Raw genomic sequence first — 115343 nt, forward strand, 5'->3', positions numbered from 1 at the left:
CCCATCATTTGAAGCATGTCTTCCTCCAAGTTGCCAGCAATGCAGATGTTTGCCTCCGTGACGTTCGGCTGTTAACAACCGAAGAAGAGGCTAATTTGACGAAAATATGGAGCGGACCCGCTGTCCAGTTTCCTGCACTTACTTTTCACGGGCTATTCGAAGCGCAGACGGAGCGTACACCAGAACTAGCAGCCGTCATATATGAAGATACGATGCTCACTTACAGACAACTCAATGATAGAGCGGACGCTCTTGCCCATTTTTTGCAGAAGCGTGGAATTACACGGGAGAGTCTGGTCGCTGTCATGGTTGACAGGTCTGTTGAGATGATAGTGGCGGTGCTGGGAATTATGAAAGCCGGAGCTGCCTATGTGCCAGTAGATCCCGTGTATCCAGAAGAGCGTATTGAATATATGCTGCGTGACTGTGGAACGACGATTGTGCTTACGCAATCTCACCTGACGGGCTGGCTGAAAACAATGGATTTTATGGGCGAGGTAGTCGATCTCGCTACCTTGCCACTCCAGCCCGAGATGGATTCGAACAAGCAGTATATCTCCACATATGAGCCCAGCTCTTTGGCGTATGTCATTTATACATCGGGTACCACAGGTAAGCCCAAAGGCGTTATGGTTGAACATCAACAATATGTCAACACCGCACTCGGTTACAGACACAGCCAAGGATTTAAAGATTTCCCTGTTAAGCTACTGCAAATTGCCAGCATGTCGTTTGATGTGTTTGCATGCGATTTGGCCAAGGCATTTGTCAATGGAGGTACCTTGGTCATTTGTCCTGAAAACGTGAGAAATGATCCAGCTACCCTGGCTACACTGTTGGAGCAGCAGGAGATTACTACGTTTGAGACGCCTCCTGTGCTTTTATCTCTACTATTGAATTACATCTATGAGCATGGTACAAATATCAGTTCCCTAAAGCTGCTTACTACTGGAGCAGATAGCTTGGCTGTTGCAGATTACCGTAAGATGTTGACCCGTTTTGGCAGCAAGATGCGGATTATTAATACGTATGGAGTTACCGAAGCCGCAATCGAATCTAGCTTTTATGAGGACGAGCTGGAAAAATTGCCTCTGTCCGGTATTGTCCCTATCGGCAGAGCTCTACCGAATCATAAGTTATATATTGTTGATGACAAGATGCGTCCGGTCCCTGTCGGTGTAACGGGCGAGCTGTGTATTGGTGGAGCTTCTGTAGCGCGGGGATATCTGAACAGACCGGAGCTTTCGGCGGAGAAGTTCGTGTCTGATCCGTTCTCGCCCGGTGGACGCTTGTATCGTACGGGGGATCTGGCGCGCTGGCAGCCAGATGGGAATATTGATTTTATCGGGCGAGCTGACTACCAATATAAAATTCGCGGATACCGGATTGAGCCTGGAGAAATCGAATCTATTTTGCTCGAAACGGAAGGAGTACGCCAGGCGGTTGTAGTTGATCGACTGGACACGGCGGGACAAAAGTACTTATGCGCCTATGTTGCAGGTGCAGCTGAGAAAGACATGCTGCGAGATAAACTGGCTCAGCAGTTACCAGTCTACATGGTTCCAGCCCAAATCATTGTATTGGAACAGTTGCCATTGACCCATAACGGGAAAATAGACCGATCCAATCTGCCCGAACCAGATGAAATAGCACCGTTGGATAGCGTATATGAGGCACCACAGGATGAATTGGAAAAAACAATTGCTTTGATCTGGGAAGAAGTGATCGGTGTTAAACCAATTGGATTACACAACAACTTTTTCGAGCTTGGCGGGGACTCGATTAAAGCATTGCAAATTGCAATACGCTTAAATGCCAAAGGCCTGAAAATGGAAGTAAAGGACTTATTCCGTTACCCTGAAATTCACTTGATAGCACCGTTTATAAAAAAAATCACCCGTATCATTCCCCAGGGGATTGTAGAGGGTGAGGTAGAATTGACACCCATTCAACTCGATTTTTTTCAGCATCATCGGAGAGATCGTCACCATTATAATCAGGCGGTCATGCTGCAAAATGATAGAGGATGGAATGAATTATGGCTGAAAAACGCTATGGACAAGCTGGTAGCCCATCACGATGCATTACGCATCATCTTTGTGGAAGAGGAAAAGGGAGCCTCCGCCTATAACAGGGGAGTGAACGAAGGTGAGTTCTTTACATTAACGAGCTATGATTTGACACAATCAAGCCAGCCTGAAGAAGAAATCCGACACATTGGCGATGAGCTGCAAAGCAGTTTGGATCTGCAACGAGGTCCTCTCATATGTTTGGCTTTATTCCATTTGTCCGGTGAAGATCATCTGATGATCGTTATCCACCATCTTATTGTAGACGGTGTGTCTTGGAGAATTTTGCTGGAAGATTTGGGCACCGCCTATGATCAGGTAGCTCGCGGTGAGATGCCGAATCTGCCTGCCAAGACGGATGCTTACAAAGAGTGGGCTTCAGGACTGACTACTTACGCCGAAAGTGTACAGGTACGCCAAGAAATCAGCTACTGGAACAATGTAGATTCACGCAGGATGCGTCGATTGCCAAGGGATCATGAAATCGCGGTTAGCCTGATACAGGATCGACGCCTAGCGGAGGTGGTACTCGGCAGGGATGAGACGGAAAAGCTGTTGAAGCATGTACATCATGCCTATCATACGGAAATGAATGATCTGTTACTTACAGCCTTGGGTCTGGCTTTTTATGATTGGAGCGGCTATAACGAAATCCCGATTTTGCTGGAGGGGCACGGCAGGGAGGAGATCATTAAAGATTTGGACATCTCTCGTACAGTCGGCTGGTTTACCTCCCTGTATCCTTTTGTAATCGAGGTCAACAGACCCGAAAATTTGGCCTATCAGATCAAAATGGTTAAAGATAAGCTGCGGCGGGTGCCTAATAAGGGCATCGGTTATGGTATTTTACGTTATTTGACCAAAGACCAGACTAAATCCGCTTCTCTAGTCGCAGCACCATTCCCGGAAATTAGCTTCAATTATTTGGGACAATTCGACGAAGAAAACAGCGCAGACATGCCTTGGCGTATTTCTCGATTAGCAGACTTAGCCAATGGTGAGAGAAGCCCGCGTGCGGAAAAGACGAATACATTTGACATTAACGGCATGATAACGAACGGAATCCTTCGGTTTGGATTTGAATATAACGGGCTTGAATATGGTGCAGCGACGGTAGAGCGATTAACGATCGGCTTTAAAAAACATCTATTGAATATTATCCATCATTGTTGCACTAAGGATCAGGCGGAGCGCAGCCCTACGGATTTTACATATAATCAATTGTCTATGGGGCAATTTGAACAAATATCAAGCCGATTATCGGATAAGCTGGGAAATCTGTTGAAATAAAGGATATCCGCAAGTTGAAACTCAAATTCTGCATGGATAAAGGAAAGGTGAATGATTTGGCACAGGTAAATATTAAAGATATCTATCCGCTATCCCCGATGCAGGAGGGAATGTTGTTTCATTCCATCCTCGACGCAAAATCAGAAGCTTACTTTGAGCAGACCGTTATTACCTTTAATGAAGTGCTAGATGTTTATTTGGTTCAGCAAAGCTTGCAGCAACTCATGAATCGATATGATATATTCCGTACCATTTTTATGTATAAAGAAACAGAACGTCCGCTTCAAATTGTCTTGGAAGAACGTGAAGCGATGCCGGTTCATTTCGAAAATATCAGTGTTTTTCCTGAAGCTGAGAAAAGAGAGCATTTTACTGACTTTTTAAAGGCAGAGCGTCAAGCGGGTTTTGACTTGGAAAAAGATGTTCCGATTCGGCTTGCCCTGTTTGAATGGAGTGATGAGTCTTCCAGACTTGTCTGGAGTGTTCATCACATTATAATGGATGGTTGGTGCATGGGAACGGTAGCCCAGGAATTTTTCACCATCTATACTTCCCTTCGGTCCGGAGTGCCTGCACAATTGGATACGGTATATCCGTACAGCAGTTTTATTCAGTGGCTGGAGCAACAGGACAAGGAAGAAGCGACAGCCTATTGGCAGGGGTATTTAAATGGGCTTGAAAATGAAACAATTTTGCCGGGTTATAACCGTCCATTGAATCCAATCTTCGAAGCAGAACGTTACACATGCAAGCTGGGGAAAGAACTGACTCAAGGAATGGAGAGAATAGCTAAACACTACCACACGACAGTCAGCACTGTATTTCAGACGGTATGGGGATTATTGCTTCAAATGTACAACCACAGCCGGGATGTTGTGTTCGGGTCCGTAGTATCCGGCAGACCAGATGAAGTTCCGGGAATTGAAAATATGGTTGGATTGTTCATTAACACAATACCAACACGCATAACCAGTTATGCGGACCAGAAATTCTCAGATCTGCTGATATCTGTACAAAACTCCAACATCGAGTCTACTCAGTACTCTTATTCTTCCTTGGCAGATATTCAGAATCACACGGATTTGAAACAAAATTTAGTCCGTCATATTGTTGTTTTTGAGAACTATCCTTATTCAGAGGAGCTTATTCATGCGGAAAAAGGGCCTGATACACTTCAGGTCACCGACGTGGAGGATATTGTACAGACCAACTATGATTTTAATGTGATTGTCGTTCCTGGATCACAGTATGAAGTTACTTTTAGTTACAATCGGCTGGTTTACGTTGAAAATTGGATTAGGCTAATTGCAGCTCATCTTAAACGGGGACTGGAACAGATTGTTCAACAGCCGGATCTACTGATTTCCGATTTGGAATTTCTGACGACGGAAGAGAAAAGTCAGGTTTTATCCCAATTTAGCGGAGTACAGATCTCATATCCTTCTAGTGATACCATCCATCTTTGTTTTGAAAAACAAGTAGAAAAGACACCGAAGACAATAGCGGTTGTCTGTGAGAACTCCAGTCTGACTTATGCTGAGCTGAATGAACGTGCTAACCGACTAGCTCGTACCCTACGTAGTTGCGGCACAACAACCGATCGGCTGGTTGGACTCATGACTGATCGTTCTATAGATATGGTGGTCGGCATCCTCGCTATTCTTAAAGCAGGAGGGGCATATGTACCCATCGATCCGTCATATCCAGAGGAACGTATCCGTTATATATTTGACGATTCCGGTGCAGACCTGCTTTTGACGCAAAGCCATCTTGTGGAAAAGGTCAAAGAGGCCGCTTTTGGAGGAAAAGTCCTAGTATTGGATGAAGATCCAACTATATATCACATGGAAGGGTCAAATCTGGAGGCTGTATCAGGAGCAAACGATCTAGCCTATGTCATATACACTTCAGGTACTACAGGACAGCCTAAAGGTGTAATGCTGGAGCACCATGGATTGTGTAACCTGAAAACGTATTTTGATGAAACATTGCAGATAAGTCCGTTAGATCGTGCCCTACTGTTTGCGAGCTACGCATTTGATGCTGCCTGCTGGGAAATATTCCAGGCGCTATTTTGTGGCGCGACACTTTACGTGCCTACTTCGGAAATCATACTGAACTACAACCAGTTTGAACAGTACATGGCGGATCATAAAATTACGGTGGCAGCATTACCTCCTACCTACGCCGTGTATCTAAACCCAGAACGAATGCCGGATCTGCGTATTCTGTTCACCGCTGGTTCCGCTTCCTCGATGGAGCTCGTAACCAAGTGGAAGGATCAGGTCTCCTATTTTAATGGTTACGGACCGACAGAAAACTCGGTAGCAACGTCCATTTGGCCGGTGTCGGAGCACCCCGGAGCAATCGATACCATTTCCATAGGACGTCCCGTACCCAACCACCGGGTGTACATGATCGATGCTCTTGGTCATCTTTTACCTGCTGGAATAGCAGGGGAGTTGTGTGTATCCGGCCCAGGACTGGCACGCGGTTACCTGCACCGTCCGGAATTAACGGCTGAACAATTTGTGACCAATCCGTTTGCAGGTGGGGAAGCGGGCTATGAACGCATGTATCGGACAGGCGACCTGGCAAGATGGTTGCCTGACGGCAACATTGAGTACCTGGGCCGGATTGACCATCAGGTCAAAATTCGCGGTTACCGGATTGAACTGGGCGAAGTTGAGACGGCTATGCTGAAGGCAGATCGCATGCAAGAGGTCATCGTACTGGCACATGCTAACAGCCAAAACCAACACGAACTGGTTGCCTACTACGTGGCGGAACGCGAAGTGACGGGGAGCGAGCTTCGCAAGCAGTTAAGTGAAGAACTCCCGAATTATATGGTTCCCTCGCACTTTGTTCAGATGGAGCAAATGCCGCTCACACCCAACGGCAAAATCGACCGCAAGGCATTGCCGGCACCGGAACAGATTTCCCGTTCCACGCAGGAATATAGGGCTCCGCGGACAGCAGAGGAGCAGGCTCTGGCTCATGTGTGGGAGGCTGTACTGGGCGGCGGTCCGGTCGGATTGACGGATCAATTTTTTGATCGGGGCGGGGACTCGATCAAGGCGATTCAGGTATCCTCACGCCTACTGCAGGCAGGATACAAGCTGGATATCAAAGACTTGTTTAAGTACCCTGAGGTTGCTGAGCTAGCTACGCACCTGCGTGTGTCGGATACCCAATTAGCTGATCAGGAAGAGGTCAGCGGAGCTGTGCTGCTGACACCGATTCAGCAGTGGTTTGTGGAACAAGAGCAGCCTGTGCCGGACCACTTTAATCAGGCGGTTATGCTTCACCGGGAGCAGGGATTCGAGGAAGAGCCGCTACGCCAGGCACTGACGCAGTTGGCGGTGCACCATGATGCGTTGCGGATGGTGTTCCGCAAGGCAGAGCAAGGCTGGGAAGCGTGGAACCGCGGAGTGAAGGAAGGAAAGCTGTATGATCTGGAAGTGGCCGATTTCAAAGACGTGCCGATCGGTCCCACATTGGGTCAAGCTATAGAATCCTGGGCCAGCACTATTCAGAGTAACATCCGACTGGATGAAGGACCTCTGTTGAAAGTGGGCCTGTTCCACTGCGCTGATGGGGACCATCTGCTACTGGCTATTCATCATATGGTGGTAGACGGCGTATCGTGGCGGATACTGTTGGAGGATTTGTCGAATGCCTATGAGCAGGCTGTACGTGGAGAAACCATACAGCTCCCGACCAAAACAGACTCCTTCCGGGTCTGGTCGGAGCGGTTGTCAGCCTATGCCGACAGCCCTGAGATGGAAAGTGAGCACGTATACTGGGAGCAATTGAATGAATTGACGGCATACGAGTCTTTAAAACTTTCAGAATTGCTGGATTATAATAAAAAACCATTGACCATAAATAACACAGCTACTTTGAGCTTGAAATTCACGAAAGAAGAGACTGATCAACTGCTAAAGCAGGCCCATCGCGCGTACAACACAGAAGTGAACGATCTGTTGCTGACGGCACTCGGCAAGACGTTAAGCACTTGGTCTGGCAGTGAGCAGGTTGCAATTCTTCTGGAAGGCCATGGCCGGGAAGAAATCATGAAGGATACGGATATATCACGAACGGTCGGCTGGTTTACAAGTCAATACCCAGTGCTGCTGCGGATTAACCGGGAAGATGATATCTCCGGGCACATCAAACGGATGAAGGAGATGCTGCGCAGCATTCCACATAAAGGGATTGGATACGGCATCTGGAGATATCTCAGCCAGAACGGACCGTCCGAGGCAACATACGCCGAGCCACAGATCAGCTTTAATTATTTGGGCGAATTTGATCAAACGCTACAGCACGGCGAAACGCGCATGTCACCGTACTCCAGTGGAGCAGATGTTAACGAACAGACCCGTATGCCGTGTTCCCTGGATGTGGGGGGCATTGTAACAGATGAAATGCTTGAACTGGATATTCGTTATAACACAAAAGTATTACAGGAAGATAATGTAGTAAAACTAGCCAGGGAGCTCAAGCAGAACGTGTTGGAAGTGATTCGCCACTGTGTATCACGGGAGCGTTCTGAATTGACGCCGAGTGATGTGCTGCTTCCGGGTATAAGCCTGGAAGCATTGGACCGGATGGTGGAACAGATTCAGCCTGACGGAGAGCTTGAGAATATATACCCCATGACGCCGATGCAAAAAGGCATGCTGTTCCACAACATGCTGGATTCCCGGTCCAGTGCGTATGTGGAGCAGTCCACCTTTGAACTGAAGGGAACGCTGGATCTCGTAGCGTTTGCTGCCAGTCTGGACTTGCTGGTGCAGCGTCATTCAACACTGCGGACTAACTTCCGGAGCGATTTGCAGGATGAGCCCTTGCAAGTGGTATACCGGAGTAAACGCGGAGATTTGTACGTGGAGGATATACGTGAGAAGGAGAAGGCGGCGCAGGAGCAGTATATCGAGGAGTTCGCGCGTCGGGATCAGCAGAAGGGGTTTGATCTGGCAAAGGATACGCTGATGAGGGTATCCATCTTCCGTACATCAGACGATTCATACCATTTTGTATGGAGCTTCCATCACATCATAATGGACGGCTGGTGCTTGTCACTGGTCACCAATGAGGTCTTTGGAGGATATACCACCCTTACAGAAGGAAAGCCACCGCAATTCCCTGTGGTAACACCATACAGTCGATACATCGAATGGCTGGAGGAGCAGAACCGTCAGGAAGCAGCGGAGTATTGGAGTAGTTATCTGCAGGGCCATGAGGAGACGACGGTCTTGCCTCAGGCCAAAACAGGGAAGGCGAAGGGATATGAGGCTGAATATCTGGAATTTGATTTAGGTATAGACCTGACGGCGGAACTTCAGAAGCTGGCAAAGCAAGAACAGGTGACGATAAATACGCTGATGCAAACAGCCTGGGGTGTTTTGCTGCAAAAATATAACCGCACAGAGGATGTCGTTTTCGGTAGTGTGGTATCGGGACGTCCAGCGGACATTGCGGGAGTAGAGCAAATGATCGGACTTTTCATTAATACCATACCAGTCCGTATTCAAGGTGGACCGGCAACTGCATTTGCTGAGTTAATGAAGCAAACTCAGAGGCAGGCGCTTTCTGCCAATGCCTATGACACTTTCCCGCTATATGAAATTCAGGCACTGACCGAGCAGAAGCAGGATTTAATCAAGCACATTATGGTATTCGAAAATTATCCGGTGGAACAGCAGGTAGAACAGCTGGGAAGTGATGGGCAGGAACCATTCACGATTTCGAACGTGGTGGTCACAGAACAAACCAACTACGATTTGAATGTTGTCGTGATGCCGGGAGAAGGCATCAAGATTCGTTTTATGTATAACGCATTGAGCTTTGATCAAACCAGGCTTGAGCGTCTGTATGGACATTTTGCCCGTCTGCTGGAGCAAATTTCGTTCAACCCGTATATTCGCGTTGAAGAACTGGAAATGGTGACAACGACGGAAAGACAACAGATTACAGGCGAGTTTAACGACACGGCTTCTGTATATCCGCGCAATCAGACAATCCAAAAGCTGTTTGAGGAGCAGGCTGAACGTACGCCAGATCACGTGGCCGTCACTTTGGATCATCAATCGTTGACCTATCGGGAACTCAATGAGAAGGCTAACCGATTAGCGCATACGCTACAGACTGCTGGAGTGAAGGCCGATGAGCCTGTCGGCATTCTAACGGAGCGTTCGTTGGATATGATTATCGGAACGTTGGCTATTTTGAAGGTTGGAGGCGCGTATGTGCCGATAGATCCTCAATATCCCGAAGATCGTATTCGCTATATGCTGGAGGATTCGGGAGCCAAACTGCTGCTGACTCAACAAGATTTACTGGATCGTTGCTATTTTGATGGACAGATTGTCAATCTGAATGATGATACGTCCTACAGTTCGGATGCTTCCAATTTGGGGATAGATGGAGCGGGCGAACATGCTGCTTATGTCATCTATACCTCGGGATCAACTGGCAAGCCTAAGGGCGTCGTTGTTGAGCATCAAAGTGTCGTGCGATTGGTACGTAATACGGATTATGTGCCGTTCGATGAATCAATTCGAATGTTGCAGACTTGCGCATTTGTATTTGATGTGTCTACGTTTGAAATTTGGGGGGCGCTACTGAACGGTGGTCAGCTTGTACTCGTGCATAAGGATGATCTTTTGGACGCAGCTAAGCTCAAGGAGACCATACGGGATCATCGCATCACCATGATGTGGCTGACTACACCGCTATTTAATCAGCTTTCGCAGCAGGACAGTAAATTGTTCGGAGATGTGAAGTATTTGCTGGTCGGAGGCGACGTGCTGTCTGCGCCGCATATTAACCGGGTGTTACGGGATAATCCGGACATGAATATCATTAACGGCTATGGACCAACGGAAAATACTACTTTTTCGACGGCTTATCATATTAAGGAAGAACAGCTTGATTCTGTGCCGATCGGGCGTCCTATCCGCAATTCGACGGCGTATGTGGTCGATTCGGCGTTTAACCTGCAGCCGATTGGAGCATGGGGTGAGCTGGTTGTTGGCGGAGACGGAGTCGCACGCGGTTACTTGAACCGTCCTGAATTGACGGCTGAGAGATTTCTTGCTAATCCGTGGGTGGACGGAGATCGCCTGTACCGCACGGGAGACCTTGTTCGCTGGCGTGAAGACGGTACATTAGAATACGCTGGACGGATGGATCAACAAGTTAAAATTCGCGGCTACCGAATTGAGCTGGGCGAGGTCGAGTCGGCTATGCTGAAAATAGATCGTATCCAAGAGGTCAGCGTACTGGCCCATGCGACAATCCAAAACCAACACGAACTGGTTGCCTATTACGTGGCAGAACAGGAAGTGACGGGGAGTGAGCTTCGCAAGCAGCTGAGTGAAGAACTCCCGAATTATATGGTTCCCTCGTACTTTGTTCAGATGCAGCAAATGCCGCTCACACCCAACGGCAAAATCGACCGTAAGGCATTGCCGGCACCGGAACAGATTTCCCGCTCCACGCAGGAATATAGGGCTCCGCAGACAGCAGAGGAGCAGGCGCTGGCCCATGTGTGGGAGGCTGTGCTGGGCGGCGGTCCGGTCGGATTGACGGATCAATTTTTTGATCGGGGCGGGGACTCGATCAAGGCGATTCAGGTATCCTCACGCTTGCTGCAGGCAGGATACAAGCTGGATATTAAAGACCTGTTTAAGTACCCTGAGGTTGCTGAGCTAGCTACGCACCTGCGTGTGTCGGATACCCAATTAGCTGATCAGGAAGAGGTTAGCGGAGCTGTGCTGCTGACGCCGATTCAGCAGTGGTTTGTGGAGCAAGGACAGCCTGTGCCGGACCACTTTAATCAGGCGGTTATGCTTCACCGGGAGCAGGGATTCGAGGAAGAGCCGCTACGTCAGGCACTGACGCAGTTGGTGGTGCACCATGATGCATTGCGGATGGTGTTCCGCAAGGCGGAGCAAGGCTGGGAAGCGTGGAACCGCAGAGCGGAGGAAGGGGCGCTGTATGATCTGGAAGTGGCCGATTTCAAAGACGTGCCGATCGGTCCCGTATTGGGTCAAGTTATAGAAGCCCGGGCCAGTACTATTCAGAGTAGCATCCGACTGGATGAAGGACCTCTGCCCGTGTCGCTAGACGGCGTATCGTGGCGGATACTGTTGGAGGATTTGTCGAATGCCTATGAGCAGGCTGTACGTGGAGAAGCCATACAGCTTCCTGCCAAAACAGACTCCTTCCGGGTCTGGTCGGAGCGGTTGTCAGCCTATGCCGACAGTCCTGAGATGGAAAGTGAGCACGCATACTGGGAGCAAGTGAATGAACTGGCGGTATCCGAGTCGCCCCAACTTCCAGTGTCCCAAGAGCATAGCGATAGGTTTATGCAGCAAGACATGGGTATCGTAAATGTGAGGCTTACGAAGGAAGAGACTGACCAATTACTGAAGCAAGCCCACCGCGCGTACAACACAGAAGTGAATGATCTGTTGTTGACGGGACTCGGCAAGACGTTAAGCGCTTGGACTGGCAATGAAAAGGTAGCGATTCTTCTCGAAGGCCATGGCCGGGAAGAAATCCTAAAGGATACGGATATATCACGGACGATTGGCTGGTTTACGAGTCAATACCCGGTACTGCTGCGGATTAACCGGGAAGATGATATCTCCGGGCACATCAAACGGATGAAGGAGATGCTGCGAAGCATTCCACGTAAAGGAATTGGGTATGGCATCTGGAGATATCTCAGCCAGAATGGACCGTCCGGGGCAACATATGCCGAGCCACAGATAAGCTTTAATTATTTGGGCGAATTTGATCAGACACTGCAGCATAGCGGCATGCATTTTTCTCCATATTCCAGCGGAGCCAGTACTCATGAACTGACCCAAATGTCCTGTGTTATGGACGTGGGAGGACTCGTTACAGATGGCATGCTGGAATTAAGTATTCAATACAACATTAAGGCACTCCAACAAAATGCTGCTGAGCAACTAGCAGAGCAATTCAAGCAGAACGTGCTGGAAGTAGTTCAGCATTGTGCATCTCGGGAGCAATCCGAATTGACGCCAAGTGATGTGCTGCTTTCAGACTTAAGCCTTGAAGAACTGAACCGGATGGTGGAGCAGATTCAGTCTGACGAAGAGCTTGAGAATATGTACCCCATGACGCCGATGCAAAAAGGCATGCTGTTTCACAACATGCTGGATTTCCAATCGAGCGCCTATGTGGAGCAGTCCACCTTTGAACTGAAGGGAACGCTGGATCTCACTGCATTCGCTGCCAGTCTGGACTTGCTGGTAAAGCGTCATTCAGCACTGCGGACCAACTTCCGGAGCGATTTGCAGGACCAGCCGTTGCAAGTGGTGTACCGGAATAAACGCGGAGAACTGTACGTAGAGGATATACGTGAGAAGGAGAAGACGGCGCAAGAGCAGTATATTGAGGAGTTCACGCGTCGAGATCAGCAGAGAGGCTTTGATCTGGCAAAGGATGCACTGATGCGTGTATCTATCTTGCGTACATCAGACGATTCATACCATTTTGTATGGAGTTTCCACCACATCATAATGGACGGCTGGTGCTTGTCACTGGTCACCAATGAGGTCTTTGGAGGATATACCGCTCTTACAGAGGGGAAGCCACCGCAATTGCCGGTGGTAACACCATACAGTCGATACATCGAATGGCTGGAGAGGCAGAACCGTCAGGAAGCAGCGGAGTATTGGAGCGGTTACCTGTGGGGCTATGAGGAAACGGCGGTCTTGCCGCAGGCCAAAACAGGGAAGACCCAGGGATATGAGGCCGAATATCTAGAATTTGATTTAGGTATAGACCTGACAAGGGCCTTGCTGCAACTAGCAAAGCAAGAACAGGTAACGATAAATACGCTGATGCAAACGGCCTGGGGTGTTTTATTACAAAAGTATAATCGCACAGAGGATGTTGTTTTCGGGAGCGTGGTTTCTGGACGCCCAGCGGACATTGCCGGAGTAGAGCAGATGATTGGACTATTCATTAACACGGTCCCCGTCCGTATTCAAGGCGGACAAGCAACTGCATTTACAGAGCTGATGAAGCAAACTCAGCGACAGGCGCTTGCTTCAGGAACATACGAAACGTTCCCACTCTATGAGATTCAGGCACAGGCTGAGCAAAAAGTGGAACTGATTAATCATATTATGGTATTTGAGAACTATCCGATGGATGAACAAATTGAGCAATTAGGTGAAAGGGAAGAAGCTGATTTTAAAATAACCGGAGTAGATGCAGTTGAGCAGACGAATTATGATTTTAACATCGTGGTGTTACCGGGAGAGACGCTACGGGTTCATTTTGGTTACAATGCCCAGGTATATGATTACGAAAGGGTAGAACAGATTCAGGGGCATCTGCTGCAACTGCTGGAGCAAATCAAGGTAAATCCAGCTGGCCGGATTTGCGAGCTGGATATATTAACCGCGCAAGAACGCGAGCAAATGCTGGGTGCTTGGTGTGACACGACAGCAGCATATCCACGTGAGCAGACGATTCACGGATTGTTTGAGGAGCAGGTCATGCAGACACCGGAGCAGGCAGCAGTATATTTTGAAGGAGCGCAAGTGACCTACCGTGAATTAAATGAGCGGGCGAACCGTTTGGCGCGTACTTTACGCAGCAACGGTGTGATGGCAGACGGTCTGGTCGGCCTAATGACAGAGCGATCGATTGACATGATTGTCGGCATCTTGGGTATTTTGAAGGCAGGGGGCGCCTACATTCCGGTCGATCCGACTTATCCGGAGAACCGCATCCGCTATATGCTGGACGATTCAGGCACGGAACTGCTGTTAACGCAGCAGCATTTAGTGGAAAAAGTGGAATTTAGGGGCAAGGTACTGCTGTTGGACGCAGAAATGGACGAAGCCACTGTGGATGCAAGTTCGGCTGAAGCAAAAGGGAACCCTGTGTCCGTATATCACAGGGATGGTACGAATTTGGAGGCCATATCCGGTCCTCATAACCTAGCGTATGTGATTTATACGTCCGGAACGACAGGCCAGCCTAAGGGAGTCATGCTTGAGCATCGTGGACTCTGCAATCTGCATACGTACTTCAGGGAGACGCTGCGGATCAGCGGCTCGGATCGTGTCGTATCATTTGCCAGCTATTCCTTTGATGCTTCGATCTGGGAAATGCTTCAGGCGCTCTTCAACGGGGCCACTTTATGCATTCCGACATCAGAAACCATTCTCAGCTATGACAAGTTTGAGCAGTATATGGCGGATCATCGAATTACAATTACGATATTGCCGCCGACCTATGCTGTATACTTGAATCCGGAACGAATGCCGGATCTGCGCATCCTGTTTACAGGCGGTTCGGCTGCCTCACCAGAATTGGTATCCAAATGGAAGGATCATGTGACATACTACAATGCCTACGGTCCAACGGAAAATTCCATAACAACGTCTATTTGGCTCTCACCGGAAGGTCCCGAAGCAGGAATGTGTATCTCAATCGGACGTCCTGTACCGAATCACCGCGTGTATATGGTCGATGCACATGGACAGCTTTCACCGTCAGGAATCCCTGGTGAACTGTGCGTATCCGGCCCAGGACTGGCACGCGGTTATCTGCACCGTCCGGAATTAACGGCAGACCAATTTGTGACCAATCCGTTTGCAGATGGGGAAGCGGGCTATGAACGCATGTATCGGACAGGCGACCTGGCGAGATGGATGCCGGACGGCAACATTGAGTACCTGGGCCGGATCGACCAGCAGGTCAAAATTCGTGGTTACCGGATTGAACTGGGCGAAGTTGAGGCCGCTATGCTGAAGGCAGATCGCATGCAAGAGGTCATCGTACTGGCACATGCAAATAGCCAAAACCAACACGAACTCGTTGCTTATTATGTAGCGGAACGGGAAGTGACGGGGAGCGAGCTTCGTAAGATGTTAAATGAAGAACTCCCGAATTATATGGTCCCTTCACATTTCATTCAATTGCAGAACGTACCTCTTACACCAAACGGTAAAATTGATCGAAAGGCACTGCCGATACCAGAAGGTCGTTTGGCCGACCATGTTGCACCGCGAACGTGGATGGAAATAAAATTGGTAGACATCTGGCAGGATGTACTGGGTCTACAACAAGTAGGCATCAACGAAAATTTCTTTGAAATTGGTGGTCATTCGCTGCGGGCGACGACACTGACTTCTAGAGTTCGTAAAGATTTAAACAAACCGATGGATTTGCAAAACATATTTGAGGCACCGACGATTGAAAAATTAGCCGCCTTGCTTGAAGAGCAGGATCAAATCACATATGCATCCATTCCGGTGACGGAAAAACGCGACACTTACCCGCTTTCTTTCGCACAGACACGGATGTATGTGCTTCACCAGCTGGATCCGGATGGAATAAGCTATAACACCACATCAGCACTGAGAGTAATCGGTCCGATAGATATGAAACAGGTGGAAGAGGCATTCCATCAATTAATTTCACGTCACGTGGCCCTCCGGACAAGCTTTGAACTGATAAATGGTGTGCCGATGCAGCGGGTTCATGATACGATTCACTTTGAGTTGGAATATGCCACAATATCAGAACTGCGGACAGAATCCAATGAACTTATGCTTGAGAATTTAGCAGAAGAACATGCCCGTTCCTTTGTACGCCCATTTGACTTGAGGATCGCTCCGTTGCTACGTGTAAAGCTGGTCAAATGGGGATTGGACGAAGAAGGACAGGAGCCGCAGCACTTATTGATGCTTGATATGCACCACATCGTTTCAGACGGGGTATCCATTGAAATATTAGCTGGTGATTTTGCCCGCTTATATAGCGGTGAAGTATTATCTCCGCTGCGTATTCAATATACGGACTATGCTGTGTGGCAGCATAGCAAAACTCAGCAGGAGCGAATAAAGAGTCAGGGAGAGTACTGGCTGAATAGATTTAGTGGTGATTTGCCTCAACTGGATTTGCCAACTGATTTTGAGCGTCCGGCAACACGATGTACGAAAGGTGACGCTGTTGAATTTGAAATGGGACTGGAATTGACTCAGCGTTTAAAGGAACTGGCGGTGCATACGGATTCTACGCTGTACATGGTACTTATGGCTGCTTATACAGCATTGCTGCATTATTACACAGGGCAGGAAGACATCATTGTCGGTACTCCGATTGCAGGTAGACCGCATGCTGACCTGGAGCCTATGCTCGGTATGTTTGTCGGCACGCTCGCATTACGCAATCATCCTCACGCTGAACAGACGTTTTATAACTGCATTGAGGACGCCAAGACGTGTGCACTGCAAGCATATGCGCATCAGGATTATCCGTTTGAGGAGCTGGTGGAAAAGCTCGACCTGAAACGAGATATGAGCCGTAATCCGTTGTTCGACACAATGTTTGTATTGCAGAATGTGGAGAAAAAGGAAGTGAAGTTGGACAAGTTGTTCTTCCGCTCTTTTGACATAGATCAGGTTTCTGCGAAATTCGATCTGACGCTTGAAGTTAATGAGGAGGAAGCATCTATTCAACTCCAATTTCTGTACGCTACATCTTTGTTTAAACGGGAAACGGTAGAAAGCATGGCAAGGCATTTTGTACAGTTGGTTAAAACCGTTGTAGCCAATCCCAATACTAAGCTGGGCGAATTGACGCTGATTTCGGAAGAAGACAAAGGGATTCTAAAAAAACATAGGGACATCCTAAAGGCTTCTCGCTACTGGAGTACTCTGCTCGAAGGCTATGAAGAAGCACCTCAATTGCCATATGCCAATCTGATGGGACGCAGTCCATATCAGACAGAGCATTTGGAGATTAATTTGGATGTTGAACGAACGGTGGCACTGCAGCGAATTGCACTGAATGAGCAGGTGACGACAAATACGCTACTGCAGACAGCCTGGGGAATTTTATTACAAAAGTATAACGGTACAGATGATGTGGTGTTCGCTTGCTCCATATCAAGTCCTTTGACAGATAAATTGGATTCGAAGCATTCAATTGGACTGGGTAACCACACCTTACCAGTTCGCATTCGAACCGAAGCAGGAGCTAACTTTATCGGGTTGATGAGAAGTGTGCAGCAGCAAACCGATGAATCTGCGGTATATGAACATTTGCCAATGTCTGAATTGGTTACAACGAAAGTGCAACAACTGGCCCTCTTTGGCCATAGAATGGTGTTTGAGACTACTTTGGAAGAGGCCAATACTGAGCAAGAAAGCTACGATTTAAGCATCATAGTACTTCAGGGAGATACGCTACGAATTGATTTTTCCTACAATGCCCAGGTGTATGATCATCAGAGTGTGTCGCAGATTCAAGGACATCTACTGCGGTTGCTGGATCAAATTATAGCGAATCCGGATAGTTTAATTGAGGCAATGGATCTGTTGACTAAGCACGAGCGGGAGCACATCATCCAGGTGTGGGGAAATACCACGGCAGAGTATTCGCGTGAACAAACAATTCACGGACTGTTCGAGGAACAGGTTTTGCAGACTTCGGATCAGACAGCGGTATATTTTGAAGGTCAACAATTGACCTACCATGAATTGAACGAGCGCGCAAACCGTCTGGCCCGTACTTTACGCAGCTATGGCGTGAAAGCCGATAGTCTGGTTAGTCTGATGACAGAGCGTTCCGTAGATATGATTGTGGGCATATTGGGAATTTTGAAGGCGGGGGGAGCATATATCCCGATAGACCCAACCTATCCGGAGGAACGCATCCGCTACATGCTGGACGACTCAGGTACGGAACTGTTGTTAACGCAACAGCACCTAACGGAAAAGGTGCTGTTTGGAGGCAAAGTGCTGGTGCTTGACGGTGAACAGGACGGAGTCGCTTCCGATACAAGAAAAGCGGATGTACGCAGGGAAATGCTGCCCGTATATCATCAGAACGGTTCGAATCTGGAGGCTGTATCGGGTCCAAACGATCTAGCATATGTCATCTATACGTCCGGGACGACAGGTCAGCCTAAGGGAGTAATGCTTGAGCATCACGGTCTTAGTAATCTTAAAACCTACTTCGAGCAAAAATTGAGTATTGGCTTGTCCGATCGGGTTGTCATGTTTGCCAGTTATTCGTTTGATACATCATGCTCGGAAATAATCCAGTCTTTACTATGCGGAGCGACATTGTATATACCTTCCTCCGAGACTATTTTGAATTATGAACGTTTCGAGCAATACATGGCTGCCTGCAGAATTACAATTGCAACGCTGCCGCCAAACTATGCTGTATACCTGAACCCTGATCGCATGCCTGATTTGCGTGTTCTGCTTACAGCAGGATCGGCCTCTACCGCAGAACTGGTGTCCAAATGGAAGGACCGGGTGGCTTATTACAATGCGTATGGTCCTACCGAAAATTCCGTTGCAACGTCTCTTTGGCCGGTATCAGAAGAAAATTCTGAGTCAGGTGGAATTATATCCATCGGACGGCCAGTATCTAATCACCGCGTGTATATGGTGGATACACACGGAAATCTTTCACCTGCAGGAGTCCCTGGTGAGTTGTGTGTATCCGGTCCGGGTCTGGCACGCGGCTATCTGCACCGTCCAGAGCTGACAAAAGAAAAATTCGTAGCCAATCTGTTTGCAGCAGAGGAAGTTGGCTATGAGCGAATGTACCGTACAGGTGACTTGGCACGATGGTTGCCAGATGGGAACATTGAATATTTGGGTAGGATTGACCATCAGGTCAAAATCCGCGGGTATCGGATTGAGCTCGGTGAGATTGAAGCGCAAATTATCAAGGTGGACGGTGTTAAAGAATCTATTGTCATGGCTCGTGCAGATCAGCAGGGAGACTATCATTTGGCTGCTTACTACGTAGCTGAAAAAGAAATCAGCGGCAGTATGATGTTGAATTTGCTGAATGAAAAATTGCCGAACTATATGATACCGTCGTATTTTATACAACTGCAGAACATGCCGCTGACACCGAACGGAAAAATTGATCGCAAGGCACTGCCGGCACCGGAAGACAGTCTGCAAAGCAGAGCTGATTATGTCGCACCGCGGACATGGGTGGAAGTGAAGCTGGCACAAATTTGGCAGGATGTGCTGGGTCTGGAGCAGGTTGGGGTGAAGGAAAACTTCTTTGAGATTGGCGGACACTCGCTGCGGGCGACGACGCTGGCCTCAAAAATTCACAAGGAGCTGAACAAGCTGCTCCCACTACGCAGTATTTTTGAAGCGCCAACGATTGAACAACTGGCAGCGATCATAGAAGGTCTGGATCAAGTGGCGTATGCGTCCATTCCGGTGACGGAAGAACGCAGCTTCTACCCGCTTTCCTCGGCGCAAAAACGACTGTATGTGCTGCATCAGTTCGACCCGAATGATGTGAACTACAACATGCCGTCGGTGCTGCAAATGAGCGGACCGCTGGATGTGAAACAGGTAGAAGACGCGTTCCATCAATTAATCACCCGTCATGCGACGTTGCGTACTCGCTTTGAGCTGGTGGACAATGAGCCGATGCAATGGGTTGAGGATACGGTGTCGTTTGAGGTGGAATATACGAAGGTACAGGCAGAGCGTGCGACTACGGATACAGATCAGGACACAGCTACAGCTACGGACACGACAGTCAGCCAGGAAGCACAAGAGCTTGTGCGGCAGTTTGTCCGTCCGTTTGATCTAAAAGCTGTGCCACTGCTGCGGGTAGGCTTGGTGGACTTGGGCGTACAAGGAGTAGAGCAGGAATCTCAGCATCTGCTCATGCTCGACATGCACCATATCGTTTCGGATGGTGTGTCGATGGAGGTACTGACCGATGAATTTGTCCGGTTGTATAGCGGTGAAGAGCTATTACCATTGCGGATTCAGTACAAAGACTATGCAGTATGGCAGCAAAGCGAAGCCCATCAGGAGTGGATGCAGCGTCAGGAAGCGTACTGGCTCGACACCTTCCGGGGTGGAGTACCTGCGCTGGATCTGTCAACCGACTTTGCCCGTCCGGCAGTGCAGAGTACGGCAGGGGATACGATCGAATTCGGACTGGAGCGTGAAGTTAGCGAACGCCTGAAAGAACTGGCGGCACAAACAGGCGCAACCCTGTATATGGTGCTCCTGGCGGCATACACCACGCTCTTGCATAAATACACAGGCCAAGAAGATATCGTAGTGGGAACGCCGATTGCTGGAAGACCGCATGCGGAACTGGAGAGCCTCGTAGGTGTTTTCATCAACACGCTGGCGATCCGCAATTATCCGTCTGGCGACAAAACGTTCCTTGATTATCTGCAAGAGGTTAAAGAGCATGCGCTTAGTGCTTATGAGCATCAGGACTATCCTTTTGAAGAGCTGGTTGAAAAGCTGAATTTAACGCGGGATACGAGCCGAAATGCATTGTTTGACACGATGTTTGAGTTGAAAACATTGGAGCAACAGGAGTTCCATCTGGAAGGTCTGACCTTACATTCATATCCGCTGGAAAATAATACGGCCAAATTTGATCTGACTCTGGATGCAGTGGAGCAGCCGGATGGTATTGTTTGCAGTCTGGAATACAGCACGGCGCTGTACAAGCCTGAGACCATCACGCGCTTGGCACAGCATTTTACCGAACTTGTACGTGCAATTACCCTTCATCCGCAGCAGCCACTGGCAGCTTTGGAGATGGTACCTGCCGAGGAAAAAGCACAAATCATCCATGGATTTGGAAATGTAGGGGTATCGGATGTTGCTGCAGTTGAAGCAGAAGCCTTATTCCATACCTTTGTGGAAGAACAGGCACAGCTTGTGCCGGATCACGTGGCGGTGGTGTACGAGGAGCAGCAGCTTACGTACCGGAAACTGAACGAGCGTGCGAACCAATTGGCGCGTAGATTGCGGAATGAAGGCATTGGACGTGAGTCGATTGTCGGCATTTTAAGTGAACGTTCGGTGGACATGCTGGTCGGCGTTTTGGCGGTGTGGAAAGCTGGAGGCGCATATGTGCCGCTGGATGCAGACTATCCATCAGAACGTATTCATTTCATGCTGGAGGACAGCGGTGCGACGGTACTGTTGACCCAGACGGGCTTGCAGGACCGTGCGCAGGCATGGCTGGAGGAAAGCCGACAGGCCTTGGCCGGAGGGCAATCTGAAGCCGAGTTAGAAACAGCGGCTGGCGCTGAAACGATGGAATCAGGTACTCTCCATGGAACCCTGAATGGAACAGCAACTTCGTCACCTGATAGCGAAGCAGCATCCGAACTGGCAACCAGACTACGTCTGCAGTCTATGCTGGCGTTGGATGATGAGTCGCTGTACATCGGAGATATCACAGACGTCGATCACATCAACGAACCACAGGATCTGGCGTATGTGATCTACACGTCTGGTACAACGGGACGTCCAAAAGGGGTCATGATTGAGCATCGCAGCTTAGTGAATACGGCTGCGGCGTATCGCCGAGATTACCGTCTGAGCGAGTTTCCGGTACGACTGCTGCAGCTGGCGAGCTTCTCGTTCGACGTATTCGTCGGAGATATCGCGCGGACGCTCTATAACGGCGGCACGATGGTCATTTGTCCGAAAGACGACCGGATTGATTTTAGCCGTTTGTATGGCTGGATTCGCGATTACCAGATTACCGTATTCGAATCGACCCCGGCCCTGATCGTACCGTTTATGCAACATGTGCATGAACAGGGACTGGACATGAGCAGTCTGGAATTGCTGATCACCAGCTCGGATAGCTGTAGCGTGACAGATTACCGGGTGCTGCAAGAACGGTTTGGCGCGGATATCCGCATTATGAACAGCTATGGTGTCACAGAAGCGGCAATCGACTCTAGCTTCTACGACGAAGAGCTGTCGAAGCTGCCAAGCAGCGGCAATGTGCCGATTGGTCAGGCGTGGCTGAACGCACGTTTCTATATCGTGGACAGCCAGCTGAATCCGGTGCCGATCGGCGTACTGGGTGAGCTGTGCATTGGCGGAGCCGGGGTGGCACGAGGCTACCTGAATCGTGCAGACCTGACAGCCGAGAAATTCGTAGCGAACCCATATGTACCGGGTGAACGATTGTACCGCACAGGCGATTTGGCGCGGTGGATGCCGGATGGCAATGTGGACTTTATCGGCCGGATGGATGATCAGGTCAAAATCCGGGGCTTCCGGATTGAATTGGGCGAGGTGGAAGCACAGCTGCTGACCGTGGACGGCATTCAGAAAGCCATCGTCACCGCCTGGGAAGACGAAGACGGAGACAAGGATTTGTGTGCGTATGTCGTAGCCTCGGAGGCGCTGAATTTGCCAGAGCTGCGCAACCTGCTGCAGCCCAAGCTGCCGGGTTATATGATCCCGACTTATGTCGTACAACTGGATCATTTCCCGCTGACACCAAACGGGAAAATTGACCGCAAAGCGTTGCCTGCGCCGGATGGAGACATTCAAACAGGTGTTGAATATGCAGCCCCGCGAACCGACATGGAACGACATATGGTAGATATTTGGAAGCAGAATTTGGGTGTCAGTATTGTTGGCATTGATGATAACTATTTTAATTTAGGCGGACACTCCCTAAAAGCCATTCAATTGGTTTCACAGGCTAAGGCTGTTGGCATTGAAATAGGAATTAATCAGGTGTTTCAATATCAGACTATTCGCCAAATGTCAGAGTATATGCGAGCAGACACTTCGATGCCGGATATACTAACACGTGATATTGCCGAGGCAATAGACATCATCGAAAAGGCTTATGACGTATATGCTCATTTCCAATCAACAACCGTTGAAGGACGAGATCAATTAACTTTGCACATAGATCCTTTCGATTCTGTACAAGCAGAGGCCCTGAAAAAAGTCATTTTGTCACGCCTTCATCCTGACCTTCATCCACATCATTTGCTTCCTTTTGAAGAAGCTGTCCAAGTACTTGGCTGTGAAAAGTTGTACACAGATACGATGGTAGACGATGAAGCAGTGAAGCTGCATGCTGAGGAATGGCTGGAACATCTGCTGCGGATGAATGACCAATGGAACAGCACGATGCTAGCAGGAGAGCCTTTACAACGCTATGCGCTTGCTCCCGCTCAACATTATCATTTGGAGCATCCGCAACCCTCAGGAGGTGTCGTTCCTTTTGATAGTTACCTGCTGGATGTAGAACGGTTATCTGCAGTCATGCAACGCCTGATAGAGCGCCATGAACTCTTTAGAAGTGTGTTGGTCCAAACGGATATCGGATGTGAATGGGAAACGTTGTCCATGAAGGAGCGCATGGACATTCCAATGATAGATTTATCGAACTACGATGCAGAGATGCAAAATCGTATACTCTCACATATATTGCCTGCATTCTTTATGAACCCTTATGAAACAACCGGAGACTTGTTATATCGTATTGCGCTTGTTCGCCTCAATTTACGGGATCATTTGCTGCTGCTCCCTTGTTCACATCTCATCTATGATAACATGAGCGGAGAGGTCGTTAAGAGTGAGTTGTACCGTGCATATGATGACATAAACAATGTAAAAGGGCAGCTAGCAGGAAGCTACCGTGATTATGTGAGTCAGGTCCGCAAAGGACCTCAGGGTATGGGCGATCAAGAGATTGTCGACAAATTTCGCTTGTCCGCATTCGCTACTGCTTCGGATGCTATTTTCCTCGCAGTCGATGGGCGCAGCTACACAACGGGCACAGATGTGACAGTTGAACTTGCGAATTGGAATGATTCCGACGCGGTCGAATACATGTGGGACTTGGCTATACGACTGGCCAATCGCTTTTTCCGCAGATATTTGCAAGTGGACGAAGTTCCTGTTCTTCTCGTCAATTATGGCCGGGCATATGAGGACAAGCAATATTTTGATATTATAGGTGAATTTATTGACCAAATTCCAGTACTGCTTACAGATGCGGATGAACAGGGGGATGAGATCAGGAAAACTATACAGTTGGCCGTGTCCCATAATCTGAATTTTTTAAATCTCATATACAATGGCGAAATGACATCGTTGTATCCGCAGTCCAATCGGTATCTAAAGCATAGCCTGAATAAACTGCCTATTGTCTTCAATTACCTTGGCGAAGCGTCGGAAACATATCAACTGTTTAAAAATGTGCTGCCAGAAGAGAGGGACTTTCATCGGGATTCGATCATTTTCTTCACTGTTCAGCATCTAGAGAACGTACTGCAAATATCACTTGAACTTCCTTTTGAAGAAAATCCAGAAACCGTTAAAGCGATGTTGGAAACTGAGCTAGCGAACTTACTAGTAACAGACGGAAGTGGAGTAATGTTCACCTGATTCTCACTTTAGGCATTAAAAACAAGCTCCGAGTTCAAAATAGGGAAACTGCCCCGAAGCTTTCAAATGGCTTTGGGGCAATCTAAACAAACCACAAAAGCCGCAAGTCTCCAATAACCCCGGAGATTTACGGCTTTTGTGGTTTGAATTATGAACTTGGTGAACCTATGACTCATGCAATTGCGCTGGCTTCTGGTGCCGCCGACTTATGAATACCAAAGACAATGCAATTACCGTGAGGATGATCCCAAGCATTTGAAATCCCTTGAAGCTAAACGTACCTCCCATAACAATAGCTATCAATAATGAAGAGATAATGGTTCCCAGATATCTTGATGTGTTAAATAATCCGGATGCTACACCGATTATTTCTTTTGGAGAACTTTGGAACAGGGCTGCTTGCATACCTACATTGTTCAAACCGTTGCTAATACCGAATGCAGCTAAAGCCAAACACACGCTGATAACCGGTGAAGTTGGATTCAATGTCACGAGCCACACTGACCCCAATGTCATCAGAATTGCGGACACCAGCAATGCCGGTCTGGGTCCTGATTTATCAATCCATTGTCCTGCAAATGGAGAAGTAATTAGCGAGCACAAGCCTAAGCTTAGCATGAGAATGCCTGTTTGGAACTCGCTGACATGACGTACCATTTGCAAGTAGGACGGAAGCCCGAAAAAGAGCGAGTAATATAGTACGTTAACGAGCATGAATTCGACATTAATCCAAATCATCGCAGGGTAACTGGCGAATGTGCGTAAAGGAATAAAGGGTGATGTCGCTTTTAACTCATGTCGTACGAATGCCCCCAGCGCAACGAAGCCTATCAGCCCGACAATGACATTTCCTAATGAGATATGCCCAGATGATTTTGCCGAGAGTAACCCAACTAGCAGGGCAACCAGACCCAATGTGAAGAGCAGAATCCCTGTTGCATCAATCAAATCAAACCATTTACGAAAAGACATGTTGCGTGCTACGGATGTTGGCAGTTCGTCCTTAGGAATATTCCTCCAAGCCAATACAAAGCTGGCCACCACAAACGGAATATTGATGAAAAAGATAGCAGGCCAATTCCACCAATGAATCAAGACCCCGCCAATAAAGGGGCCAATTGCTGCTGCTCCAGATAGGAATATGGACAAAACAGACAACGCAGTTGCTTGTTTCTCTGTAATATGAATTCGAACAATAGCCATTCCAACTCCAACCATCATGCTTGTTCCGATGGATTGCACAATGCGGAACATGATGAGCCACCCGAAATTTGGTGATAATGGAGCTAATAATGATGCAATGAAGGCTACAACAAGCCCGGTAAGAAATATTTTCCTACGACCGAATAAATCGCTCGCTTTTCCCATGACAGGTTGAGCGATGCTACTTGCAATGTAGAAAGAAAAAATAATCCAGGAAACACCTGTAAAGTCAAGATGGAACACATTTTGTAGACTTGGAATAGCAACAGAAACCATCGAAGAATTTAATGGGTTCAATAGTATCCCTAGACCAACCGAAATCATTAACCACCAGCTGCGAACGCTCATTTCTGGTCCCCCCATAGCGAATTAATGTCATCGTACTTGAAATCGATTATTTATTCCAACGCATTTGATGTTATAATCTCATTGACTTGAGGGAATGAATGGAGGGCATAATGGAACTTCTTCAACTGCAATATTTTCTGACGGTAGCTCGTTTGGAACATGTGACCGAGGCTGCACGAAGTCTACACGTTACTCAATCGTCGCTGAGCAAAACGATTCAGCGTCTGGAGGAAGATCTGGGGGTTCCTCTCTTCGATCGAACAGGAAGGAAACTGCGATTAAATGAGTTCGGAAGCAGATTCCTTCACCGCGCAGAGAGGGCTTTATTTGAATTGGAGCAGGGGAAGCAGGAGCTTAGCGATTTATCCAGCCCGGAATATGGCACTCTCGAATTGGCGGTGACCACCGCAAGCACATTACCCAATATCCTGCGAGAGTTTCGGAAAAAGCGACCCTATATTCAGTTTCATGTGCAAATGCTGACCACACAGGAAATGGTAACGCTTCTTCATAGAGGTGAGGTCGATTTTTGCTTGTCCTCACCTCCAATAGAGGGGGATAACATCGAATGCCAGATCGTGTTTATCGACCCAATCCTTGTAGCTGTTCCAAAGGGGCATCGGCTGGCAGATCGAAGCAGTGTAACATTGACAGATCTAAGGGATGAATGGTTTGTTGGTGTAAAGAGTGGCTACGGTACTCGCGATTTAGTGGACTCTGTATGCAAATCGGAAGGATTTGTACCTAAATATGTGTATGAGGGGGATGAACCTGCAAGGCTTAGTACGCTTGTGGAAGCTGAAATTGGCATAGCCTTCATACCAAGCACGGCAAGAAACTCACGGGAACATCTTAAATATCTTCAAGTAGAAAATCACGAATTGGTACGGGAGATCGCTTTATTATGGCACAGGAGTCGGTATATTTCGCGGGCTGCTCTGGAATTCCGTGAGGTAGTTGTAGAATATTTCGGAGCAATATCCAAACAGACAATATAATCCCATATATAAGCGAAATAAAAAACATTAACAGAAGCGGTAGCGTAGGACATGTTAACCAAACGTCCTAAGCGGCCGCTTATTCTTTTATTCAACTGCAAAATTTGTAATTTCGATTTGTACGCTGCCATACACACATGCCCAGCTATTGAAGGAGTTTTTTAGATTGTACTAACCCATCCTTCTCAGCTGGCGAAACTGCTCCGGTGTGATGCCTGTATGCTCCCGAAATCTCTTGATAAAATAGCTGCTTTGATGAAAGCCAGTTTCCAGTGCAATCTGCTTTACAGTGAGTGCCGTGGATACAAGGAGATGTTTGGCCAGCGTTATTCGGCATTGGAGCAAATATTGAGCTGGGGTGCTGCCCATGATCTGATGGAAGAGCCGGCTAAAATGAAAGGAGCTATAACCTGACGTCGCAGCCATTGTCTTCAAATCGAGCATGTTCCGACAATGCATACGAATATATTCCGCCGTATGACGAATCCTCTCATGGACGGTGCCGCCGGGAGAGGTGCCGAAAATTTGGTGGGAATGGTGGACGATCTCCAGAAGAACTTCATAAAGCAGGGAAGAGATCCGTACATCATAGTCGTGACGGTAAGTTTGGGCAAGTTGCAGCATTTCTTCCATCAGTGGCTTTAAACGTTCTGGTCGGTGGAGCGAGAACAGATACGGTTCGTGAATGCTTCGACCTTGTAATAGCGAATCTACGTCCTGCCCGTCGAAATGAATCCATCGAACATCCCAGGGATCCTCGGGTTTTGTTCGATATTGCTGCGTCGTATGCTTGTCGAAAAGAAAGCCCATGCCAGGGGTAAGCTCGATTTCCTTCCCATCATGCACAATAGCGCCTTTGCCTGCAAAAATGATATGTAAATTGTAATCTTTCAGTAATCCTGCATTCCTTCGCTCCCCATGAGTGGGGAAGTTCTTGTAATGCCCTAACGATTCGGGAAACAGTATACCTTTTAGAATGGGTGAAGGAAGATAACAATCTATTTTAATCATGTATCCATCTCCTTGAGTAAGTTAGCAAAAAAGTAATTCAATTAGCAAAATCGAGTTATTCTAATCCTTTTATTCTTATATTACAATAGATACGATTATCAGAGAATCACATTTTTGTACTATCACTTCTACTGAAGGAGAATTGGAGCATGCCGAAATCCTTATCTTTAGATCGCTTTCATTTAGGAGCTTGTTATTATCCTGAACACTGGGACGAATCGTTGTGGTCGGACGATCTCATAAGAATGAAGGAACTGGGCTTCAGCATCATTCGGATTGGAGAATTTGCTTGGTCGATCTTCGAGCCGGAGGAAGGAAAGTTCGAATTCACGCTGTTTGACCGTTTCTTGGAGCAGGCAGACGCGAACGGGATTCAAGTGATCATGGGCACACCAACAGCTACGCCACCGGCATGGCTTACTTATAAGTATCCCGAGGTGCTGAACGTATCCATGGAAGGGGTCACGTTCCAACACGGTCAGCGTCGGCATTATAACTACAGCAGTCCCGTTTATTTGGAGCTTTGCGCACGTATTACAAGAGAGATGGCACAACATTACAAAGATCATCCGGCCATCATTGGGTGGCAAATTGATAATGAGCTGAACTGCGAGATAAACGTCTTCTATGCCGAGGCAGATCATCAGGCTTTCCGGCGCTGGCTAGAGGCAAAATACGGTACGTTGGAGCAACTCAACAAGGCCTGGGGGGCTGTATTTTGGAATCAAACTTACGACAGCTGGAATCAGGTCCATCTAACTCGTCCGACCGTATCCGGGTCAACGAATCCTCATCAGGCTTTGGACGAGAAGCGATTTATATCCGATAACACCATTTCGTTTGCCAAGCTACAAGTGGACATAATTCGGTCAGTGGCGCCTAATCAGTGGGTGACAACCAACGGTGTATTCGGGCATTTGGATAGCCATAAAATGACGGATCAACTGCTTGATTTTTTCTCGTACGATTCTTACCCTCAATTCAGTACCATTTATCCGGACCAAGGGGAGAAGCCATTGCTGGATCGCAAGTGGGGGCTTACTTTAAGTAACGTCAGAGGGATGTCACCAAATTTCTGCGTGATGGAGCAGCAATCCGGTCCAGGAGGATGGGTGAACAGGATGGAGATGCCATCTCCGCGCCCGGGGCAGATGCGATTGTGGACCTACCAAAGCATTGCTCACGGGGCAGACATGATTTTGTATTTCCGCTGGAGAACGGCAACGTTTGGTACGGAAATGTACTGGCATGGAATTAATGATTATCACAATCAGCCGAATCGTCGGGTCGCAGAAGCAGGCCGCGTCGGAAAGGAGCTGCAAAAGGTTGGAGGGCGGATTCTTGGCAAACGTTACGTGGCAGAGGTTGCTCTACTTCGTGACTATGATAACGAGTGGGATGGCGAGTTGGATAAATGGTATGGTCCCTTGACAAAGCAAAGTGAGCTCGGCTGGTACAAGGCACTGCAGTATGGACATATACCTTCGGATATGGTTACAATCCGTCCGGGTATGGAATCAGAACAGCTGCGGGAACTGGCCAATTACAAGGTGCTGGTATACACGCATCCGGCGATCCTACGAGACAGTACGGCAGCTATGTTACAGAAATATGTAGAGGATGGGGGCATCCTGATCTTCGGCTGCCGCACCGGTTATAAGAACGAGTTCGGTCACTGCCGCATGCAGCCACTCCCAGGCCCTGCAGCCGCAATGAGCGGCGTCCACGTAGAGGACTTTACGATGATAAATGGGACGGCATCACCTGTATCGGTGCGATTTAAGGATCAAGCTCTTGATTTTTGGGCTCCAGGCTTCAACGATATATTGAATGTTCATGCTGATACGGTAGAAGTACTCGCAGAGTACGCATCAAGCTACTATGAAGGGAAACCGGCCTTGACCCTCAACCGTGTCGGCAAGGGACTGGTCTACTATTGGGGTGCAGCTTTTGACCTAGCATTAGCGGCTGAGCTCCTAAGACAGCTGCCGGTGACATCTCCGCTTGCGGGGTGGTGCAAAGCTCCTTCGACGGTAGAAGTCGCTATTCGTGCGGATGTACAAGAAGAGCTGGTATTTCTACTGAATTACAGCGGAGAAACGGCTCAGGTTAAACTGAGTGTTGAGACGGAGGAACTCCTTTCCGGTAGGAGGCTTACTGGTACCGTACCATTGGAACCGTATGGAGTATGGGTATTAAAGAAAGTTTAAAATGAAGAGAGCATCAGCCGCTGATCTTAATCCGAAGATCAGCGGCTTTTTATTGCATAAAGCAAAGGAATAACGTGTTGCATTTGTATACAGGGTTCCGCTCAAAAATCGCTGTCTTTCCTATGGGTTCTTGAACCAGAGAAATCGGACATGATCGGTATTTAATACAAAATTAATAATTTAATACAATATTATTGACTGTTTCAAAGCATACAAGTAAACTTATTGTAATATAATCACAGTAAATTGAGATGGGTGATGCAATGCTTGAGCTTAGTTTTGATGATCCGGACAAGCTGGTAACGGTTACGCATGCTTTATCCACCCGTTCCCGAGTTGATATTCTCCGCCTCTTGATTTCTAAAAACCTTAATATTGTAGAAATAGCGGAAGCTCTTCAACTTCCGGTGTCTACGGTAGCCAACAATATCAAGGTTCTGGAGGCTGCTAGACTGATTAATACAGAGCTGCTGCCTGCCTCTCGCGGCGCGATGAAGATGTGCAGCCGCAATTATGATGACATTCATATTGCGCTAAATCTTGAAAAAGCAGTACCCAAAGGGGATGTACAGATCTACGAAGTGGACATGCCGATCGGTCATTATAGCGATTGTGAGGTTTCACCGACGTGCGGTATGGCCAATGCAGACGGGATGATCATACGCGAGGACGAACCGGCGAGTTTTTTCCACCCGAAGCATATCGGAGCCCAGATGATATGGTTCCGCAAGGGCTATGTCGAGTATTTAATGCCGCTCGAAATACCGGCAGGAGCGCGAATAGAATCGCTTGAGCTATCGATGGAAATGTGTTCTGAAGCACCAAACTATGACAACAATTGGCCTTCTGATATTTCCTTGTGGGTTAATGGCGTGGAGATTGGCATGTGGACGTGTCCCGGTGATTTTGGAGACAGGCGCGGCAAGCTGAATCCTGCCTGGTGGTATGAGTGGTCTACCCAGTATGGGTTGCTCAAGACCTGGCGAGTAGATAAAGAGAAGACTGCGCTGGATATGGAGAAGGTTTCCTCGGTTACACTGGATCAGCTCAACCTGCAAAACAGCCACAAATTGCGTTTGCGGATCGGAATTAAGCCAGATGCGGTGCATCAAGGTGGGCTCAACCTGTTCGGAAAGCAATTTGGAGATTATGATCAGAATATCAAAATGACTGTGAATTATGTCATGGATTGAGATATTGGTGAAATGGATAGGCTTTAGTTGCAGGTGCTCTGTAGCTAAAGCCTTATTCAGTTTATTAGTTACATAAAATTAACTTGAAAGCGTTGACATTAAAAATGCATCACTATATAATCCCCTAAAGATACAATAATAGTGTAACAAATCGATTTTATTGTTTGTATTTCGAAGCGGAGGTAAAGGATGACGATCGGACCTACAGATGATAGCAATGCACTGTAAAGTCATCAGGCTAAGGTGACTAATTATATATCAAAGGATAGGTGGAAACTGTATGACTACAAACGCTTATATCAAAAATTATCCAAGGCCGCAATTTGTACGTAAAGAGTGGCTGGATTTGAATGGGGTGTGGGATTTCGCCTTCGACGACGGCAAAGTGGGTGAAAGCGAGCAATGGTATCATCATTTTCCGAAGGGAGCCAAAATCCTCGTACCTTTTACTTATGAAACCAAGGCAAGCGGGATCAGAGTCGAGACCTTCCATCCGGTGGTCTGGTACTGCAGGAGCGTGAAGGTCCCGCAGGAGGCAATAGCGAAAAGGACAATTCTACATTTTCAGGGTGTAGATTATAAAGCGAAATGCTGGGTGAACGGATTTATGGCTGGTGAGCATGAAGGAGGTTATGCTGCGTTTTCTTTCGACATCACACCCTATATCACTTACGACTCGGAGAATAGCATCGTGCTTAAAGTGGAGGATAGTCAGAGCTGCACGCAGCCCCGGGGAAAGCAGCGTTGGGTGGATCAAAACTTTGAATGCTTTTATGTACAGAGCACCGGAATCTGGAAAAGTGTGTGGATTGAATATGTGAATGAGATAAGAATCAATGAGGTCAAGATAACACCGGATATCGACCGTCATATGATCCGCTTTGACTTTCAGCTCATGGGTATCAAGGGTAAAGATAATTTACGCCTAGAGACACGGATTACGCTGAAAGGACAGCATGTGAAAAAGGTCAGCCTATCTGCCGACAGGCCCTGGATAACGGTAGAGGTCCATGTATTTCATGAAGCCGGTGGTCCATGGAAGCAGTGTTTGTGGTCACCGGAATCGCCAAACTTGTTCGATGTAGAGTTTATTCTGTATGAGGATGAGAAAGAGTGCGACAGGGTGTATTCTTATTTTGGCATGCGGAAAATATCGATTGAAAACGGACAGGTTCTATTGAATAATGGTCCTCTTTACCAGCGGCTGATTCTGGATCAGGGCTACTGGCCGGAAACACATCTGACTCCGCCGTCTGAAGAAGCTCTTATCGAAGATATCGATAAAATAGCCGCGATGGGATATAACGGGGTTCGTAAACATATGAAGTTGGAAGACCCTCGCTTTTTATATTGGTGTGATGTGAAAGGCATGCTCGTCTGGTCGGAAATGGCGGCGACCTTTGAGTTCAATGATCAGGCGGTTAGCCGTTTTACGAAGGAATGGCTGGAAATCGTGCCGCAGCAGTACAATCATCCGAGCATCATAACTTGGGTCCCGTTCAATGAATCGTGGGGCATATCGACCATTGGACATGATGTAAGGCAGCAACAGTTCACGCAAACCATCTATCATCTGACGAAGACGATTGATCCGTATCGTCCGGTGATTACCAATGACGGATGGGAGCATACAGTCTCGGATATTTTAACCCTTCATGATTATGTGGAGACGGGCGAAGAGTTTTTGGAACGATATCAGGACAAGGAAAGCATTGTAAACAACAGCATCTCCTTTAACAATTGGAAATATGCCTTTGCAGAAGGATATGCCTACCGGGGACAACCAATTATCATAAGCGAATTCGGCGGCATTGCCTTCCAGACGGACATGGGCTGGGGATACGGAAACCAGGTGAATTCAGTCGAAGCTTTTATCGAACGTTTCCGTGCAGTCACCGGAGCAATTAAAGCGACCCCCTATCTCTCGGGCTATTGCTATACACAGGTAACCGATGTACAGCAGGAAGTCAACGGATTGTTGACGGAAGACCGAAAACCGAAGGTTCCGCTTGAAGTGATTCGGGAGATAAATCTGGCTTGAAGCGATAATTAAGATAATAGAATTTCTAGAACGGCTGCATGCTGATGTCCAGTCATTGCTGCATTCCCTGTCGTACAAGGTTTTTGTTACACACAGCTGACGGACGTGGAACAGGGAATCAACGTTCTGCTGACGCACGATAGACACCTGAAGATGCCGACCGAACAAATCAGAGCCATTATGGAAGGCCGCCTTTCCTCTTCGGTTGGAGAATAAGGGGAAGTATATGAATACGGCATCTTCAGTATTTAGAGCTAAATAAACAAAGTGTCACTGCTGTTAACCATAGAGTTTAACTTGGGATAGCAGTGTTGGAAAACAGGACAACTTTTCGCATACAGGATTTTTAGTAGAACACTGGATTTAATTATTTTGGTTTTTTGTTCCCCACTCACACAATCCTTCCAAAACAGGTAATAGCGTTTCTGCTTTATCTGTGAGACTGTACTCGACTTTAGGGGGGACTTGAGGATATTCTTTTCGATTCACCAGACCATCCGCTTCCAATTCTTTTAGTTGTGAACTCAATGTTTTATAAGTAATAGCCCCTATTTGTCTTTTCAGATCATTAAAGCGAACTGTTCGGTTTTCGGCTAGGAGATAAATAATAACCATTTTCCATTTACCACCAATCAATGAAACTGTATAACCAAAAGGTGTATCTTGAATATTTTTAACTTTACCTTTAAATTCAGCCATACTCATGTTTACACTATCCTTTCGGGTAGTACCTATCAAAATAGTGCGTACTACGTTTTTATTTGTGTTCAGTTTATACTAACCTTACTTTTGAAGTAAAGGAGAGAAAAACATGACTAAAAAAACAATACGCCTGTTAATGCCACAATGGCAAGGGGGAAACAATCCTAATTACTCTTTTGGAGCCGAACTGCTTGCTTGGCTAGCTCCGGATAATGAACAACCTCTTATTCATGTTCCAGTTCAAGCTTATAAGGGTACTCCGCTTGAAAACGAAAACGGTATGAATGGGAGAAAACAGCTACTTGAACAGTTAGAGGCTGCTCAGCATATCATTGATGCTCATAAGCCAGATCGCATTGTAATGTTTGGCGGTGACTGCTTAGTGGAACAAGCTCCATTTGCCTATTTGAACGAACGATACGGTGGGAAATTAGGTTTAATTTGGATCGATGCTCACAGTGATTTAGTTAGATATGTAGGCTATGATAACGGACATACATTACCGCTCGGAAATCTTTTGGGAGAAGGAGATGAGGAGTTCGCAAAACATGTGAAAATCCCACTAAAACCTGAAAATGTCTTTATCGCGGGATTAGCGGCTCCTACAGAACAAGAATCAGAAGTCATTTCAGAAGCGTTTCAAAGACTAGATATAGCTCCTGTAGAATCAGACACAGAAATGATTCAAAGACTAGGAATTAAAACTGCAGGAACCAAAGAGTTAACGAATAGTACTGAATCTATAAGAGAGTGGATTAAAGAAAGTGGCATTAAGCACCTAGCTATTCACCTTGATTTAGATGTGCTTGACCCAAAAGCATTTCGTTCTTTATTATTCGCCAACCCTGAAGCACCTTATAATTTTTCTCCTGCGGGAACAATGCAAATGCCTCAGCTACTTAATCTGATTAAAGAACTATCTGAAGAAACAGATGTAGTTGGATTAGGTATAACGGAGCATATGCCGTGGGATTCTATTAACTTAAAGAATCTGCTTGGAGAGATACCTATTTTAATATCTTAGGATAATCGTTTATTATTTTTATATTATCTTTCTTAAAAGGACAATCAAGGAGAAGTGGTCGTACGATTTCAGGAAAGATAGGGCGATTGAATATAAAATATAAATTAAAATGAGGGAGTTGACCTGTAGGGGTATGGTCTTTTTATCAGTTTGTCTGTTTGTACTCCGCTTATACTTTTCGGAAGCTACACATTAGGCGAATATCCCTATAATAATGGATTCTTAAAACTAAAATTACAGGAGCGTCTTAGTATGTCAAAATACGTTGAAATCGGTTACCCAATATATGAAGGAATGCCTGTTTATCCAGGATTGCCAGAAGTGAAGTTAGAGCCTAGAGAGCGTTTGGACAAAGGGGATGCCTGGAATGGAAGTGTGTTAAGTATGTATCTTCATGTCGGCACCCATGTCGATGCACCGTGGCATCATTTAAATAACGGTAAGGGAATAGATGCTGTTCCGATTGAAGAATTCATCTATCGAAATGCTTCAGGAATATGAAGAGCTGCATGAAGCGGATATTCTCATCTTTAATACAAGCTATTGGAAACACCGAGATACGGATTTTGAGAAATACGCTAATAATTTCCCAGCCGTCTCTCCCAAAGCAGCGGAATTCATCCGTAAAAATTTGCCGAACTGCAAAGCTGTGGCCATTGATACCATGAGCATTGAAAATCTGGAAGAAGCCAAAAGAAACGGCTATTTTGTTCACCATGCCTTCTTAGACCATGAAAAATATGAAGAGCCGACAATGCTCATTTACGAAGACATAAACCCTGCACCATTAATTGGTAAAAAGATATTATCTGCTTTCACAGCACCACTTCGCATTAAAAATCACGATGCATCTATGGTTAACATCATTGTTGAAGTTGAAGAATAAAAGCTAACGAGGAACAATAGGTTTATCGAACACAGGTGCAGACTTCAGCACTGCAAGGAGAGACAACAACATATACGCATAAGAAGTCGCCATTTTGGCGGCTTTTTTGTTTTAGCGAAAATCTACGCTAAGCCTTCAGATGTAATCAACTTATTTTGATAGACGTTGGTTAGCCGCTATTTATTTCTTTTGATTTTTATAACATGGCGTGTCAAATGTGCGGGCATAAAGTCTTCTATATAGCACATAATAACAATAATTTGAAAAGAATATTTTCATAAGAATGAAAAGGAAAATATTACTTTAAGCATATTCTTATCTCTAACATTCTTTGTGAAGTTGAATGATAGTTGTTATAAGAACTATTTTTTACTCTTTTAGAACTATTTTAATCTATTCATTTGAGGTCGATATAATTGAGGTGCTTTTATTCGTAAAAATCAAATTTTTATAAGGAGTTGGTATCAACTCGCTAGAATGAAAAATAATGTAGCTTGCAATCAGAAGTGTCATAGGGAGAAATATCACAGTGAAATCAATTAAATGAATACGATGGTAAAAATCGACCAGTCGTTCCTTTAGAGAAGAGGTGGTACATAAGAATATTGGGGATTCTGTTAATCGCTTCGACTTTCTCACAGACAGCATCTGCACATACGGTGAATCCTAATGGACAAGCCACAACCAAGGAAGTGATGAACTGGCTCGCTAATCTGTCATCGGAAAATCGCGTAGTGTCAGGAGCATTCGGCGGGTACACAAATGCGTCATTTTCTATGACCGAAGCTAATCGAATTGAAAATGCAACAGGACAGTCCCCTGCCGTGTATGGCTGTGATTATTCAAGAGGATGGATGGAGACTTCTAATATTGCCGATTCGATCGATTATAGTTGTAACACCGATTCAATCTCTCATTGGAAGAACGGAGGTATACCTCAGATCAGTATGCATCTGGCTAACCCTGCGTTTAACTCTGGAAATTATAAAACCCCAATCTCAAACAGTCAGTATGAAAGAATCCTAGACTCATCAACTGAAGAGGGCCAGCGATTAGACGCTATGTTAAGCAAAATTGCCGATGGCCTTCAGCAGTTAGAAGATGAAGGTGTTCCTGTTCTTTTCAGACCTCTTCACGAAATGAATGGAGAATGGTTCTGGTGGGGACTCACCGACTATAACCAAGAGGATAGCGAACGTATCACTTTATATCAACAGCTTTATAAAAAAGTCTATCATTATATGACCGATACAAGAGGATTGGACAACCTGATATGGGTATACGCACCAGACGCCAACCGAAACTTTAAGACAGACTTTTACCCTGGATCTTCATATGTTGATATTGTTGGATTAGACGCTTATTTCTCAGATCCTTATTCGATTCAAGGATATGACGAGTTAACAGCTCTTGATAAGCCTTTTGCTTTCACAGAAGTCGGTCCGCAGGCAACCAATGGTAGTATGGATTATTCTTTATTTATCAATGCCATCAAAGAAAAATATCCGAAAACCATTTATTTCTTAGCTTGGGATGAGGGATGGAGCCCCGCAGCTAATAAAGGTGCCTACAATCTTTATAATGATGGTTGGACACTGAATAAGGGGGAAATGTGGGAAGGCAGTTCACTTGCATCATTTGCTGAATAATTGATCATTAGTTCATTAAACAGGACTATGAAGAATACAAGTTCTTCATAGTCTCTTAAAAAACATGTCCTTTAGGGAGTTACAATAACAGCTAATGTATGAACATGATAATATTTTTTATATCACTTACATAACTATTTCTCGGAAACTAGCGGTTCAGCCGATAAGTAGCCTTCTTACACACCTTCCAATCTTTCGGGCGCATCACCGATATTTCTAATTATTTGTGTTGTATTATATGTACTAAATCCTCTTTTCGGAAGGCAAAGGCCGATTTCTAGTATGTTAAGGAGAAATCGGCTGTTTTTTAAAAATTGTTCCCAGTGCAGCGCTTGAGTAGCGCCGTCTGCTCAATTAATGCAATCTCCAGCAAACCCAGAATACATGAAGCCATGCTCCCAGCTATTCCTTTGAAACGGTTTGGAACCCCTGAATTATTACAAAAATCCAACGAATTTAGTTTTATGAATGAACAGAGCTGAGAAATGACAACTTAAGAAAGTAGTATACATCACAATTTCCAAAGGAGGATATCTGTTATGGCTCACCAGAAGAAAAGGAAAGAAGCAGCCTGGAAGTCACGAAAGCAAGAACAGCATCCCCATGGTAAAGTCAAATCGCTCAAGGAGCTGTCCAGCGAATAGGAGTGAGGAGTATACTGCTTGGAAGAAGGACTGTCGGTGAAATTCACCGGCAGCCTTCTTTTTGCAATAATTTCGCTTACATAAAGAATTCCCTTAATGCTGCAACTGGATTTACTAACAACCATCTAGCTATTGCTTGTAAGCTTTTCAGATTGCGGACCTCATTAGGATGAAAACACCGATACAGCGTTCTACCATAGAGAGTATCTTCTTAAATTCGTTTTTCTGAAGGTTGTCAGTTCCGGCTAAAAATTGAAGCATCTCCTGTCCAGGAGATGCTTCTTCTACGTTATGATTGGGTAGTCTGAGATAAGCTGATTTATCAGGATACGATTGAATTCAGGAGACCCTGCTTCACCTGATCCGACAGTGGCATAAGTGGCAGACGCAATTGCTCGGCGGCAATAATCTCTTTCTGGGTAAGCCACCACTTGATCGCGGCCGGGGCTGGCTCTGCAAATACATGCTGGATCACCGGTTCCAGTAGCATGAAACTGTCTCGCGACCCGTTCATGTCGCCAGCCACAAAACGTTGGTATATATCCACATACTCCTGGATATTGAGATGAGCGGATGCAAGCATACCACCGGCAGCTCCCTGGCATAGCATGGCATGGAAATAGGCATCCTCTCCGCAGAGGACAGGCTTGGTCTCGTACTGGGTCAATTTTAAAAGCAGATCAAGACCGCCCGTGCTGTCCTTGAGCCCAATTACGCCATCCAGGTCCAGCACTTTGCGTATTGTATCTATTGTCATGCGACTGCCCGTGCGAACAGGAATCTCATATACAAGCACAGGCAGGCCTACACGAGATACGACACGGAAATGCTCCAAGATTCCTTCCTGCGTCGGCCGGTTGTAATACGGAGTGACCACCATGGCTGCATCCGCTCCTAATTCAGCCGCCATTTCCGTCCGATGCACCGTTGAATAAGTATCGTTCGTTCCCGTGCCAATGACGATCGGAATGGTTTTGTTCATGCTCTTCAGAACATCCTGCGTCACCTGTACCATTTGCTTCACTTCATCCCAGGATACGGTTGGCGACTCTCCTGTCGTACCGTTAACGACCAGACCCTGGATGTCATGGCCTGCAAGATAGGTAACATACTTCCGGTACGAATCGATGTCCAACTTATAGTCACGTGTAAAAGGTGTAATCAGCGGTATGAAAATCCCACGAATATGTTGTTCGTTCATCATCATCAGTTATCCCTTCCCGTTGAATTAAATCTAATGTAACATAGGAGACAGCATCAGAGTTATCTATAATAAACGATGATTCTAATCAAAATTTCCGATGGGGTGGCCAGATTGGATTTCATTTATCTTCAAACATTTCGGGAAGTTGCCATTCGTGAAAGCTTTACAAGAGCAGCAGAAGTGCTCGGTTACGCACAATCCAGCGTCACGACCCAGATTCAAAAGCTGGAGAAAACGTATCAAGTCAAATTGTTCGAGCGCTACAGCAACAACAAGATTCGTCTTACCTCCGCCGGGGAAGAGCTATTCAAGCTTGCCGGACAAATGCTGGAGCTTTTTGAGCAATCGAAAGAAAAATTGGCTAAGCAGGGCGGGGGCTCCATGACGATCGGTACTATGGATTCCATCGCTTCGTATTTTCTGCCGCCGTATATGCAGGCGACTCGCAAAGAATACCCTGATCTGAACATACGATTGCATACGGATCGCGAAGAGATGATTTTGCACCAGGTCAGGGAAGGGGAGGCCGATGTCGGGCTGATCCTCGCGGACGATTCAAGCAATCCAGCCTTGCAGTGGATTACGATTCGAGAAGAACCGCTTGTGCTGATTGTCCATCCAAACCATCCGCTTATCGCTAAAGAGCGAATCAGCCTGGATGATCTGGTAGATGCGGAGTGGATTATGCCCGAGCATACGTGCAACTACAGACAACTGTTGGAGAGAGTGCTTCGAGCAAATGGAATCACCTATCGCGTGAGCCTGGAGCTGGGTAATCCCGAAGCGATCAAACGGAGCATCAAAACTGGAGAGGGTATATCCATTCTACCTCTAATGGCTGCGCTGGAGGAGATTGAACGGGAAGAGCTAAAGGTGTTACCCTTTGAGCATGCCGAGCTCAAGCTGGAAATTCAGCTTGTTCTTCATCCCAAGAAGTGGGTGTCCAATGCATTGAGCTTTTTTATGGAGAGCATGAGAATGTAGATTTACCTCCACATCAAAATTAATATACAGTACGAGCGCTTCCTAGTGGATACCAGAAGCGCTCACAGTTTAACGTGCCGAAGAGGATGAGAACTTAGAATGAAAAGAGAAAGCAAAGTTTATTCAAATCATCCACGTATTTTTTTGAAAAATAAGCAATCCATATTTGCATTCAAAACTTGACAGCAAGTAATTTTTTCACTAAATTAAATGCATGCGCATGTTTTTTTAATTTGGTAATGTGCTAAAACCATTCGGTTACTTAATATTTAATTAGAACAAGATGTCAATGCAGAAGTTCAGTCATTGGTGAATTTCACCATAGACCATTTGGGCCGTGCAGATACATTAATTAATTGCGCAGGCTGCTGCGGAGAATATCACCTATGGCAGTATCCCTCGTGAGGATGTAGCCCGTGCCATTGTGGCAGCTTTAGATGAGAAGAACACATACAAGCGAGCTTTTGATCTGATTACTGGTGACGATTCAGTTGTTGATGCATTGCAAAAAATCTGAAGATGAGGACCAACGAGTAAATGGCGTATTTTACTTTGAAGTTTTGAAATCATACCTAAAGTTGACAAATGAAACAAACATGTTAATATATATGCTTGTGCATGCATTTGATTGATGTATTCATAATATAACTCAGAGAGGAGTCTTTCTCACATGAAAGATTTATTTAGTCCCTATACAATTAAAGGTTTGGAATTGAAAAATCGCGTAGTTATGCCTCCAATGTGCCAATATTCGGTTGACAAAAAGGATGGGATCGCCACAGATTGGCATTATATACACTACGTTAGCCGAGCGGTAGGCGGAGCTGGTTTTATCATGATTGAAATGACAGATGTAGAGCCGGATGGTCGTATCTCCGATTTTGATCTTGGTTTATGGTCAGATGAGCAGATTCCTGCTCTCAAACGGATTGTAGATGCTTGTCACAGCTACGGTGCCAAAGTGGGAATCCAGATCGCGCATGCCGGACGCAAGGCGGAAGATGCTGAAGTTCCTGTAGCGCCATCTGCCATTGCATTTGATGAAAATTCAAAACAACCTCGCGCGCTTACAACAGAAGAGGTTAAAGGACTAGTTGAGAAATTTCGTGCTGCTGTAGCTCGCGCTGTCAAGGCTGGATTCGACACCATTGAAATTCATGGTGCACATGGCTATTTGATTCATCAATTTCATTCGCCGCTTACGAACAAACGGGAAGATAGATACGGTAAAGACCTTACCCTTTTTGGTCGGGAGATCATTCAGGCAGCGAAGGGCGAGATGCCGGAAGATATGCCGCTCTTGATGCGTATTTCTGCCAAAGAATACGTAGAAGGTGGATATGGTATTAAGGAAAGCATTGCTTTTGCCAAGGAATATCAAAAGGCAGGAGTAGATATGTTTGATATTTCATCTGGCGGTGAGGGACCTATAGCTGCATGGGGCAGACCAGGAACTCACGCAGCGTATCAAGTCCCCTTGGCAAAAGAAATCAAAGAAGCTCTGGATATTCCGGTGATGGCCGTTGGAAGACTAGAAGATCCAATTTTGGCGAATGCAGTTATCGGAAATGAAGAGGCCGATCTGGTTGCTGTGGGTAGAGGGATGTTGAGAAATCCTTATTGGTCACTGGAAGCCGCATCAAAATTGAAAAAAGAAACTGCATTCCCTACACAGTATACTACAGGGTTCTAAGACCGACTGTATGCATTATTGGTTGATCCTGCTTGGGTCAGCAAAATTCGGGACGGAAGATTGGACGATTTAATTTTGTAGAACTAAAAAATAGTGCTGAAAAATCGATTAGGTGTTGCACCTATGACACGCACGAGTGCTTCTCCAGAAGGCTTTGCAACGGATCAAATGGCACAATACTATGCTTCATTTGCACATGGCGGATTTGGTTTGATTATTGTTGAGGGAACCTATACAGATGAGCTGTTTAGTCAGTGTTACTTCAACCAGCCCGGGATGGCCACTGACGAACAGGCTAAATCGTGGGAAAAGGTGGTGGAAGCTGTTCATAAGGCTGGCGGAGCAATTATTGTTCAGTTAGAACACGCGGGTGCTTTATCTCAAGGTAACCGATTCGAATCAAATATATTGGCTCCATCAGCAGTGCAACCACAAGGAGAGCAACTTGCGTTTTATGGCGGTGAAGGAGCTTTTTCGATGCCTGTGGAAGCAACGAAGAAAGATATTGAAAACGTAATTCAGGGATTTGTGAATGCTGCTGTTCGTGCCAAATCAGCTGGATTTGACGGCGTAGAAATTCACGGTGCAAATGGTTATTTACTGGATGAGTTTCTTACGGACTATACAAACCAGGGAACGGATGAATACGGAGGTTCCCTCAGCAATCGTGTTCGTTTATTGGTTGAGGTATCGAGTGCAGTTCGGCAAGCCGTAGGAGAAAACTTTATAGTTGGGATTCGAATCTCCCAAGGGAAAGTAAATGATTATGAGCATAAGTGGGCTGGTAAAGAAGAAGAGGCAAAAGTGATTTTCCAACAGTTAGGACAGTCGGGGCTTGATTATATCCATGTCACGGAATATGAGGCTTGGCAACCAGCCTTTCCAGACAGTAGTAGACAATCTCTTGCTGAGCTTGCCAAGAAGTATGGAAACATTACAGTGATGGCTAATGGACACCTGGAAGATCCATCTAAAGCAAGTCAGATGGTCGAAAATTGTACAGCCGATATTATTACTTTGGGCAAAGGAGCTCTTGCTAATCATAATTGGCCTGTCAAAGTTAAAAATGATGAACTGCTAGCTATATTTGACCAGGAAAAGATTTTAAGACCGAATGCCACGATAAAGGACTTTGAATTGGTCGATTAAGAAAAAAGTACGTCCTTTAGACCTTCTGTAAAGTACTCTATCAAGGTACTCTACAAAAGGTCTAATTGAATGAACTCTGCGATCACGGAGAGCATGGAAGATGGAAGAAGGTTTGCAATTGTGGAGGGAGAAGTGCGTAAGATTGCCGAATATGCCCCGAAAGTTACGTTAGCTGGTTGTTGTGACTGATACGTTTCCTGATATGATAAACAACGAGCAGGATTAACGGGAAAGCGATGGCATGGGTGAAATCCCAATCTACCCAGTAGGCGGGGATCTCCTTGACGTAGAAAATAATATTTTTTGCAATCAGATGCGACAGTCCGTAAATCAGAAATGCCACTGGAAAGATCAATGGCCGATAGGATTTTAGCTTTAGTAGCTGAGCTGTCCCCAAAACAAATGCGTAAAAGAAAAGCGCTGTTTTGAAATAGGTGCTAATGATCCACGTGGTGGCCATTAAAGCCTCAATCCGCTGCAAAAAATTAGCAATGTTGATTCTCTGGGCAAGAATATAGGCAGCGTAAAATTCGTGTTCTGAGAAATATGCCCCGAGTACTGTTAGGGAGAGAAACAAAATGAGGTTGAGTCCAACAGCTCCGATCAACAAAGAAATGAATATATTGCGGCTCGTATTGCTTTGTTTTTGGACATAGGGATACACCATGAAGAACACGCACATTTCTCCAAAGGGATAAAATACACCGAACATAATGGTGTGCAGCATGTCAGGAAACGATGTATTCAAAATAGGATGGATACGCTCCATCTTGACATCGGGGAACAGGAGAACGATTAGGCAAATCAGAAAAAACGCAAAGAAAGGAAAAAAAATCTGGGCTGCTCTGCCCAGCGTTTCAAGACCCAGCCGCAAGCCATACACCAACAGAAAAATCGCCATGAAGCGAATGACCCCGCCGGGTGTCCCTTCGTAAATCTGTGTGCACATGAAATCTTCGATTTCTCTGATATAGGTGGAGGCTGCAATCAGGAAAAAGAATAAATAACTCAACGCTACAGCTCCACCCACCCATTTTCCTAATACTTGTAATGAAAGCTCAATAATCGTTTTAGTTGGATCAATATTTGATGTAGATATCATCAGCTTTACGCATGCAAGTCCTAGCGGAATACTAATCAAGGCGGCAATCCACGCATCCTCGTGGGCTCCGGTTGCCATTGCTGCAGGATACACAAGTGCCATTTCCCCGATTAGCGAGAAAAGTCCAAGTAACATCATTTGAGCCGTACTGATCCGGTCTTTTTCAAGATTCATGAGATTCCTCCAAATCTGCTGCAAACTGCCCCTCAAGTTTTCTTTTGTCATTTCCTTTAGTATGTGATTTTATAACATAATTATTAATTGATAGTCGAAAAGGAATGTTAAGGGGATAATTATCAAGTTCTTCTGTCATACTATTTGTAGTTTGCTCACGGAATGCGGAGGTTGTGACATGAAGGATACAATTACTGGCACATTATCACACCGCTTGGAGGACAATTTGGTGCAGTTGGTTCAACTGCTCGGGACAAGCACCGATTTGATCACTAAAAAGCTGGAATTGGATGAGTCTACGCATATCGCTTTGCTTTATATTGATGGTCTTGTGGATACACAGGTTCTGCATAATTCCATATTATTTTCGCTTCAGGAACGTTGTACCCCTGACCAAATGAGAGATCTTGATGCTAATCAGAAGATTGAGCTTTTGCGAAAACGTATGCTGATTGCGGGGGATCTATCCGTCACGCATGACCTTGGGCAATTTGTTCATGAGCTGTTATCCGGTAATATCATGGTGCTGGTTGACGGAACATCCAGCGCCCTACGGATCGGACTGCCTGGATGGGAGGACCGCAATGTAGGCGAACCAAGCTCACAATCAGTTGTACGTGGGCCGATGGAAGGGTTCACGGAAAATATGCGGACAAACACGGCGCTGATTCGAAGGAAAATTAAAGATAGCCAGCTATGGCTAGAAACCTTCCAAATTGGTAAGGTGACTCAAACCAGTGTATCCATTATGTATCTCGCCAACATCGCTAATCCTGACCTGGTGCAGGAGGTGAAGCGCAGATTGGCCAAAATAGATACGGACAGTATCCTGGAGAGCGGATATATTGAGGAGTTTATTCAAGATACGGCTGCTACGCCGTTCCCCACGATCTATAACAGCGACCGGCCGGATACTATCGCAGCGGGAATCCTGGAAGGCAAAGTGGCGATTCTTGTGGATGGAACCCCCTTTGTCCTGTTGGTGCCTACCTTTTTTGTCGCTTTTTTTCAATCTGCCGAAGATTATTATCAGCGGGCCGATATTGCCACCTTGCTACGGTTCATCCGTTTTCTTTCCTTTTTCATTACGTTGCTTGCGCCTTCATTTTATGTGGCGGTTACGACTTATCATCAGGAGATGATCCCTACCAATCTGGTTATCAGCCTTGCCGCACAGAGAGAAAGTGTTCCTTTTCCTGCATTTGTGGAGGCAGTACTCATGGAATTAACGTATGAGATTTTGCGGGAGGCGGGAGTGAGGATTCCAAAAAATATAGGGCAGGCGATATCCATTGTTGGAACACTTGTAATAGGACAGGCGGCGGTTGCCGCGGGCTTTATCTCATCAGCAATGGTTATCATTGTATCCATTACGGCCATATCCAGTTTTGTGATACCAGAGACGGGCATGTCGATCGCTGCAAGAATCATTCGCTTTGTTCTTATCGGACTAGCTGGCTTTATTGGACTATACGGAATACTATTCGGTATCTTTTTAATCGTGCTGCATTTGGCGAGTCTGCGTTCTTTTGGCATGCCCTATATGAGTCCGATCGGTCCATACCGTTCAAATGATCTGAAGGATTCCATCTTCCGCTTTACCTGGCCGCGTTTAAAGACAAGGCCGGCAGAAAGTATGATTCAAAATCTTGACCGTCAAAGCACAACCAAGCAAAAGGAGTCGGCAGATGAGCCCAAAAAACCGTAAAACTGTTTCGCGACTGCTGCTTACCCTTTTGGTCCCTATGCTGCTCAGCGGGTGCTGGGAAAGACAGGAGTTAAATGAAATGGCCTTTGTGCTGGGAATGGGGCTAGATAAGGCTGAATCTGGCTATAAGGTTACACTGCAGGTGGTTATTCCTTCAGCAATTGCCTCGCAGGCGGCGGGAGGGACGGGAGGTGCCGGGGTGCCAGTGATTGTATCTACCTTTACGGTCCCAACGATTTATGAAGCCCAGCGCAAGTACAGTCTGGAAAGTGCGAGAGCCGGCTACTATGGACATATCCGTATACTGGTGATTGGAGAGGAGCTTGCCCGGGCAGGAATTAGCGAGGCACTTGATATGATGAAGCGGAGCCGAGAGCCGCGTAATGATTACTATGCCATGGTCGCCAAAGACACCACTGCCGAAGATGTTCTGAAGGTCCTTACCCCGCTAGAGAGATTGCCGGCAAGTAAATTATATAATTCCCTGGACAAATCTTATAAGACATCGGGCAAAACAGTCGCTGTTTCTTTGAACCAATTTATTGAAGATTTGTTGTACGAGGGGAAGAATCCGGTGCTAACCGGAGTGAAGATGTCCGGCAGTGTTAGTGAGGGCGAAAAGAAGAGCAATGTGGAAGATAGCTCGCCCACAGCCAAATTACAGTACAGTAATATAGCCGTATTTCGGAAGGATAAGATGATCGGGTGGTTAAGCGATAACGAGACGATTGGCTACAATTATATCACCAATAACGTTGTCAAAAGCTCAGGTTCTGTAATAGGAGACGACGGACGGCCCATCGTCATTGAAGCACTTCATACAGACACCAAACGTAAAGTCAAGATTATTGACGGTGAACCACATATTTACATCCATGTAAAGGCCTTGTGTAATGTTGAAGAGGTAATGAGCAAAGATAATCTGGAAGCAGAGCGCGTGATTACAGGGCTGGAAAGGAAATCGGAAGAACGAATTATCTTGCGGATGAAAACTGCAGTTAAGCAAATTAATGAGCGCTATAATGTGGATATTATGGGCTTTGGACAGTTGATCTACCGTGCCAACCCCCAAGCTTGGGCTAGGCTACAACAGAAAAAAGGGGACAATTACCTAAAATCGCTACCTATCCATTACAAAGCCAGCGTGTCGATTAACCGAATTGGTATTACAGACAAATCTTTTATTGAAGATATCAAGGAGTGAGCGCAATAGTGTTACTGCTTTTTCTGGCAACAGCAGCGGTTTGTGCGGTCATCGATGTGCCTTTGCTGACACGAGGAAGCAGGCGCCGTGACCTTCTGGTCTGGGGCTTGTTTTGGATCACGGGCATTGGTGTAGTGGTCTGCTCCTTGTACAAAATCAATGTGCCGAGCCCATTGCTTCTGGTCATGATGATCTATAAACCGGTTAACAATCTGTTTACATCCTGGTTTTATTAGGTTGTAAGGAAATTCACCTTTTGTACCTCGGAAAGCGCTCCGTTCCTAATAGTTTGATCTTGTTGATATCATGGGTCACAGTTGAGTGGCGGGAGATGGTTGCTTGAACAGCGAAATGCTGCTATCAGGAAATGCTTTTAAAAATAGTAGTAGTATCTTTGATTTTAATAGTAGAAGTGAATGTTGGTAAAAGCAGCAGCAGTCTAAGACTTTATTTTTCAAGTCCTAGTGAGCTGCTGCTTTACTTTTAGAAGCAGTCTCTTACATATCCCCGATAAGTGAGAAAAGCCCAAGTAATATTATTTGAGCCGTACTGATGCGGTCTTTTTCAAGATTCATGAGATTTCTCCATATCTGCTGCAAACTGCTCCTCAAGTTTTCTTTTGTCATTTCCATTGGACTTTTGTGTAGAAAAATTGGTAAAAATACAAGCTGGTTACGGAGGATTTTTTGTATTCCATATTTTCTCTAATTGACTTTATAACCCGACATTATTATTATCTTATACTATAAGATTAATTATCTCATACTATAAGGTATTAGCGAGAAGGTGTTGTGACCATTGGATTATAAAGCATTAGCGACAGAACTATTCGAGTATATCGTCAAATCGCGGAAACCGGCATTAGAGGAACGAGGGCACTTTTCACGTGGCGAAATGGGGATTCTCATTTGTCTGAATTTCAATAAGGACGGGGTTACCTCTGGCCACTTGAGCGAATACTTGTCCGTCAGTACGGGACGGGTAGCAACGGCACTGAAGAGCCTGGAGAAGAAAGGACTAGTTGTACGGCGTACTGATGTCAGCGACAAACGTAAGGTAATTGTATTCATTACGGATTCAGGTAAGCAATTTATGATTGATAGGCATAATGAAGGAATCGCATGGACCGAGAATGTTCTTCGAAAGTTAGACGAAGAAGATGCCAAAGAACTGATCCGACTCATTAAGCTTATTGTCTCTAGAAGCTGAATTTCTATGCAGAGCAGGATGCACCATACTTCACCAAGCATCAAAGACTATCAGATAAAAGGAGAGCAACAGAATGCTAAAGATATTCAAATATCTCAAGAAAAATGAATGGATGCTTGTGGTTTGCAGCCTAGCCTTCATCGTTGTGCAGGTATGGCTTGATCTGAAGCTACCTGATTATATGGCGGAAATTACGACCAAGCTGCAAACGGAAGGAACGCCTGTGTCCGAACTGCTGATTCCCGGCAGTTACATGTTGTTTTGTGCCGTCGGCAGTATGATTGCATCTATTATTGTGGGCTATTTCGCGGCAAAGGTGGCTGCAGGGCTGGCTATGCGTCTGCGTGCGATGGTCTTTGACAAGACCTTATCCTTTTCGATGGAAGAGATGAACAACTTTTCGACGGCAAGCCTCATTACCCGCTCCACGAACGATGTTACGCAGATTCAAACGGTGGTTGCGCTGGGGCTGCAGGTGATCATCAAGGCACCGATTCTGGCCGTGTGGGCCATTGTGAAGATTGCAGATAAAAACTGGCAGTGGACCGCCTCCACAGGAGCGGCCGTGGCTGCTCTGATCCTGATGCTAAGTGTCATTGTTGTTTTCGCTCTTCCAAGTTTCCAGAGAATCCAGCGTCTCACCGATAATCTGAACAGGGTAACACGTGAGCATCTGATCGGACTTCGGGTAGTACGCGCTTATAATGCAGATCAGTATCAGCAGGAGAAGTTCGAGCAGGCTAACGTCGAGTTGACGAATACAAACCTGTTTGCGAACCGTTTAATGACGATGATTGGCCCAGGTATGACCTTTATTATGTCAGGTCTGAGTGTCTCTATCTATTGGATCGGCGCTTACCTGATTAACGGGGCGGCCGTACCAGACCGCATCACGCTGTTCTCCAATATGGTCGTATTCTCCTCTTATGCAATGCAGGTGGTTATGGCCTTTATGATGGTAAGTATGATATTCATCCTGATGCCTCGCGCCTCGATCTCTGCCAAACGGATCATGGAGGTTTTGAATACCGAATCCAGCATCGTTAATGGGCATGAGACGACTGGAGAAGAGAGCGTTATGGGGCAAGTGGAATTCCGTAATGTCAGCTTCAAATATCCGGACGCGGAGGAGGCCGTGCTTCGCAACATCAGCTTCACGGCGAAACGAGGCGAGACGGTTGCCTTTATTGGCGCTACAGGCAGCGGCAAAACCAGCGTGATCAATCTGATTCCCCGTTTCTATGATGTGACCGAGGGAGAGGTACTCGTGGACGGTGTGAATGTCAGGAACTATAATCAGCAGGCACTCCATAACAAAATCGGGTATGTTCCTCAGAGAGCTGTACTGTTCAACGGTACGGTCGTATCCAACGTTTCGTACGGTGATAACGGAAGAGCAGGAGCTTCGGAGAAACTTGTCAAAGAAGCCGTTGGTATTGCTCAAGGAACGGAGTTTGTCGAAAAAATGGATGGTCAATATCAGGGTAGAATTTCGCAAGGTGGAGCGAATGTGTCCGGTGGTCAAAAGCAGCGGCTGTCCATTGCGCGTGCCATCTACCGTCAGCCGGAGATTTATATTTTCGATGATTCCTTCTCGGCACTAGACTACAGAACAGACCGGATTCTGCGCTCCGCTCTCAAAAAAGAAACCGGCCACGCTACGACACTTATCGTTGGTCAGCGCATAGGTACGATCAAAGACGCTGATCGGATTATCGTGCTGGACCAGGGAGAGATTGTAGGGAGCGGCACGCATGAAGAGCTGATGACGAACTGCAGCACCTATCAGGAGATCGCATATTCGCAGCTTTCGAAGGAGGAACTCATACATGGATAAGAATGAACACACCGTCGACAGCCAGCAAATGAAAATGAATCAAGGAGGTCCCATGGGTAAAGGCCCTGCGGGGGGCAAGGGTGCTGGTGAAAAAGCGAATAATTTTAAAAAGACCATCAGCCAGCTTGTATCCTACAGCAAGGCCTATGTGCCTATGATTGTACTAGCTATGGTACTGGCCCTGGTCGGCTCCACCCTCAACGTGATTGGCCCGGATAAGCTCAGTGATATTGCCAACCTGATTCAGGAAGGAATCATAACCGGGATTGATGTAAGTGCTGTTCAGAAGATTGTTCTTGTATTGGCGCTTTTATATGGATTTGGTCTTATCTTTAACTATTTCCAGGGCTTCATTACAGCAACCGTCTCACAGCGTCTTACAAAGAAGATGCGGACAGAGCTGTCTCGAAAAATCGATCATATGCCTTTGAAGTATTTTGACTCTACGAGTTACGGTAATGTGCTTAGCCGCGTAACCAACGATGTCGATACCATCGGACAAACGTTAAACAACAGTCTCGGCACGCTTGTCGGTGCACTGGCTACCTTCGTGGGCGCCTTGATTATGATGCTTTATACAAACTGGATCATGACCATTACCGGAATTGTAGCTACGCTGATCGGCTTTTGCCTGATGAGCGTGATTATGAAGCATTCACAGAAATACTTTGTAGCACAGCAAGCGGAGCTTGGCCAGATCAACGGTCATATCGAAGAAACCTATGCTGGTCATAACGTAGTCAAGGTATATAACGGGGAACAAGCAGCCAAGGAAGTGTTTCATGGCATTAACAGCCGCCTATATACAAATGCATGGAAGTCCCAGTTCATGTCTGGTCTGATGATGCCAGTCATGATGTTCATTGGAAATTTTGGTTATGTCGCGGTTTGTGTCGTGGGAGCTTTGCTGGTCAACCAACAGACTATAACTATCGGAACTATTGTCGCCTTCATGGTGTATATTCGTCTGTTTACACAGCCCTTGTCGCAGCTGGCACAGGCCGCAACCAATCTGCAGTCGGCGGCTGCCGCCAGTGAACGTGTATTCGAATTTCTGGGTGAAGAAGAATTGGCAGATGAGCGTCACAAGACCATAAAGCTGGACACCGCCAAAGGGGATGTCGAATTCAAACATGTCCGTTTCGGCTATAATACAGATCGTATGATTATCAAGGACTTCTCCATGAAAGCTGAAGCTGGTCAGAAAATTGCCATTGTTGGTCCGACAGGTGCTGGTAAGACCACGCTCGTGAATTTGCTCATGCGGTTTTATGAGCTGAACGATGGAGAAATCTACATTGACGGAACCCCGATCAGCCAATTAACGCGTGAGAATATTCATGAATTATTCTGTATGGTGCTTCAGGATACCTGGCTGTTCGAAGGAACGATTCGTGACAATATCGTCTTTTCCAAAGATCATGTTACCGATGAGCAGGTGGAAGCTGCTAGTAGAGCGGTGGGGCTGCACAGCTTCATTAAAACACTGCCGCAGGGCTATGATACAGTGCTGGACGACAAAGCCAATCTCTCCGCCGGTCAAAAGCAATTGATTACCATTGCAAGAGCGATGATTGAAGATTCACCCATGCTCATTCTGGATGAGGCCACAAGCTCGGTTGATACGCGTACGGAATTGCTGATTCAACAAGCGATGGACCAGCTGACTGTGGGGAAAACCTCCTTTGTGATTGCTCACCGACTTTCGACGATCAAGAATGCGGATCTGATTCTGGTCATGAAGGATGGTGACATTATCGAAATGGGTAACCATGAGGAATTGCTGGCTAAAGGCGGCTTCTATGCTGATCTATACAACAGTCAGTTTGAACATGCATCCTAAAAGTAACTGCTTGAAAGCATAATAAATATCCATATAGTTCCATCAGCATTGACATCAGCATGTGGACATTATAAGGTATGAAAGCCAGAATTTCTTAATCATAATTGTGGAGGCAGATCAATGAACCAGCGTTTTCGAATCACCCGTTCCATGCAGGAAAGTCCGGTGGAGCAATCCATTTCCCTGGAGGAGTGCAAAGATTACTTTGCATCCCAGCCAGACTTTTCGTATTCACGAGTGCTTATCATACAAGGTGCTGAGAGCACCATGTCGATTGAGGGAGATTTTTTCATGTGGAAGTATGCTGACGTAGAAATACCTTTTCGCCATTACATGGGGGATGTGTATGTGGCTATTTCCGATGAGGCTGTCGTGCCTAAGATGATTGAAATTGCAACAGATTTGCAAGCAGATGTGGTGGATGGGTGAAGAACTATTCACTATTTTTATTCTACTGAAGGTTATTGACTTCGTAGTGTATCTTTACAGCAATGGACAGTGCTGATTTCTGACTGCTGACATCGAGTTACATAGATGTCAGCATTTTTGTTAACCACGTAACTGCAGTGGACATAGTAAAGCTACAAAATGATAGACTTCATCCGCTGATCGCCTCTTATTGGTAGATGTGAGGAAAACGGAGGACCTGATATGTCAATATACTGGGAAGAACAATCCATTACCACAAAATACATATTCATTGGCTGGATGCTAAGAGACTTAACAGCTGGATCAACGAAAGGGGAAACGTATGCTATGTTAGAGATATTTCGTTGTTTCTCATTACGGGAGGCAGTTCAAGCTGGAAAATTAGCGAACAACCGTTGACGGTAAACTCCCAGGATGTGGACCAGGCAGCGAACAATCCGATTACGTCCTACAGCAATATTGCGTATACACTTCGCTTTTATGCAGGAACATATTTTCAGTCGCTCAGGAGTTATGACGGTAAAGAATATGAAGCTATTGGAATTGGCTTAGATACCACGATATTCTCTGATGAATATAGCAAGTATGGTGAGTTTACAGGTAGTTTTGTTGGCTTGACCTGTGCCGATCGTGTTAAACATCAACAATATGCTGATTTTGATTTTTTCGAATATAATGTTGATGAAATGAATGAATAAATAAGTATTATTAGTTACCAAATGGTTACTATAGAACATTAAGGTGCCTACTTCACAAAAAACACGAGCGAACTTATTATGAATTTGAAAACCTAAGTTAAATTAATATCGTAACTTTGAAGTCTTTAGTTATCAATTATGATATTGATGTGTGAGGGAGATTTACTGATCAAGCAGGAACCTTTTACTTCAATGGTGATGGGCACGAAACGAAAAGGATAAAAAATTTTGAAAGGAATTTGAGAATGACAATTGAAGCGAATAAACAACAGATGCACCGGTTTACAGAGTTCATAAATACGGCTAGCGTAAAGCTAGCAGAAGAACTTATTGCCCCAGATGCGATTTTCTATGTCCCAGCACGGGAAGATGCGATGAAGGGACCGGATGGATATCTTGCAATTATCCAAATGATGCGAACTGGCTTCCCTGATATCCAATGGACACTGAAGGAGATGGTTGCTGAAGGCGATAAGGTAGCTGCGCGATTCATTATGCGAGGTACGCACCAAGGCAGTTTCTTCGGTTTTCCTCCAACAGGGAAAACCATCGAGGTTCAAGCGATGAATTTTTATCGATTCTCTGATGGGCAAATTGTAGAAGAATATGGTCAACCCGATATGCTTGGATTACTTCAACAAATTGGCGCTGTTCCAAGTTCGTAGAGGTTCATTTCAATACGACATCTGATGGTGTTCTTTGTTCGATGGATATGTAGCTAAGTAGGACAAATGTTCGTCTAAAATGGAAGCTACATAGGGAAGCTTTCCATTTTAGACGAATAAAAGACATACACTGTTTGTGCTGTGAACATTCGTACTTTGTTATGAAATATAAATAAAATAATGCCTGAGCCTTTGAATGTAGCTATACGCATCAAGACATCAATTCATTCGAGGCTCTCTCTTAAAATCTCTAATCCTCTTCTTAATTCCTCTAAAGAACTAGTGGATGAAAGCGCTACTCTTAGATAATTTTCTTCTGCATTCCCACCGCTCAGAAATCGATTGGAATGAAATACACGAACCCCTTTTTCCAGAAAAAAACCTTCAGAATAAGCTTCGTGCATAACTTTTGGTAAACGTAGCCATCGATAAAAACTCAGTGGATGTCCCCCGTGGAGAGTATTTGGGAAGAATTCAGCAAATAACTGGTTGGCTGTCTCGGCCAATTGTTTTTTCTTCGTAACAATCATATTTGCTTTTCCTGACAGAATCAGCTCAGTTACGATCTCTGCGTCCAAAGAGGATGTTTTGACGTTGACGTTGTATATGGCCTTCATCATTGTGTCTTTGAATGCTTCGTTAAACACGATATAGGCCACTCGAAGACCTGAGCAGATGGATTTGGCGGTGCTACAAATATAAACCGTTTGTTCAGGGAGCAGCTGATACATCGGCTGACCATAATGATCTATAATGTCCGCTGACAAAAAGGCATGAATGTCGTCCTCAATCAGGATCAAATGATGTTTTTGAATGACCTGAGCTAATTCTTTTTTTCGCTTTTCCGGAATTACAATGGTCGTGGGATTAGCGCAGGAAGGCATTAAAAACACACCATGTAAATTCGATTGAGAACATTGGTCTTCCAGAGCTTCAGGTAACATACCATACTCATCCCCTGAAATGGGAACTAGTTTGATACGAAACATTTTGGATACTTCAATAAAATTGGCATACGTATACTGGTCAACCGCAATTCGGTCCCCGGGTTCAAACAGTGCTAAGAGTGTAATAGCTAATGCATTTTGGGCTCCTGAAACGATCGCCATATGTTCAGTATCGGCCTGGATGCCAAAAGCCTTCATCCAATTGAGAGCAGCCAGTTTATGATGCGGGATACCTGCAGGATCATTGTAATTCAATAGCTGTTCCAGATAACTTTTCTCTACCACGTGCTTTAAGGCCTCAGTAACCAGATCATTGGTTTGCTCAAATGAGGCAACAAAACCAAGGTCAATATGTACGTTTGAGGATGGATCTTTTGAAATGGTGACCGACCGAGCCGCGTTGGCTGAAACAAAGGTGCCGTTTCCGGTCACACCATGAATTAATCCTTTAAGCTCGCAAAGCTTGTATGCGCGTGTAATCGTTGTGAAGTTCACATCCAAAAAATCGGCCAGCTCCCGCTGAGGGGGAAGTTTTGTACCCGGAGCCAAAAAGCCATGTCTGATGTCATGTTCCAGCAATAGGGCGAGAGAGCGATAAAGCGGTCGTTGCAATCTATCCCTGTCAGGTTTCCACGACATCGGATAATGTTCAAACGAATTAAATGGCATAGCACACCTCACAATATTGTAATGCATACAATTGTATCATTGATTGTATGGATTTACATTGCTAAACTAACGAAGAAATGTAATCTTGTCAAGGAGATGTAGCAACGATGATACACAGAAGTAAGCTTCAATTGGCCTTTAAATCAGCTTTCCCTTCCACACTTCCCATACTGGCTGGATTCTTGTTTCTAGGGATTGCCTACGGCATTCTTATGAATATATCTGGCTTTGGTGCGGGGTATGCGATCCTTATGGCCCTATTTATTTTTGCCGGATCCATGGAATTTGTTGCAGTGCATTTACTGCTCGGTCCGTTCAATCCACTAGGTGCCTTGCTAATGACCTTAATGGTGAACGCACGGCATTTATTTTATGGCATATCCATGCTTGAAAAATACAGAGGCACCGGATTCAAAAAGTTCTATTTAATTTTTGGACTATGTGATGAATCGTTTTCAATTAATTACACGGCAAACATCCCCAAAGAAGTCGACAAGGGATGGTATATGTTTTTCGTAACCCTGCTTAATCATAGCTACTGGGTATTTGGCGCTGCCATTGGTGGATTTTTCGGATCTCTGGTGCGCATTAATATGGAGGGGCTTGAGTTTGTGATGACGGCGCTCTTTGTTGTGATCTTTATTGAACAATGGATGAAAGAGAGCACACATCATAGTGCATTGTTGGGTTTGGGAATTTCGGTCCTTTGCCTGCTTATTTTTAATAGCGAAAATTTCATCGTTCCATCTATGATAGGTCTTCTTATCGTGCTCTCCTTCATGAGAAAATCACTAGATAGAAAGACAGGTGAGAGACACGATGTCCATGACTTTGTTTGAGAACATCACAACGATAGGAATGGTCGTCTTGGGAACGATAATGACCCGATTTATTCCATTTATTTTGTTCCCTTCGGGACGTCCCACACCTAAATATGTACAGTATCTCGGCAAAGTGCTTCCCTCGGCAGCTTTAGGACTGCTGGTCATTTACAGTGTTAAGGATGTCACTTTTTTCTCTGGGTCTCATGGTGTGGCCGAATTGATTTCCATTGTCGTCATTATTATGCTGCATCTCTGGAGAAGAAACATGCTGATATCCATCGCTGGCGGTACACTGCTCTATATGTTCCTGGTCCAATTTATATTCTAAAAGTTGATCATCTCCGTTGTTGCAGGTTAGCTATTGAAACTTTACACAAAATAGTTGGAGTGACTATCAGTTGCACGAACAATACCCAAGAGGACTAATGTTAACCTTAGTCCTCCGTTGTTTTTAAAATATTCAAAGGCTTGTCATTCTCGTCCTCAAAACACTTAATCGGGCTCAGTTTTTTAAGAATCCTTCATGTTACGAGGAATTTCCTCATTGAGCTTATGATATTCCAAACCCCACGTTTCCATAACATTAATGATGGGTCTTAAAGTATTCCCTAAATCACTCAAGCTGTATTCGACTCTAGGTGGTACTTCGGCATACACGGTTCGAATGACGATACCATCCTCTTCCATAGACCGCAAATTTTCTGTTAGAACTTTTTGACTGATTTCTGGAATACTTTTACGAAGTTCACCAAAACGTTTGGTTCCTTTCAAAAGGTCTCTCATTATTAGCAACTTCCATTTGTTTCCTATAAGTCCAACCGTTGTCGCCACCGGACAAAGAGGCAACTCTTTTTTTGTAATCATTCGGTCTAATCCTCCAATAGTTACTTTTTGGTTCCTATCTAATAAAAAGGTGCCTACTTTCAAAACGATTATATTGCTTATATTATAAAGCGGTCGAGGAAAAAGCAAATTAAACGAAAGGTGGAGAAACCTTGAATGACAGCTTATGGATGCAATTAACAGCCTACTTTTCAAATAACATGCATGTTTTTTTAGCTACTGGGAAAGAGCATATAATAATAAGTTTACTAGCTTTACTCTGCTCTGCCTCCATTGGAATTGTGTTGGGTTATGTAACCTGTAAGTACAAACGAACAGAGAAATGGATCGTATCCTTGTTCCAAGTTCTAAGAATTATGCCTAGTTTAGCTGTTCTACTCCTTCTAATCCCTATTATGGGGACGGGAACAAAACCAGCTTTAATTGCCCTGGTACTGTTGGGAATTCCTCCTATATTAATGAATATGATAGCCGGTTTAGAGTCTGTTCCCTCTTTTTTGCTTGAAGCTGCTCATGGAGTGGGTATGTCAGAACAACAGGTAATGTGGCGAGTCAAATTCCCATTAGCTGCGCCAATGATTCTGACAGGGATTAAAATAGCTGCCATTGAGGTCATTGCGAGTGCTACCCTGGCTGCCAAAATAGGAGCGGGTGGATTAGGGGAAATCATCTTTACTGGTTTAGGACTTAATCGAGTGGATTTACTTTTGATTGGTGGGTTTTCGGTGGGAATTTTAGCAATTACAGTCGGGGTAATGCTTGATATGTCCGAGCGTATTTTGTTTAAATATAGATTTTTGAAAAGGTAGGTAAAAGATATGTCTAGAAACAAGAGAAAACTGTATTTTTCAATTTCAATTTTTCTTGTATTGTCGCTCATTTTAAGTGCATGTGGTGATAAAACAGAAAATGCTGAAGATAAAGCAGCAACGATACGGATCGGTACGAAAGATTTTACTGAGAATTTGATTGTGGGTGAACTTTACGCTTTGGCTTTAGAGGGTGCGGGATATAAGGTAGAGCGAGTACCCAATATTGCGGGCTCCGTTATCCATTCATCTATTGTTAACAACGATATCGATATGTATCCAGAATATACAGGTACCGGTTTATTATCCATATTGAAAGTAGATATGCTCACTGATCCTGACGCGGTTTATAAGAAAGTTAAGGAAGAATATAAAAAGCAATTTAAAATTACTTGGCTAGATTACTCTAAAGCAAATGATGGAGCAGGACTTGTTATTCGTTCGGAAGTTTCTAAAAATCTAGGAATTACTACAATTACTGATCTACAAAAACATGTAAGTAAGCTTCGATTCGCCTCACAAGGAGAAGTTGACCAACGTGCAGACGGAATTCCAGCTCTAGAGAAAGTGTATGGTAAGTTCAATTGGAAGTCATCTAAAGTATATGATAACAGCTTGAAATATGAAGTGCTTAAAAACAATGAAGCGGATGTTGCCCCAGCTTACACAACAGAAGGGCAACTAGTTAATAAAGATCAGTTCACACTGTTGAAAGATGACAAACAAGTATGGCCTCCGTATAACTTGGCTCCTGTTGTTCGTGATAATGTGCTGGATACAAATCCAGAGATAGCTGAGGTTATTAATAAGGTGAGTGCGGCGCTGGATACGGAAACGGTAACCGCCTTGAATGCAAAAGTGGACGTGGATAAAAAAGAATATGAAGATGTGGCAAAAGAATTTTATGACTCAATTAAATGAGTGTGGGGGATAACATGAGTCTTATAGCAATTGAATTCCAAAATGTGTGCAAAACATACGCAAACTCCAATGACTTAGCTGTTGATCATGTCAATCTGTCTATTAGGGAAGGCGAATTTATAACCATACTGGGTTCGTCCGGATCAGGAAAAACCACACTATTGAAAATGGTAAATCGTTTAATTGAACCTACCCAAGGGAAGATAAAACTATTTGGTGATGACATTGCTGAAATTGATCCTGTAGCGCTACGGAGAAGAATTGGCTATGTTATTCAGCAAGTGGGTTTGTTTCCTCATATGACCATTGGACAAAATATTGCTACTGTGCCCCGGCTTTTGAAATGGGAAAAAACGAAGGTGGATGAAATGGTGCACAAATTGTTACTTTTGGTTGGGTTAGATCCAGTAAACTACCTAAATCGTTACCCTTCTCAACTATCGGGAGGTCAGCAACAGAGAATTGGACTAGCTAGGGCTTTAGCAACAAATCCTAATACAATGTTATTGGATGAACCTTTTGGAGCCATAGACGCCATGACTCGTCTAAATTTGCAGGATGAACTTCTGCGGATTCATGGGGGAGTTAAGAAAACCTTCCTATTCGTAACGCATGATATCAATGAAGCATTTAAGCTGGGAACCAGGGTAATAATCATGAATCAAGGTAAAGCCTGTCAGTTTGATACGCCAAGAGAAATTGTTGCTCATCCCGCAGATGAATTTGTCGCATCGCTTATTCAATCTTCAAGAGAGCAAGAACGTTTCTGGGAGGGGTTAAAGTGATCGAATATGCCATTAAGCATCCGGATAAGTTAGGAATTGTATTACTGGAGCATGTGGAGATGCTAATTGTGATCATGCTGATCTCCATTGTCGTCACAGTACTCTTAACAATTTTAGCCCTGACTTCAGAAACGATATCCAGGTTACTCATTTATATCTTTTCGATTCTTTATTCAATTCCCAGCTTGGCCCTGTTCGCAATCATGATCCCCGTGACAGGTTTGGGTAAAACGACAGCGATTACCGTGCTCATAGCATATAACCAATATATCCTACTACGTCAGTTTATTGCAGGTTTGAATCATGTTGAACAGTCTATTATTGAGGCAGCCACTGGGCTTGGTATGAGCCGTATTCAGGTATTGCTTCATGTTCGTGTGCCTTTGGCCATCAAAGCTCTTTTTACAGGATTAAGGCTAGCATCCGTATCTACGGTTGGAATGGCGACTATAGCAGCATTTATAAATGCAGGCGGATTAGGCTCGATATTAAATGATGGCTTACGAACCATGAATATAGATAAGATTCTGTGGGGAAGTGTATTGTCAGCGTGTCTCGCTATTGGAACGAATGCAGTATTCATTCAGTTTGAAAAACGAATCTACATTGGATCGGGGAGATCACTTTTATGAAGGCTGTTGTACTGGAAAGGGCCTGTAAACCTGAAGAACTAAAGATAAAAGAAGTTCCAATCCCCAAAGTTAAACCAGGTTGGGTACTTGTTAAGATCAAAGCTTTTGGAATAAACCGCTCTGAAATGTTTACAAGACAGGGACATTCCCCATCCGTCAAATTCCCACGGATTATTGGTATTGAATGCATAGGGCAGATCGAAGATCCATCTGACAGCACATTTCAAAAAGGGGAGCGTGTTGCTTCATTAATGGGGGGATTAGGCCGAGAATTTGATGGAAGTTATGCTGAATATGTTTTGATTCCTTCAAAACAGGTTTATTCCATTCCAATTGAAATGAAATGGACTGAGCTCGCTGCAATTCCAGAAATGTATTATACGGCGTATGCGTCCTTATTCGAATGTCTCCAATTAACTGCTGACGAAGTGCTTCTCATTCGCGGTGGGACGAGTTCTGTTGGTCTGGCTGCCCTTCAGCTAGCAAAAAGTACAGGCGCCACAGTCATATCAACCACTCGGAACAGCGGAAAGCTAGCATATCTTCAGCAGGCTGGAGCAGACTTTGCTTTACTCGATGATGAGTATTTTACAAAAGAAGTTTATAAAATCGCTCCAAATGGCGTAGACAAGGTCCTGGAGTTGGTCGGTACCGTTACAATAAAGGAATCATTGCAACTGGTTTCAGAGCAAGGGACCTTATGCATGTCAGGGATACTGGGAAATGAATGGACACTTGATTCCTTTGAACCGTTAATTGATATACCGACAGGTGTTTATTTTACGGCATTTACAAGTGAAGTTATCAAAGAAAACGTACTAATCGACCTGTTCAATCATATTAAAGAACATGGAATTGTTCCGCCGATTGCTAAAGTTTTCAAGCTAGAAGAAATCCGGGAAGCTCATCTTTTAATGGAGAGTAATGATGCGAATGGTAAGATCGTAATTTTGAACGATTAGTTCAGAAGATTAAGATTTCAAGGGTAGTGACACATCGTTGTTGATGTTCTCTAGAACGTGATGCAAGCCTAAATGTGCCAGATCATTAATAAAATTAAATTCAAAAATCTTATATTCGAAAAAATATTCAAGCGATATCAGTGAAAGAGGCCTTACACCATAATTTATAGAGGTGTAAGGCTTTTTCTATAAGGGATTACCAAACTTTAATATAATTTTTACCTTTTTTCAAAAGTGTAATCGGCCCTATTGGAGACTTTTCTACTCTCTGCATATCCAACAAATCAGTATCCAGGATCACTTCACTACCATCGGGGCGCTCAAATTCAGCGTCAACGATACGTACCCGTGCTAATGTTGCTGTTGAATGTACTTCACCTAGAAAAACATCGAAATTTTCCGGTAATTCACAGGAAAGATAAACTTCTTCTCCCTTATCAACTATTCTGAAGTTTGGATGAAAGCTTTTGTCAACTATCTTATCTTTTTCTCTTTCAAACGGTTCTGCTCCGGCCAAATACGCATTGTTATTAATATAAACAGGTTGTTCCACCAAGTTAAATATTTCAGCGTCTCCGGGATTTTTGTGTACGTTTTCAATATACTCTTCTAAAGAAGCCGTGTGGTTTTTATAATGGGACGTTCCGACACCTTCTAATCCATCAGCTCCAATGAAAATATTATTATAAAAACGGTCATCACCGCCGTAAATGAAAGAAAAACCTGCGATTTTGGTGCTGTGGGGGAGGTGATACTGTGTAGAACGTGTCATTTCTTTCCAATGATTCATCTTACCGCAGATTAGGTTGTTTATGTAAGCTCCACCCTGTGACACATTGTCCAAAGAATATTCAGAAGCCATTATATTGTGATCAACGATATATGGCCCATGGCTTACTTCAACAAACAAATCACGATTATTGCTATAAAATAAATTCTTACTAATCCTTGTTCCCTGTGTCTGCCAATCTGACCATAATCCTAAAGAGCAGTCATGGATACGGTTATGGTGAATCTGGACATCTATGGCTGCATGGAGCTTGATTCCTGCAATTTCGTGACCGTAGAATTCACGTTTCAGAGCAATTTTATATATATGGTTGTGATGAATTTCACTAAAGACACCGCCCAAGTGACCCACAATTCCATTTTGACCGCAATCATAAATCGTATTATTACGGATAATATGGGAGCCGATTTTTTCCTTGCACCAGCCATTACGTTCAGCAGAAAAGACAGATTCAAGCTGGTACTGGTATCCGGGTTTGTCTTTCCGGACGGAGCGATAATTATGCCCGGTGGAGGCTTCTTTACCAATACTGATGGCGCTGCATTTAGCATCGTGAAGGATATTGTTTTCAATAATCCAACCCTTGCTCCAATTGGCGCCAAGCAGTCCAGGCTGATCCGCTGTCGGAGGTGCCCATGGTGTTGCGGCCTGCGCCATTTCAAAGCCTCTTACTGTAATATAATCAATCCCTGTCTCTTGGGGATAGAAACAAGATCTGCGAACGTTAACCTCAACAAATTCTCTGTTCGGATCAGCGCCTTGGAAATTCGCATATATGGTTGTATTATCAGAATTCACTTCTGCAAACCAGACATATTTTGTCTGTTCCTGATTATGAACAGGAACCATTTTTCTTGTCCAGTGGTCCAATACTTCTGTTGTAACCTTCGGATCGATCAGTTGTTCAAAGCGGCTGACTTCATAAAAAGACATACCGTTTAAATAAACGTCTCCTAAATGCTTGGTTTCCTCAATTGTTACGAGCCAATCTCCGGACACTTCAAGAGCATATGGGTTATAGTTACCAAAAAACTCATTCGGCAATACAACCTTCCAAACATTCCCTTCTGCATGCTGCCAACTTTGAATATGCTCAGAGCCTTTAATGATTACTTTTTCACCTTTTGCAGCTTGATAAGTAATTCTTCTCTTGGTGCTTAATCCTTTAAATTTTGGTTTTACCCATTCACGATATACCCCTCCATGGACAATAACCGTGTCTCCTGCCACAGCAGCAGAAGCTGCTTTATTGATTGTCAGAAATGGATCTTCCTGACTCCCCTGGCCGTGATCTGAACCAGTTTTTGCTACGTGATACTCCATAGTCTTATATCCTCCTTTAAATTCAATTTATTTTATTATAGGAAATAATATTTGTTAATTCTATCCAAAATATAGTACACTTTAAGACAATATTAGTGTTCTGGCAAAGGAGAGTTGTATGGTCTTATTTGAAAAACATGGAATGGAGGGGGAAGAATTCTTTCATTTTTTTCCATTGAAGAATTATAGCTTTCCCCTTCATTTTCACCGCGCTTATGAAATGATCTATGTTAATGATGGACAGCTATATGTATCCATTGATCAAAAAGAGTATCTTTTGAAGGAAAATGATCTGGTCTTTATCTTTACAAATCAAATGCATGAATTTAAGACCATCGATTACTCTGATATTACAATCATCCTTTTTTCGCCAGAATTGATCGGCGACTTTTTTATGAATTTAAAAGGCTTAATTCCAAATGACAGTGCATTGCATTTGGAGAGAGCTATTGATTTTAGTAAGCTGAATTCAATCTATAGCCAGAAAAGTTTTTTATATGCTGTTTGTGCTGATCTGATAAATCAGAAATCGTTTACCCTAGTTAAGCAATCACCTCAGACAAAGGTGCTCTATAAGATGCTGCTTTATGTAGAGGAAAATTATTCTACTGATTGCACATTAAAAGACATTGCAAAATATCTGCAGTATGACTATCCTTATCTATCAAAGTTGTTTGTCCAACAAATGAACATCACCTTCACGGACTACTTAAATCATTATCGGATTTCACAGGCATGCTATTTGCTGAAAAATTCCCAGCAGGCGATTGGTGAAGTTGCAATCAAGTGTGGTTATAACAATTTAAGAACCTTTCATCGTAACTTCAAGGAAATAACCAGGAGAGCGCCTAGAGAATATCGAGCAATGGACTAAAGAAGAACGGCATAAGCATAAGGTGAATGCGTTGAGCACTTTGTTGACCTTCAGCTTAAACTAGCTGGTGATTATGTTGAAAATATAATCATTAATTCTCAACAATCTTCAGATCATAATTTACGATCCTTCTAATCCAAAGTTTTGCTAGCAATAAATTAGAAAATCCATAAACGCAGCCATCCAATTACCAAGAATTTTTCTACATGACGCACACCATTTTAAATCGGTTAATGTGAACAGCTGCGGCAATCCCTTGTCATCTAAAAGCCGTGATTTACGAGGGCTTATCAGGATATCTGGTGAGTGGTTTCAAAGGTTTCGTTTCCTGTCTGGTCACAGGGCAGAAGCTCACTCGGTTGTGATGCGCTCGGCAACAAAAACGATTCGATTCGTACACAGTATACATCACACAACAAATGTTTCCGGTACGTTCGCTGTGGCAGTATTCACTTCATTCTTAAGGGTCAAGTCGCCAAAACTTAAAAATAGCAAGTCTCTTGCAACTTAGAGACTTGCTATTTTGTGTTTTCGGTTCATTAAATTTTGTGAAAAAAAATAGTTCCAAAGTTATGAATTTTCTAAAAATTTATACTTTTAACAGCAAAGGGCACTGCGGTTGGTACGTCATGTCGGAACGAGGAGATTGATTCAAAAAAATTGGTTGGTAAACTTGAGCTTTGAGTTAATAAAAAAATGTCGGATGACAAAAGCCATGTTGCATTAGGAGCCGCCTAAATGACGGCTTTTTTGTTTTAAGAAATCAAGTTCATGCTCCGAGCCAAGGACAAGAACTTGATTATTCCATTGCCGATTAGATATCTACCTATTTAATGCTCACTATACCGACCATCCAGTTGTCGCAGGAGCAGACGACCTCATTCTGGAGCGGTTGAAGCGAGGTTCGTTGACTGTCAAATAAGAAGCCCTTAGTGAGCTTTTTTTAGACAATTCTTTAATAGATAACCCAATTTATAAATTTATACTGTGCAGCTTTGAAAAAGCTCAATAAACTTCTGAGCTGCTGAAGAAAGGGGCAAGTCTTTTTTGATAGCAATACTTAAAAACCTTTTAGGTATGATTTCTTGGATGGGCACTATGAATAGCTGTTGTTGATCCAAATCGCTGCGAACAAAATCCTCGATTACACACGATATGCCCAAACCTTTTTTAGCAAACTCAATTAACAGTTCCATGGTACTCAGTTCTATTTTAGGTATTACTTTTAAGCCATATGAAGTGAAAAAGTTGTCAATATATTTTCTGGTATTAAGTCCTTTCTGCATGAGAATGATCGGGTAATTTACTACTAGTTCTTTTAAGAATATTGGTTTATCACATATTTCTTTAAATCTCTCACCTACTACAAAACAATCTTGTATTTCTATTTTTCCAATCACCGTCAGAGAATCTCTGCTTCCGTTCAGATTGATGATTCCTATGTCAACTTCGCCTGACTCTAGCTGCTTAATTGTAGAATGAGTAGATTGATCTTTGATATAAATCTCGATATTAGGGTAAGCCAAGGAGAATGTCTCTAGGTATTGCATCAAGAAGTTACTACAAGCTGTTGTGCTTACGGCTATTCTTAGTTGGCCAGCATCTAAATTCCTTAATTCCAAAAATTTTCTTTCAGCCGCCTGTAATAACTCATAGCTTTGTTCTACATATTGATATAATATCTCTCCTTCCGCAGTAAGGGACACTCCTTGTGCCCTTCTATGGAACAACTGTCCACCTAGCTTATTTTCAAGCAGTTTTATGGACTGACTAACTGCCGATTGTGATGTAAATAGTTCCTTTGCCGCATTAGACATACTTCCAGCTTTTACTGTGATATAGAAGATCTTATAGAGTTCATAATTAATATCCATATAAGTATTTAGTATACCTCCTATATTTATTATTAATTTTACTTATTATACTGCGTGAATTATACTCGGGTTGTCAATGATTAATCGATAAATTGAGAAGGTGACCAATCTAGTATTCCCATATTTAAGTTATATTATTGACTCATCTGTAGGGGATATTCAATCTTCAGAATTTGAGAGGGGATAATACTGTGAGGCGGGATTACTTTTGCAATGGACACACTTGAAACCGTTCTTTTGGTATTTTCTTTTCTCGTGGTTCTAAAATCGGATAAACGATTTATTGAAGCACTTCGTTCAATTTCAGATTGGCTAATTGATCAAAGTAAGAGAAAGGGGAAAATACATGGCTATCATATTCATAATTTTCGCATTATTGGCAGGAATGGCCTTGCCTACACAATTTAGTGTTAATGCGCAGCTAAGGACGGTGGTGGGATCACCTATTGTTGCTTCGGCCATTTCTTTTACAGTAGGTGCCATCTCATTAATAATCATATCTTTTTTTGTAAAAGGATCGTTGTTCAAAAAAGAATGGTTTGAAGCTCCCTGGTGGATGTGGACAGGAGGACTACTGGGTGCTTTCTATGTATTGGCGACAACCATTCTCATGCCCAGAATAGGAGTAGCAGCTACGGTTGGATACGTTTTAGCTGGACAAATAATCGTGTCGGTGATCATTGATCATTTTGGATTAATTGGTGCTAGTATGCACACTTTGAATATTCCTCGATTATTGGGAGCTCTTTTGGTTATTGCAGGAGTCTTTATCGTACAAAAATTTTAAATACATTTGGGGGAAACGTACATGAGCAAAATAAGAAAAGACTTTCTGTGGGGAGGAGCTATTGCTGCTAATCAAGTAGAAGGTGCACATCGCAGGGATGGAAGAGGGTTAAGTACCGCTGATATTCAGCCGTTTATTCCAGGAGCTGATCCTATTGATCTACATTTTAATAACATGGATTCAGAAACATACGAAAAATACAAACATGGGACATACTATTTCCCTAAGCGCCAAGGAGTACATTTCTACGAACGATACCGTGAGTATATCGATGCGTTAGCAGACATGCATGTAAAAACGTTGCGGTTGTCTATTTCTTGGAGCAGGATTTTTCCGAATGGAGATGATACCGCTCCAAACGAGCAGGGTTTGGCCTTCTATGATCGATTATTTGAGTACATGAAAGAAAAAAATATTGAGCCAATCGTCACGATTTTCCATTATGAAATGCCTTTAAATTTGGTTGAGCAATATGGCGGTTGGACAAACCCGAAACTGATTGATTTCTTCGTGAAGTATGGGGAAACCGTCCTGCAAAGATATCATCAAACCGTTAAATATTGGATCATTATCAATCAAATTAACCTTGTCCACAAAGAGGCATTTGCCTCCCTTGGCATACTGAAAGATAAAGTTGATCATTACGAGCAGTCTCAGTTTCAAGCGGTTCATCACCAATTCGTAGCTTCTGCAAAGATTACTGAGTTTGGCCACAAGCTAAATCCATCCCTTCAAATGGGAATGATGTTGGCCGATACGTTAACCGCCCCTTATTCATGTGAACCTGCAGATGTCGAACTGAATTTCAGACGGAATCGAATGCAATATTTCTACAGCGATGTTCTGATTCGAGGAGAGTATCCAGAATATGCATTGACGTATTTCGAAGACCATGACATCCAGCTGGAAATTACGGAATCGGAGAAAGAGTTGCTTTGGAACAATACAGCCGATTTCCTTGCAGTCTCTTATTACTGGTCAAATACTGTTAAAGCTAGTGAGAATACGATGGACCCTAATTCTACCGTCAAAAATCCCCATTTGAAAGCGAATCGCTGGGGCTGGTCTATAAATGCTTCAGGATTATATCTCTGCATGTCTAAGTATTGGGACAGGTATCATGTTCCCATGATGGTGGCTGAAAATGGTCTTGGATTTAAAGATGTTTTAACAGCGGACAATAAAGTTCATGACGATTATCGCATCGAATACCACCAGGAGCATATTGCAGCACTGAAAGAGGCAATACATGAAGGGGCAGATGTTTTTGCCTATTGTACCTGGGCCCCTTTCGACATCATCAGTGCAGGTACTGCTGAAATGAGCAAAAGATATGGCTTTATTTATGTGGACTATGATGATGAAGGTAATGGAAATGGGCAATTCCATTATAAAGATAGTTTTTACTGGTATAAGCAAGTTATTGATACAAACGGCGAGGATCTTCATAGAACCACCAACGATTAGGATGAGAATCACTAAATGATGAAGGCACCCCCGGATCATTTTGTATCGTTTCAGTAGTACGGTATGTGGAAAATGGTCCGGGCATTTATAATAGGGGGGACAACTATGAGTTATCAAAAATTGGCAAAGGATATTCTGGATGGCGTAGGAGGAAAAGAGAATGTAAATGCGGTGTGGCATTGTGCCACTAGATTGAGATTTAAATTAAATGATGTGAGTACTGCAGATACCAAAAAGATTGAAAACACAGATGGGGTCATTACCGTCGTCAATAGTGCCGGACAGTATCAGGTGGTTGTTGGTAATTCCGTTGCTCAAGTCTATGATGCACTAACATCATTACCTGGAATGGCATTACATGCTTCTAGCAACAATGAAAGCGCTTCAGAAAAACGAACTGGGAAATTTAATCCTGTCAGTCAGTTGATGGATTTTGTTTCGGCCGTATTTACGCCATTTCTGGGAGCCTTGGCTGGATCCGGAATTTTGAAAGGCATTCTAGCTTTATTTACAACAATGAACTGGATATCGACTGACAGTGGTGCGTATAAAATATGGAATGCAGCAAGTGATGCCATTTTCTATTTTTTGCCGATTTTCTTGGCATTTACTGCGGCCAAGAAGCTTAAAGTCAACCCATTCGTAGCCGTTTCGTTAGCTGGTGCACTCATTCATCCGTCTTTAGTAGAGATCGTATCCAATTCACAAACGATTGATTTCTTTGGCATACCGATCATACCAATTACGTATACGGCGTCTGTGTTTCCCATTCTGTTGTCGATTTGGGGCCTCTCTTACTTGGAACCTTTGTTGAACAAATTCTTTCCGGAATCAATTCGTAATATGCTAACCCCTCTGGTTTCTCTAGTGATTATGTTGCCTCTAACTTTGGCTGTTATCGGCCCTCTAGGCACAAAGATCAGTGACCTGTTCGCCATGGTATTGTTAGCAATCTTTGGTTTCTCCCCATTACTTGCTGGGTTGGTTTTAGGAGCGTTCCATCAGTCGATTGTCATTTTCGGAGTCCATTGGGCGCTGATTACGCTGATGATAAACAATGTCGCTAATCAAGGATACGACCAATGGTTGCCAATTGTATGTGCAGCCGTACTTTCTCAAGCAGGTGCTGCTCTAGGCGTATTTTTGAAAACCAAGGATGCCAAAATCAAAGGCCTATCGGGTTCTGCAGCAATCACAGCCATTTTTGGTATCACTGAACCGGCAATTTACGGCGTAACCCTTAAATTAAAGCGTCCATTCTACTGTGCAATGATCGCTGCTGGTATTGGAGGCGCTGTCATTGGATCGTTTGAAGTACATGCATCCACATTTACATTTCCTAGCTTGTTGGCTATTCCAACTTATTTAGGCCAAGGTTTCATTGGAGAAGTCATCGGATTAATTATTGCTTTCTTTGGAGCCGTCATTTTAACTTATTTCTTCGGTGTTTCGAATAAGAGTGTGACGAATTTGAGTGATCAAGCAAATCCAAACGAGGTTGTGGTACCTGTGAATGGCCAAATTGTTCCTTTAAGCAGTGTAAGCGATGAGGTGTTTGCTTCTGAAGCGATGGGTAAAGGAGCAGGGATTGTTCCAATTAGCGGAATTGTTACAGCTCCGGTAAACGGAACGGTAAGCAGCGTGTACAAAACCGGGCATGCGATTGGCATTGTATCTGATTCCGGTATAGAACTTTTGATTCATATCGGTATTAATACTGTGAAATTAAAGGGACAACACTTTAAACCATTGGTTAAGAAAAATGATAGAATTGGCATTGATGACAAATTAGTTGAGTTTAACTTGGAGCAAATTAAGGCTGCGGGTTATGATCCTACGGTAATGGTTATTGTTACGAATTCATTTAATTATGATCAAGTGCATGTGAATCTGGAGGATCCAAATTCAAAACAGTTATTACATGTGATTCCTGCAAAACCTAGCGTTTCATCTTCAAATTTGGTTTAACACAGGACAGCATGGATTTGATCTTGGAAGTAAATTGAAAAAACGTATAACAGCCAGCTATAGCTATTATAGCTGGCTTTTTTTAGTAGATAGTTCTGTTGCTAACGAAGAAAAGGATTAAGAAATTACGAATGCTTGGGTAGTTCAGCAAAGTATTGGACAATAAGGTCTCGAAATAGCCTTATCGACTTCGAGAGGTAATGAGTTTGCTTCTAGGACAATGTAATTCAAAGCCTCTAGAACACGTTCAGCACCAATTGCAAATGTGAACCACATCTGTTGTTCCTCCAACACTCATAACGAAAAATTTTAATGCATACGTGCTTAGTAGTCTCCCCTTCGAAAAGGTATTAGCCGAATGGTGAACAGAATGTTTCTGTAGACTGAAGATCCTTTAGTATGAATTTCAAGTGTTCTCTAGCTGATTGATTCAATGGTTGTAAGGGCAAAGGAAGACTGGGACTTGAGATCAAGCCACTTATTTCTGCTGCTGCTGAAATAACGCGAAGGCTGCCATATTGACGAAATAACGACCAAAGCGGTTCAAGTAGCGCCGAGAGTTGTTTCGCTTCTTCAGCAAAACCGGACTGGGCCAAACGGGTCATTTTTTGGCACGCCCTTGGAAACAAACCACCAAGAACTGAGTACCATACTTCACAGCCTGCATCCAAGCCAGTGACTGCGGATGAGTCTCCACTTACTCCTATAGTTACATGGGGAGGAATGGCCGTTCGCAGTTTTCTAATGCGTGCCTTGGCTGCTTCAGGATCAGAAGGCACTCCAGGAATCTTGATAGAACGAACGTTAGACAGCTCAGCAATCCGACCGTGCAACTCATCACTGAAATGAAAATGTGTAGTCCCCGGATTATCATATACGCAGAGCGGAATAGAGAGCGAGCTTGTCACCTGTTCATACAACGAATATACCTCTTCATTTGTTAATGCCTGGTAAGAAACAGGAGCTAACAGCACTGCGCTTGCTCCTGCTCTTTGTGCATCTTCCGCTAATCGAAGTACTTCAGAAGTACGAATCGCACTTATACTTGTCATCACGGGAATCCCTTCAGATGAATGGACAGCAAGTCGAAGCACACGTAAACGTTCTTCTCGATTAAGATATGCATAATTTCCAGTTGAACCCAATGCACCAATTGAGTCTACACCAGCTGCAACTAATCGTTGAATTAGTGTCACAAATGCTTTTTCGTTAATACCTGTCTCGTTAACTGGCGTGAGTGGAAAAGCAGATAATCCACAGAACATAAAGCTACACTCCTTTATTAATTGACCTTCAAAATACAAACACATTATAAAAATGAATTAGACACAATTAAAGTACCAATTGAGAGACAAATAACAGTACCAATTCTTCTAGACAAACTTAAGATCGAAACAAAGAGATATGAGCATCAAGCTTCAGTCTCAACTTGGATATTACATCTTTTAACAGATCAGGTTAGTTGAGAAAGATAAAAAGCATTCTATATAGAATGCTTTTTATCTTTCTCATGATTTAGTGATGTATGAGAGTGTGTTAATATGCGGTCAAGTACGTTTTCAGTAAGTGGCATAAAGTAATTGAGTATTAGCCCCCCTAAACAAACGGTTAACAAAGTTCCAATGCCAATGGGTCCATTTAAAATGACTGCTATGATCAAGAATATAAGATAGATGAGTGTTCTCGAAAAAAATAGATTTGTTCTAGTAAATTCTTGTATGATTAATGTTAATCGGTCAACTGGAATTGGTGCAAAATTTGTCTGTAAATATGTTGCAGTTCCTAATCCTACAACAACTAAACCAATTCCAAAACAAACAACTTTGCTGTACCATAGTTCAGGTGTTATTAAATTGTGTAATAAAAAAAGCCACATATCAATACCAATACCCGTTATAAATGCTGTTAACAACCCCAAAACTTCAGGTCTTTGTCTTTTTAAAAGCGAATTACAACATATCAATATTATAGCTATTATGATTTCCCAACTTCCCACAGTAAGCCCCACATTTATGGACAGTCCTACCAAAAGTGCATCAAAAGGTGAAGTCCCAAGGTCTGATTGTATAGTGAACGAAATTCCAAGGGATAATATAAAAATTCCTAATACGAAAAAAACATATTTCACATTACTCGACCTCTTTAAAATAATTTTATGTTGCAAATGCAATAAAAATAAGGTAAATTCAATATATATCATTTTTATTGCATTTGCAACAAAATAGGTTCGAAGGAGTTAACTATGAAGGAAGTGCTTCGTGAAATTGGAATGATCGCAAGGGCATTAGATTCTATAAGTAATATAGAATTTAAAGAATATGACCTTACAAAAGGGCAGTATTTGTACCTTGTGCGAATATGTGAAAACCCAGGAATCATTCAAGAAAAGTTAGCCGAGATGATAAAAGTAGATCGAACAACTGCATCTCGTGCTATAAAAAAACTTGTAATTAATGGCTTTATTGAAAAGAAAGAAGATAACCATAACCAAAAAATTAAAAAACTCTATCCAACAGATAAAGGAAACAATGTATATCCTTTTATAAAAAGAGAAAATGATTATTCCAATAACATTGCATTAGAGGGATTTTCGGAAAGAGAAGTAGAAACCATTTTCAATCTTCTTCAAAGAGTAAGAGAAAATATAGGGGATGACTGGGAATTTGTAAAAAAGGGGAACAAAAGAAATTATTGATTTACATGAAGGAGAGATGCATTAAAGTGACTGTGAAAATAATAAAGTGCAGCCGTGAAGATTTACAAATACTCCAAGAAATAAGTATTGAAACATTCAACGATACTTTTAAAGATCAGAATTCACCTGAAAATATGAAAGCCTATTTGGAAAGAGCATTTAACTTTAAACAGTTGGAGGAGGAATTGTCCAACGACTCTTCAGAAATCTTTTTCATCTATTTCAATGAAGAACTGGCTGGATATTTAAAGGTAAATATGAATGACGCCCAATCCGAAAAACTGGGTGATGAGTCGCTCGAAATTGAGAGGATTTATATAAAAAATAAATTTCAAAAACATGGGCTTGGTAAATATCTGCTAAATAAAGCTATGGAAATTGCGATGGAACATAATAAGAAGAAAATCTGGCTCGGTGTATGGGAAAAAAATGAAAACGCCATTGCTTTTTATAAGAAAATGGGGTTTGTTCAAACTGGCGCACACTCTTTTTATATGGGTGATGAAGAACAAATTGATTTCATAATGACCAAAACAATGATATAAGTTTAGGATGATATACGAATTCTTATTAATTTTTATATTGTAATTTATTCACTAATGTGTATAATGTTAACTATAATTGAATTCAAAAATGTTTTCTAGGGTTCCGCGATGTAATATCGGCTGGTCCGAGAGAAAACTCACAGTCGTCGTACTGTGCCACGGAGGGATAAAAGCCTGGGAGAAAAACTGCTGTATGCAGTATTCTCTCAGGCTTTTTTTATTGCTGCTATAAATCCATACTACATTTGCAGCATTATCAAAAAGGAGGAAGCACAGAATGAACAAGACATGGTTATCTGTTGTAATTGCGGCATTATTTGAAGTTGGATGGGTCATCGGCCTGAAACATGCCAGCGGATGGTTAGAGTGGGGGGGCACTTTAGTTGGAATTTTAGTAAGTTTCATACTCATGATTATGGCTTCCCGTACGCTTCCGGTAGGTACGGTGTATGCAGTGTTTGTCGGGTTGGGAACGGCCGGCACTGTATTGGCAGAAATTTTGTTGTTTGATGCTGAGGTACAGGGATCTAAATTGTTGCTAATCGGGGTGCTTCTGCTCGGAGTTGTAGGGCTCAAAATACAGAGCAAAGAGAAGAAACAAGGAAAAGAGGTGCACTGACGTATGAACTGGGTATTTCTAATTTTGGCAGGCGTATTTGAGATGATGGGAGTTCTCATGATTAATAAGCTCCATAAAGATCGGAATTTCCTGTCTGCTTTTTACTTGCTTGCAGGCTTTGGATTGAGCTTCTTGTTTCTATCCCTGGCCATGGAAACACTACCCATGGGAACGGCCTACGCTGTCTGGACCGGTATTGGGGCTTCTGGCGGGGCCATATTGGGCATGATCTTTTACAGTGAACCGCGTAATACCGCGAGAATTCTGTTCATTGCGATGGTACTCGGTTCAGCAGTTGGCCTAAAGCTGGTAAGCTGATTAATGATGGAATTAGACATACTGGTCATCTTAGAACAGCAGCGAACTATCTGAATGCTTATGGACTATCATTAAATTTAAAAATAGATAGAAAAGACCAGCGTGCAGACAAAGTATCGATAAGAAATTTTGTCTGCATGTTTTTTTTGCATTTGCTTATCCTTCTATACTCTGATCTTTAGGATCGCCGCGTTGTGTTTTCAGTTTTAGAAAATGAAGAGTCATTTGAAGCTTCAGACGAATATCACCATCGCTTAGATCAATCTCAAAAAGCTCACGTATCCTGTTGATTCGATAGAACAAAGTATTTCTATGAATAAAAAGTGTTTTAGCAGCAATATTTGGAGTGTCCACATATTGAAGATAGGCTTCAAGGGTAGACAGCAAACTTGTTTTGTGGGCATTGTCATAAGCAATTAACTTTTGGATAACTGGATGGCAGAAGTCAGCGAGATCGTTCTGTTCCGATATGATTTTTCCAATATGCTCGCAGAGATAGTCCTCATACATATACACTGGCTTGTTAGAATGAAGTTGGAAACCAATCTCGATGGCGGTTAGGCATTGCTTATAATATTTTCGCAAAAAGGTTAAATGACTAAAGCAGTCACTCAGCGAAGCAGTTATGCCGTTTACTTGGAGAAATTCCAGAATTCGTTTGTCTTCAGCAATGATTTTACAGGATGAATCAACGAGGGAAATGAGAAATACAATACGTCCCTGATATACGATCCAACGGCTATCCGGAAGTAATTGGATCATATGCTGTGCAACCAACTGAACTTTCCCGTCAAAAAAGCCGTTCTTCAGGTCTGTCAAGGTCATCACTCTCAGGTAAGGTGTAAGCGTCCATTCCAGATGAGCCAGTCGCATTGCGATGACATTAGCATCATTGAGCTCGCCTGTAAGCAGTTCGGAAAGCAAAAAACTATGCATCATTCCTTGATTGCAATTATAAAAGTCGTTCTTTTGCAATTCTACCGAAACTAGCTCACAAAGAAATTGTACGAGTTCAAAATCAATATCTGTAAATTTACGATCCAGTTCCATAACACTGACCTGCGCGAATTCTATACCATGTACGTACACAAAAGCTGTTATCCAACAGTCGTTGGTCTCGGGATCGCGTGAATAATAAGGAGTAAGAGCCATACGGGTTAATTCGTACAGATTGGATTTCTTCATGCTCTCAATATTACTGTCAAGAATATAACCCAAATTTCGCTGCTGTTCGATATCAGGTCGGCTGGGGATGGAGGCCTGACACATAGCGAGTAACTTATAGCCTGCGTCGACAATGATTACCGGATTACCAAAGATGCGTGAGGCCTCGTTTGTCAAGTATTGTAAACCTTTGTTTGAGTAAAGTGCGGATATCAGAGTGTGCATATGCTCAATGAGCCGATTCTCATGAGCAAGTATAGATGAAATCTTTCCCGAAAGATCCAGCAGATCCAGTCCATTTGGCAGAAGGGTAAGACAAGTATAAGAGTCTACAAGTGCATCACAATCCTGAATGCAGAAAAGAGGAGTGTCTGTAGGAAAGTCCTTTGGCAAATCCGAAAGCTTGCCTATATAAGCGGTGTCAGCCTGGAAAATGGAACTCAACCGCAGGATAGTAAATTCACTGATTTCTTTTGTTTGCATGGCCTCTTCGGGCAAGGAAAGATAACAGTCGCTAAGTTTTCTGATTATTTTTTGAATTTTCACGAGAGCAGCCTCCAAAAGCTTTTTAATCCTTGTGCAATATTACAAAACATCGTCACTATATTGGACCATATTTAAATTCCAGCACATGGGATATAACGTTTTTATTATATATACTGAAATTATTACACGCTGCAATAAATGACACTTTAATCAAAAAATGAGTAATATTGTTTAAAATCAGAACTCTGTGAGGGAATAGTTTTGGAATTATGTGAGGAAATTTATGCGAAATTAGTGGAGAAAGCTGAAACTCTCGCATGGATTTGCTTCAGGATCTATGCCTAACAAATACAAATTGCAGGAGGATATTAATGAAAATTTTAGGGATCAGTTGCGGTAGAAGGATGAGTAATTCAGAAATCCTTGTGAAGGAAGCTCTGATGGGTGCTGAAGAGATAGGTGCCGAGGTAGAGCTTATACGTCTTAATGACCTGCAAATTAAACCTTGCACCGGTTGTAATGCTTGTGTAGTCAGCCTGCTTGAAAAGTGTGGCTCAGGAGATTGTGTGATAAAGAACGATGATTATGGATTTATTGAAGAAAAAATAATGGAATGCGACGGGTTAATTGTGAGCTCAGCCATTTATGAGAAGAGTCCGAGTGGACTGTTGAAGACTCTGAATGACCGGATGGGCCCTTCCCATGATATTGCCTTCCGAATGATTGCCAAGAAGCAACGCGAAGAAAGAGGAATAACTACTGGTAAAGGCCCAGATGAAAGAAGCTTTAAACAAAGAGTGGCTTCTCTTATAGCTGTAGGTGGGAGTGAGTGGGACACACTTGCTCTGCCGATGCTCCATCTTTTCACGCTGCCGATGCAAATCAATGTTGTAGACAAAATGCTGGTCAATTGGGTTGGCTTGCCTGGATCAGTAGTCTTCAAGGAAAATGAATTGAACAGAGCTAGGCAATCTGGTCGTCATGTGGCTGAAACACTAATGAACCCGAATACGGAAGCGAAATATATTGGCGAATCTGGTTTATGTCCAATCTGTCATTCCAAACTCGTTGAAATCAGGAATCATGATGATAATTATCCTGCAATATGCGGAATTTGCGGTGTAAAGGGCACTTTGGAGGTTGAACAGGGCAAAGTTAAATTCAATGTCGCGGAAGAAGATAGAGCGCATTCTCATGTTCTAATCTCCGGGAAATTCGAGCATGCGGATGAATTATATAAAGTTTCATTAAAACCTAATTCCAAGGCTGGCGAGTTGCCTGAAAGATTAAAAAAATACAAAAACTATTTATCTTATTCCAGACCTGCTCGTAAATGATATTCCGGATAAAGTGCTTATTCTTTTTTTGAAAGGCTGAGAGCGAATTTGGCTGGTAAGATGCTTGCTGAAGTAGGCATGGTTGGAGCTGGTCTAAACGGCGTCAGTTTTTCATCTTATACACTCTTTTGGTTTATAGGACCTAAGATCATTAATGATTAATTTAGTTGTTGGGAAAACTTCAAAAAGTATCACTCTGGAATATCACTTAGTTATGTAAAGACCAGTCAGATGCAATAAGTTTCTGAACATAAATCCTTTGTTGCTGTAACTAACCGCATCACCTGGATCAATCCCTAAAAATTGACCTGACACTAATCGTTAAACTCCTTTGAAAAGATTCATCAGACTAGCTCCAATACGTGAACTAATCACCTACACAGTTCTTCAGGGACTTTCATGAGGCAGCCTTTTGAGGCGCTCGTTCTTGAGAATCCCCCGTTCGGGCGTGTACTTTCGTACAATTGACTTTGATTTAGAATTTGATCCATACTTCAGATGAACGGTTGTTCAAAAAAACATTGGAGGGATTTTTCATGCGTTTGGGAGGAAAAGTTGCGGTCATTACAGGCTCAGCATCAGGAATGGGGAAAGCAATTGCAGAATTATTTGCAAAAGAAGGCGCAAGTGTTATTGTTTCAGACCTGAACATTGAAGGAGCTGAATCGGTTGCAGCAGGAATTAAATCAGCTGGCGGAACCGCCGTCGCAGTAAAAACCAATGTTGCTGATTTAAATGATATTCATGCTATGATCGATACTGCTGTTAATGAATTCGGAACTCTCGATATTTTAGTTAACAATGCGGGCGTTATGGATAACATGGCGCCTGTAGGAGATGTGGACGACGAGACATGGGATTTTATATTCGATGTTAACACAAAAAGCGTTATGCGTTCGATTCGAAAAGTTATCCCGATCTTCCTGGATAAAGGGAATGGAGTGATTATAAATACGGCATCTACGGGCGGCTTCAGCGGCGCGCATGCGGGCGCTGCTTACACTGCCTCAAAGCATGCGGTAATCGGTATTACGAAAAACACGGGGTTCATGTATGCTCAAAAAGGTATCCGATGCAATGCCATTGCGCCAGGAGCGACAGCCACAAACATTACTTCAACGATTCATAACTTAAATGAGTTTGGCGCGTCCCGAACGAAGGTTACACAAGGCGTAATTCCTCGCGTAGGGCAGGCGGAAGAAATCGCAAAAGTAGCCCTTTTCCTGGCTTCAGACGAATCGAGCTTTGTGAACGGGGCTGTTATAGCTGCAGACGCTGGTTGGACGGCAGGCTTCTAATCCACTGTTTAACGAGCACACATGCTTCAAAATATATAATCATCGAAGTAAGATCCTTGCAAGGTTAAAGTAATATTCAATTGAAAGAGATGTAATGTCAAAAATAATGTTATAAAATGACAGGAGCGTTGACACACGATCCCGTCATTTTTTAGTTATATTTAGATATCATTATCATGTATGTGAGCTGCATATCGTTTTTCTCGTTTTTTGCGATCGAATAAGGAAACACTAGTCACCGCATGATCCCCGAGATTTGTGCGAATATTATCTGAATACATACTACAAGGATGTCGAGGGACAAGAACAAGGTCCCATTGAAAGTCGCTATTTTATCGGTACAGTTCTTGTCCCAAGCCAAGATAATCAATAAAAAACTTACAGTGAACAAACATCAGACGAGGAACATTGACATATGAAAAAAAACATTGGATTTATTGGAGTCGGTAATATTGGAAGTACGATTGCTTGTTTTGCAGTGGCTGCAGGATATGACGTTGTAGGGGATAGGGATGTAACCAATCGTAGTAAGAGGCGATTGATTACATCCCTATTTTTGGCGTGGAGAAATCAATGTGGTCATTAGTGACTTTTCTTCAGAATCATCTGAGGAAGCTCTAGCAACAATCTGTCCATCGTGAGCGGATCATCGAAATTGTACTTGTTCTCGGTAAGAATAATACGGTCGATGCTTTTCGAGTTCCAGTATGGTAACTGCATCAGTCTTCTGTATAACCGGATCGTACGGGGATCGTTATCCATGAGAATAAAATGGGTATTGGCTTCATAGCTACAGGCATGTTCCGGTCGCGTCAGTTGAAAAGGAATGCCTGCCCGGATTAGTTCCTTCACCTTCGGAGGAGGCTGCATGCCGTCAGGGTGGTATACAGTAACTGCAAATCCTTTCATGCTCATGATGTAGAGATTGCCCTCAACGATGGAAAACACAGCTGCTGTTTGCTTAACATCCATATGCTTCGCCAGGCCTATCCACATTCGTTTACTTGCAGCGCGATGCCGATAAATCCATTGTTGTGCAAGCTTCTGCCGATTCATTAGCTCTGCTGTTTGCATGATTCTTGAATAGACGTGTTCATAGCGATCGATGAGCACGGTTGGGGCAATGGATGCCAATTCTTCGATCCAATCTTGACGGAAACCAGAATGAATGATCAGGTCAGGAAGAAGCTTACGTATTTTGCCCGGTTCACCCAGTAATCCAATATCCTCAATACCATTGATGGAATCCCAGTACAGACCTCTTTTACCTATGATCTCCACATCTGCGCCTATCGGCGTGATACCCAAGGACAATAGATCACCCAGTGAATAACCAACGGCAACGATCCGTTTGTAAGGAACCTCTGGCATGAGCACGGGAGATGAGCTGACTGAAGCAGCCTCCTCGTACTGGCGGGGAGTGATCCCTTCCGTTTGTCTAAACTTGCGCGAAAAGTAACTCTCATCCTTGAATCCCACGGCTTGGGCAATCTGTGCAATCGTGTCCTCGGTCTGTAACAACAGCCGCTTGGCGTGTTTCATACGAATATCCAACACGTAGTCCAACGGTTTTTTTCCTGTAATGGACTTGAATAAGGTACTGTATTGCCATTTAGCTACACCTGCGATGCTGTACAACTGGCGGGCCGTAATGTTTTGCTGATAGTGAGATTCGATATAAGTGACGGTATGCTTCACCGCTTGAATGTTATCGGATATTTCCGTATTCCGTCGAATGTTTTCCATCAGGAACAGGAGTAATTCCTGCAACGCAATCTGCTGTTTCAATCTCGACTCTTCGGGAACGGGAGTGGGGCGCTTCAATGAGAGGTCGAGCGTTCCTGCCAAATCAAGTAACCTTGATTCGTCAGTAATGTTCATGCGCGTCTCGTACGGAATCATGGACAGTAATTCATTGGCTGGTTTCGACTCTCCAAGCCGGTATACACTGAACACGATGACGATGGCCGCCGCGGTATTCAGCTGCGTGGCGGACGATGAAGCCCCCAATGTTTCTTCGTGCGGATCGACGAATTGAATGCTGGCCTGCGCATCAGGTGCAAGCAGTAAGACATCGTTTTTTTCGGTCTGCACGAAATGCTTCCTCAAGTGTAACACACCGGATGTCGACTTAAACACGACGAGGCGATGCGCCCCAGGCGAGCTCGGGATAAGCTGTTTGCAGGACAGCCTGCGGAAAAGGCTCACGCTTTGAGGGATGTATATGTCGTATCCTTCATTCGGCAAAAAGGAAATTTCTTTTCCGTCAATTGTTGAACGTTCCATGTTGTGCTCCTTAACCAAATGTATTTTGAACCGCGGTTCCAAGCAAGACATGCATAGACAAGTCAATTGTCGCAAGCCCGGTTCTGTTTTTTGTGCTATAAAAAATCAGAAATATATCCATTGTTCAATCATACCAAACTCCTTAACATAAATTGAAGATGATTTTCATTCTCATTAATGTTTTAGGGGGCTTTACCATGCGAAAGAGAAAAATGTTCCAAGGCATACTTGTCATGCTATTTATGCTTCTGCTTGCTGTGACAGCGGCATGTTCCAAAAAAGAGGAGGCAGCACCATCTGCGTCAGCTAACGGGGAACAGGAAAGAGCTAAAGAAATAACGGTTTCATGGATGAGGGATTTGGGTCCATCTAATCCGCACGCGTACTATCCATCACAGCTGTTCTCACAATCCATGATTTACGAACCGCTGGTTGAGTACGGCGAAGGGGGAAAAATCAAGCCTCATTTGGCCACCAGTTGGGAGATTAGCGAGGACGGCAAAGAATATACTTTCCATCTTCGGGAGGACGTCCAATACTCGGACGGAACACCGTTCAACGCCGCTAGCGTCAAGCGTAACATAGACGCGATCCTGCAAAACAAGACGACGCATAGCTGGCTGGGAACGGCCAAATTGCTGGATCACCTCGAGCTTGTTGACGAGTACACCGTCAAGCTTGTCATGTCAGAGCCGTACTATCCGGTTTTGCAGGACTTAACGACCGTGCGTCCATTCCGCTTCTTGGCCGATGCAGGCTTCCCGGAAGGGGACAATACGCTGGAAAGCATTCAGTCTCCCATCGGCACGGGGCCATGGATGCTTGAAGAATACAAGCAGGATGAATACAGCGTATTCGTGAAAAACCCGAACTATTGGGGCGAACAGCCTGAACTGGACAAGATCACGGTCCGCATCATACCGGATGCCGAAACTCGGGTACTAGCCTTCGAGAAAGGCGATCTTGATCTCATTTTCGGAGAGGGTTCCATTAGCCTTGACGAATTCACGCGCCTGCAAAAGAACGATGCATTCGAAACGGAAGTATCGGGCCCGTTGGGCACGCGAAACTTAATCCTGAATACGCAGAATGAAAAGCTGACGGATATGCGAGTAAGGCTTGCATTGCATCACGGATTTGACAAGGCTGCGATGGTCAAAGGCATCACGTCTGACGTGGAACAGCCTGCGACGCAGGTGCTAACGACCGATTATCCTTACGTTAGTCAGACGTTCCCTGGATTTGCATACGATGCCTCCAAAGCAGCAGCTTATCTGGACGAGGCAGGATGGAAGGTTCCGGCATCGGGCGGTACCAGGGAAAAGGATGGCGAGAAGCTGTCGTTTGAGCTGATGTACGATACAACTGACCGCATCCAGAAAGCGATGGGCGAGACACTTCAGGCCGAATGGGCTGGACTTGGCGTTGAACTTCAGTTGACGGGACTTGAGCTGACCGAACAGACCAAACGTTTCCGTGAGGGAGACTATGACATGAACTTCTGGTTCAACTCCGGAGTGCCTTACGATCCACATACATTGGTCAATGCGGTAGCGGAGCCTACCTTTGGCGTTGCAGAGGCACATCTCAATATTGAAGGCAAGGCAGAGCTTGACGAACAGATCAGGCAAGTACTGGCTTCCGTTGACGAGAAACAGAGACAAGAGCTTTATGATCAGATTTTACAAAAAGTTCAGGAAGAATCGGTTATTATACCCCTGTCCTATATTCGTCAATATAACGTATACCAGAAAACACTGGATAACGTTTCATTTCCAGAGAGCAGATGGGATCATCCATTTAATAGCATTCACCTAAAATAAAGAAAAGGAAGGGCCACTTATGGCAGGTTATATTTTTAGAAGAGCACTGACGCTGGTTCCACTCGTGCTGTTCGCCACCTTCGTAGCTTTTGTGCTAATGAGGCTCTCTCCGGTTGATCCGGCCGAGGCGTACTTCTCGGCAGCTCATATCAAGCCTAACGAGCAAATGCTACAGGAGAAGAGGGGAGAACTGGGGCTGGACGATCCCTTTATGTCTCAGTACGTGCAATCTGCTGTTCGCATGCTACAGCTAGACCTCGGGACGTCGTACCTGTCCTCCAAGTCTGTCTGGGGAGAGATTTGGCAACGGTTGCCCGCAACGTTGCAGTTGACGGGGAGCAGTATGTTGATCGCTTTCGTAGCTGTTGTCACACTAGGGTATCTCTCGGCCGTACACGCCGGGCGGTGGGTAGATTATGCGGTGCGCATTCTTTCCTACATCGGCGCATCCTTACCGCAATTCATGCTGGGTTACTTACTGATCTATCTGTTTGCCCTCCACTGGGACTTGCTTCCCGTGGAAGGAAAGGGCACATGGCAGCATTTGATTTTACCATCATTGACTCTCTCTTTGGCACTTGTGGCAACCTATGCCCGACTGTTTCGCGAGAGTATTCTGGAGCAGATGAAGCAGGCTTACGTGGACTATGCGCATACACGAGGATTAAAGCCGCGCAGCATCATGCTCAGACATGTGGTTCGACTGGCCATCCTCCCCATCATTACCGGATTCGGTATGAATCTAGGTAGGCTTATCACAGGAACGATTGTGGTAGAACGAGTATTCTCCTGGCCCGGTTTGGGGCGGTTTTTCGTGGAATCCATTTTCAACCGCGATTTACCAGTCATTCAGGGCTATGTTTTTTTTGCTGCCTGTCTTTACTTATGTACAAGTCTCCTAACCGATCTTCTGCACATGGCTGCTGATCCGAGGCTTTCCTTGCAAGAAAGGAGCAGGTAGGAATATGAAATTGAAAAGTTTGTTTTTTGGCAAGCGGCTGGTCGTAGGCTTGTGCCTGTTCTTTTTGTGTGTTTGCGCAGTAACAGCTATCTTTGCTCCATGGATAGCTCCCCATGATCCGAATCAGATACGAATGGCTGACAAGCTCGTTCCATCCTCGGCTGAGCATTTACTGGGTACCGACCATTTGGGCAGGGATGTGTTGTCCAGACTCATCTATGGTGTCCGGATTACGTTTGGACTGGTGTTGGGTGTCTTTTCCATATCTGTGCTGGTTGGTGTATCGATTGGCATGTTATCCGGTTACGTAGGCGGTTGGCTGGATCAGCTATTAATGCGGATTTGCGACGGCATGCTTGCATTTCCGAACCTCGTCCTTGTGCTTGGCATCGTTGGTATGCTTGGACCAGGGATATATCAGGTCATTATTGCACTGCTGCTGGTACAGTGGGTGTACTATGCACGTATGACTCGGGGTCTGGTGTTGCATCTGCGTTCCGAGCCGTATTTGCTGGCTGCCCTCATTTGCGGTTCCAGCCGATTAGCGATCCTGAGAAGACACGTTTTTCCGCATATTTTCCCGCAAATTGTGGTGATCGGTACGCTAGAGATGGGGTGGGCCATCATGGATATTTCAGCTCTTTCCTTCCTGGGACTCGGCATTCAGCCGCCTACCGCGGAATGGGGAGCGATGATTAATGAAGGACGCGGCTATTTGCGCGAACACCCTTCCCTAATGCTATATCCGGGATTGTGTATTTTACTTGTAGTCACCGCGTTCAATGTACTGGGGGAGTCGCTCTCCCAACTGCTCGGCGTAAAGAAAGTGAAGGAGAGGAGCACCCGCAATGTTCGAAGAACATCACGTCAGATCGGCAACCCCTGAACCATTGCTTGCACTTCATAATGTCTGTGCCGATGTGATCGAAGACGGCGCTTCTCAACGATTGCTGCATGATGTTTCGTTTTCGTTGCAGCCTGGACGCGTCGTAGGTCTTGCAGGACAGAGTGGCAGCGGCAAAACGCTAACCTGTCGATCGATTCTTCAGCTACTCGATCCTGCCATCCGCATAAACGGCAGCATCAGACTGAGAGGTGATGAACTGAACGGCATGACTGAAGAGCAGTTACGCACCATTCGCGGAAATGATATTGGATATATTGTTCAAAATCCAATGAATGCACTGGTTTCTGTTCATACCATCGGAAGCCAGTTTGTCGAAACGATCCGCACACATGCCCGGTGTAGTAAAACGGATGCGTTGACACTGGCTGTGCAGGCACTTGAAAGTGTAAGGCTGCCTGATCCGCTGGAACTTCTCAAACGATATCCGTTCGAGCTTAGCGGAGGCATGCTGCAACGCGTGTTGATTGCGCTAACGATGTGTCTGTCACCCTCCATCGTCATTGCGGACGAGCCCACCACAGCCCTCGATACCATTAATCAATACCATGTATTGGAGGAACTAGAGAGACTGCGGATGAACCAGGACGTTGCCATCCTGCTTATTACGCATGATCTTGACGTCATCGCAGAGATGGCAGACGAGGTCATCGTGATGCATGAAGGACGGATCGTGGAACATAACGACGTATTATCCATATTCAATCGACCACAACATTCCTATACACAAGAATTGCTACGCAGTCGGTTGAATGAATGAACGGAGGGAAGAATAATGGAACTGCTAGAACTTTCTGGCGTCACTCACACGTATGATTCTGCGAACAACTCTTGGTGGAAATCGAAACAGAAGTTGCAGGGAGCTGTCGTGAAGGATATCTCCATGACGCTGGAGGCAGGACAATGCATCGGTTTGTTGGGGGGGAGCGGTGCAGGCAAGAGTACACTCGGCAAAATCATGCTTGGCTTGCAGCGCCCTCAACGGGGCTCAGTACTTGTTGATGGTAAGGATATGTATGCTTGCGACAATCGAACGAAGAAACAGTTACGGAAGCATGTACAGGCCGTATTTCAGGATTGTTATTCTTCGGTAAATCCCAAGATGACGGCAGCACAAATCATCGGGGAGCCCCTGGACAATTTCGAGCGACTAACGAATGGGGAAAAGGATTACCGCATCGGCGAAGCTTTGGACATCGTCGGACTACCTGCAAGTGCCATGAACAAGCTGCCAAGACAATTAAGCGGTGGACAACTACAGCGCATTAACATTGCACGCGCCATGATCTCCAGACCCAGCTTTATCGTGCTCGATGAAGCTGTCAGCAGCTTGGATATTGCCAACCAGGTACATATTATCGATGTTTTACGCGATTTAAAGAAACAACGGGATATGTCCTACGTATTCATCACGCACAACCTGAAGGCTGCTTTTGCACTATGTGACCGATGGACTGTATTAGATCAGGGTAGCTTATGCGGTAGCTTCTCGACGATAGCCGAGATGAAGGTATCCAGGGAACCAGCAGTTAAGCAGTTGTTAGACGCCTCATTATCCGGACATCCGGAGTTGGGTACAATTCGGAAGGATAGGCCTTTCTATGTTGACGCAGGGCAGCGTAAAGGCGCCTGGGCATGAATCGAAGCAAAGATTTGCCATACGCTCGCAACGGTGCATTTTCCCCCGTGTTGCTACGCCTATATACCCTCACTTTTTTGTTTTATAGTGCTAACGCCTTCGTTCAGATGATATTGCCTCTCTATACGCAAAGCATTGGCTATGGAAACGACAAGATCGGTATGATCGTGGGGATGTATTTGCTAGTTAGCATGCTGCTGCGACCATGGGCGGGAATCGTCGTTGAACGATTCGGGATTGCCCGCATTCTACGTTTTATTCTGGCGGGGCATCTGTTAGTTTTGCTATTGTTTGTATGGCAAGGCAACGTTTCTTACATTATTGTCCGGGGTTTGCAAGGCGCTGTCGCCGCATTCTTTTCGTTGACCGTGCAGATGGCTGTTATGGACCTGTTGCCCGAGCGTGACCGTGCTCAGGGATTATCTCTATACTTGTTGTTTGGTTTGCTACCCTCGGTTATGATGCCTGCACTGGGATGGATCGCCTGGGAAAAAGCTGGACTGAACGGATTTTACGCAGGCCTTTTGGTTTTGGGCGCATTGACGCTCATCTCGGGCTATGGAACAGGAAGAGCCACGCAGCACATCAAAGCGGCAAAGCGTCCCGCGAAGCAAACGACAACCAAGCATGAAATAGATAGAAGCGCACGATCCACGCTCTGGAACCGTCACTTCATGCTGAGCAGCCTCGTGATGATGAGCGCAACGATTGGGTTTGGCGCGGTAACGGCGTTTCTTGCCTTGTATGTGATACAGACCGGAATCGGCAATGCGGGGGTGTTTTTTGCTATTCAATCGGGCGTGATCGTGACAGCAAGATTTGCTTTCCGTAAGAATCTGCCTTCGGACGGGAACTGGCATTCCGTATATGTCGGCATGCTGTTGGTTTCGCTCACGATAGGTCTGGCACTTGTAGCTTTTGCCCCAGTAACAGGTAATGCATGGATGCTGTACGGGGGCGGTGCGATGATCGGCTATGGCATAGCTAATGTGTATCCTGTGCTTGCCGCTTACCTGAGCATCACACTCGGAAAAGAACGTCGAAAAGTATGGATGGGGTTATTTATCTCCATGTCCGATTTTGGAACCGTGATTGGTAGTCTCGTTCTAGGCCTGGTGGCAGACTCCGCCGGTTACAGAGCCATCTTCTGGATTTCTGCCAGCGTTTCTCTCTGCGTTGCCTTGTTTGTTGCCTTGAGTAGCCGCTGGATGAAGGCCCAGCCGTAAGATTAAGAGAACATACACTTACCTGATCAAGAATCGAGTTTAGCATTGGCATCGTTGAGAGATGGCAAGCTGCCAGTCATCGGTGTAAATTAGATATGGGGTAGGGCTTAAATCGTTCTTGGACGATTTAAGCCCTGTTTTGTTCGTCGGCAAATAAGTCTTGAACGTTCTTGAAGTGAATATCGCTAAGAACGCTCGATATTTTTTCTATGGATAAACGGTCCTGTTTTTGAACCCAGTAATGAATAATGCCTGTTATACCAGAGAGCAAATATTCAAGCGAAATCTCGAATCGTTCCAGGGTAGAATTTAGCTACTTTAGAGAAACTAACCATTCGTGAAGTGGAGAATTTTTTATCTTTTTTGGAGTATCAACTCGACAATACTAAGCTAACCATTAACCGTAAATTGTCCTCACTAAAATCCTTATTTGATTACTTACAGAATAAAGCTGAAATAAGTGACCTAGAGCCATATATCCAGCGCAATGTTATGGCCAAAATGGATTTAAATGTAGTTAAAGAAAGCCAAGAGACGATTGCCAATCGTATTGATGGGAAAATTCTCAGAGAAGACGATTTTGAGTCGTTTAGGTTATTTGTAGCCCATGATTACGGAAAGATTAATAAAGAGAATAAACATATTTTCAATTTCCATCAATTTAATCGTGAACGAGATACAGCCATTGTTTCCCTCATTTTAGGATCCGGTCTTAGGCTCTCTGAGGTTGCAGGCATTAACCTTGAAGATCTGGATATGAATAAAGCTTTAGTAAGTGTTATCCGTAAAGGTAATAAAGAACAATATGTGTATTTCAGCAAGCAAGCTTTACTGGATTTAGAAAATTATCTTCAGATCAGAGAATCCAGATATATTCCAGAAAGAAACGAAAGCTTTTTGTTTATAGCAGCTCCTGTTGGTCGCAAAGGAAAAAGCCGACGTTTAACGCAGAGATCCATTGAAAAACTGATTGAAAAATACACTATAGCTTTTGGAAAGCTGGCTTTAACCGTGCATTCTCTGAGACATTCATTTGCAACCCGTTATCACTTGGAGAACAATGATGTGCCTAGATTGAAAAACCAATTAGGACATTCCTCAATACAAACGACTATGATTTATACTCATTTAACTGATGAAGAAATGAGGAAAGCAGTTAATAATATGGATAAGTAATAAAGCTTAGTCATGTAATGACACAAAGTTTACCCTGTTCAAGGGGGAATGACACAAAGCTTCTCTATAGCGACTTAGTACCAGCTGTCATTGAGTGAAATAGGGGATAAACTTGTTGTCAATGTACAATTCTTTAGCACGTAAGAATCAAAATGAATATCGCTTTTTATTTGTGCAATCCAATGGAAGTCAATTACAAGATACCACTAAACTTGTTGAAAAAGAAAATATCAAGCCCTCTATAGATTCAACTTATACGTTTGGGGACATTAACAAAGCGTTGATTAAAGTGTCGACGGGTCACTCCCAAGGCAAAGTTGTTGTGACCTTCTAAATAATAATCGAGTCCCGCTTCATCCGGCATTTTGGCCATTTGCAAAATAGCTGTAACCCGCTCAGCCACTTCGATCCTTCGCTTGTGCTGTTCCGCAATCAATTCGCCCAGCGAATAAATGTTTTCCATCCATATTTGACATTTTGGGCAGCCTTTCTTTTAGTTAATTAATAGAGCAGGAACAGCGGTAAGAAAGGCAGGATACCGAGAATAATAATCGTCGTCGTTTCTAAGGCCGTCTTTTACCCGAATATGAGTCATGATACTGTAATACCCAAAAGGAGTGCGCCGGCTGCGGCAAAGCCGCTTTTCCAGAATCCCGCGTCTGTTAATTCTACAGAAACATGGCTGCCAATAATCCTTGTATAATCCATATTGTAATTGTCATTTTTCTCCTTATTTATTAAAAACAATCGGCATTTTTTTGTATATAGGCAGATTTACAAACAAAATCGTACAAGCATTTCGCAACGTTTTCCCGAGATACATTCATGCCTGACTTCGTATCACCGAACGAAATTCCATAGCTCTTGCCGTCTTGTTTGATATTCGGATTGATAATGCGTACGACAGTCCATTCTATGTTTGATTTGTGAACGGTCTTCTTTTGCTTTCACGGTAGGCGTCCCCAGTGTGACAAAACGTTTTTTATTTAAAGCCTGCATGGTTTGAATGATGGTTTCATGAGCCCGGGGATCGACAAATCCTTCACTTTTCTGGATTTATCCTGCGCCGGTCCAAGCGCGCTGATCACGGCGTCTGAATTTGTAAACGCATCTTTCATTTTGCGGTGGTCATCCAGGCTACCGACAACCACTTGTAAATTCGGGTGATTTTCAGGCAGAGCATCCGCTCTTCTTACATAAGCCACTACCTGGTCGCCGTGTGTTAAAGCTTCTTTTACGACCAACTTTCCTATAGCGCCGTTGGCGCCAAAAATTGTAATTATCATAACGTAGCCTCGTCTTTCATACATCTATTATTTCTACAACACTTGTTGTATAGTTATATTGTAAGTACTGGTAGCTACTGTTCAACCGATAAAATTACGTTTTTATCGGATATACGACATATGCAGTGAAATGTCTAAAAAGTGGAGATGAGATGACGGAAAACAGGCTCGATCCACGTTTTGTACGTACACGCAGATTAATTATGGATGCATTTCTTCTCCTCTCAACGAAAAAGGATTTTAAGAATATCAGTATTAAAGACATTACATCAGAAGCAACGATCAACCGTGCCACCTTTTACTATCATTTTATGGATAAATACGATCTGCTCGAAAAAACACTGGAAGAACATCTAATGACGAACGTAATGAGAGAAATTTCAATACATGACCAGCTCAATGAAACGACGCTTGCCAGTGTATTTATGTCGGTTACTCAATTTCAATCTTCGCTGGCTTCCCAATGTCGAAAAAGCTTTGAATCATTTACTTCTGTAATAGAAGCGATAATTAAGAAAGAACTTGAGCAAGTATTTTTCGAGATGATGATGAATCAGAATGCAGGAGTCCGTGAGGAATCCGTTCGAATTGCATCTGTAATGTTAAGCTGGAGCATTTACGGGGCGGCCGTTAACTGGCAATATAACGATACAAGGCCAGCTGAAGAATATATCCAATTGGTGATACCTTATCTTTCTCAAGGGCTGAAATTTTTTATTGAGGAAGGTGTACGTTAGTTGTTCAATCAGACAAAGTAACGCTCTCTCTAAGAGAGATCTTCTTATGCCGAACAGTCTTTATTAAAGGGGAACTTAATCTAGGGACATATAGTCAACAAACAGGTCATTATGCTAACTGGGTACGTTAGTTAATAAAGCAGCGGCAGTCTAGTAGTCTTGTTCTACAACAGTGCAACAGGGGTTCCGTTCATCACGACCTACACGCGGCTAGAGGTGATCCACTGGCAGATTTGTATGAGTAAATAGCCGCCGAAGAAAAGGCCCAAGCTACATACCAGTGGCTGATTGACAAGACGGATGATGTGGATCTGTAAGACAGCCTCAAGTTTCTGCGGGATCGGGAGATTGTGCATGCGCTGCGGTTTAAGGAGTCGGTGCAGATTATTATTGAATATACGGGAAAGAAAAAGGTATATATTCTTTAGCAGAACGAATTGAGAATATTTAAAGCTTATTATCAGTTCCAATTCAGTTTAAATAACCAATAATAACTAAACAGAGAAAAGGTGTGTTCATATGAGTACAGCAAATCGCGGAATCCACATTGGTCCTCCCCGTTTTAAAATAGCCGTTCATTCTGTCGTATGGCTAGCAAAAAGTAACAGCGTTTTATCTAGTGCAATGATTGCGAGTCAAGTTAAATCGCATGCTACATTCATGAGAAGAGTCATGCAGTCTTTAACCATTGCAGGTATCGTGGAGTCAAAAGGTGGACGTGAGGGGGGCTACATTTTACGAAAAGCTCCCAGTCTAATTACTTTAGGTGATATTTATTATGCAGTAAATACGGATATATCAGAATCTGATTTTGATATCGATTGTGGAGATGCCGCTAAACAGCTTGATCTTGAATTGGAAAAAATTCTGTATGAAACTGAACAGCACACTATAAAATATTTGAGTCAGTTTACAATCGATGATGTCGCTAACCGTATAGATTTACTTTAATTAGTAAAAAAAATAAAAAAACAGGCATAAATTTGTAATGTGCTGTTTCAAAGATGCATCTCAAAAGCTTTAACCAATGATGCTGCCTTAGTGGTTAAGAGTTAAAGATGTCGCCATATTGGCGACTTTTTATTTTCTTGCTGGATTTTGTTATAACAGTACACTGATCGCTCATCCCCACAATTGCGCATACTTGCAACTATTGTATATAGAGAACAGCACTGGTATGGTAATACCTGTTAAAGTATTAAAGGATACTACCAGAATAGACCCGTTCCCAATATCTTTTAGATAGTCATATAAATTTTGATGGTAAGTTCAATCAATAGACGAAAGTAAGTTATTTAAAACCCTAGTTGTAAGAAAAATGTTTAAAAGTATACCTTCTCATCGATCACGGTTAGTCATCTATAGATGTATTCAGATGATAGATATATATGGTTACGAATACTGTGAAAGGGCTCCCCCTCAAAACGCCATTGCTCCTACTGACCAAACAATCAGGTGTCACTCCTGTACTACAACGTTATAAAGCATATTTTGTAACCTAACATTCGTACAGAAATAGAACTTGAGATTAAGGAATAAATGAATTATAATGTGCTCATCGCAGTTGCATTTAAAAGTCTTAAATGTGCTTAAAAAAGGCACAATATGAAATGGACTGAGATAAATATCTTACTATAAGGGAGAAATTACTATGTCCAATGTACTTTTTATTAAAGCGAATGATCGTCCAGCAGATCAAGCAGTAAGTGTTCAGATGTATGAGACTTTTCTCAAGACTTATAAAGATACCCATTCGTCTGATGTAATTACTGAACTTGATTTGTTCGTAGAGAACCTTCCTACTTATGGGAATACTGTGATCACAGGCATCTATAAATTAAGTCAAGGTTATGAACTTACGGCAGAAGAGTTGGAAGCCACAACAACGTCCAATCGTTATCTGGATCAATTCCTTGCCGCAGATAAAGTAGTCATTGCCTTTCCACTCTGGAACACCATGGCACCTGCACCGTTGGTCAACTACATCGCTCATATCTCCCAGGTTGGCAAAACATTTAAATTTACTGCTGAAGGTCCTGTTGGTCTTGCCGGTGATAAAAAAATCGCATTGCTAAGCGCACGTGGAGGAATGTACTCGATAGAGCCGATGGCATCCTTCGAATCAGCGGTTAAACCAGTGAAGATGAATCTTGGCCTTTTCGGAATTCAAACTACCGATGTTATTATTGAAGGACATAATCAGTACAAGGATCGTGCAGAAGTGATTGTAAAAGAAGGACTTCAAGAAGTGGCCAAAGTAGCATCAACGTTCTAAGACACTTTCCAGAAGGGCTTTACCTGTTTGGCACCAGCGGCTCTATTGGGCAAATGTTGATACGGCAAGCACTTGAGAAATGTGCTCTTGTAAGGCCTATATACGCAAATCTGCAAGCCTATTCTAGAAGATAAGAAATATAATTTTGCAAACACTATTTAAACGTAAAGGCAGCCGATTATCGGCTGCCTTTACAAATTTAACGTGATCTCTTCGATAAATTGGCAAATGGGACTAAAGAAACGGTGGGCACGTAACTTTTAATAACGCTATTCGTGTCTTTCGGAGGAAATTTAGGATTAACCACTAAAACAAGAAGGATAGAGATGAATATGAACAGATGTAGAGGACAAGGACGTATATCTAATGGAATCCACACTGGCGCTTCAGCCCGGCAGGGAAGATAAAAAGCTTTTATAAAGGCCGTGGGCATTTGTAGTCATGAAAAGGGCAAGCTCGAGGAGCAAATCATTTTTCTGACGGATGTACTGGAGAGAACGCTTGAGCAAGCATAGGCATATTTCCGGAACAAAAATTGATACAGATTTTAACCGTTCTCTCTAATGATAATTTTCATCACAAGCCTTGTTTTTTTAGATCCGCATACAACTGACAATAGAGCTTCATTAAAGCGACGACATTCTTTAGGAAGCATGAAAACAGTCAGCAAAAAAAGCGTTTCAAACATAATTGAAACGTTTCCATCTTAGTGTTATTATAATTTTCATAAAGAGAGATAGGGGGAGGGAGATGCCAAGTATTAAAGATGTAGCTAACATAGCTGGCGTAGCTGTGGGAACGGTGTCCCGCGTTATTAACAACTCGGGCTCTGTAAAACCAGAAACACGCAGGAAAGTGGAGAAAGCTATACAAGAACTGAATTATTTTCCTAATGAAGTCGCTCGAAATTTCAAGATGAGGAAATCCAAGATGGTAGCCTTGCTGCTTCCAAGTATCTGGCATCCTTTTTTTTCTGAACTGGCTTATTACATTGAGGATGAGTTGGATAGGGAAGGCTTTAAGCTCATGTTATGTAATAGCGGCGGCAAGCCCGAAAAGGAACTATATTATCTGGATATGCTACGGCAAAACAAAGTGGCTGGTATTGTCGGCATTACTTACAATGATATAGAGAATAGCGTAAGCAATGACATTCCGATTGTAAGTATTGATAGGCACTTCAACAAAAAAATTACCTGTGTGACCTCCGATAATTATGAGGGAGGGCGTCTGGCTTTGAGGGAGCTTGTTAAAGCGGGAGCCCAGAAACCGGCTTTTATGGGAAGCGTCACTTCCGTTTTCAGTGAAACCATGAATCGGAGAAAAGGTTTCATTCATGAAGCGCAAACATTGGGAGTCGATTATGTAATCTACGAGAAGCCCGACCCTATAGTGGACGACGATGCCTATTTTAACGAGTTCCTAAATGAGCACCGCGATGTGGACGGCATTTTTGCTATTACCGATATGTTAGCCGCCAGCTATATAGAAAGAGCACGCAGGGAGGGCATTCGCGTTCCAGAGGATGTAAAGGTTATCGGCTACGACGGGATTCAGGATCATCCTTATTTTCATCCGATATTGTCTACAATCAGGCAGCCAGTGGAGGAGATGGCACGTATGACAATCAGATTACTTTATAAGAAAATCGAAGGTGAAACTTTAGATCAGCAAGTGTATCGTCTCCCCGTTGTCTTCAAGCAAGGCGAAACTACATGATTTTATTGAAAAATATTAGCCTCATTCTTTCGATTCATAGTGTGGATCTACTAACTGACGTTTTTCTTACAGCAAATTGGAAACGTTTCAAAAGTGAAAACATCCTAGTTCAAGAAAGGGGGTGCAATGGTGAATTCAAGAACTAGCGAGTCGGATCAAGCTTTCCAGAGACGTTGCCTGTCTTGCTGCATCGCCACTATCTTTAACCATTCAAACTTCAAACTTTTTTCTTTTGGCAGAAGAAAGATATCTTAGTTCTTCCCGATATTTCGCCACGGTTCTGCGTGATAAATGCAAACCTTCCTTTCCCAGCAGGGTAGTAATAGCCTGATCCGATAACGGTTTTTGCTTGTCCTCATCATCTATCAAATTTTTGATACGCTTTTTTGCACTCTCCGATGAAGCAGCATCTCCGTCCGCTGACGTCAAGGAGGAAGTAAAGAAGAATTTGAGTTCGAACAATCCGCGAGGCGTCTGTATAAATTTATTACTGACCGCCCTGCTGACCGTGGATTCGTGTAAGCCCGTCTTTTCGGCAATCTCCTTTTGGGTGATTGGTTTGAGGAAATACACGCCATGCTCAAAAAAATCCTGTTGCTTTTCCACAATGGCCTTGGCAACCCGTAGAAGGGTCAGCCGACGTTGCTTCAGGCTATTGATCAGCCATTTTGCCGTATTCATCTTCTCATGGATAAAAAGTTTGGTTTCACTATTCGGTAGATCCCGCATCATTTGCTGGTAAAAAGGGTTGATCTCAACCCGCGGCGCACTAATGTCATTAATCAGGACAAGATATTCGCCGTTGGCTTTTTCGACCGTGATATCTGCTATGATGTATTGCTGCTCTTTATGAGCAAATGCTGCGCCCGGGCATGGATTTAGCTTGCGAATTCGATCGGCCATCTGTATAACCTCTCGCCTACCGATTTCAAGAGCATCCGCAATTTTTTGTATCCGATTGTTTGCCAGATCAGCCAGATGGTTGCTTACCATTCTGACTATGCATTCATCATCCATGCCAGCAAGCTGGAGCTGGAGAAGAAGACACTCTTCCAAGCTGTAAGAGGCGATCCCCGGTGGATCAAAACTCTGTATCACCAAGAGCATATCCTCAATTTCGGCTATGGGAACGTCCACTAGTGAGGCGACTGTTGGAACATCAAGTTCTAAATATCCCATTTCGTTCAAATTGCCAATGAGGTACCGTGCCACCATACGCTGTGAATTTGTAAGCCCACATACCAGTCCAAGCTGCCTGTTCAGGTGTTCAAACAGGGTATCATTCGGGTTGGGGACAAAGTCCAGAAATGTAACGGGGGTTGCTCGCTGGACCGATGGATATTTTTCTCCGCCACGATAATGTTCAATCAGCTCTCCTTGATCTTTCTGTGAAAACTGCTCTGCTTCTTCTTTGATACCGCCAATGGACATATTAAACTCCGGCAAATCAATGACTGGATTATTGTTCGCCTGTTCATGCAGAAAGGATATTAAATCAGCCGAAGAATATTGCAAGATCGTGATTGCTTGTCGCAGTTCGGGCGTCATAACCAGCTTGAATCCTTGTTCCTGTTGTAATCCATATCGTATCATTGACTTATTCAAACTCCTTTTCCATACATTTCCGGCACAAATTCACAGTCAGTCATTTATGAAAGATCTACTTCTCTAAGCCTATGCAATTCTCCTGCCTAGATGTTAACGTTACCGAGTAATTTTATCTGATAGAAACGATTCAAAACAAGCCAAAGCTTGTCGTAATAAGTAACAGTTATTATGTGTGTTGTATTTTTGGTTATATACACTATCTTTCTTGTATACTCATTCATTGAATAACAAAATACACTGGAGCTGGAGGAATCATTTATGGAAACTTATAAAATTGTCTGCATTGATATTGACGGGACGCTGCTTAACTCGGCGCATCAAATCACGAAAGCAACCAAAGAAACCATTCTCCAGGTTATAAATGATAAGCAGATTCCAGTGGTTCTTGTCTCTGCGCGAATGCCAAAAGCAATTATTCCATTGCAGAAGCATCTTGGTATTTCGGAGCCTCTCATATGCTACAGTGGGGCACTTGTTATAGATAAACACGGGAACAAGCTGAACACCCGTTATATAGATAAGAAAATGACACAGCGTTTGCTTGACAGCCTGGCTGCCTATGATCTTCACGTAAGCCTGTATAAGGATGATGAGTGGTATATTGAGCAATTGGATGCATGGGCGCTTCAAGAACGTGACATCACCAATATCGAGCCTCGCATTTATAGTTTTTCTAAGCTTACCAATGGTTGGAGGGAAGAGACTGATGGAACCAGTAAAATTTTGTGCATGGGTGATCCCGAAGAGATCAGACGCGTCCTTCAAGTATTGCGACCCGTATACGGCGAAGAAGTAAATCTCTACTTATCCAAGCCTACTTATCTGGAAATCATGTCAAAAAAGGCTTCCAAAACCGCAGCCATTCAAATTCTGCTAAAAGAGTACCAACTGAAACAAAGCGATTGTCTGGCTATTGGTGACAACTACAATGATATCGACATGCTGGCCTTTGCGGGACTTGGCATTGCCATGGAAAATGCTCCCCTTGAGGTCAAAGCTGTTGCCAACACCGTTACTCTCTCGAATGACGAGGATGGAGTAGCTCATGCGCTGAAAAACCATATTCTGTTCCCTAAATAAGCAGGTTGAAATCAATTTCCAATGACTGATTCAGGCTGGAGGAATACAGGTGAAAAGAATAGATAAGATTTTAGAGTATATTGCCGAAAGCACCAAGAAAATTTCCAAAGAGGCTTTATTTGCGGGGGAAGGGATTACGGCTGCGGAAATTGCTGATGATCAAAAGATGTTGAGAAACAATGTGAGCAAAGAGTTGAATAATCTGCTGCGTGACGATCTAATCCTTAAAATCAAAGGAAGACCGGTCAGATTTCTGCACAAGCAGATTATCGAGGACACCTTTCGGGTTCGGCTGAAAGAGAAACAAATTGAGGTCAAAAGCATCAAAGAGGTATTGCTGCCTGACGAACAGGTCGATCCGTTCCATGCCTTGATCGGTTTCAGGGGCAGCATGCGTAACCAGGTTGAGCAGGGGAAGGCAGCGATTCTGTATCCTCCTAGAGGTCTGCATACCCTGATAGTCGGGCAGACGGGTGTTGGAAAAACTATGTTTGCCAGGTTGATGTACCATTATGGCAAGTATATGAAGCGGTTTTCAGAGCATGCGCCATTTATCGTTTTTAACTGCGCTGATTATTTCAATAACCCCCACTTGCTACTTTCCCACATCTTTGGTCACGTTAAAGGGGCGTTTACAGGCGCTGATCATGAAAAGGCAGGGCTAGTGGAGAAAGCTGACGGAGGCATCCTGTTTTTGGATGAGATTCACCGTTTACCCCCGGAAGGCCAGGAAATGATTTTCTATTTCATGGATACTCACACCTATAACAAATTGGGCGAAACGGATCGAAAAAGAGACGCGAGTGTATTATTGATTGGAGCTACGACGGAGGATCCCGGATCATCCATGCTGAAAACCTTCATTAGGCGCATACCCATCACAATCAATATCCCTTCCCTTCAGGAACGTGCTATTGAGGAGCAAATGCTGATTTTGAAGCATTTGTTTGCTAACGAGGCCAATAGGGTAAACAAGCCGATTAGGATTGAACCAGAGGTAGTAAGAGCACTGATCGGCAGCGTCACCTACGGCAATATCGGCCAGTTAAAGTCGAACATCCAGCTGGTATGCGCTAAAGGTTTTTTAAACAGCATACATGAAAACAAAGAAGAAATAGGACTTGATTTTAAAAACCTGCCGGGAAATATCCGAGATGGTTTGTTTAATATTGATAAAACGCAATATAAGATGAAGGAAATCGGATGTATTTCCTCGTGCCTATACATTACTCCTGAAGGAAGAAAAGCTTTGGATGAAGAGGTTGTTTCCGAGCTGCCGTTTAACCTTTACAAACTAATTGAAGACAAGATTGGCATGCTGAAGGAAGAAGGGCTAGACGACGCCTACATCCACAGATTTATTGCTACGGATGTCAATATCCATATTAAAAGCTTTTATAACCGTTTTTATAACACCAAGGGGAGCAGGGAACGAATTCTGAAAATTGTGGACAAAGACATCCTTGAATTCTCCGAGCAGATTAAGGAAATGGCCAAAAAGGAACTAAACCGAATTTACAGCGAGAGATTCGTGTATGCTTTCAGTCTTCATTTAAGCGCCTTTTTCAAGCGCACCAGAGAGAAAAAATACGGTGATGCACGAATCTATGAACCGATGAATGAACATGATGAAGAGTACAGACTGGCCCAGACTATCAAAAGTTTGATCGAGTCTAAGTTTGGTGTACATGTACCGGAGGCCGAAATAACTTATATGGCGATTCTTCTGAAATCTGTTGAGGAAGAACGACAGGGTAGTGTGGGAATTATTGTGGCAGCACACGGTACCAGTACAGCGAGCAGCATCGTCGGCGTCGTAGACAGCTTGCTGGGCAGTTCTAATCTTTGTGCTGTTGATATGCCTCTCGATGTCAGTCCTAGGGAAATTTTGGAGCTTATTATCGATAAAGTAAAGAGCATTGACCGTGGTAGAGGCGTGTTGCTGCTGGTTGATATGGGCTCTTTGCTCAATCTTGAAGAAACTATTATGGAACGTGTTGGAATCAATGTAAAGACTATTGATATGGTTTCAACTCCGCTCACGCTGGAGGCTGTCCGAAAGGCCAGTGTTTTTGACATGGGGATAGAGGAAATATACCAATCGCTAAAGGATTTCAGGGGATATAACAATAGCAGCGCCGCAGTGAAAGTAGTGCATAAGGCAATTGTGACGGTTTGCTCTTCCGGCAAAGGTGCAGCGGTCAAATTGAAAGAGTTTGTAGAGAAAATTGTCTGCGATTTGACGGATGAGGAAATACTTGTTGTCCCGGCAAACGTAAGGGAGTTGGATAAAGTGGTCCAGGATATGCGGTCTAAGCGAACAATTCTTGCCGTGATTGGAGTAAAACGGCCAAGCGAGCCGGAAATCCCGTTTATTCCTTTGGAAAAGCTGATTGAAGCGAGCGGTGAGCAAACATTGAGAGATCTACTGCTGAATAACAAACAGATCCCTGCTGTGGATCAAAGTGTAGTCGTCAGGGAGTTATGCGAGGAAAGTCTGAAAGAATTTATGACGTATTTGAATCCCCACAAAATTCTGGGAATGGTGATGAGATTTGTGCAAGAGCTGGAACTTGGATTAGAAGTCAAATTTGATTATGCAACAAAAGTCCAAATTTCTACTCACACAGCTTATGCGCTGGAACGTATGGTTATTCGCGATGGACTTGTTTATCAGGGGGAAGTGAAACAGCTCGACCAGCACATATTCGAGGTGGTAAACCGTTCATGCAGCATATTTGTTTCTGGTATGAATCTTACTCTTTCTGATGACGAAAAATATTATATTTGCGAAATGTTGAGCGAAGTATATAACTTTATTCCACAGTAATGGCCAAAGAGTATAAAACGCTTTCATATGTGTATGAAAGCAGTGGAGATTGATAAATAATGATCTGTTCAGACTGGAAAAAACCTCCGACGCAACGGGGGTTTTTTTGTTGTTTACAAAATTCCCTCTGATCTATACAGAAGTTTGGCACAGAACTTGCATCATAGATATATGTGGAGAGAAACAAAGGGGGTGAGACAGATGATCGGTGTAATTGTTGGGACACACGGGAAATTTTCTGAAGAAATACTGAGGTCAACAGAAATGGTTTTCGGCCAATTGGATAATGTGGCAGGTGTTACGTTTGAACCAGGTGAAAGTGTCAGCGGACTTGTAGAGAAATATAAGGCTGCGTTGGCATCGCTGGATTGGACGGACGGTGTTATCTTCCTTGTTGATCTATTCGGCGGCAGTCCTTATAATGCTGCCAGCCGAATTGCAGTTAACCATGAAAAAATGGATATTGTGACAGGAGTAAACCTGCCAATGATCGTTGACCTTCTTGCAAACAGAGGGATTGAACAAGTAGAGAATTTGGTAAATCTAGCGATACATGCGGGGCACGATTCCATGATGTCTTTTCGTGCCATTCGAAACAGTCAATTAGAGGAGGAATTATAGAATGGAAATTGCATTAGTTCGTATTGATGACCGTCTGATTCACGGTCAGGTGGCGACCGTTTGGGTGAAAGAAGCGAAGTGCAACAAGATCATCGCGGTTAGCGATGAAGTCGCAGCGGATACATTACGCAAAACCTTATTGCTTCAGGTGTCGCCGCCTGGAATTAAGGCGTATGTCGTAACGATTAACAAAGCGATAGAGGCTTATAATAACCCCAAATACAGTGATTTTAAAACATTGTTCCTCTTTACCAACCCTACGGATGTACTGCGGGTTGTAGAAGGGGGAGTACCCATCCGCTCGGTGAATGTTGGAGGAATGTGTTTTAAGGAAGGAAAGACACAGATTACCGGGGCGGTATCCGTAAACCAACAGGATGTAGATGCATTTCGTAAGCTGCATGAAAGAGGCATTGAGCTGGAAATCAGAAAAGTAGCCAGTGATCCGAAAATCAACTTGATTACCAAACTGCAGGATTTGTGATCGTAAATACCAGGCGGCAACTAGAGAGGAGTTATAGAAATGACTGTTTTTCAAATTGTGATGGTAACACTGGTAGCGGCCATATGTGGCATGGGTAGCGTTCTAGATGAAGGGCAAACCCATCGTCCTCTGATTGCGTGTACGTTGATTGGCCTTGTCCTTGGCGATCTCAAAACTGGCATTATACTTGGCGGTACTCTGGAATTAATGGCTTTGGGATGGATGAATGTAGGAGCATCCATGGCACCAGACGCTGCTCTAGCCAGTGTGGTTTCAACCATTTTGGTCATCGTCGGCCATCAATCGATCGGCGCCGGAATTGCCGTTGCGATTCCAATTGCAGCCGCCGGACAAGTGCTTACCATTTTTGTCAGGACGATTACTGTCTTCTTCCAGCATTTAGCTGATAAGTATGCGGAATCTGCAAATTTCAAAGGAATTGAGCTATGTCACTTTATTGCCTTACTTTTGCAAGGTCTGCGCGTTGCTTTGCCCGCTGTTTTGGTGGCAGTTGCCGCAGAAACGGGCCTGGTGACTGCTATGCTTAACGCAATTCCGGAGGTAATCACAAGAGGACTACAAATTGCGGGCGGCTTTATCGTAGTCGTAGGGTATGCGATGGTCATTAATATGATGGCAGCCAAATACCTGATGCCATTCTTCTTTCTGGGCTTTGTCATTGCAGCTTTTACCAGCATTAATCTGGTTGGTTTTGGGGTCATTGGCGCGGTTCTGGCTCTGCTTTACATCCAGCTGAGCCCAAAATACAACCAGCGTAATGAGAAGATGGAAGAAATTGAAGAGTTATAGTAACTACCTGAAGGGAGAGGAGAGCACTATGAAAGAAAAGAAGCTGACTAAAAGTGATTTAAATAAGATGTTTGTCCGTTCATGCTTCCTGTTAGGCTCGTTCAATTTTGAGCGAATGCAGTCGATCGGTTTCTGTGTCACCTTGATCCCTGCGATTAAGCGGCTGTACAGCAAGAAAGAAGATCAAAAAGAGGCATTGAAAAGACATCTGGAATTTTTCAACACTCAACCGTTTATCTCGGCGCCTATTATGGGTGTAACGGCTGCGATGGAAGAGCAGAAAGCAAGCGGCCAGCCGATTGACAATGCCACCATAAGTGGAGTCAAAGTCGGTTTAATGGGACCCCTTGCGGGAGTGGGTGACCCCATTTACTGGGGGACTTTACGCCCGGTTCTGGCTGCACTCGGAGCCTCAATCGCCTTATCCGGCAGCCTTGTCGGACCGGTTCTTTTCTTCCTTCTCTTTAACACCGCACGCTTGGCAACGAAATGGTACGGTCTGAAATACGGTTATCACAAAGGTACGGAGATTGTCTCCGATATGTCTGGAAACCGGTTGCAAAAACTCACAGAGTCAGCCTCCATACTGGGGCTTTTCGTTATGGGCGCACTTGTTTCCAAATGGACCACCCTGAATGTGCCGCTGGTGGTATCAAGATATGTGGGAACGGATGGAAAAGAGGTTATTACGACCGTTCAGATGATTTTGGATCAATTGATGCCCGGACTTTTACCACTATTATTGACCTTTTTATGCATGAGGCTACTGAAAAAGAAAGTGAACGCAATCGCTCTGATTTTTGCTTTATTCGCAGTAGGCATTATTGGGTACGCATTTGGGGTTTTGGCTTAAAACGTGCCGGTCAGGGAGTCATCCTTGGCCGGACTTTGTCGGATTTTTGTGACCAAAACAGCGTAAACATAAGAAATTGAGTTATAGAGATAAATGTAAACGCTTTATTTGTGATGTTAAGAATAACACTAGGTGTTCAAAATATTAAAAGAGGATGTGAAAGATGGTGAAGAGGAAGTTAAGTATGCTGCTTATTTGCTTTATGGTATTTAGTTTACCATTAACTCCCGCCTTTGCAGCGGATCTTGGTTATTACGATGAAACTTACCGTAATCAGATTCATTTTTCGCCTGAGGCTAACTGGATGAACGACCCGAATGGAATGGTTTATTATAAGGGTGAATATCATCTTTTTTACCAGTATCATCCTTATGGGACGAAATGGGGACCGATGCATTGGGGGCATGCGGTGAGCAAAGACCTTATTCATTGGAAACATTTACCGATTGCGTTATATCCAGATGAAAACGGTCAGATTTTCTCGGGAAGTGCTGTGATCGATTGGAACAATACAGCAGGGTTCGGAAAAGAAGCGATGGTTGCGATCTTCACTCATTCCGGGGATAACGGCCAGGTTCAAAGCATTGCGTACAGCTTAGATAGAGGCAGAACCTGGACCAAGTATGAAGGAAATCCGGTAATGCCGGATCCCCCGATATCGGATTGGCGAGACCCTAAAGTATTCTGGCATGAAGACTCCAGACAATGGGTGATGTCTTTGGCCGCAGCGAATAAAGTAATGTTGTATACTTCCCCCAATTTAAAACAGTGGACCTATGCAAGCGAATTTGGTGAAGATAACGGAATACAGGCCAACAGTGTGGATACCACTTCGTACGCTATGTCTTCACAGGAAGGCGGTTCATTCACCTATGAGGGAGATATTACCCTTAATAAAAAGAATGGCAGGGAAGGCTCAGGAGGTCTGGTTTTTCGTGCTGACAAGAATGCGAAAAACGGTTATGTCGTCAGCCTGGATGCCAAAAATGATGTCGTTACTTTAAATAAGAATGTCGATGGATCGAATACAGAAATTGCTAGCAAGTCTTTAACCCTGGGAACCTCATCAACTTACAACGTGCAGGTAGACGTATATGGTCATGACATTCAGGTGTTTATAGATAATCAGTCTGTAATTAAAGAAACGGATACTGAATTTGATTATGGTTATTACGGTCTGACCGCCTGGAATTCAACAGCTTCCTTCCGAAATGTGAATTTCAAGAACACCTCTAACTTTGCAACCAATCTATCTAATTGGACAGCTGTAACCGGCCGGTGGGAAGATACCATGGAGGGGAAAAGCGGTACATCTGCAGATGATGCTTTTATCATAAGTGGTAAGACTGGGGACAACTTTATATATAATGCGATTATAGATTTGTCAGAGGGAGGAGATGAAACAGGATCACTTGTTTTCCGGACGGATGCTGATGCGAAAAATGGATATATGGCGAGTATCGATGCTTTAAACGATAAAGTGAAAATTGTGAAAATGGAAGACGGGAATAAAACGGTTCTGGCTGAAACCACAGTAACGCTGGATACTTATCAAAGCCATGATTTAAAAGTGAGCACATTTGGAACAAATATAAAGATGTATCTGGACGGAAATCTCATTCATGATATCGATGATGCAACCTTCCTGTCCGGCCATTTTGGATTACATCTTTTGCACTCTTCTGCGATATTTCAGGATGTTCAACTGGGTAGAAATATCATGACCGATGAGAAAGAAATCATCAATCATGATTTTGAAACAGGCGATTTAACCGGATGGACGGTGACCCAGGGTGATACTTTTTCGAATGATCATGTATCCAGTGAAGCGACTTATTGGGGTGGACCCTTCGGACATGAGGGGAATTATCACTTGTGGGGATATTCCAAGCTTCACGAGGGAGATGAAGCAACGGGTGAACTGCATTCCTCCTATTTTAAATTAAGCGGATCCGGAGAAATCAATCTGTTACTAGGAGCAGGCGATGATGGCGACAATACCTATGTATCATTGGTCAGAGCAGCCGACGATCAAGAATTGATCCGCCAGGCCAATATAAAATTTAATGAAGAAAAATATTCAAAATACGTATGGGACGCGTCCAAATATATTGGTGAAGTATTATATATCAAGGTAGTAGACCATGCCAAAGATGGTTACGGTCATATAAATGTTGATGATGTTAATGTTTATAATGAAGGGACCATATCGGATAAAGTTGACCAGGTTGCAAAAGAGCCGGAGAAAACAGATATGAAACAAAGCGGTCTCCTCACAGATTGGTCCGCTGTTTCTGGACAGTGGATTCCTTCCACAAACGGCAGCATCGGAGGAGTATGGGAATGTCCTACGTTAGTCGAATTGCCGGTTGATGGCGATCCTTCAAAAAGAAAGTGGGTCCTACAGGTAAGTATAAATGATGGTGCTCCGGCAGGCGGATCGGGCATGCAGTATTTTGTAGGCAGCTTTGACGGTAAAACGTTTAAAAATGAAAATACTTCCGATAAAGTGTTATGGACTGACTATGGCGCTGATTTTTATGCTGCTGTGGATTGGAGTGGAGTAGAAGGGAAGAAGGGTGAGAAATATTGGCTCGGCTGGATGAGTAATTGGAAGTATGCCAACGATACACCCACCTCAACGTGGAGAAGTTCAACAACACTGCCGCGGAAGATGGAGCTCACTCAAACCACAAAGGGTCTACGTTTAAAACAAACCCCTATTTCGCTAAAAAGCATTCGTGACAGAGGGGATCGTATATCGTATACCAATAAAATGATATCGGGTAACAGCCATCTTCTTTCTAATTTATCAGAAGATACATTTGAACTGATCGCTTTGTTTGATGTATCGGATACTAAGGCAACAGAATTTGGCTTCAAGATCCGTGAAGGAGGTGAGCAATATACTACTGTCGGTTACGATGTCTACAACGAACAATTATTTGTAGACCGGACTCATTCAGGAGATTTCGATTACGGAAGTAGTGTAGTTGGCAAGCATGAGGGACCATTACAGGCAAAAAACGGCACGGTTAAATTGCAGGTAATTGTTGATAGATCAGCTGTAGAGGTGTTCGGTAATGATGGTACGACCGTGATTACCGATCAGATATTCGCGGATTCTGCAAGCAAAGGATTAAAAATTTATAGTAAGGGCGGAAATGTGAAGCTGAAATCTTTGGACCTATATCCTCTAAAGAGTGTATGGAAAGAAAAGAACTCTTCTTTTAAATCAAACTTATCAGGTTGGACCATCGTTAACGGGAACTGGGCGGACACCATTCATGGAAAACAGGGACAGAGTAAGGGAGATGCTTTCATAGTATCAAAAGTGACCGGTAGGAATTTTGTATATGAAGCCAATATAAACGTGCCAGATACAGATTCCCACCCCGGTAATTCTGAAAAAGATTTGATAGATAACTCCATTGGAGCAGGTTCATTGGTTTTTCGTTCTGACTTAACTGCAAAGAATTCGTATGCAGCAAATGTTGATATAAAAAATAATATTGTAAAATTAATTAAATTTGTTGATGGAACCGGATATGAAATTGCGACATATAACAATGATGGAAAACTGGATTTACAGCCAAATACAGATTATCATCTCAAAGTAGAAGCGCAAGGCGACATCACTAAGGTTTATTTGAACAATAAATTAGTTATCGACACAAAAGATCAAACTTATAAAGAAGGAAACTTTGGTCTCAATGTATGGGATACAACGGCTTTTTTTAATGAAGTTAAAGTGAAACTAAAACATAAAGATGAATGATTAAAGTTGGTTAAATAATGACATTTGTATCTCTATGAGTTTAGTTTGTGTCGCCGCGCAGCAGCGACACAAACTTTTTTTACATCGACACAAAGTTTCCAATCAAAACTACCCTTATAAAATCCAAGCTTAAGCAGGGAAATTACAGAAGCGGTTATGATTGAAGACGATACCTTCTATATATGGGTTGAAGAATACATAAGAAGACATTCGATATTTTTGATGAAATCCAAGTATGTAATGTTGGTATCGGAACTGGAGATTGAAGTGTTCCCTGAATATCCGTTTTTCATCAGCAAAATCAGAAAATAATCAGGCTAAGTGTAAATTGACTTAATGCAACCACTCTATTTGTATAGGCTTGGTTGCACAATTTTTGGTACTTCGCGAATAATTTTTTCTTTCATTTGCGATATAAAAGTTTTCATTTTCATCGACCAAGCTTTTCGTCATTCATTGGAAGGTGCCCTGATCAGCAGCATCTTTCCAATGAACGACGGATCTCTACATAAAAAGGTGTCCAGCGACCTTAGAGATCGTCGAACACCTTTGCAGTTCTTACGTTCCTTGATTCAACCTTGCGCTACGAAACGATTAACTTCTTCCAACGACGGCAAGGCTGCAATCGCTCCAACTTTAGTGCACACGATGGCGCCAACTTGATTGGCAAGTGTCACAAATTCCTGCTGCTGCTTCGCGTTAGAGGTAAATGCCTTAGGCTGACTCAACTGGCTGATTTGATACAGCATTGCTCCGACGAAGGCATCTCCGGCACCAGTAGAGTCGATCGATTTGACAGCAATGCTGCCGACTAACGAACGGGAGGCACCACTTGAGATGAGGGTTCCTTCTTTCCCCAAGGTAACTGCCACCGTCTTGGCTCCCAACCCATGCAAAAGATCCAATGAAGCATCGCGGTCAGCCAGCCCTGTAATGATGTTTAATTCCTCTTCGCTTACCTTTACCAAATCCGCATTGTGTATTCCTCTTCTGGACAGTGTGATAAATTCCTCCTGCCTGTCTTTCCAGAGGTCTCCCCGGTAATTGGGATCAAAGGAGGTGAATTGCCCATTGGCCTTCGCTCCATCCAATAAAGACAAATACGCTTCTCGGAAAGGATCGGCGAGCAAGGCCGTTGCCGAGCCAAAATGCAGAATGGCAGCCTGCCGGGTCCATTCTCTATTAATGTCCTGCAGAGACAGTTGACGGTCAGCTCCGCGGTTGAACACGAAATCCCGTTCGCCGTTAGCGGCAAGGGAAACAAAGGCCAGTGTAGTCGGAGTTGCCGGATCAAAAAGGAGCATGGACGTATCCACATGCTGCTCATCCAGAGTTTGCTTCAGGTACATGCCAAAGGGATCGGCTCCGACTTTTCCCAAGAATGACGCTTTTCCTCCGAGTTTGGCTACGGCTGCGCTTACATTTGCCGGAGCACCGCCGGCCTGCTTGGAGAAATGCTGACCCTTGGCAAGATTGACATCAATATCCGTGCAGAAAAAATCAATAAGCAGCTCGCCGACACAAAGAACCGTTCCGTCATTTTTCACATTAATTCACCTCTTGGTAGATTTAGTTTAGAACAGGCGTCGAGTCCCGGTATACGATATCCGTTGCAACATGAGTCACTCGGTATGGCATGGTATTGTCTTTGATTCTGGACAATAACATTTCGGCTGAAATAATACCCATCTGACTACTATAAATATGCACGGTTGTAAGATGAGGCTCGACAACCCGGGATTCCGAAGCATCATCGAACCCGCAGACAGCAACATCTTCCGGAACTTTAATCCCTTTGTTTTTCAAAGATTTGATCACGCTGATGGCAATGAAATCATTGGCACAAATAAAGACGGAGGGACACTCCCTCAGGGCATCCAACTGCTGTTCCATCCAGTTCTCCTCTATAAAGAAGTTGCGGTCAGGCGCTACAATGCTATGAGCAGGATCTACGGCGATTCCTGCTTCAGCTAAGGCCTTATTAAATCCGGTCCAGCGTTCATTGAAGCTTTTGCAGTGATTGTAATCGCCTACAAAACCGAAGCTTTCATAGCCATGATTAATTAATTTCCGGGTAACACAGTATGTGCTGTGTTCATTTTCCATTAATACCAGATCCGCCTTCAATTCTGGATACATCATATCCGCAGCGCAATCAATAAAAATGGTTGGGATGCAAAGATCTGTGATCATCTTGCTGTATTCCTTGCTGAACATTTCGATGCAGAAGATGCCAGCCACATTCGAAGATTCGAAATTGCCGGGCAGGGTCATCGAATTGATATCGTTCTCACGGACAAAATAAATGGATAATGTATAGCCCTGGTTGCTGATTTCCTTCTCCAGCCCGCTGATCAGTAGCGATCCAAAGTGTGAACTATTGGGAAGATTACAGGTCAAAAGTGCGATATTGCCCTGTTTTTCAGAGGCTGTTTCCATATAAGAAAATTGTTTATATTTAAGCTCCACTGCCTTTTTGATCACCTTGTCCCTCGTTACGGCAGGAATATTCTCTACTCCATTAAGCGCCTTGGATGCAGTGTTTCTAGAAATCCCCAAGGCATCAGCGATATCTTGTATCGTAACCTTTGACTTTCTCGTCATTTTGTTCACCTTATTCTCCGAATTAAGATTCTCCATATTTCTAAATATATAGTATTTTCATGTTTTTAACAATGAATTTATTCAAATGAACAATAAAAATTTACATTTGTTTATTTATATCGTGTGTTTTTGATGTATTTTTGCTAAAAACATTATAATTATCTTGAAATATGCTTTTTGAATGAATTTATTCACCCGAAATATATTGACTAATTAAATATACATCTGCTAAATTGTAAGAGTAAAAAATGTTCAAATGTAAATTGTAAACCCATTCATTTTGGGGATATGTAAAATTCTAGTTCTGTTGGAGGTGTGGATATTACAAGCAAGTATTTGAAAACATCTTGGTGAATTATGTCAGAGAGGTGACATAACATGGCTTATATTTTGTGTCGTATAACAAGCCGTGAACAGTAGGAGGGAAAACATTGGGGAATTCGATCGTTCAAAAAAGGGGACTAAAGGCTTCAGAAACAAAAAAAAGAAACCATTGGTTAAGCTACATGGTTCGAAATTATATATTGTATTTGTTTCTGCTTCCGTCCATAATTCTTACCGTCATTTTCAAGTATGTTCCCATGTACGGCTCGATCATTGCGTTTAAAAATTTCAGCCCAAGAAAAGGAATCATGGGCAGCGAATGGGTTGGATTTGAACATTTTCAGCGGTTTCTTTCATCGCCAAATTTTTATGACATTTTAATGAATACGCTTAAATTAAGCGCTTACGGTCTTATTCTCGGTTTCCCAGTACCGATTATTCTGGCCTTAATGCTAAATCTGATCAGAGGAGCGAAGCTCAAGAAGAATATTCAGCTTATTGTATACGCACCTAACTTCATCTCGGTTGTTGTTGTTGCCGGTATGCTGTTTGTTTTTCTATCGCCAGCTGGAATAGTGAACGCTTTGGTAACAACCTTCACCGGCAAGCCGATTTCTTTTATGACTGATCCCGCCTATTTCCGAACGGTATATATTTTGTCCGGTATATGGCAAACAGCGGGCTGGTCCTCTATCATTTATGTGGCCACCTTAGCCAATGTGGACCCGCAGTTGCATGACGCTGCAACAATTGATGGGGCTTCATTGATGAAGAGAATCTTCCACATTGATCTGCCAGCTCTTAAACCCGTCATGGCCGTCCTGTTCATTCTCGCTGCAGGAGGTATTATGTCGATCGGCTATGAAAAGGCTTACCTGATGCAGACGGCTCTGAACACACCAACCTCGGAAATCATCGCGACTTACGTATACAAGGTGGGGTTGCAATCCGGCGATTATGCTTATTCTACGGCAATCGGATTGTTCAATTCCGTAATTAATGTAGTCCTGTTGATTTTCGTAAATACCGTCGTCAAGAAGCTGAACGAAGGAGAAGGGCTGTATTAAAGAAGGAGGTATTTATGGATATTCATTACACCGGGAAGGACCGGATTCTGCTCATTATCAATTATATTCTACTTGGTTTTTTTGTTCTCGCTATTCTGTTACCGCTGGTCTATGTGGTGCTTTCGTCCTTTTTAACTCCAAATACCCTGATTACCAAAGGGTTTGCCATTACATCATCAGACTGGACACTCACGGGATATGCCAAAATCCTAAGCAACAGTGCCATGATCCGCGGTTTTTTTAATGCTATTTTTTATTCAGCAGCCTTTGCGTTCGCAACCGTATTATTTTCCGTCTTCGCGGCTTATCCGCTTGCGATTGAAGAGTTGGTAGGGAAACGGTCCATTATGATCTTTTTCCTGATAACGATGTTTTTCGGTGGCGGTCTGATTCCTACCTATCTGGTGATTAAGGATTTAGGCATGTTGAATACGGTCTGGGCCATTATTCTACCCGGCTCGATCAGCGTATTCAATATTATTCTGGCAAAGACTTATTTCCAGGGACTTCCGAAAGAGCTGTTCCAGGCGGCGAGTATAGACGGAGCTTCCGAGCTCAGTATTTTCTTCAAAATCGTCCTGCCGCTTTCCAAGCCTATTATTTTTGTTCTAGCTTTATACGCTTTTGTCGGACAGTGGAATTCTTATTTCGACGCCATGATTTATTTGGATGATCCGAAGCTGTTTCCGCTTCAACTGGTACTCCGCTCCATTTTGATACAGAATCAGGTTCAGCCCGGCATGATTGCCGATGCGATGGCACAAGCGGAGCTTAAGAAATTGTCTGAAATGATTAAGTACTCTGCCATTGTCATATCAAGTTTGCCTTTGATTGTCATGTATCCATTCTTCCAGAAGTATTTCGAAAAGGGTGTCATGGTAGGTTCGATCAAATAAAAAACCGGGGGTATAGAGATGAAAAAAACATTACTAACTTTGTCTGTGTTGGTACTTTCTACTTCACTGCTTGCCGGATGTGGCGGTTCAGGCAATAATTCCGCGGCATCCGAAGATTACAAGCTGGAAAATGTTACTCTGCCGCTTAAAGAGAAAGTTACTTTGCATTTTATGACTCAAAGCTCGCCGCTGGCACCTTCCGATCCAAATGAAAAGTTGATTTATAAAAGACTGGAAGAAAAAACAGGGGTGCATATCGATTTTACCAACTTCACCTCCGATTCCTTCATTGAAAAAAGAAACCTAGCTGTTGCCAGTGGAGATCTTCCAGATGCCATACTGGATGCCGGCTATTCCGACTATGATTTGTTGAACCTCGGACAGGATGGAACCATTATCCCTCTGGAGGATTTGATTAATAAATACATGCCGAATCTACAGAAGGTATTGAAGGAAGCACCTGAGTACAAATCCATGATAACTGCACAGGACGGGCATATTTATGCTTTTCCTTGGATTGAAGAGCTGGGGGCCGGGAAGGAGAGCATTCATTCTGTAAACGACATGCCATGGATCAATGTGGAGTGGCTGAAAAAGCTGGGACTTAAAATGCCAAAAACCACCGAGGATTTAAAAAAAGTTCTGCTCGCATTTAAAAATGACGACCCTAACGGAAATGGCCAGGCGGATGAAATCCCGCTGTCCTTTATACTCAATAACGGCAATGAGGACCTGAATTTTCTGTTTGGATCATTTGGTCTTGGGGACAACGGCGATCATACTGTAGTGACCAATGAGGGGAAAGTGGTCTTCACTGCCGATCAGGACGGTTATAAAGAGGGGATCAAATACCTTAATGAGCTTTATAAGCTGAACCTGATTGACGAAGAGTCATTCGAGCAGGATTACAATACGTATCTGGCCAAAGGACAGAATGAAAAATATGGTCTCTATTTTCAATGGGATAAGGCGAACATTTCAGGAGACAACGATAAATATGAATTGATGAATCCGCTCGCGGGGCCAAGCGGTGAAGTCAATGTGACCCGCACGAACAATCTCGGCTTTGACCGGGGGAGAATGGTGATTACCAGTGACAACAAAAATCTTGAGCTTACAGCAAAATGGATTGACCAACTGTATGAACCCATCCAGTCCGTACAGGACAACTGGGGCACCTACGGCGACAAAACTCAGCAGAACATTTTTGAATACGATGAAGCGAGTCATATGCTGAAGCATCTTCCGCTTAAGGGAACTGCGCCAGTCGAGCTGCGTCAAAAAACGAATATCGGTGGTCCATTAGCAATTCTTGACGAATATTACGGAAAAGTAACGACCAAGCCCGACGATGCAGTGGGGAGGCTCGAGCTCATAAAGAAAAGACTCGTTCCTTATATGAAGGCTGACCATAATTTCCCGAAAGTCTTCTTCTCGCTGGAGGATCAGAAGCAGATCTCCACACTGGAAACCGATTTGTTTGCTTACGTTAACCGCAAACGGGCAGAATGGATCAAAACAGGAAAAGTGGAAGAAGAATGGGCGGAATATAAGGCCGAGCTGTCCAGACTGGGACTAGACAAATGGCTGGAAATCAAGCAGAAAGGCTACGACCGATATCTTAAAGATCAAGGCTGAAATATATAAAAGGTGGTTGGGGCTGTTAAACACCTTATCAACAATCAATAGGAGAGTGGATACCATTAAAGACATGTTCCTAACGGACGACAGTAGCAGCAGAAAAGGATCACGAAACAGTTATTATAGGGAGACATACAGGCCTCAATTCCACTATTCACCTGAGAAAAATTGGATGAACGATCCCAACGGCTTGGTTTACTATGAAGGAGAGTACCACCTGTTCTACCAGCATACGCCCCATGATACGCAGCCTGACTTTGGCCGCATGCATTGGGGGCATGCGGTAAGTAAGGATCTAATACATTGGGACGAACTCTCACCGGCAATTCCGCCTGGAGAGGACGGAGCGATCTTCTCGGGAAGTGCGGTGGTGGATAAGAACAATACAAGCGGATTTTTCAACGAAGAAGGATCAGGATTGGTTGCAATTTATACGAATGAGGGCAACAGGGCTCAGCCCGGCAAGCCGCAGGTGCAAAGCATTGCTTACAGCAGGGATAAAGGTCGAACCTGGACAAAATATGAAGGTAACCCGGTTTTATTCCCAATGGAAACGCTAGACTTTCGTGATCCGAAGGTGTTTTGGCATGATGAATCGTCGATGTGGATAATGGTCCTTGCCGTAAGAGAACGTGTAGAATTTTACACATCTCCAAACCTGAAAGAATGGTCTTTTGCAAGCGAATTCGGTTCTGACATTCCGCATATCCACCGAGGGATATTTGAATGTCCTGATATATTTCAAATCCAAGTGGATGAGGATCCTAATACCACAAAGTGGATTCTGATGCTAAGTGTCGGGGATAGAAATGGTGTGAATCCAGATGATCCGGAACCACCGGCAGGTGGTTCTGGCATGATGTATTTCATAGGCAACTTTGACGGTAAGGCATTTGCTCTGGATGGAACGTTGGAATCTTTCGATACTATTAAATGGGTAGACTACGGATCAGACTTTTACGCGGCCGTGACCTGGAATGGGATTCCAAACGAGGACGGTCGAAAGATTTGGGTCGGCTGGATGAACAATTGGCGTTATGGTACCACGCTACCTTCAGAGAAATGGCGTGGCAAGATGTCAATTCCTCGTGAGCTACAGCTTAGGACTTATCCGGAGGGGCTTCACTTAATCCAAGCACCCATAAGTGAATTAAGTCAGCTAAGAAAACCAATTTTGTCTCTGCAAGACTTGACGATTAAGCCAGGTATGAACGTGTTGTCTGATTTCTCTGCTGCAAAGGCAGAAATTATTGCAGAATTTGAAATCAGCACTGCCGTGGAATTCGGGTTCAAAGTGCGGAAGTCTTCTAATCAGGAGACGATCATTGGATATAATATCTCGAATGGGGAGTTGTTTGTCGAT

At 43.9% G+C, this 115343-nt stretch carries 81 protein-coding genes, 3 pseudogenes and 1 riboswitch (2 of these 85 only partly in view); of the genes and pseudogenes, 66 read left to right on the forward strand and 18 right to left on the reverse strand.

Annotated elements, in window-relative coordinates; all coding sequences use genetic code 11:
- Both BM358_RS10440 and BM358_RS26210 read left to right on the forward strand, forming a co-directional pair.
- A protein-coding gene (locus BM358_RS10440; protein WP_028541294.1) for a non-ribosomal peptide synthetase crosses the window boundary here: on the forward strand, positions 1-3359 show its 3' portion. The gene continues 1267 nt to the left of window position 1, outside the view; 3359 of the gene's 4626 nt are visible here — the last part of the coding sequence; its start codon lies off the left edge, out of view; its stop codon occupies positions 3357-3359.
- Between the two features lie 14 nt (positions 3360-3373).
- Entirely contained in the window at positions 3374-24607 is a 21234-nt protein-coding gene (locus tag BM358_RS26210) for a non-ribosomal peptide synthase/polyketide synthase (RefSeq protein WP_143109554.1), read from the forward strand.
- 165 nt (positions 24608-24772) lie between these two features.
- Here BM358_RS26210 and BM358_RS10455 read toward each other — a convergent pair whose 3' ends face one another.
- Entirely contained in the window at positions 24773-26158 is a 1386-nt protein-coding gene (locus BM358_RS10455; RefSeq protein WP_028541293.1) for an MFS transporter, read from the reverse strand.
- Between the two features lie 110 nt (positions 26159-26268).
- On the opposite strand from BM358_RS10455, the gene BM358_RS10460 reads away from it, so the two are divergent.
- A complete protein-coding gene (locus BM358_RS10460; RefSeq protein WP_028541292.1) occupies positions 26269-27156 on the forward strand; it encodes a LysR family transcriptional regulator in 888 nt (295 codons plus the stop codon).
- Between the two features lie 171 nt (positions 27157-27327).
- Here BM358_RS10460 and BM358_RS10465 read toward each other — a convergent pair whose 3' ends face one another.
- On the reverse strand, positions 27328-28167 hold the full coding sequence (locus tag BM358_RS10465) for an AraC family transcriptional regulator (protein WP_049828396.1): 840 nt from the start codon (positions 28165-28167) through the stop codon (positions 27328-27330).
- 149 nt (positions 28168-28316) lie between these two features.
- Here BM358_RS10465 and BM358_RS10470 point away from each other — a divergent pair, with 149 nt between their 5' ends.
- From BM358_RS10470 to BM358_RS10480, 3 genes are all read left to right on the forward strand, one after another.
- Positions 28317-30377 (forward strand): beta-galactosidase, encoded by a 2061-nt coding sequence (locus tag BM358_RS10470; protein ID WP_028541290.1) that lies wholly within the window; start codon positions 28317-28319, stop codon positions 30375-30377.
- A gap of 263 nt (positions 30378-30640) precedes the next feature.
- Positions 30641-31570 carry an ArsR/SmtB family transcription factor gene (locus tag BM358_RS10475; RefSeq protein ID WP_023988598.1) on the forward strand — a complete coding sequence of 310 codons (930 nt, stop codon included), beginning with the start codon at positions 30641-30643 and terminating at the stop codon, positions 31568-31570.
- A 280-nt stretch (positions 31571-31850) separates the two neighbouring features.
- Positions 31851-33611 (forward strand): glycoside hydrolase family 2 protein, encoded by a 1761-nt coding sequence (locus BM358_RS10480; RefSeq protein ID WP_028541289.1) that lies wholly within the window; start codon positions 31851-31853, stop codon positions 33609-33611.
- Positions 33612-33974: 363 nt separating this feature from the next.
- On the opposite strand, the gene BM358_RS10485 is transcribed toward BM358_RS10480, so the two are convergent.
- Positions 33975-34316 carry a winged helix-turn-helix transcriptional regulator gene (locus BM358_RS10485; RefSeq protein ID WP_013310350.1) on the reverse strand — a complete coding sequence of 114 codons (342 nt, stop codon included), beginning with the start codon at positions 34314-34316 and terminating at the stop codon, positions 33975-33977.
- Positions 34317-34422: 106 nt separating this feature from the next.
- On the opposite strand from BM358_RS10485, the gene BM358_RS10490 reads away from it, so the two are divergent.
- The 5 genes from BM358_RS10490 (at position 34423) to BM358_RS26790 (ending at position 38516) form a co-directional block, all read left to right on the forward strand.
- Positions 34423-35337, forward strand: a complete 915-nt coding sequence (locus tag BM358_RS10490; RefSeq protein ID WP_023988600.1) for an arginase family protein — start codon at positions 34423-34425, stop codon at positions 35335-35337.
- Positions 35338-35589: 252 nt separating this feature from the next.
- The gene (locus tag BM358_RS26785; protein ID WP_023988601.1) at positions 35590-35838 is read left to right on the forward strand and encodes a cyclase family protein; all 249 of its coding nucleotides are present in this window, start codon (positions 35590-35592) and stop codon (positions 35836-35838) included.
- Entirely contained in the window at positions 35801-36223 is a 423-nt protein-coding gene (locus BM358_RS10495) for a cyclase family protein (protein ID WP_250637742.1), read from the forward strand. The genes BM358_RS26785 and BM358_RS10495 overlap by 38 nt, the downstream gene beginning before the upstream one ends.
- 596 nt (positions 36224-36819) lie before the next feature.
- Entirely contained in the window at positions 36820-37872 is a 1053-nt protein-coding gene (locus BM358_RS10500) for a glycosyl hydrolase (RefSeq protein ID WP_028541288.1), read from the forward strand.
- Between the two features lie 539 nt (positions 37873-38411).
- On the forward strand, positions 38412-38516 hold the full coding sequence (locus tag BM358_RS26790) for a DUF6254 family protein (protein WP_023988604.1): 105 nt from the start codon (positions 38412-38414) through the stop codon (positions 38514-38516).
- Positions 38517-38838: 322 nt separating this feature from the next.
- Here the strand turns inward: BM358_RS26790 and dapA are convergent, their stop codons facing one another.
- Complete coding sequence (dapA, locus tag BM358_RS10505; RefSeq protein ID WP_028541287.1) at positions 38839-39720, reverse strand: 4-hydroxy-tetrahydrodipicolinate synthase; 882 nt, start codon at positions 39718-39720, stop codon at positions 38839-38841.
- 102 nt (positions 39721-39822) lie between these two features.
- Between dapA and BM358_RS10510 the strand changes: the two genes are divergently transcribed.
- The 3 genes from BM358_RS10510 (at position 39823) to BM358_RS10525 (ending at position 43546) form a co-directional block, all read left to right on the forward strand.
- Positions 39823-40704, forward strand: a complete 882-nt coding sequence (locus BM358_RS10510; protein ID WP_371263076.1) for a LysR family transcriptional regulator — start codon at positions 39823-39825, stop codon at positions 40702-40704.
- A 670-nt stretch (positions 40705-41374) separates the two neighbouring features.
- Positions 41375-42397, forward strand: a complete 1023-nt coding sequence (locus BM358_RS10520) for an NADH:flavin oxidoreductase/NADH oxidase (RefSeq protein WP_023988607.1) — start codon at positions 41375-41377, stop codon at positions 42395-42397.
- A gap of 90 nt (positions 42398-42487) precedes the next feature.
- Positions 42488-43546: an NADH:flavin oxidoreductase gene (locus BM358_RS10525; protein WP_049828395.1), complete on the forward strand. Its 1059-nt coding sequence runs from the start codon at positions 42488-42490 to the stop codon at positions 43544-43546.
- 163 nt (positions 43547-43709) lie between these two features.
- Here the strand turns inward: BM358_RS10525 and BM358_RS10530 are convergent, their stop codons facing one another.
- A complete protein-coding gene (locus BM358_RS10530) occupies positions 43710-44822 on the reverse strand; it encodes a GerAB/ArcD/ProY family transporter (RefSeq protein ID WP_023988609.1) in 1113 nt (370 codons plus the stop codon).
- Between the two features lie 178 nt (positions 44823-45000).
- Between BM358_RS10530 and BM358_RS10535 the strand changes: the two genes are divergently transcribed.
- The 9 genes from BM358_RS10535 to BM358_RS10575 all read left to right on the forward strand — a co-directional run bounded on the left by BM358_RS10535 (position 45001) and on the right by BM358_RS10575 (position 54415).
- Positions 45001-46530, forward strand: coding sequence for a spore germination protein (locus BM358_RS10535; RefSeq protein ID WP_028541285.1), 1530 nt, complete (start codon positions 45001-45003; stop codon positions 46528-46530).
- A complete protein-coding gene (locus BM358_RS10540; RefSeq protein ID WP_028541284.1) occupies positions 46511-47734 on the forward strand; it encodes a Ger(x)C family spore germination protein in 1224 nt (407 codons plus the stop codon). Before BM358_RS10535 ends, BM358_RS10540 begins: the two co-directional genes overlap by 20 nt.
- Before the next feature lie 8 nt (positions 47735-47742).
- Complete coding sequence (locus BM358_RS10545; RefSeq protein WP_226887813.1) at positions 47743-47970, forward strand: hypothetical protein; 228 nt, start codon at positions 47743-47745, stop codon at positions 47968-47970.
- 562 nt (positions 47971-48532) lie between these two features.
- Entirely contained in the window at positions 48533-48943 is a 411-nt protein-coding gene (locus BM358_RS10550) for a MarR family winged helix-turn-helix transcriptional regulator (protein ID WP_028541283.1), read from the forward strand.
- A 73-nt stretch (positions 48944-49016) separates the two neighbouring features.
- Positions 49017-50780 (forward strand): ABC transporter ATP-binding protein, encoded by a 1764-nt coding sequence (locus BM358_RS10555; RefSeq protein ID WP_023988614.1) that lies wholly within the window; start codon positions 49017-49019, stop codon positions 50778-50780.
- Positions 50773-52623, forward strand: coding sequence for an ABC transporter ATP-binding protein (locus tag BM358_RS10560; protein WP_028541282.1), 1851 nt, complete (start codon positions 50773-50775; stop codon positions 52621-52623). The genes BM358_RS10555 and BM358_RS10560 overlap by 8 nt, the downstream gene beginning before the upstream one ends.
- A 120-nt stretch (positions 52624-52743) precedes the next feature.
- Entirely contained in the window at positions 52744-53052 is a 309-nt protein-coding gene (locus BM358_RS10565; protein WP_025723019.1) for a hypothetical protein, read from the forward strand.
- 344 nt (positions 53053-53396) lie between these two features.
- Positions 53397-53750 carry a beta-xylosidase family glycoside hydrolase gene (locus BM358_RS26435; RefSeq protein ID WP_231517165.1) on the forward strand — a complete coding sequence of 118 codons (354 nt, stop codon included), beginning with the start codon at positions 53397-53399 and terminating at the stop codon, positions 53748-53750.
- Between the two features lie 245 nt (positions 53751-53995).
- Complete coding sequence (locus tag BM358_RS10575) at positions 53996-54415, forward strand: ester cyclase (RefSeq protein ID WP_028541280.1); 420 nt, start codon at positions 53996-53998, stop codon at positions 54413-54415.
- A 224-nt stretch (positions 54416-54639) separates the two neighbouring features.
- Here BM358_RS10575 and BM358_RS10580 read toward each other — a convergent pair whose 3' ends face one another.
- A complete protein-coding gene (locus tag BM358_RS10580; RefSeq protein ID WP_028541279.1) occupies positions 54640-56031 on the reverse strand; it encodes an aminotransferase-like domain-containing protein in 1392 nt (463 codons plus the stop codon).
- A gap of 107 nt (positions 56032-56138) precedes the next feature.
- On the opposite strand from BM358_RS10580, the gene azlC reads away from it, so the two are divergent.
- Positions 56139-56870 carry an azaleucine resistance protein AzlC gene (azlC, locus tag BM358_RS10585; protein ID WP_023988621.1) on the forward strand — a complete coding sequence of 244 codons (732 nt, stop codon included), beginning with the start codon at positions 56139-56141 and terminating at the stop codon, positions 56868-56870.
- A complete protein-coding gene (locus BM358_RS10590; RefSeq protein ID WP_023988622.1) occupies positions 56851-57183 on the forward strand; it encodes a branched-chain amino acid transporter permease in 333 nt (110 codons plus the stop codon). The genes azlC and BM358_RS10590 overlap by 20 nt, the downstream gene beginning before the upstream one ends.
- 182 nt (positions 57184-57365) lie before the next feature.
- Here BM358_RS10590 and BM358_RS10595 read toward each other — a convergent pair whose 3' ends face one another.
- Positions 57366-57719, reverse strand: a complete 354-nt coding sequence (locus BM358_RS10595; RefSeq protein WP_023988623.1) for a winged helix-turn-helix transcriptional regulator — start codon at positions 57717-57719, stop codon at positions 57366-57368.
- Positions 57720-57850: 131 nt separating this feature from the next.
- Between BM358_RS10595 and BM358_RS10600 the strand changes: the two genes are divergently transcribed.
- The 5 genes from BM358_RS10600 to BM358_RS10620 are packed head-to-tail and all read left to right on the forward strand — an operon-like array spanning position 57851 to position 61807.
- Complete coding sequence (locus BM358_RS10600) at positions 57851-58507, forward strand: ABC transporter permease (RefSeq protein WP_023988624.1); 657 nt, start codon at positions 57851-57853, stop codon at positions 58505-58507.
- 9 nt (positions 58508-58516) lie between these two features.
- Positions 58517-59428: a glycine betaine ABC transporter substrate-binding protein gene (locus BM358_RS10605; protein ID WP_028541278.1), complete on the forward strand. Its 912-nt coding sequence runs from the start codon at positions 58517-58519 to the stop codon at positions 59426-59428.
- Between the two features lie 14 nt (positions 59429-59442).
- Positions 59443-60213, forward strand: a complete 771-nt coding sequence (locus BM358_RS10610) for an ABC transporter ATP-binding protein (RefSeq protein ID WP_025723011.1) — start codon at positions 59443-59445, stop codon at positions 60211-60213.
- A complete protein-coding gene (locus BM358_RS10615; RefSeq protein WP_028541277.1) occupies positions 60210-60845 on the forward strand; it encodes an ABC transporter permease in 636 nt (211 codons plus the stop codon). Before BM358_RS10610 ends, BM358_RS10615 begins: the two co-directional genes overlap by 4 nt.
- Positions 60842-61807 (forward strand): zinc-binding alcohol dehydrogenase family protein, encoded by a 966-nt coding sequence (locus BM358_RS10620; RefSeq protein ID WP_028541276.1) that lies wholly within the window; start codon positions 60842-60844, stop codon positions 61805-61807. Before BM358_RS10615 ends, BM358_RS10620 begins: the two co-directional genes overlap by 4 nt.
- Before the next feature lie 196 nt (positions 61808-62003).
- Here the strand turns inward: BM358_RS10620 and BM358_RS10625 are convergent, their stop codons facing one another.
- Positions 62004-63920 carry a right-handed parallel beta-helix repeat-containing protein gene (locus BM358_RS10625; RefSeq protein ID WP_028541275.1) on the reverse strand — a complete coding sequence of 639 codons (1917 nt, stop codon included), beginning with the start codon at positions 63918-63920 and terminating at the stop codon, positions 62004-62006.
- Positions 63921-64038: 118 nt separating this feature from the next.
- On the opposite strand from BM358_RS10625, the gene BM358_RS10630 reads away from it, so the two are divergent.
- Positions 64039-64794 (forward strand): helix-turn-helix transcriptional regulator, encoded by a 756-nt coding sequence (locus BM358_RS10630; protein WP_028541274.1) that lies wholly within the window; start codon positions 64039-64041, stop codon positions 64792-64794.
- 980 nt (positions 64795-65774) lie between these two features.
- Here the strand turns inward: BM358_RS10630 and BM358_RS10635 are convergent.
- Positions 65775-66668: a LysR family transcriptional regulator gene (locus tag BM358_RS10635; RefSeq protein ID WP_023988631.1), complete on the reverse strand. Its 894-nt coding sequence runs from the start codon at positions 66666-66668 to the stop codon at positions 65775-65777.
- A 346-nt stretch (positions 66669-67014) separates the two neighbouring features.
- Here BM358_RS10635 and BM358_RS10640 point away from each other — a divergent pair, with 346 nt between their 5' ends.
- From BM358_RS10640 to BM358_RS10650, 3 genes are all read left to right on the forward strand, one after another.
- The gene (locus BM358_RS10640) at positions 67015-67455 is read left to right on the forward strand and encodes a DMT family transporter (RefSeq protein ID WP_023988632.1); all 441 of its coding nucleotides are present in this window, start codon (positions 67015-67017) and stop codon (positions 67453-67455) included.
- 21 nt (positions 67456-67476) lie between these two features.
- Positions 67477-68922 carry a glycoside hydrolase family 1 protein gene (locus BM358_RS10645; RefSeq protein WP_028541273.1) on the forward strand — a complete coding sequence of 482 codons (1446 nt, stop codon included), beginning with the start codon at positions 67477-67479 and terminating at the stop codon, positions 68920-68922.
- 105 nt (positions 68923-69027) lie between these two features.
- Positions 69028-70890, forward strand: a complete 1863-nt coding sequence (locus BM358_RS10650) for a beta-glucoside-specific PTS transporter subunit IIABC (RefSeq protein WP_028541272.1) — start codon at positions 69028-69030, stop codon at positions 70888-70890.
- A 350-nt stretch (positions 70891-71240) separates the two neighbouring features.
- Here the strand turns inward: BM358_RS10650 and BM358_RS10655 are convergent, their stop codons facing one another.
- Together BM358_RS10655 and BM358_RS10660 are read right to left on the reverse strand one after the other, a co-directional pair.
- Positions 71241-72155 carry a dihydrodipicolinate synthase family protein gene (locus tag BM358_RS10655; protein ID WP_028541271.1) on the reverse strand — a complete coding sequence of 305 codons (915 nt, stop codon included), beginning with the start codon at positions 72153-72155 and terminating at the stop codon, positions 71241-71243.
- 218 nt (positions 72156-72373) lie between these two features.
- Positions 72374-73018 carry a YczE/YyaS/YitT family protein gene (locus BM358_RS10660; protein ID WP_028541270.1) on the reverse strand — a complete coding sequence of 215 codons (645 nt, stop codon included), beginning with the start codon at positions 73016-73018 and terminating at the stop codon, positions 72374-72376.
- Between the two features lie 114 nt (positions 73019-73132).
- On the opposite strand from BM358_RS10660, the gene BM358_RS10665 reads away from it, so the two are divergent.
- The 4 genes from BM358_RS10665 (at position 73133) to BM358_RS10680 (ending at position 75067) form a co-directional block, all read left to right on the forward strand.
- Complete coding sequence (locus tag BM358_RS10665; protein WP_028541269.1) at positions 73133-73585, forward strand: MarR family winged helix-turn-helix transcriptional regulator; 453 nt, start codon at positions 73133-73135, stop codon at positions 73583-73585.
- Between the two features lie 26 nt (positions 73586-73611).
- Positions 73612-74130, forward strand: a complete 519-nt coding sequence (locus tag BM358_RS10670; RefSeq protein WP_028541268.1) for a spermidine/spermine N(1)-acetyltransferase — start codon at positions 73612-73614, stop codon at positions 74128-74130.
- 84 nt (positions 74131-74214) lie between these two features.
- Positions 74215-74313: riboswitch (guanidine-I (ykkC/yxkD leader) on the forward strand.
- 94 nt (positions 74314-74407) lie between these two features.
- Entirely contained in the window at positions 74408-74749 is a 342-nt protein-coding gene (locus BM358_RS10675) for a DMT family transporter (RefSeq protein WP_023988640.1), read from the forward strand.
- Between the two features lie 3 nt (positions 74750-74752).
- On the forward strand, positions 74753-75067 hold the full coding sequence (locus BM358_RS10680; RefSeq protein ID WP_023988641.1) for a DMT family transporter: 315 nt from the start codon (positions 74753-74755) through the stop codon (positions 75065-75067).
- A 156-nt stretch (positions 75068-75223) separates the two neighbouring features.
- On the opposite strand, the gene BM358_RS10685 is transcribed toward BM358_RS10680, so the two are convergent.
- Complete coding sequence (locus BM358_RS10685) at positions 75224-76777, reverse strand: PucR family transcriptional regulator (RefSeq protein ID WP_028541267.1); 1554 nt, start codon at positions 76775-76777, stop codon at positions 75224-75226.
- 311 nt (positions 76778-77088) lie between these two features.
- Here BM358_RS10685 and BM358_RS10690 point away from each other — a divergent pair, with 311 nt between their 5' ends.
- The 3 genes from BM358_RS10690 to BM358_RS27145 all read left to right on the forward strand — a co-directional run bounded on the left by BM358_RS10690 (position 77089) and on the right by BM358_RS27145 (position 79938).
- Positions 77089-78054 (forward strand): flavodoxin family protein, encoded by a 966-nt coding sequence (locus BM358_RS10690; protein WP_049828394.1) that lies wholly within the window; start codon positions 77089-77091, stop codon positions 78052-78054.
- A 536-nt stretch (positions 78055-78590) separates the two neighbouring features.
- Complete coding sequence (locus BM358_RS10695) at positions 78591-79352, forward strand: SDR family oxidoreductase (protein WP_028541265.1); 762 nt, start codon at positions 78591-78593, stop codon at positions 79350-79352.
- 415 nt (positions 79353-79767) lie between these two features.
- On the forward strand, positions 79768-79938 hold the full coding sequence (locus tag BM358_RS27145) for an NAD(P)-binding domain-containing protein (protein WP_371263070.1): 171 nt from the start codon (positions 79768-79770) through the stop codon (positions 79936-79938).
- On the opposite strand, the gene BM358_RS10700 is transcribed toward BM358_RS27145, so the two are convergent.
- Positions 79935-81638 carry a helix-turn-helix domain-containing protein gene (locus tag BM358_RS10700; RefSeq protein ID WP_028541264.1) on the reverse strand — a complete coding sequence of 568 codons (1704 nt, stop codon included), beginning with the start codon at positions 81636-81638 and terminating at the stop codon, positions 79935-79937. The genes BM358_RS27145 and BM358_RS10700 overlap by 4 nt on opposite strands.
- Before the next feature lie 197 nt (positions 81639-81835).
- On the opposite strand from BM358_RS10700, the gene nikA reads away from it, so the two are divergent.
- From nikA to BM358_RS10740, 8 genes and pseudogenes are all read left to right on the forward strand, one after another.
- Entirely contained in the window at positions 81836-83461 is a 1626-nt protein-coding gene (gene nikA, locus BM358_RS10705; protein ID WP_028541263.1) for a nickel ABC transporter substrate-binding protein, read from the forward strand.
- Positions 83462-83480: 19 nt separating this feature from the next.
- Positions 83481-84422: an ABC transporter permease subunit gene (locus tag BM358_RS10710; protein ID WP_025722474.1), complete on the forward strand. Its 942-nt coding sequence runs from the start codon at positions 83481-83483 to the stop codon at positions 84420-84422.
- A 4-nt stretch (positions 84423-84426) separates the two neighbouring features.
- A complete protein-coding gene (nikC, locus tag BM358_RS10715; protein ID WP_023988651.1) occupies positions 84427-85308 on the forward strand; it encodes a nickel transporter permease in 882 nt (293 codons plus the stop codon).
- Positions 85271-86086: an ABC transporter ATP-binding protein gene (locus tag BM358_RS10720; RefSeq protein ID WP_048481501.1), complete on the forward strand. Its 816-nt coding sequence runs from the start codon at positions 85271-85273 to the stop codon at positions 86084-86086. The genes nikC and BM358_RS10720 overlap by 38 nt, the downstream gene beginning before the upstream one ends.
- Positions 86087-86101: 15 nt before the next feature.
- A complete protein-coding gene (locus BM358_RS10725; protein ID WP_049828393.1) occupies positions 86102-86965 on the forward strand; it encodes an ATP-binding cassette domain-containing protein in 864 nt (287 codons plus the stop codon).
- Positions 86962-88191, forward strand: a complete 1230-nt coding sequence (locus tag BM358_RS10730) for a staphylopine family metallophore export MFS transporter CntE (RefSeq protein ID WP_049828392.1) — start codon at positions 86962-86964, stop codon at positions 88189-88191. The genes BM358_RS10725 and BM358_RS10730 overlap by 4 nt, the downstream gene beginning before the upstream one ends.
- Positions 88192-88500: 309 nt before the next feature.
- Positions 88501-89367, forward strand: a pseudogene (xerS, locus tag BM358_RS10735) (tyrosine recombinase XerS); the annotation flags it as partial.
- Positions 89368-89488: 121 nt separating this feature from the next.
- A complete protein-coding gene (locus tag BM358_RS10740) occupies positions 89489-89701 on the forward strand; it encodes a zinc-binding dehydrogenase (RefSeq protein ID WP_023988655.1) in 213 nt (70 codons plus the stop codon).
- On the opposite strand, the gene BM358_RS26440 is transcribed toward BM358_RS10740, so the two are convergent.
- Positions 89615-89830 carry a hypothetical protein gene (locus tag BM358_RS26440; RefSeq protein WP_028541262.1) on the reverse strand — a complete coding sequence of 72 codons (216 nt, stop codon included), beginning with the start codon at positions 89828-89830 and terminating at the stop codon, positions 89615-89617. The two genes, BM358_RS10740 and BM358_RS26440, sit on opposite strands and share 87 nt — an antisense overlap.
- A gap of 523 nt (positions 89831-90353) precedes the next feature.
- Entirely contained in the window at positions 90354-90653 is a 300-nt protein-coding gene (locus BM358_RS10745; protein ID WP_049828391.1) for an NAD(P)-dependent oxidoreductase, read from the reverse strand.
- 152 nt (positions 90654-90805) lie between these two features.
- On the opposite strand from BM358_RS10745, the gene BM358_RS10750 reads away from it, so the two are divergent.
- The 5 genes and pseudogenes from BM358_RS10750 to BM358_RS10770 all read left to right on the forward strand — a co-directional run bounded on the left by BM358_RS10750 (position 90806) and on the right by BM358_RS10770 (position 95384).
- A complete protein-coding gene (locus BM358_RS10750; RefSeq protein WP_028541261.1) occupies positions 90806-91390 on the forward strand; it encodes a TetR/AcrR family transcriptional regulator in 585 nt (194 codons plus the stop codon).
- Positions 91391-91549: 159 nt separating this feature from the next.
- A pseudogene (locus BM358_RS26795) lies at positions 91550-91818 on the forward strand (manganese catalase family protein); the annotation flags it as partial.
- Between the two features lie 91 nt (positions 91819-91909).
- Positions 91910-92341, forward strand: a complete 432-nt coding sequence (locus BM358_RS10760; RefSeq protein ID WP_023988659.1) for an RrF2 family transcriptional regulator — start codon at positions 91910-91912, stop codon at positions 92339-92341.
- 673 nt (positions 92342-93014) lie between these two features.
- Positions 93015-93665 (forward strand): FMN-dependent NADH-azoreductase, encoded by a 651-nt coding sequence (locus BM358_RS10765; protein WP_305953850.1) that lies wholly within the window; start codon positions 93015-93017, stop codon positions 93663-93665.
- Between the two features lie 750 nt (positions 93666-94415).
- Positions 94416-95384 (forward strand): LacI family DNA-binding transcriptional regulator, encoded by a 969-nt coding sequence (locus tag BM358_RS10770; RefSeq protein WP_023988661.1) that lies wholly within the window; start codon positions 94416-94418, stop codon positions 95382-95384.
- A 210-nt stretch (positions 95385-95594) separates the two neighbouring features.
- On the opposite strand, the gene rpoN is transcribed toward BM358_RS10770, so the two are convergent.
- Positions 95595-96977 (reverse strand): RNA polymerase factor sigma-54, encoded by a 1383-nt coding sequence (gene rpoN / locus BM358_RS10775; protein ID WP_049828390.1) that lies wholly within the window; start codon positions 96975-96977, stop codon positions 95595-95597.
- A gap of 273 nt (positions 96978-97250) precedes the next feature.
- On the opposite strand from rpoN, the gene BM358_RS10780 reads away from it, so the two are divergent.
- The 8 genes and pseudogenes from BM358_RS10780 to BM358_RS27155 all read left to right on the forward strand — a co-directional run bounded on the left by BM358_RS10780 (position 97251) and on the right by BM358_RS27155 (position 107448).
- Positions 97251-98072: a Cof-type HAD-IIB family hydrolase gene (locus tag BM358_RS10780; RefSeq protein ID WP_028541258.1), complete on the forward strand. Its 822-nt coding sequence runs from the start codon at positions 97251-97253 to the stop codon at positions 98070-98072.
- A gap of 49 nt (positions 98073-98121) precedes the next feature.
- Positions 98122-100902 carry a sigma-54-dependent transcriptional regulator gene (locus tag BM358_RS10785; protein ID WP_028541257.1) on the forward strand — a complete coding sequence of 927 codons (2781 nt, stop codon included), beginning with the start codon at positions 98122-98124 and terminating at the stop codon, positions 100900-100902.
- Between the two features lie 201 nt (positions 100903-101103).
- A complete protein-coding gene (locus tag BM358_RS10790) occupies positions 101104-101523 on the forward strand; it encodes a PTS sugar transporter subunit IIA (protein WP_013309476.1) in 420 nt (139 codons plus the stop codon).
- A gap of 1 nt (position 101524) precedes the next feature.
- Positions 101525-102007, forward strand: coding sequence for a mannose/fructose/sorbose PTS transporter subunit IIB (locus tag BM358_RS10795; RefSeq protein WP_023988665.1), 483 nt, complete (start codon positions 101525-101527; stop codon positions 102005-102007).
- Positions 102008-102046: 39 nt separating this feature from the next.
- On the forward strand, positions 102047-102817 hold the full coding sequence (locus BM358_RS10800) for a PTS mannose/fructose/sorbose transporter subunit IIC (protein ID WP_023988666.1): 771 nt from the start codon (positions 102047-102049) through the stop codon (positions 102815-102817).
- Between the two features lie 28 nt (positions 102818-102845).
- Entirely contained in the window at positions 102846-103670 is an 825-nt protein-coding gene (manZ, locus tag BM358_RS10805) for a PTS mannose transporter subunit IID (RefSeq protein WP_013309479.1), read from the forward strand.
- A 202-nt stretch (positions 103671-103872) separates the two neighbouring features.
- A pseudogene (locus tag BM358_RS27150) lies at positions 103873-104475 on the forward strand (glycoside hydrolase family 32 protein); the annotation flags it as partial.
- Positions 104476-105120: 645 nt separating this feature from the next.
- Positions 105121-107448 (forward strand): glycoside hydrolase family 32 protein, encoded by a 2328-nt coding sequence (locus BM358_RS27155; protein WP_370671145.1) that lies wholly within the window; start codon positions 105121-105123, stop codon positions 107446-107448.
- A 572-nt stretch (positions 107449-108020) separates the two neighbouring features.
- Here the strand turns inward: BM358_RS27155 and BM358_RS10815 are convergent.
- Positions 108021-108995, reverse strand: coding sequence for a carbohydrate kinase family protein (locus BM358_RS10815; RefSeq protein ID WP_028541255.1), 975 nt, complete (start codon positions 108993-108995; stop codon positions 108021-108023).
- A 22-nt stretch (positions 108996-109017) separates the two neighbouring features.
- Complete coding sequence (locus BM358_RS10820) at positions 109018-110052, reverse strand: LacI family DNA-binding transcriptional regulator (protein ID WP_028541254.1); 1035 nt, start codon at positions 110050-110052, stop codon at positions 109018-109020.
- 506 nt (positions 110053-110558) lie between these two features.
- Here BM358_RS10820 and BM358_RS10825 point away from each other — a divergent pair.
- The 4 genes from BM358_RS10825 to BM358_RS10840 form a co-directional block, all read left to right on the forward strand.
- Positions 110559-111443, forward strand: coding sequence for an ABC transporter permease (locus BM358_RS10825; RefSeq protein WP_226887819.1), 885 nt, complete (start codon positions 110559-110561; stop codon positions 111441-111443).
- A gap of 14 nt (positions 111444-111457) precedes the next feature.
- The gene (locus BM358_RS10830) at positions 111458-112339 is read left to right on the forward strand and encodes a carbohydrate ABC transporter permease (RefSeq protein ID WP_028541253.1); all 882 of its coding nucleotides are present in this window, start codon (positions 111458-111460) and stop codon (positions 112337-112339) included.
- A gap of 18 nt (positions 112340-112357) precedes the next feature.
- Positions 112358-113977, forward strand: coding sequence for an ABC transporter substrate-binding protein (locus tag BM358_RS10835; RefSeq protein WP_023988674.1), 1620 nt, complete (start codon positions 112358-112360; stop codon positions 113975-113977).
- A gap of 73 nt (positions 113978-114050) precedes the next feature.
- Positions 114051-115343, forward strand: partial view of a glycoside hydrolase family 32 protein gene (locus BM358_RS10840; protein WP_256253357.1) — the 5' portion only. 276 nt of this gene lie beyond the right edge of the window; only the first 1293 of its 1569 coding nucleotides appear in the window; its start codon is at positions 114051-114053; the stop codon falls past the right edge of the window.

The sequence above is a fragment of the Paenibacillus sp. cl130 genome, assembly GCF_900116035.1.
GTDB lineage: Bacteria > Bacillota > Bacilli > Paenibacillales > Paenibacillaceae > Paenibacillus > Paenibacillus polymyxa_B.

Excerpts from the sequence above, each read along its gene's own strand:
- BM358_RS10455 (WP_028541293.1), bottom strand. The coding sequence starts at position 26,158 with ATGAGCGTTCGCAGCTGGTGGTTAATGATTTCGGTTGGTCTAGGGATA.
- BM358_RS10460 (WP_028541292.1), top strand. The coding sequence starts at position 26,269 with ATGGAACTTCTTCAACTGCAATATTTTCTGACGGTAGCTCGTTTGGAA.
- BM358_RS10465 (WP_049828396.1), bottom strand. The coding sequence starts at position 28,167 with ATGATTAAAATAGATTGTTATCTTCCTTCACCCATTCTAAAAGGTATA.
- BM358_RS10470 (WP_028541290.1), top strand. The coding sequence starts at position 28,317 with ATGCCGAAATCCTTATCTTTAGATCGCTTTCATTTAGGAGCTTGTTAT.
- BM358_RS10475 (WP_023988598.1), top strand. The coding sequence starts at position 30,641 with ATGCTTGAGCTTAGTTTTGATGATCCGGACAAGCTGGTAACGGTTACG.
- BM358_RS10480 (WP_028541289.1), top strand. The coding sequence starts at position 31,851 with ATGACTACAAACGCTTATATCAAAAATTATCCAAGGCCGCAATTTGTA.
- BM358_RS10485 (WP_013310350.1), bottom strand. The coding sequence starts at position 34,316 with ATGAGTATGGCTGAATTTAAAGGTAAAGTTAAAAATATTCAAGATACA.
- BM358_RS10490 (WP_023988600.1), top strand. The coding sequence starts at position 34,423 with ATGACTAAAAAAACAATACGCCTGTTAATGCCACAATGGCAAGGGGGA.
- BM358_RS26785 (WP_023988601.1), top strand. The coding sequence starts at position 35,590 with ATGTCAAAATACGTTGAAATCGGTTACCCAATATATGAAGGAATGCCT.
- BM358_RS26790 (WP_023988604.1), top strand. The coding sequence starts at position 38,412 with ATGGCTCACCAGAAGAAAAGGAAAGAAGCAGCCTGGAAGTCACGAAAG.
- dapA (WP_028541287.1), bottom strand. The coding sequence starts at position 39,720 with ATGATGAACGAACAACATATTCGTGGGATTTTCATACCGCTGATTACA.
- BM358_RS10520 (WP_023988607.1), top strand. The coding sequence starts at position 41,375 with ATGAAAGATTTATTTAGTCCCTATACAATTAAAGGTTTGGAATTGAAA.
- BM358_RS10530 (WP_023988609.1), bottom strand. The coding sequence starts at position 44,822 with ATGAATCTTGAAAAAGACCGGATCAGTACGGCTCAAATGATGTTACTT.
- BM358_RS10535 (WP_028541285.1), top strand. The coding sequence starts at position 45,001 with ATGAAGGATACAATTACTGGCACATTATCACACCGCTTGGAGGACAAT.
- BM358_RS10540 (WP_028541284.1), top strand. The coding sequence starts at position 46,511 with ATGAGCCCAAAAAACCGTAAAACTGTTTCGCGACTGCTGCTTACCCTT.
- BM358_RS10555 (WP_023988614.1), top strand. The coding sequence starts at position 49,017 with ATGCTAAAGATATTCAAATATCTCAAGAAAAATGAATGGATGCTTGTG.
- BM358_RS10560 (WP_028541282.1), top strand. The coding sequence starts at position 50,773 with ATGGATAAGAATGAACACACCGTCGACAGCCAGCAAATGAAAATGAAT.
- BM358_RS10565 (WP_025723019.1), top strand. The coding sequence starts at position 52,744 with ATGAACCAGCGTTTTCGAATCACCCGTTCCATGCAGGAAAGTCCGGTG.
- BM358_RS10575 (WP_028541280.1), top strand. The coding sequence starts at position 53,996 with ATGACAATTGAAGCGAATAAACAACAGATGCACCGGTTTACAGAGTTC.
- BM358_RS10580 (WP_028541279.1), bottom strand. The coding sequence starts at position 56,031 with ATGCCATTTAATTCGTTTGAACATTATCCGATGTCGTGGAAACCTGAC.
- azlC (WP_023988621.1), top strand. The coding sequence starts at position 56,139 with ATGATACACAGAAGTAAGCTTCAATTGGCCTTTAAATCAGCTTTCCCT.
- BM358_RS10590 (WP_023988622.1), top strand. The coding sequence starts at position 56,851 with ATGTCCATGACTTTGTTTGAGAACATCACAACGATAGGAATGGTCGTC.
- BM358_RS10595 (WP_023988623.1), bottom strand. The coding sequence starts at position 57,719 with ATGATTACAAAAAAAGAGTTGCCTCTTTGTCCGGTGGCGACAACGGTT.
- BM358_RS10605 (WP_028541278.1), top strand. The coding sequence starts at position 58,517 with ATGTCTAGAAACAAGAGAAAACTGTATTTTTCAATTTCAATTTTTCTT.
- BM358_RS10610 (WP_025723011.1), top strand. The coding sequence starts at position 59,443 with ATGAGTCTTATAGCAATTGAATTCCAAAATGTGTGCAAAACATACGCA.
- BM358_RS10620 (WP_028541276.1), top strand. The coding sequence starts at position 60,842 with ATGAAGGCTGTTGTACTGGAAAGGGCCTGTAAACCTGAAGAACTAAAG.
- BM358_RS10625 (WP_028541275.1), bottom strand. The coding sequence starts at position 63,920 with ATGGAGTATCACGTAGCAAAAACTGGTTCAGATCACGGCCAGGGGAGT.
- BM358_RS10630 (WP_028541274.1), top strand. The coding sequence starts at position 64,039 with ATGGTCTTATTTGAAAAACATGGAATGGAGGGGGAAGAATTCTTTCAT.
- BM358_RS10635 (WP_023988631.1), bottom strand. The coding sequence starts at position 66,668 with ATGGATATTAATTATGAACTCTATAAGATCTTCTATATCACAGTAAAA.
- BM358_RS10640 (WP_023988632.1), top strand. The coding sequence starts at position 67,015 with ATGGCTATCATATTCATAATTTTCGCATTATTGGCAGGAATGGCCTTG.
- BM358_RS10645 (WP_028541273.1), top strand. The coding sequence starts at position 67,477 with ATGAGCAAAATAAGAAAAGACTTTCTGTGGGGAGGAGCTATTGCTGCT.
- BM358_RS10650 (WP_028541272.1), top strand. The coding sequence starts at position 69,028 with ATGAGTTATCAAAAATTGGCAAAGGATATTCTGGATGGCGTAGGAGGA.
- BM358_RS10655 (WP_028541271.1), bottom strand. The coding sequence starts at position 72,155 with ATGTTCTGTGGATTATCTGCTTTTCCACTCACGCCAGTTAACGAGACA.
- BM358_RS10665 (WP_028541269.1), top strand. The coding sequence starts at position 73,133 with ATGAAGGAAGTGCTTCGTGAAATTGGAATGATCGCAAGGGCATTAGAT.
- BM358_RS10675 (WP_023988640.1), top strand. The coding sequence starts at position 74,408 with ATGAACAAGACATGGTTATCTGTTGTAATTGCGGCATTATTTGAAGTT.
- BM358_RS10680 (WP_023988641.1), top strand. The coding sequence starts at position 74,753 with ATGAACTGGGTATTTCTAATTTTGGCAGGCGTATTTGAGATGATGGGA.
- BM358_RS10690 (WP_049828394.1), top strand. The coding sequence starts at position 77,089 with ATGAAAATTTTAGGGATCAGTTGCGGTAGAAGGATGAGTAATTCAGAA.
- BM358_RS10695 (WP_028541265.1), top strand. The coding sequence starts at position 78,591 with ATGCGTTTGGGAGGAAAAGTTGCGGTCATTACAGGCTCAGCATCAGGA.
- BM358_RS27145 (WP_371263070.1), top strand. The coding sequence starts at position 79,768 with ATGAAAAAAAACATTGGATTTATTGGAGTCGGTAATATTGGAAGTACG.
- BM358_RS10700 (WP_028541264.1), bottom strand. The coding sequence starts at position 81,638 with ATGGAACGTTCAACAATTGACGGAAAAGAAATTTCCTTTTTGCCGAAT.
- nikA (WP_028541263.1), top strand. The coding sequence starts at position 81,836 with ATGCGAAAGAGAAAAATGTTCCAAGGCATACTTGTCATGCTATTTATG.
- BM358_RS10710 (WP_025722474.1), top strand. The coding sequence starts at position 83,481 with ATGGCAGGTTATATTTTTAGAAGAGCACTGACGCTGGTTCCACTCGTG.
- nikC (WP_023988651.1), top strand. The coding sequence starts at position 84,427 with ATGAAATTGAAAAGTTTGTTTTTTGGCAAGCGGCTGGTCGTAGGCTTG.
- BM358_RS10720 (WP_048481501.1), top strand. The coding sequence starts at position 85,271 with ATGTTCGAAGAACATCACGTCAGATCGGCAACCCCTGAACCATTGCTT.
- BM358_RS10725 (WP_049828393.1), top strand. The coding sequence starts at position 86,102 with ATGGAACTGCTAGAACTTTCTGGCGTCACTCACACGTATGATTCTGCG.
- BM358_RS10730 (WP_049828392.1), top strand. The coding sequence starts at position 86,962 with ATGAATCGAAGCAAAGATTTGCCATACGCTCGCAACGGTGCATTTTCC.
- BM358_RS10740 (WP_023988655.1), top strand. The coding sequence starts at position 89,489 with ATGTACAATTCTTTAGCACGTAAGAATCAAAATGAATATCGCTTTTTA.
- BM358_RS26440 (WP_028541262.1), bottom strand. The coding sequence starts at position 89,830 with ATGGAAAACATTTATTCGCTGGGCGAATTGATTGCGGAACAGCACAAG.
- BM358_RS10745 (WP_049828391.1), bottom strand. The coding sequence starts at position 90,653 with ATGATAATTACAATTTTTGGCGCCAACGGCGCTATAGGAAAGTTGGTC.
- BM358_RS10750 (WP_028541261.1), top strand. The coding sequence starts at position 90,806 with ATGACGGAAAACAGGCTCGATCCACGTTTTGTACGTACACGCAGATTA.
- BM358_RS10760 (WP_023988659.1), top strand. The coding sequence starts at position 91,910 with ATGAGTACAGCAAATCGCGGAATCCACATTGGTCCTCCCCGTTTTAAA.
- BM358_RS10770 (WP_023988661.1), top strand. The coding sequence starts at position 94,416 with ATGCCAAGTATTAAAGATGTAGCTAACATAGCTGGCGTAGCTGTGGGA.
- rpoN (WP_049828390.1), bottom strand. The coding sequence starts at position 96,977 with ATGATACGATATGGATTACAACAGGAACAAGGATTCAAGCTGGTTATG.
- BM358_RS10780 (WP_028541258.1), top strand. The coding sequence starts at position 97,251 with ATGGAAACTTATAAAATTGTCTGCATTGATATTGACGGGACGCTGCTT.
- BM358_RS10790 (WP_013309476.1), top strand. The coding sequence starts at position 101,104 with ATGATCGGTGTAATTGTTGGGACACACGGGAAATTTTCTGAAGAAATA.
- BM358_RS10795 (WP_023988665.1), top strand. The coding sequence starts at position 101,525 with ATGGAAATTGCATTAGTTCGTATTGATGACCGTCTGATTCACGGTCAG.
- BM358_RS10800 (WP_023988666.1), top strand. The coding sequence starts at position 102,047 with ATGACTGTTTTTCAAATTGTGATGGTAACACTGGTAGCGGCCATATGT.
- manZ (WP_013309479.1), top strand. The coding sequence starts at position 102,846 with ATGAAAGAAAAGAAGCTGACTAAAAGTGATTTAAATAAGATGTTTGTC.
- BM358_RS27155 (WP_370671145.1), top strand. The coding sequence starts at position 105,121 with ATGGCGAGTATCGATGCTTTAAACGATAAAGTGAAAATTGTGAAAATG.
- BM358_RS10820 (WP_028541254.1), bottom strand. The coding sequence starts at position 110,052 with ATGACGAGAAAGTCAAAGGTTACGATACAAGATATCGCTGATGCCTTG.
- BM358_RS10825 (WP_226887819.1), top strand. The coding sequence starts at position 110,559 with ATGGTTCGAAATTATATATTGTATTTGTTTCTGCTTCCGTCCATAATT.
- BM358_RS10830 (WP_028541253.1), top strand. The coding sequence starts at position 111,458 with ATGGATATTCATTACACCGGGAAGGACCGGATTCTGCTCATTATCAAT.
- BM358_RS10835 (WP_023988674.1), top strand. The coding sequence starts at position 112,358 with ATGAAAAAAACATTACTAACTTTGTCTGTGTTGGTACTTTCTACTTCA.